We start from the raw sequence: 115343 nt of genomic DNA on the forward strand, positions 1-115343 counted from the left end.
GTTTTGAAGGTAACCGAATTGGTGAAGTTCTCATCGCTAAAAAAATAGATGCCGTTAAATCAGCCGTACACGAAGCGCAATACGTTTTAGTGAAACTTATTATCACCATGTCTGTGATTACTATGCTAATCATGGCAATGCTTGTGATCACCCTAAAAAAAGCTGTTATTGACCCTGTGAAAGAGCTCAAAGAGCGAGCAGACAATCTTGCCAGCGGCGATGGTGACTTAACTAAAAAAATGGATGTCCTCAGTGGCGATGAGATAGGGCTTGCATCCAAAGCATTCAATCTTTTCATTGACAAAGTACGAAATACCGTTAGCATGGCAAAATCAGCCAGCACTGAAAATGCTTCTGTCGCCAATGAACTCAGTTCAACGGCTCTTGAAGTAGGCAAACGCGCAGAGGAAACATCTTCCATTGTCAATGAGACTAACACGATGTCTATCAACATTAAAGAAGAACTTTCACTCTCACTTCAGAAAGCTCAAAAGTCTAAAGAAGAGATTGCTGAAGCACATTCTAAACTTGTAAATGCAAAAAATCAAATCGTTAAGATGGCAAACCAAGTGCAGTCCAATGCAGCAACTGAAATTGAACTTTCACGTCAAATTTTGCAGTTGAGTAATGATGCCGATCAAGTCAAAGGGGTTCTGACTGTTATCTCTGACATTGCCGATCAAACCAATCTTTTAGCACTCAATGCTGCCATTGAAGCGGCAAGGGCAGGAGAGCATGGACGTGGATTTGCTGTCGTTGCGGATGAAGTTAGAAACTTGGCTGAGCGCACTCAAAAAAGCCTTACTGAGATTAATGCCACCATCAATGTCATCGTCCAATCCATTAATGATGCAAGCGACCATATGGGAAGCAATTCAAAAAATATGGAAACACTCGCTGTCATCGCTGCTGAGGCAGAAAAGAATATTCATGAAACAGCGGTTATTATGGATAATGCAACACTTTCAAGTGAAAATACGGTGAATGATTACATTGAAACCGGTAAAAAAGTCGATGCCATTGTCACTAAAATTGAAGTGATCAATACGATTACGATCAGTAATACCCGTAGCATGGAAGAAGTCAGTAGTGCAACGGATCACCTTAGTGATCTCACCGAAAAACTCAACCAAGTATTGGGTAACTTTAGAACCTAAAATAAAGGAGTGTTTTTACACTCCCTTTTGTCCAAAAAAGCGATAAAAAGCAAGCGTAGTTGCTCTAGCCTCCACTAAACTCACCTCTTTAAATCTCACACGTCCACCTGTCTTAAGCTGCGCCAGTTTAAAACAATCCACAGCAATCACAGAGCCAATTTTAGGATAACCCCCAATCGTTTGACGCTCTTTTAAAAGCACAATAGGTTCACCATGACTTGGAATTTGCACTGCCCCATAGCAAATAGGTTCTGAAAGAATGCCTGTAGCACTAGGCACCACTTTTTCACCACTCAAACGATACCCCATGCGATCGCCCTCGCCTTTAAAGGTATAGACACTGTTAAAAAATGTCTTTTGAGATAAAGTATCAAACATTGCTTCTTGATAACCTTTGACTAAACGAAGGGTTATTTCATCAGAGTAATGCGGTATAAACTGCTTCTCCAATTTTCGGCGATCCATCGGGCAACGAGCTCCCGAAGTCGGAAGTTGATCGCCTGTTTTAAGCTTTCTTCCTTCAATACCTCCGAGCCCCTCTTTAATACTGGTTGAAAAACTACCATAAAGGTGAGGCGTTTGAAAACCACCTGCTACGGCAAGGTACGCAAACTGCCCTTCACTGGCAAATCCAAAGGAGAGAGTATCTCCTTTTTTCAACTGATGCACTTGCCATAAACCAATGGTATGTCCATTTAATTTGGGATGCATGGTCGCACCGCAAATGGCAATACACATCTCGCTTTGCGCTTTAAGTGCTGTTCCACCCAATGCTATTTCGATGGATGGCGTATTAAAATCATTACCCACCAAAAAGTTTGCATAACCAAATGCCATTTCATCCATAGCACCGCTTTGCGTCAGACCAATATCACTAAAACCTCTACGTCCCGCATCTTGAATACAGCTTTGAACACCACCATTTTCAACTAAAAAGCCCTTCATAGCTCGCCTCCTAGTTTCAAAAATTCCTCTTTGGAAATAGACTTAAAGCGTACCTGATCGCCTACATGTAATAGTGAAAGTCCGTCGTATGAGGCATCAAACATGGCTGTAGGGGTTCGTCCTAATACTTTCCAACCTCCAGGACTTTGGGTTGGATAGACGGCTGTTTGCCGATCGGCAATGGAAACGCTCCCCTTGGGAACTGCTTTTCGAGGGCTGGCTAAACGCGAGGTGGCTAAACGCTCATCAATCTCGCCTAAATAGGCAAATCCAGGGGCAAAACCAATGGCATAAACACTGTACAACCCTTTTACATGTAAAGCGATAATCTCTTCAACTGTAAGATTTTTTTCCTTGGCCAAAAGTTCTAAATCAAGCCCTACTTCAACCCCATAATACGTTGGAATTGTGATAATTTTAGGCTCGTTCATCGTAATTTCTTCGGCATGGTGAATAATCTTTTCAATCTTTTCACATACCCCATCAAAATCAAATTGCATTACATCGTAACTGACCATCAAGGATGCGTAAGAAGGGATAATCTCAAAAAAACCTTCGCACTTTTCTGCTTTTAAAGCCAAATAACTTTTTTGCACCTCTTGCGAAATAGCAGGGTCTATGGTACTTCCAAAATAGACAATAACAGAGGATTCTGAGGCAATTTTATAAATCCTACTCACATGCTTTTCCTAAGAGTTTCTACCATAGCAACGGCTTCTTCATTGTCACCATGCACACACAAAGTGTCGGCTCTTAAAGCAATCTTTTTACCCGAGATGGTTTCAAGAATACCCTCTTTTTGAAGTAGTTTTAAACGCTCAATGACTGCTTTGACATCATGAAGTACCGCACCTTTTTGCGTGCGTGGAACGAGAAGTCCACTCTCATCATACGCCCTATCGGCAAATACTTCATAAATCAGCTCCAATCCAAGCTCTTTGGCAATGGCTTCTTGTTTGGACGTATCGACCATGGAGAGAATCATCAATTTTAATTTTGGATTCACGCGTGCTACGGCCGTTGCTACTGCTCTAAAAATACGCTCATCTTTCATCATATCGTTGTAAAGTCCACCATGCGGTTTGACATACGAAAGTGTCGCACCATTGGCTATTACAAAGCCTTGAAGTGCGCCAATCTGATAAATCACCATTGACTCAACCTCTTCAAGAGAGCAGACCATACTGCGTCTACCAAAACCCACCAAATCAGGATATGCAGGATGAGCACCAATGCTAACACCATGTTTGAGGGCCAATTTAATTGATCTATCCATAATCACAGGATCACCCGCATGAAAACCACACGCAAAATTCGCCATGTCCACATACGGCATAATGGCTTCATCCAACCCCATTTTCCAAGAACCAAAGCTCTCACCTGCATCACAATTTAATTTGATCATTCTGTTCTCCTACATGAGAAAAATAATTTTTGAAATATGGTATCACAGTTCGATTAAAATAAGGAGGTCAATAAATAATCAAATGATAAAAAACATCTTTACATGTAAAGCTTATTTCACCCTAGAAGTCACTGATTTAGTTTTATTTTCTCAATTTAATATACAGTCAATTCGTAGTATAATGATATAAATTATGTATATATTGAAGGTATTAGTCTTATGAAATATGATGTTATTGTAATCGGTGGTGGACACGCAGGTATTGAAGCCTCTTTAGCGTCCGCAAGACTAGGGCACAAGACCCTTTTAATTTCTATTCTTGCCGAGCAAATTGGTGCTGCTAGCTGTAATCCTGCCATTGGTGGACTTGCCAAAGGGCACTTGGTCAAAGAACTTGACGCACTTGGCGGTCAAATGGCGCTTGCTACAGATGCTGCTGGAATCCAGTTTAGAACGCTTAATCTTTCAAAAGGACCCGCTGTTAGAGGTAGCCGTGCACAAATTGATATGGATAGATACCGCATCTACATGCGTACAACCATTTTAAACACTGAAAATTTGAGTGTTGCGCAAGAAGTTGCTGAAGAAATTGTCACAGAAGATGGCAAAGTAACCGGTGTTATTACAGCAATGGGCAACCACTACCATGCCCAAAAAATTATTATTACCACAGGAACATTTTTAAAAGGTCTTATCCACATTGGTGAGTACAAACACCAATCAGGTCGTGTGGGGGAATTCCCTTCCATAAAACTCTCAGACTCAATCAAATCACTGGGTATTGTCATGGGACGTCTTAAAACAGGCACCTGTGCCAGAATTGATGCGAAAACAATCGACTTTTCTAAAATGGAGTTACAACCAGGCGATGAGAACCCTTTGCCATTCAGCTTTAGAACCGATCGCGCAACTTTTAAACCTTTTCAACTTCCATGCTATATCGCTTATACCAATGAAGAAACACATACCATTATTGAGAGTAACTTTCATCGCGCCCCTCTGTTTACAGGACAAATTGAAGGAGTAGGCCCACGCTATTGCCCCAGCATTGAAGACAAAATCAACCGCTTCCGCGATAGAGATCGCCATCATCTTTTTATCGAACCTCAAACACGCGAAGCGACCGAATACTACATCAACGGTTTTAGTACCTCTCTTCCAACCGATACACAGCTCGATATGATTCATTCGGTTGAGGGAATGGAAAATGCAAAGATTGTTCGCTTTGGTTATGCGATTGAGTACGATTATGTTCAGCCAACAGAGCTCAAACATACACTCGAAACCAAAAAAATCTCTGGACTGTACTGTGCAGGACAAATCAATGGGACAACAGGTTATGAAGAAGCCGCGGCACAAGGCTTGATGGCGGGTATCAATGCTTCACTGGCACTCAGCGATGAAGAACCCTTAATCTTAAGACGTGATGAAGCCTATATTGGTGTTTTAATTGACGATTTAGTCACAAAAGGGACGAAAGAGCCTTACCGCATGTTTACCAGTCGTGCTGAATATCGTCTGTTGCTTCGTGAAGACAATGCGGATTTAAGACTCACACCGTATGGTTATAAAATTGGTTTGATTGATGAACAGACCCATGAGCGTGTAGTGAAAAAGCAGTTGCAATTAAATGAAGGGCTTGCGTACCTTGAAGAGATGACCCTCACGCCTTCCCATGAAAACAATGCTTTTTTAGCGAGCATTGGAGAGGATAACATCACCGATAAAGTGTCGCTACAAAAAATTGTTGCGCGTTCTGAATTTAGTGTTGAGAAACTTGAAAAATTAGCACCGATGGTATGCGCCTTTAGTGAAGAGGCAAAAGAGCAAATTCTCGTTGAAGCAAAGTATAAAAACTATATTGAAAAGCAGAAAGATCAAATCGATACGATGAAAGAGATGACCAATGTCAAAATCCCACCAATGATGGATTTTAGCTCTATCTCTGGTCTGAGTAACGAAGTAGTGGAAAAATTACAGCGATTTAATCCTCCCACACTTTTTGCAGCCAGTGAGATTAGTGGAATTACTCCAGCGGCACTGGATATATTACATGTTTATATTAAAATATCTAATAAAAAAAAATAATTGACGCAATATTGACGTAAATCTGTAATAATTGACACATGTCATAGATTCTTAATATAAGATGCGATAAAATTGTCACAAATTAAACTACACGAAAGGAAGAAAGAATGGCTGTTGAGCAAAGCAGAAGAGACTTTATAGGCATGGCATTCGGCGGTTTTGCAGCGGCAGGTGGCGTTATAGCCCTTGGCGCTATGAAAAAGACTTGGGATCCACTCCCAAGCGTACAATCTGCTGGATTCATCACCGTTGATCTCTCTCCAATGAAAGAGGGAGAAGTCCAAACGATCCAATGGAGGGGTAAGCCAATCTTCATTTTGAAGAAAAGTGCGGATATGCCCAAAAATGAGAAACGGGACATCGTTGCAAGTGGTAGTACGTATGCAGTGATGATAGGACTTTGTACCCACTTAGGCTGTATTCCTACATGGATGCCAGCATCCAAACAATTTAAGTGTGCCTGTCATGGTGGTGAGTTTGATTCAAGTGGTGTCAACACTTTTGGACCACCTCCAAGACCAATGGACATTCCTCCTTTTAAAATAGATGGAGCGAAGCTTGTTCTTGGTGAAGAAGGACCAGAGTATAAAAAACTGGTAGCTAAGAAAGCGTAAAGGAGACAAACGTGGCAGAAATTAGAAAAGCGACAGGCTTTATCGATTGGCTCGATCAGCGATTAGCAGTCAATAAGTTTATCAAAGTGATGATGACAGAGTATTGGATTCCTAAAAATATCAACTTCCTTTGGGCAATGGGTGTTGTGTTAATGGTTCTTTTTATGGTTCTGATTGTTTCGGGAATCTTCCTTTTAATGTACTACAAACCCGACATTAAACTGGCATTTGATAGTGTCAACTATACGATTATGCAAGAGGTAGAATACGGCTGGTTATGGCGTCATATGCACGGTGTTGCAGCGTCTGCTATTTTCCTTGTTATTTACATTCACATGTTTACAGGTATCTATTACGGTTCGTATAAAAAAGGGCGTGAGATTATCTGGTTAACCGGTATGGCACTTTTTGGTATGTTCTCAGCTGAAGCTTTTAGTGGATACATGCTTCCATGGGGACAAATGAGCTACTGGGCAGCCCAAGTTATTACCAACCTTTTTGGCGGTATTCCTGTCATTGGTGATGCACTTGTTATCTGGATTAGAGGGGACTTCTTAGTTGCAGATGCAACCTTAACACGTTTTTTCATGTTACATGTTCTCCTCCTTCCATTGGTTATTCTTCTACTCATTGCCGTTCACTTCTACTCATTAAGAATGCCTCACGTCAATAACCAAGATTCTGAAGAATTTAATTTTGATGTTGAATCTAAAAAATACCTAGATGGTAAAAAAGCTGAATCAAAAGTAGTTCCATTCTGGCCAGTGTTCCTCTCCAAAGATTTCTTTGTTGTAGGGGTTGCCCTTACCATTTTCTTCTATTTGGTCTGTTTCCATTTTGACTTTGCGATGGATCCTATTAACTTTGAGCCAGCCAACAATATGAAGACACCTCCTCATATTTACCCTGAGTGGTACTTCTTGTGGAGTTATGAAGTGCTTCGTGGTTTCTTCTTTGATATTGCGGGTATTCCTGCGATGAAAATTGGTTTAGCAGCGTTTGGTTTTGCGAATGTAATCTTTATGCTTCTTCCATTCCTTGATAGAAATCCTATGCATACCGCACCAGCGCATAAACGTCCTGCGTTTTTCATCTGGTTCTGGTTACTCTTGATTGACATGATCGTTCTTACCGTTTATGGAAAACTTCCACCAACAGGAAACAATGCTTGGGTCGGCTTTGGTGCAACCATTGTCTTTCTTGCCTTGTTTATTCTTCTTCCAATTATTACTAAAATGGAAGCAAACTGTAAATGTAATAATGGAGGTTGCAAATGAGAGAGTTAAAAATATTAGCCGTTGTAATCTTCTTTACGGCGGTTGTTTATTGGGGTGTAGAACCTTTTGCGCATTCCCAAATGCATCCACATGTTGCACCTGCTGATTTTGCCTTTAAAGATCTCGGTGCCTCTGAGAAAAAAGGTGATGCCACGAAAGGTGCAGAAACTTTCTTAAGTGCCGGATGTACAGGATGTCATGGTATTAGTGCTTTAGGAATGCCTGCGCCTATGGATAATGCAAGTGCTTCTGCAACGTTTGGTGTTGTACCACCTGATCTTAGCAGTGCCGGTGCACTTTATGATAAAAACTTCCTTGCGGCACTTATTAAAAATCCAACCAAAGCACTTAATGTTGAGCATAAATTTAACGAATCTCGTCCACATCCAATGATCCAATTCTTTGGTTTAGGTGGAGACTTAGATCAAGAAGTCGCGGATATTGTTGCGTATCTTCAAAGTATCGCGCCTGTCGCTCCAATGGATGATAAAAAAGTCTTTACAGATGCATGCCAAAGATGCCATGACATGAAGTATGACAAGATTTTTAGCACAACCGATAAAGATGCATTAAAAGCGTATATGGGAACCATTCCTCCTGATCTTTCGATGATGATTCGATCAAAAGGTGCTGAGTATCTTACAACTTTCATTAACGATCCACAAAAACAACTGGCAGGTACATCAATGCCTCGTGTTGGATTAAGTGAAAAAGCACAAAACCAAGTGATCGCTTATATGGGGAAAGTGGGTGATAGTAAAAAAGCTGAAAGAGACGATCTTGGGTATAAACTCATTGGTTATATGGCGCTCTTTACCTTACTCGCTTATCTTTGGAAAGTCAAAATCTGGAGAGAAGTTCACTAGAACTTTTAGTACATCTAACGCCACCTTTCCGGGTATCTTTTTAGGTGGCGTTTTTAAAAGGAGGATATTAATGAAACGATTTCAAATTACAATGATATTAGCTTCCCTATCCCTTGTCTATTCTCTCAATGCAGCCGAGGAAATTGAAAAAATCAATGCAGTTGTTATGCTCAATATGGAAAATGGTCTTGCAAACATTCAAAAAGGTTTTTTGTATAATAACATGAAACTCGTGCAAGATGGAATTGAGCAAGTTGAGAAAGAAAATAGTACCTATGATAATCGCAATGCCATCAAAGCTTTTTTACCAGAAGGGAAAAAGCAGATGGAAAATCTAGCGTTTATTAGTTCAAAACGAATTGATAACGCAGCGAAAGAGATGAAGTACTATTTATCCGTTCAACAACCTAGAAAAGCATTTAGTGCTTTTTCAGATATTGTTAATGCCTGTACAGATTGTCATACACTTGTTCGTGGTTGGTAAGTTTCAATAACTTGCAGAAATAAAAAAGCCTCTTTAAACGCTAAGAGAAAATCTCTTAGCGCTCTTCATACGCTCCAATAGAAATAATACGCTCATAACGCTTCGCCATGCGCTCTTCGTTACTCAGTTTATCAAGTTCTTCTAGTGATTTAAGAAAATAATCACCAAGTGCTTTTGCTGCACTCTCTTTATCACGGTGCGCTCCAATGAGAGGCTCCTCAATAATAGCATCAATAAGGTTTAACTGCTGTAAATCTTCAGCGGTAATTTTCATCGCTTTCGTGGCACTTTCTTGTTTAGATGGATCATTCCATAAAATAGCAGCACAACCCTCAGGTGAAATAACAGAAAACACAGAGTATCGCATCATAGCCACTCGATCACTCACGCCAATAGCAAGTGCTCCACCGCTACCACCTTCACCAATCACAACAGAGACACTTTTTGTATTGAGTTTGCTTAACTCAAAAAGGTTTTTAGCAATTGCTTCACTTTGACCTCTCTCTTCCGCAGCAATTCCTGGGTAAGCACCTGGAGTGTCAATCAAAAAGAGAATAGGAAGATTAAATTTTTCTGCCATCTTAGCAATTCTGAGTGCTTTACGGTAACCTTCAGGATGAGGCATGCCAAAATTACGTTTGATTTTATTCTTTGTTCCACGTCCCTTTTGTTCACCTACCACAACGACCTTACGGGTACCAATATAGCCTATATAAGAGACAATGGCCGCATCATCTGCAAAATTTCGATCACCGTGAATTTCATAACTATCATGTAAAAGAGCACGAATATAATCTAATGCATATGGACGATCAGGATGACGTGCAAGTTGAAGTTTTTGGTATTCACTTAACGTTTTGTAGGTTTTAGAAATCTCTTTTGAAAGTGTTTTTTCTAAAATTTCAACAGCATGACTATCGCCTTTGATTTTGGCGTTGGAAATATCCTCATCAATCTGCTTAATTCCATTCTCAAAATCCAAATAAGTCGCCACTAAAATTCCTTATACACGCTTGAAAATGACAGAGCCATTTGTTCCGCCAAAGCCAAACGAGTTACTCATCGTATATTCAGCTCTACATTTACGTGCAACATTGGGGATATAATCCAAATCACAATCTGGATCTGGATTTTCATAATTAATTGTTGGAGGTAAAATTTCATCACGCATAGCCATCAAACAGACAACCGCTTCAATCGCACCTGCAGCACCTAAGCAGTGCCCAATTTGACCTTTGATAGAGCTAATTTGTGGGATAACAGTTGTGCCAAAAAGTTCTTTGATCGCTGCTGTTTCATTTTTATCGTTGGCTGGAGTACTGGTTCCATGTGCATTGATATAATCAATCTTTGGGCGACCTGCCATTTCATAGGCTGCTTTCATCGCGCGAAGTGGGCCATCTAAACTTGGGGAAGTAATATGGCTTGCATCACCACTCTCACCAAATCCAACGACTTCACCGTAAATGTGAGCCCCTCTGGCTATTGCATCTTCGTAAAATTCAAGGACAAGTGAACCTGCCCCTTCACCCATAATAAATCCATCTCGTTCTTTATCAAAGGGGCGAGAAGCATGTTTAGGGTCATCATTACGTGTAGAGAGTGCTTTCATGGCAGCAAAACCACCAATACCTGAAGCACAAATAGCTGCTTCTGCACCCACAACGAGCATCTTTTTAGCGCCACCCGTCATCATCGTTTTGGTCGCATCGCTAATAGCATGTGTGCCTGCAGCACACGCTGTAACAGAAGAAAGATTGGGGCCTTTGAGTCCATATTCAATCGAAACCATTCCTCCAAGCATATTAATGAGAGCGGAAGGAATGAAAAAAGGAGAAATTTTACGAGGTCCTACCGTGTTAACGATTACTGAGTTTTTCTCAATAACCACTAATCCGCCGATACCTGAAGCAGAGCTCACACCAAAACTCTCTGACTCATAGTTCTCAAATTTTGCATCATTCATCGCCTCTTTCGCCGCTGCAAGACCTAATTGAATAAAACGGTCTGCTTTTTTGACCTCTTTAGGGTTCATAATGGTATTCGGATCAAAATTAGTAATTTCACCAGCAATTTTTACGGTATGCTCGGTTGTGTCAAACGAACTAATGCTTTTAATGCCACATTGACCTTCAACGATAGCTTTAAAAGAACTCTCTTTATCCAAACCTAATGAATTAATCATTCCTATACCAGTAACAACGACTCTTTTCAAATTTTTATCCTCTTTAGTGATCTTTTGTGGGAAGGGGAGAACCCGCCTAGGCGGGTTGTGTATGTTATAAAATTATTTATGTGCTTCAATGTAAGACATAGCATCTTTTACAGTGACGATTTTCTCAGCGTCAGTGTCAGGAATTTCAATGTCGAATTTCTCTTCGAGTGCCATAACGAGCTCTACAACATCCAAAGAATCTGCGCCCAAATCTTCTACGAATTTTGAATCTTCTTTTACCTCGTCAGGATTTACATTTAATTGTTCAACAACCACCGCTTTTACATCATCAAATAGTGCCATTTACTAGCTCCTTTAAAAAATTTCCACTATTTTATCAAAAAAACCTTTAATTTGAATTTTTACATGTAAAGTTGCCCTTACATGTACATACCGCCATTCACTTTCAAGACTTCACCTGTAATGTAGCTTGCGCTATCACTCAGTAAGAAAGCAACCGCTTCTGCGATATCTTTTGGACTACCAAAACGTTTGAGTGGAATTTTAGACGTATAGCTCTCTTTGATTTCATCACTGAGTTTATCGGTCATCTCTGTGGCAATAAAACCAGGGGTTACCGCATTAAAACGAACATCTCTCGCACTTCCCTCTTGCGCAAAGCTTTTCGTCATCGCAATCAAACCACCTTTGCTCGCACTGTAATTCACTTGCCCTGCATTGCCTGTTTCACCGACAATCGAAGCGATATTCACCACACAGCCAAAACGTTTTTTACTCATCGCCTTAAGCGCTTCACGACAACCAATAAATGCGGATGTCAGGTTAATATCGATCACAGATGTAAAATCCTCTTTTTTCATACGAATCGCAAGTTTGTCATTCGTAATACCTGCGTTATTGACCAAATAAGAGAGTTCACCATCGCTATCCACAATCGTTTTAATACCTTCAATAAACGCCTCTTCATCCGCTACATCAAAACCAACCACAGCTGCGATTCCACCATTTGCTTCAATCTCTGCTTTGATGGCATCAGCTGACTCAGGACGCGAACGGTAATTAATCCATACTTTCAAACCATAACTTGCGAGTGTCACTGCAATCTCTTTACCAATTCCACTGGCTGCACCTGTGATTAAAACATTTTTTCCGCTAAATTTCATTCTTTTCCTTTTACATGTAATTCATTATTGACCCAAAGTGGGTACTAAAATACAACTAACGGCTGGTCCATTTCTAAGGGAATTTCTAAGCCCATCAGTTTTAAAATAGTTGGCGCGATATTATTGAGTCCACCTTTTTGCACCTGTTGTACCCGTTCATCCATTACAAAACCATACACTTCAAAGGTTGTATGGTTCGTCAGTTTAGCGCCTTTTGTGTCAAACATCTGTTCACAGTTTCCATGATCGCTCGTAAGCACAATGGCATAACCCAATTCTTTGGCCTTATCAAACAATCTTCCAAGCTGTACATCCACCGCTTCTACCGCTTGAATGGCAGCCTCTAAACTTCCTGTGTGTCCTACCATATCGCCATTAGCAAAATTGACAACGATAAAATCATACTGCTCATCCATCGCTGTCAAAACAACATCCCCAACTTCAGGGGCACTCATCTGAGGCTGAAGGTCATAGGTTTTTACCTTTGGACTTGGTACAAGCAGTCTCGTCTCACCCACTTTTGGCTCTTCAATTCCACCATTAAAGAAGAAGGTAACGTGTGCATATTTTTCCGTCTCTGCCGTATGAAACTGTGTAAGTCCAGAGCGAGAGATGACGTCACACAGTGTATTTTGGGGAGCATCGGCTTGAAACATAATGGGGAATGGATAACTACTGTCATACTCAGTCATAGTGATACATTCAACACCGTTGAGCGTGCGTGAAAATTCTCCAAACTCTTTAAATCCAATGGCGCGAGAGAGCTCACGCATACGATCATTTCGAAAGTTAGCAAAGATGACACCATCATCGGCATGCATGCCTGCATAAGGCTCAAACGCCATCGGTTCGACAAACTCGTCGGTAACGCCTTTATCGTACATCCTTTGCAAATACTCTTTTACATGTAAAGCTTCTTTTGGCTTCGCGTCAACCATAACACGATACCCTTCTTTCACGCGCTCCCACCTATTGTCACGATCCATACTAAAGAAACGACCAGATAGGGAAGCAATACTAATATTTTCGTTACAAATACTCAAAAGTTGTTCTAAAAAACTCATACCTGAGGTTGGGGAGACATCACGGCCATCGGTAATGACATGCAAATAAACTTTTTTTTCTTGCGCTTCCGCAATCTTCGCAAGATCAATGATATGCTCAATATGCGAATGCACCCCACCATCGCTCACAAGCCCTATAATATGGATCGCACCCTTTACATGTAAAAGCTGCGTTAAGGCTGGATTGGTGGCAAGTGAACCATCTTTGGCGGCCAGAGAGATTTTGACCAAGTTTTGATACAAAATACGCCCGCTTCCGATGCACATGTGCCCGACTTCACTATTGCCCATTTGTCCATCAGGGAGACCAACACTCAAACCTGAAGTTGCTATAAGAGTGTAAGGAACCTCTCTAAAAAGCTTATCGTAGGTTGGTTTATGTGCCTGTGCAAAGGCGTTTGCAGTTTGACTAACATTGTGTCCAATGCCATCGGTAATAATAAGTAATGTTTTCGTAACGTTTGGTTTCAAAATCACACCTTTTGTTATAAGCTTATAAGCAATATCTTACTAAAATGTTGCTTTTATAAAAAATTTATCTCTAGAAGCTGGAAATAACATTCATGCTATATGCTCTTTACAAACTTACCTCAATTAACCTGTTCCAATATATTACTGTTCGTGCAGGTATTGCTTTCTTTTTAGCCTTTATTTTGACGATTTACCTGATGCCAAAATTCATCAAATGGGCAAAATCACGCAACGCAAACCAACCTATCTATTCACTCGCCCCTGAATCTCACCAAAAAAAGTCTAAAACACCCACGATGGGAGGTATCGTCTTTTTGTGCGCCGCAACCCTTTCTGTGCTAATATGCGCACGTATGAACAATCTTTTTGTTCTTTTAGGGCTAGCGTGTATTCTACTTTTTGGGCTTATTGGAATGAAAGATGATCTCGCTAAAATTTTGGGCAAAAGTAACACAGCAGGTCTCACACCACGTGGAAAACTTGGCTTGCAGATCCTAGCCTCTTCTATTATTGCTTTGCTGTTATACATTATTGTTGATCTTGATACGACTTTTTTTGTTCCTTTTTACAAGTTCCCACTGTTTGATATGCACCTTTTAGCACTTGCCTTTTGGGTCTTGGTAATGGTTTCAGCCAGTAATGCCGTCAACCTCACTGATGGTCTTGATGGTCTTGCAACTGTTCCTGCCATTCTTTCGATTCTTTCACTTGCAGTGTTTGTTTATGTCGGTGGCAACGCCTTTTTAAGCAGCTACTTACTCCTTCCAAAAGTCGGTGGCAGTGGTGAAGTGGTTATCGTAGCAACGGCTGTTATGGGCTCACTTGTAGGCTTTTTATGGTTTAACTGTTATCCAGCACAAATTTTTATGGGTGACAGTGGAAGCCTTAGTATTGGCGCATTTATTGGCTATATGGCGATTATTTCTAAAAACGAAATTTTATTGCTTTTTATTGGTTTTGTTTTTGTACTCGAAACAGCTTCGGTTATTTTACAGGTAGGAAGTTTTAAAACACGCAAAAAACGTATCTTCCTTATGGCGCCGATCCATCACCATTTTGAGGTGAAAGGTTGGCCAGAAAACAAGATTATCGTGAGATTTTGGATTATCGCTCTCATGTCAAATCTTTTAGCACTTACGGCATTGAAAATCAGATGATAACACTATTCGGACACGGAAAAACAACCAAAGCTATTGCAAAACGCTTTGCGGGGCAATGTCAAATTTTTGACGACAACTTTACATGTAAAGCAACAGACGCGTTTGGTAACCTCTTGTTACCTCCTTCAGAATTCGATCCTAACGCGAGTAGCGTTGAGATCCCAAGCCCTGGTTTCCCAGCGCATCACCCCTTAATCCAAAAAGCACTTCACGTTACCAGTGAATACGATTTTTTTAAAGAGTCAATGCCTTTTAGTATTTGGATCAGTGGAACGAACGGTAAAACAACCACAACGCAAATGTGCGAGTTTCTCTTGCAAAAACAAGGTGCACAGGCAGGTGGTAATATCGGTACGCCCCTAGCAGAACTCAGCGCCAATGCTCCCATTTGGATTTTAGAAACCAGTTCTTTTACGTTTCACTACACGAAAGCCACCGCTCCTGACATCTATCTTCTACTACCTATCAAACCAGACCATTTAACATGGCATGGAAGTATGGAAGCATACATTGAGGCAAAACTTTCACCTCTTTCACGAATGCGTGAAGGCAGCGTTGTCATCCTTCCTAAAGCGTATGCCACGGTCAAAACACTCGCACATGTGATTGCATATGAGACAGAGGAAGATTTAGCAGAGCAAATGGGTATAGATATTGCAAAAATAAACTTTAGGACACCGTTTTTACTCGATGCAGTCCTCGCGACATGTGCACAAAAAATTCTTCTAGACACCGTCGATTATGAGCTTCTCAATACGTTTAAAATTGATCATTACAAAATCGAAGAGTTTTACGATAAACAAGGACGCCTATGGGTTGATGACTCCAAAGGAACCAACGTCGATGCCACAATAGAAGCGCTTAAACGCTACAAAAACGATGAAATCCTTATTGTCCTAGGTGGTGATGACAAAGGTGTTGATTTGCAAGAGTTGTTTGATTTTATGAAGCCTTTACATGTAACCATTTTTGCTATTGGTACAAATACAGAAAGACTGGCCTCTTTTGCCGAAAAAGAAGGTATACAGCTTCACAAATGCTTTGTCATTGAAGAAGCTATGAAACAAATTCATGCCGTTCATACTATCAAAACGGTGGCCCTACTTTCTCCTGCCGCTGCTAGTTTAGATCAATTCAAATCCTACGCACACAGAGGTGATTGCTTTAAAGAGTTGGCACTCGCTTAGGCATAAGCTAGTATTAAAGTTTTTAAGCTATAATTTCAACTCTTCAAAGCGTGGCTGGATAGCTCAGTCGGTAGAGCAGGAGACTGAAAATCTCCGTGTCGGCGGTTCGATTCCGTCTCCAGCCACCACCTCATTTTAACTAATCAAGAAAATTTTGTGTTATTTAACCTAAAAAATTTGTATTGATTTAATAACTTCCCTTTTTTCCAAGCACTACTAAAATAGTTTTAAACAAGATTTGAATATCAAGACCAAATGACCAATTACGCACATACCATATATCCATTTCTATTCGACTTTTAAAATTAACATCATTACGTCCACTGACTTGCCACAGACCTGTAATTCCAGGCTTAACTACTAAAATTATATCCGCACTATTCCCTATTTTTGAACGTTCATCGAGCATATAAGGGCGCGGCCCTATTAAACTCATATCACCCTTAATAACATTGAGTATTTGAGGTAATTCATCTAATGAGGATTTTCTTAAAAAATTCCCTATTTTAGTCAAACGAGGATCATTTTTATATTTATGATATAGTTTATAATGGTCCTCTTCTTCTGGATGCTTTATTAAATACTCTGTTAAGATATTTTCACTATTTTCTCTCATAGAACGAAATTTATAACATGTAAACTCTTTTGCACTCTTTCCTAAACGTTTTTGTTGAAAAATTACTGGACTATTAGGTTCTTCTTTTTTTTATTAAGTATGCAATAATAATCACTAAAGGAAAAATACTTGGTAAAATAATCAAAGATACCATGTAATCTAATACAACTTTAAACGCCCTATTCGTTCGATTTAAAAGGTTGTTTTCAACAATAATAAGATTGCTACGAGCATTTGAGAGTTGAATAATATGAGCACGCGTAAAGTCGTAATTTTTAATGATTGGAACAAAAATAACTTCTTGCTTATGCAATAAAGCTTTATGCATTAGCTGTTCAATTCCATCTTGAGTATAAGAGGAAGCAATAAATAAAGTTTTTGCTTGATTTCTACGACTTAAAACATACCCCAAATAAGGATTTGTAAAAACATGTTTAGAGAAAAAAGGATCTTGTCCTATAACAATGGCTTCTTTTTTCCATAAACCAATGCGAAATAAAAAGCGTTTAAGTATATTTTTTTGTAATGGTATAATAACGAGAGTTCCCAAGAATGAAATAATAATCATAAAGCGAGAATATTCTTGTACCGTATGAGTCATTGCCAAGATAGATAAAACAATAAGACTTGTTAAAACTAATCCTTTGAATATTAATTGAGCTTCTTGCCAAAAATCCATTCTATCATGATACATTCTGAGTATCATAAAAATTATTATCATTGTGCTAGATAAAAGTAAAAATTGAGAGGACATCCCTATTTCATGAGGGAATGGTTGCATAAAGTATGCTTGAAAGAGATCTCTTATAAAGAGTGTAATTGCTATCGAAACGAACAAACTTAAGATATCTGCACAAATTAATATGATTTTTGATAATACTTCTTTCATCATATATTACTTCATAGAGTTGTTTATATAGGATGTTACTTCATCTAAAAATCGTTGAGTACTAAAATGTAAAGAGTGTTGCCGTATAGTCGCATGGTTCCACTCTTTAGCCTCAAAACGATGCAAAGCCGCACAAAGGCAATGGATAGTTTGTTCTTCAAAAAAAAGACCTGTTTCATTCTCAACTACAGTTTCTCTAGCTCCACCCTTTCCATAGGCAATGATTGGTGTTCCACAGGCTTGAGCTTCTACAGGAGTAATACCAAAATCTTCTTCAGCAGCAAAAATAAATGCTTTGGCTTTTTGCATATGCTCTTTTAGAATGTCAAATGGTTGATAACCCAATAAAACAACATTAGCCCCTGCTTTGGCCTTGATCTTTGCCATATCAGGACCATCTCCAATAACAATCAACTTTTTATCGGGCATTTGACCAAATGCTTCAACAATAAGATCTATTTTTTTATAAGGAACCATACGGGAAGCCGTAAGGTAAAAATCTTCTTTCTGGGTACATAACTCAAAACTATCAACATCTACAGGAGGGTAAATAACAGTTGATTCTCTCCTATAAACTTTCAAAATTCTTCTTTGAATAAACTCAGAAATAGCAATAAATTGATCAACGCCATTGGATGTTCGGCTATCCCAAATACGCATTTTATACAAAAAATATTTTGCAAACCAACCTTTTAATCCTTTATCTAAGCCACTTTCCTTTAAGTACTGATGCTGCAAATCCCAAGCATAACGAATAGGTGAATAGCACATACAAATATGTTTTTGATTTGGTCCTGTAATAATGCCCTTTGCAATTGCATGAGAACTTGAGATCACTAAATCATATATAGACACATCGAATTGTTCTATAGCAAGTGGCATCAAAGGCAAATAATTTCGATACTTTGTTTTTGCAAATGGCAGGCTTTGAATAAAACTTGTCATAATTTTATGTCCAGTTAAAAAAGCTCGATCTCTCTTGGGCAAAAAGTCTACAATAGTAAATATATCTGCCTCTGGATAGAGTTTTAAAAGTTGTTCAAGAACTTTTTCAGCTCCAGCATACGTCACTAACCAATCGTGTACTATTGCTATCTTCATTGTTTTAGTACCATCTCAAATACCGTCATATGTTCTTTTGCACTTTTTTCCCAGCTAAATTTTTGAGCGTGCTGTAATCCTTTAGAGATAAGATCCTGACGCAATACTTCATCACTTAAAACTTTTTTCATACTCTCCATAATAGCTCTAATATCCAAAGGATCTACATAATACGCTGCATCTCCACACACTTCTGGTAGTGTCGATGTATTGGAGGCAATAATAGCGGTACCACACGCCATCGCCTCAAGAGGAGGAATTCCAAAACCTTCATAAAAAGAAGGATAAACAAACACGCTTGCATTTCTATACATATTTGCTAATTTTGCATCATTAATGTAACCCGTAGGATGTACCCATTGACTCATGCTTTCAACCAGTTTCATGATCTCATCATTTTTCCACCCACTATCACCTACTAAATAAAGATGGTATTCATCTTTAAATACTTTATCACATTGCGAATATGCTAGTAATAAATTTTTCAGATTTTTTCTAGGTTCGATGCTTCCCACCGCCAAAATATACTTTTGTTTTATGGTTCTATTTTTTAAAAGAGGCTTGAAAAGTACATGGTTTATGCCATGATAAATCACTGTAATATTTTCAGGGTTAACGCTTGTACGATCAAGAATCTCTTTTTTAGTAAAGTAAGATCCTGTAATGATATGATCACATCGAGCGATTTGTATATAAAAATTGTCTTGAAAATACTTTACACGCTCTTGAGGCTGAAACTCAGGAAAAAGTTCCCACGAAAAATCATGCACCGTAGCAATAATTTTTCGTGCTTTGATACTTTTAATTGGTATAAAATTTGGCTGCCAATAGAGATCGTAATAGGGTGAAAAAAAACCTGAAAAAAGGTATAAACACTTTCTAATCCACTTTTTAAAAAAAACATTTTTTGTAACGAGACTACGAATATATTTTTGCGCTTTTGCGCTTTCTCGAGCAATGAGTTTTTGTGAGATATATCCATAAAAAAAGTCCCATCGATACTGAGAATTTTGGGATAATATTCTTGTTATTTCATAAGTATAACGCCCTATGCCACTTAAATTACCAAGTAAAGAAAGTGTATCTATAATAATTTTAGGCTTCATACATCTTTTGCAATGTCTCTTCTAGTTCTATAGGACAGATATGACCTATAGTTTTTTCTAACTTCTGTGTTGAGCCGACTAAACGTTTTATCTCATTTTCTCTTACAAAAGAAGGATTGACTTTAACCTCTATCTCATATCCTGCTATAGCATTCATCAAAGAAATAATTTCCATCAAGCTAATAGCTTTTCCAGAGCAAAGATTGACTATGTCTGAGTGCATTGTACTCTCTAAGAGTTTTTCATAGACTTTACATGTAAACGCTACATCATTAAATTCTCGTGCAACATACAAGTTGCCTAGTTCTATCGTTTGTTCTTTGCGCTTAAAGTGACTCACAATCTTAGGCACCAAAAAATGCTCTGGCTGCCCAATGCCCGTATAATTAAATGGTCTTACGATGGTAATGGGCAATTTTGCAAAATAACCTCTTGCCATATGTTCCATAGCAAGCTTACTGATACCATAATGATTTGCTGGTTTTGGGCACATTGACTCATCAAGCTCTTCGCATCCTTGGTCACCATAGACTGTTGCGCTACTTGCTAAAATGACCTTTTGAACGCTATTTTCTAACGCACATAATGCATTCAAAATATTTTGTGTTCCCAAGATATTGACTTTATAAAATGCTTCTACGTCATCATGCCCCACATACGATATTCCTGCAAGATGAATGAGAAAATTGGGTTGGATTTGGCGCATTACATGTAAACAATTGTCCTTATTAGTAATGTTACATGTAAAAGTTTCTACACCATCTCCATTGCTAAAAACAGTCCCATATACGTGGTAACCCTGTTTTTTCAAATGCGTTTTAAGATGAAACCCTGTAAAACTGTCAATGCCTGTAATAAGGACTTTTTTAGAAGCTAAATCCAACTTCATTCCTTTTAATATCTGCCTTGACCATCATAGAACAAAGCTCTTCAAGAGTACATTTTGGTTCCCATCCTAATACTCGTTTTGCTTTTTCAGGATTTCCTATAAGAAGTTCTACTTCAGCAGGTCTATAAAACTTGGGATTGACACGAACAACTGTTTTTCCTGTCGCTTTATCGATAGCTACTTCATTCTTATCTTTACCTTTAAACTCTAGCTCAATTCCAGCCGCTTTAAATGCCATCTTTACAAAGTCACGTACCGTTTCGGTTCGATTAGTCGCCAAAACAAATGTATCTGGCTTTTCGGCTTGAAGAATTCGCCACATACCCTCAACATAGTCTTTGGCATATCCCCAGTCGCGTTTTGCATCCATATTGCCAAGTTCCAATACATCTAATTTACCAAGCTTTATTTTCGCTACACTATCTGTTATCTTGCGCGTTACAAATTCACGTCCACGAATTGGTGACTCATGGTTAAATAAAATACCGCAACATCCAAAAATCCCATAACTCTCGCTATAGTTAATTGTCATCCAATGCGCATATAACTTTGCTACACCATAAGGGCTACGAGGATAAAGTGGTGTTTTTTCTGTTTGAGGTATCTCTTGTACTTTGCCAAACATCTCAGAAGTCGAAGCTTGATAAAATTTAATTTTTGGGTCCACAATACGAATAGCTTCAAGTAAATGAACAGCTCCAAGTCCTGTAATCTGTGCTGTTGCCAAAGGCTGCTCGAATGACACACCTACAAAACTCTGAGCTGCAAGGTTGTAAATCTCATCTGGTTTTATCTCCATAACCATACGTATACTATTGGCTTGATCAGTCAAGTCGTACTCTAGAAGATGCAAATGAGGATGCTTTTCAATTCCAAGCTCTTCTATACGCCAAAAATTAACTGACGCTGTTCTTCTGTAAGTTCCGTAAACCTCATAACCTTTATCTAAAAGTAACTCTGAAAGATATGCTCCATCTTGCCCTGTAATACCTGTTACTATTGCTTTTTTCATATATTCTCCCTATTCGTAATTATTTATATAATTTTATCTACATCCATCTTCTAATACAATGATTTTTTGTGCAAATAGCATCAAAAATTATTGCGTTATCATTCAAATACTGCTTATATACTTCTAGCTTACTATCTTGACTTTGCAACTCGGGAGAAACCAGACATATTTTAAAACCATTTTGTTTTAAAATATGATAACTCTCTTGTGTGATAGGTAGCTTACTAAAACAATCAATCCAAACCCACTTAACATTATTTTTCATACACAAAATTGTATCAATTCCCTCAAACTCTGAAAATCGTAATGCAATATTTTTTTCACCTCGATTTGATAATAAATAGATCATCGGAAATGAACTATCCAGAAAAAAATATTTTTTTATTTTATATATTTATTAATTAGTTCTAAAACTTTATGTTCTATTCGCTCACTTTTTATATTTAAAATCATAGTGCCATGCTGATAGTACTTTAAGTACTCCTCAAAATCCTCCCCATCAGTAAATGGTTCATGCTGTAATATTAGTCTATTACCATAATCTCTTAAATCAAGCTCGACTCCATACTCAATGGGAACTTGACTTAACTCTGCTATCGTGTTTATTCTATGTGCAATAAATTCCATTAAAGTTCCTTTTTAAGCCTGACACTAAAATCTATTGTTCGCTTGATAAACTTCCATTTTGATGAAAGCCCTGTATTCCAACTTGATTCTCCATGAATTCGGGGAGGAAAATCACATCAAATCGAATAGTATGTAACCTTTTTTTTTGTGCCATATAAAGAAAATATAAGTCCAAAGAAAAATCTTTCGGACAACTCTCTTTTACACTATCAAAGAAATTTCTATGAAAGATATTAGGCTGAGCGTTGATATCCCAAAGCTTTGAGCCCAAATAAAAATGTTTCAAATGCGCTCATACCAATGGTGAAAAATTGGTCAAATAAGGAACGGCCCTTCCTATCACCTTTCACATAGCAGTTGTGCGGATTAGATTGTTTTTCTATAATTGACAGTGCCTTGATTGGATCAGACGGGTCAGTTTGCATATCAGCATGTGTATAGCCTATAAACTCACCTTTTGCCTCTTTTAACCCAGAAACTATTCCAAATCCATATCCTTGATTCACTGCAACATTGATAACTCTAGCGAAGGGATACTGAAATATAAGCTCATCTAAAATCTCGTGAGAGTTATCTGTAGAGCCATTATTAACCATTATAACTTCTATATCATCTCTATTAATTACGCTTTTAAATTTTTCTAAAATCAATGGGATATTTTTAGCTTCATTATAGCAAGGTATTACTATTGACAATTTCATTATATTTCGTCCTTAATGTAATAATATTCAACAAAGCCACATCTTCCTTGAGTAATATGTTCCGAATTGTGATAGAAAAAATTGCTTTTTAAATGTGGGAAAAATGTTTCTGCACGATTACCAATAACGAACAAGTCCCCCCCTCTAAAACCTTTATTATATACAAATGTATCATGATAATTAAAGTATTCACCAGAAGGAATGGATTTTAAAGACAATCCAATTTCACTACTGTTAAATAATCTTTTAATAGCTAAATGCTTATTTAATATCTCTTGCGCAAGGCAAGTATTAACTTCTTGAAATTGTTTTATATTAGCAAGGAAAGTTTTCTTAATTGCAAGCTCAGATTCTATCTTTGGCATATTCACAAATATTAAAAACACTACCCCAAAAATAAGTACTATTTTAGAATAAAATGTTTGTGATAAATCATAAAATAAAAAAGGTAATAAAATAATAACCGAAAAAAAAGTACCAATTATGAAATGGTTGCTTGAGCATAAATAACACATAAAATACAAATACCAACATAACAAAAAGTGGGCTTTCTTTTTTTTGTGAAAATACAAAACAGTATAAAAAATAAACAACACAATATAATTATAGGGAAAGACCAATATTCTAAACTTCCATACATCGTTCCTTCCCACATATAAAAGTTTTCTTTGAAAATAATATGTTGTATTTGGTCTTCAATATTATCAAATACCCCATACTCCTTAAGGGAAAATAGATTTTTAAAACTCAATAACGTTTTTACATATGTCTTAGGATGTAGAAGCACTATAGGATTGCTTACAATAAAACCGCATATAGCGCACATAAATAATTTCATCAGATAGCTTAAATTCAAACTGTTAGTTTTGTACAATTGATACAAAAGAAATAACCCAACAACTACAATGACGGGAAGAACAGTTGGTTTAATGCCTAGAGAGAATATAAGTAAAAATATTGCAAGGTAATAGCGCTTTTGGAAAAAATAGTAAATACCTATAAATTCTATTGTAATCGCTGTTAATTCAGGAGATGCCATTTTACCACTCCAATATAACATAGGAGTTAGTAATAAAACCACCAAACCAGAAATAAAAAGAATATTTTGCTGAATACTCTTGTAAATAATAATAATAAAAACTATGTTTAATAAAAACAAGTTAATAAATCTCATAGCGATAAGAGGGTAAAGCTGCGTTAAATCTTCTCGGATAAAACTTAAAAACTCGGTTCTGTTTAACAATGCATCTTGAGAAAGTAAAAATGTATAATCAATCATAGAATGAAACATATGAATAAAAATAGTATATACACTCCACCATAGCCCACCATAACCAAAATCGTTGACATGAAATAGGTTATTACGAAAAGTATCATTTATATACGATTGAATAGCTGTACGATAGAACCATGTCTCATCAGGAACATATGCCAAACTGTAAATATTTTTAAATACAATATAATTATAAAACGCAACAAGAACAAAGCTAAAGAATAATAACAAAAAATTCTTTTCTAAATATTCTCTCATTAATTTCATTTAAATACCCACCATTTTTGCCCAATAAAATTTAGTATCGTACTAACCCCTGTGGCTACTAAAAAGGCTAAAAACACTATAGTAGTCATCTCTAGAACCATTTTATTAGTCATTACATTCGCTCCAAATGTCACACTGTACAAAATACTAAATTTCACGACCTCTTTATAAGACTTTTCATGTTTTTCAAAAGTCCAGTATTTATTGATAATATAGGCAACAACTGTTCCCAAAAGAAACGATATTCCTTTTGCCACATCATGGGATAAAAAACTTAGTAATAAATAATAACTCACTAAGTCAGTCCCTACCGCACTAAGTCCGGCTACTAAAAACCTTTTGAGCTCTTTTTTGATTTGGTTCATCGATACTTTTGCTCAAATGTTCTGTATTGAATATCTAATGTTTGTACTTTTTCTTGCTTGACGGTTGAATCTTTTTCCAAAGAATATGGGTGCCATGATATTTTGTGGAAAAAACTCTGCCAATAGATAAACGTTTCGTAATCATCTGGTGTACCCCAACAGATATAATCATCTACTTCAAAAACTTTGACCTTATATCCTAAAGATATGAGTTCTCCAACCATACTATCGACATAATATTCATTATTAACACGAATATTTTTGTCGAGTAAGCTTTGTAGTGCTTCATTAAAGAATTGCACTTTTCGGAAATAGAACGTTCCAACAATTGCATGGTCATTATACGGATTGTCTGAAATTGGTACTTTGACCGACACACCTATCACGTTATCATTATCTGATTTAATCCATCCGTACATTTGAGGATTGTTTTTACTGGAGATATGATGTCGAAAGGTAAAGACGATTGCATCTACATTTTCATTTTCAATGAGAGATTGATATTTTGCTTTATCATAAATCATACCATTGTCCGTAGCCGCTATCAATAAAGAAGATTCGCTATCTACCTCTTTTAATCCTAAACTGCATGTAATCGCTTGCCCTTCAGTTACTTCTGCAATCGAGACAATTTTCGCACTTGGATATTCGGCTTTTAACACACTTGCTACAGGGTAATTATTTAAATGCTCTTTTAATGTTACAAAAACATTATTTTCACTCTTTGGTAAACAATCTGCTGCCTGAATGATCATAGGTTTTCCACTAACTTCAATCAATGGTTTTGGATCTTTGTAGCCCATCTTTGAAAAACGGCTACCATGCCCAGCAAGAGGAATCAATGTAACACTGTTTTTTATTGCAACAGGTTTCTTTTTTTCATTGATAATATCTCGAAAATATTTCGACCAAGCATTGTACTCTTCAACATCTTGGGGTGTTCCCCACTGTAACATATGCTGAATATTATAAATAGATACATTTAAGCCATCTGCGACTAATAAATTATAGACCAGAGAAACATAATATTCACTCTTAAGGCTAATATCTTTATCCATCAGTTCTTTAAAATATTTCTTGACATAAGAACCTTTTTTGAAATAGTAAGTTCCATTGGAAGCATATTCATTCATCCGATTGTCTGTAAAAGGTTCTTTTTCTTTAATTTCTAACATCCACTGTTTTTCATCACACATAAAAGCATAGTTTGTGCTACCAAGCATATGAGGATGAAAGCCTTTATATGCAGGAATTGCACCATCGGCATTTCTATCTCGCGTATGCTTTAAAAAATCTTCATAATCCCAATAGGTTCCAAAATCACAATAATTGACAATAACTTCTTCTTCATCATTAATTAAACTTTCAATAAGATGAACGGCATAAACAGGGCCTTTTTTATGGTTTGGTATTTCTACCACATTAGCATTTGGTTTTATTCCAAGTAAAACTTCTCTCATATTTGTCTCAGTCAAGTGTTTTGCATTACAAATAAATGTAAACTTTGTCTCGTTGGGAAAAAGGTCACATACGTGCTCAATAATTGGCTTTCCATCAATAATAATAAGTGGTTTAGGTTCTTTATATCCTGCTTCTATAAATCTATTGCCAACTCCTGACATCGGGACTACAATGTGCATATTATTTTATCTCCTAAATCTTTTGTCTATATTTTTCAGCTTCCCAATTCATTAGGTAAGCTAATTCTTCAAACTCCAAAAAATTGGTATTTTCACTATTGTTTTCTAAAACAATGATATGAAATCTTAGTGCGTCTTCTATCTCTTTAGCTTTTTTAATATTTTGGGCAATGATATAAATTTTATTATTAAATAATAAAATTTTGGGAGTTTCATAATAAGTATTTTGATATTCCTGAATTGGTTTACTATCCTTAATATCTGTAATTTCTACTGCACAGATACCACAATAGACCAACGAATCTGGGCAAAAAGGTGTTTTTAAAAATAAATTTTTATCTTGCATAATAAACATATTTAAATCTATATCATTAGATAAATATGCGATAGAATTTTGGCCACTTATTTGATTGACTAAAGTTGATACAATATTAGTAACCTTATATTTATCCAGATCAATATGCAAATAGCACTCTATTGTATTAAGTACATATTCTTTCAAAAATTTAATTTCTTGCATATTGTCAGACGTGATTATTAATCCATGGTTTTGCAAGAATATAATTTTTGGAATTTTCTCATATTTTGATATTTCGGTATAAAGAGCCAATGCTAATTCTATCCCTGGAGTTTGATACTCTATTAATACAATTTCTTCTTTAAAAATAGTTTTAAGAACCACTTTCCAATCGTTCTTATTAACAATCATGTTCACAACAATAGGATGAGTATGCAGAGTGTATTTATAAAGTAATGAATGCAGTAATGTCTCGATAGAAGGTCGATTATTAATATCGACAGTAGCTTCTTTTACAAGTATGGATGCTAGTCTTTCTCTATATCTTTTATCATTGCTTGAAATTATTTCTTCATTTTTGACAATCTTAGCAATTTTTGCTGTATTCACTTTTGCATATCCACTATGTTCTTCGACATCACTTAATAGAAATCCAGATGCCTTAATCAACATCGTGCCATTATTAAGCTTAACAGAGCTATTTCCACCGCCTGCCTGCACTAGATCAAACCTCTCTCCTGCATATTTTGATAAACTTACTAAATCTTGAATTTCTTTCATAATAACCCTAAAATTTCTTTAAATTCTTTTATCTCAGTGACAAATTTTTTATTATAATTTTCTTGTTTACTCTTTGAATTAAGCCAAATTGATTGAATCCCCAAAGATGAAGCACCTATAATGTCTTTTTGATAACTATCACCAATCATACATACTTGATTTGGGTTCATATTTAGTTTATTTAATGCGGATAAAAACATATAAGGGTGAGGTTTTTCTCTACCAGCTTCTTCACTAGTTACAATATGTGAAACATATTTTGATAACCCAAATTTTTCAATTTTTCTATACTGAATACATGCTGTCAAATCAGTTACAAAACAAATAGTGTATTTTGGACTAACATCCTCAAAAAACTCAAAAACTCCGCTATAAAGCTCTATTGAATCCAAAAAAGTATCCCAATACACATTATAAAATTTCGCTGCCCAGCTAAGTGGATTAATCCCTACATATTCACATGTTTTTTGAAAGTACAAAAGTCTATTGTGTGATGAAGCAGTCTCCGCTAATTCAATATGAACATCTCTTCTCGCTTTTATAAAAGCATTCTCAAAATCAGCAATTTTTACTTCTTTTAGAACAAAATCTAAAACAGCTTGGTTGGCTTTCTTATGACAACTTTCATAGTGATAAATAGTATTATCTATATCTAATAATATTCCTTCAAACCTCATCAAATATCCTCTCTTAGCTTTTCACTAATCATTATTAAAGCAATAAGCTGAATAAATCCATCATATCCTTTTTCCCAATGAGCTTCTATCGACACTATCTCATTTATATTCGGTACTAATTCATGTGCAACAAGTTCAAAATCTATATGAGGTTCCTGACACAACTCTATATACTGTGTATACAAATCTTCGTTGTAGTCCCAAATATATGGGCAAGTCAAATAATCAAATAATACTTCTATATGAATACTCGCATCTATTGTAAGCTTCAACCCTAAGTCTATTTTTTGATTAATATCGCCAATCTCAAATTCTTGAATCGGGAAAAAAGAAATAACCAAGTCTGCAAAAGCTTTTTGAGGATAAATATATTTCAAAGTATCTTCTACTCTTGCCTCTATTTGTTGAATTATTTTTTCTAAACTATAACCTCTTTTTTGCATATCTCGAATAATTTTCCAATGCCTCCGTAATTTTTCATCGGTATCAAGGTAAATTTTAAAATCAATTATTTTTCTAACTTTTGGTAAATAAAAAGGATGAAGACCCGAAATAATAATAAATTCTTTTGGATCTATTTTAACTTGAGGAGTAAATTTCCCCGTATGATGATTATATTCACTTCTAAAAATAGAGCGGTTATGTTTTAATTCATAAATAGCATTTGCCTGTTTATGAATATTATTAGCCTTGGGGTCAAGATGTGTAAATTTGGACCAATGATTATCGCCCCTCTCCCATTTATGTTCACCGTCTCCTTCAATTTGAAGTAACTTAGTACCTAAAATATTTTGAAAGCTATTTAATAGAGTAGTCTTTCCCACTCCACTATCTCCGCCAATTCCAATTAAAAGATTAGTTTGTTTTTTATAAATCGAATTACTTTTAATCCCATACTTATAAAAAGCATACATTATAGCCATAAGCATTACTTCTAAATAAGTAAATGAAAAATTACGAAATCTTTCATGCAAAATTTTTAAATTAATTGCATTTCCCATCAATAGAATATCTTGATACTCACTTTTATAGAAAAAAATAAAAAAGACCAAATATGCAAGTGAGAAGTTTGCATACAATAAGAAACTTTTTTGCTCATGCGTATTTTTAATTAAATATATAGAAATAAAAGGTACTATCCAAACATACCACCCTGGAGATGGATATATAAAAAATATAACTGCTACAAATAAAAGTCCAAAATAAAAAAAATAATAAATCATTATTTACTTTATTTTGATTAAAAAAAATGCATATATACTGAAAGAATAGCAGCTACAGGTAATAACAATTTAATTTCACCAATACTATAAAAAGAATCAAATATTAACGATTGCCGATGATTAAACAACACCATATTTATAAAACCATCACTAAATAAGAATGGTAAATCCAAAATAAAAAATATTATAATAACTACAAATAGATATTTATATATATTTTTCAATGAAGTAGTTTTATAAAGATAAAATAATATTAATGGTAGTACTACGATAATATGAAATTTTGTAGCTAAGGAGAAGCTTAGAAGAATAGAAGAAAAAGTATATCTCTTTGACATTAGAAAATATATAGACCAAATAAATAGTGCTGTAGGGATAAGGTCAAGCTGTGAATGTACATATATTGCATAAATAATGATGGGATTTAAAAAATAATATAATAAAATACTTTTCTCTTTATGTGGGAAACTTTTAAACAAAAATAGAAGTATGCCAACATCAGCTAGCAATGAAGGAATTTTTAAAAAAGATTCAATACCAGTTAAATTAATTATGCAAGCAAAAGGATATAAAATATAAAGCATCAGTGAATGATAGGGAAATGCATCTATATTTAAGTTATTTTCAAAATAATATTGCCACGGATTCGTCTCATGTGAAATTGAAGATAGCACAAATGGTGTAAAAAACTCACTGCTTAACTGAGAAGAAAATAAGAAAATAAGAAAAACTTTCATCATTAGAATTAATAAAAAAAGCACCCTCACACCGCTTAAATCATTTGACTTCAATTGCTATATCCTTAAATGCTCCACCTACATTATAAAAAAATGCAACCGGATGCTGTAGTAACGTTATTCTTAATATATACTTTCCTTTTTCTTTTGGATAATAGATTATCATCTTTTCAATGGACTCATCATTAGGTAAAATATTTTTAGAGAGCTTGCTTCTATAATCTCCACCTATTGGGTGAGATAAGTTCCCAACTTTAAAAAAATGGTATGTAAGCATCGTTGCATAATTACCATCTTTATTAGCATTAGCAAACCATATTTGATTTGAATTATTTTTAATTTTTACTGTTAAAATCTCTTTATCAATATTCAATAACTTTTTAATATACCTAGTTGATGAAGAATCAAGAATTTCTAATTTACTATTAAAATTTGTAAGTGCTGTTGCATTATATGAATTGGCTATATCAACAGTAAAGCCAAGAGGTTCAAAGCCATCACCTCGAACAAAAGGATATTCTTCTAAACTAAAAAGTACTGATATAATTAAAATACCATAGACAAAAATAATAATTTTTTTATTAAATCCTATAACAAGAATAGGCAAAAGTGCAATAAAAATTGTTATTGCCTTTAAAAAATCTCTATAATATAACATTACTGTATCACCTAATGAAATAATAAGTATTCCATAAAAAAATATAGGTATATATTTTTTATTTTTAAACATTTTAATATAACTTAAAATTATTGATAAAGCAGTAATGGTTATAAAAATAAATAAACCCAACAAAGCTGTATTGTCTTCAGAAGTAATTAAACGAAGTAGCGTTTTAAAGATGGATACAAAAGGTAAGTTTGTAATATTATACGCCTGAGATGCAGGTAAAACTCCAAAATGAAAAGTCACATACAATTGCCAAATAAAAAAAATAATGCCTGGAATCGCAACTACTATAATGTTTTTAACAAGATCAAAAAATATTTATTTTTTAGATAAATATTTATCTTTAATTAAACTAAAGAACTCTACGCAAAAAATTACAAATGCTACGACAACATACCCTTCCCTCGTTAAAACGGCAAAACTCATAAATAACATGTACATAACTTTGTTGTTTTTTAGATACGAAATAAATGCTATTAAACAAAGAGCATCAGCCGCTGCATCAGGAAGACCATTTGTTAATGTAATTAATACACCTAAAGAAAAAGCCCACAATAAGCCAATAAAAGGATTTATTCCAAGTTCTCTATAATACTGAATTAGAAAGTAAAAACCAACCGATGTAATTAAAATATTTGCTAGAATGAAATGTATTGGTAACACAATATTACTAAACATTAACAATGATAAAAACTTTGAAAAGATAGGCAATCCAATTCTTTGCCATCTATAAGATGGAGAATCAACATGATTATAGGTATCACCAATACCTAATAAATCATTAGAAATATAATAATAAAATTGACCATCCCAACCTCGTTCATTGCCCCCCAATATTGGTGTAAATGAGAAATTAGAATAAATATTTGGTATTCCCCAATAATTTGCTGGCCAAAATGTCCAAAAATAATTTCCACATAAATAAACTTCAACATAATAAGCTATTAAAGTAAGCACAATAAAAAAATACATAATACTAATAAACTCTGAACTAAATAACTTAATTTTCATTCAATAACCTCTATATTGTTCTTTTATGGCTTATATTCTTTTATTCTTAATAAAACTTAACTGCTAATATAAAATAAAATTATTAATTCATGCTAGTTGTTCAATAATATAATTCTGCAATTGTTTTACATCTATACTCTCTTTAGCTATATTACCCACGTTTGAAACAGTCGCTAAATTATTCATATTTAACCAATCGTGTAATGCAAAAGAAATTTTTACTCCTTTTGCTTCAAATATAGAGTATTTGTGCTTTGAAGTATATGGATCTGATAATGAGGTATTAAATGATATAAGGGTATCATCTTTGTCAAAATCAATCGGTTGATCTAATAAAAAATTATTGGGAATATTTAATATTTTATTAGATGTATATTGACGTGCATACATAAAACCAAAATTATTTGACATTACATATATAGGTTCAATACGATAACTGATAGGAGGGTTTTCAATAAGCTCTTTTAATACATTCCATACAACGTGAAGAAGATCACTTTTTATATCTTGCTGAATAAATTCTGAAATATCAACAAATAACTGCTTCTGCATAGGAAAAGCTGGAAAAGTTTTTGCTAAAGAATTAGAAACTAAAAGCATCAATATTTCTTCATCAATACTTTTAATATTAGAAATTTGATGAATTAAATTAAAAATAATAGACTTTGGATTTTCATAAAATTGTTCAATTGCTTTAAAATATTGAAATGCACATTCCTGTGGATTATGTAAAGTGCGGATAGCATCTTTACCTCTATCTCCTAAATTTTTTCGTTTTTCTTCATCTGCCCATAAAGTCTCAAGTGCTTCGATTAAAGATCTATCTGTAAATTCATTTTCTAACATCCACACAGTGTCTCTACTCAAATCTGCCATAGAACCATTGGCATTAACAATGGTAGGCAAATTAAAATTCATACAGTCTAAAACAGCTGCAGATGTTTCTCCTCGTGACGATGTACGCAACTGGACTCCAATATCTGCGGATGCTAGATAATCTCTAAATGTATCTTTATCTACCCAGCCACTAATTTTGATACGATTTTTTAGACCAGATTTTTTGATAATCTCTACAAGACTAATGCCATATTGTCCATTATTATTTTCACCCACAAAAATCAAATAACAATCAGGCTCTTTGGAAAGCTTTGAGCATATAAAGGCATTCAGTAAACGTTGGTTTAATTTGCTTTCCCCCAAAAATCCAAAACTACATATGACAAAGGATTCTTTAGGAATGCTAAGTCTTTGACGAGCCAAATCACGATCAATAATAATTCCAGATGAACGCAAAAGAGGAATGACTGTCATATTTGAAGACATGCTTGGTCCATACCATTGTTTTGTTAATTGCTTTGAGTTTTCAGAATGAACTATTGTGCCAAGAGAATTTTGTAATACTTCTAAATTAGCAGGATATTGCAAAATTGTATCTGCTATATTCTTTGTACCATATTTATCCTTGAATGCTTTATAGCCATGGCTTTTAAAAAGAGCTTTCGAAAAAATATAGTTATTCGTAGGGTTAAATTCCATATTTCCAAGTATGCCTGATAAATAAAAATCATGGAGGACAACAACGCCAGGAATATTCATCAACAAATCAAACATATGCTGATGGAAAAAGGAATTGCCAAAATGATAAAGAATTCGATCAAAACTTGAATGATTCTCTCGAAACCATTCTACGCTTCTAATGTTACAATTTTGTCTAATCCATTGATCTGATACATAATTTTGTTCAACAACAACATCAATATCATAATATTTTGATAACGTAGGCAAGAGTTCGGCACTATAATCACTTATACCACTTTTTTCAGGAGGAAGAGGAGAAATATATGCTAATTTTAGGCCTTTCTCTGTAAATAATGATTGCTCAAGAGTTATGTTTTGAACATGCCAATGCTCTATAGCTTTAATAGCAGTTATAGCACATTTATCCCAAGAAAAATTTTCTGCCTGTACCAATCCATGCGAGGCAAGCATCATACGAAAATCATCATCGCACAAAACTTTTACCAGCATATCGGTTATTGCCTGATCATTTTTGGGATCAAACAGTGCTTCTTCTAACCCAATCACTTCAGGGATACTAGATGTATTCGCTCCAATAACTGCTTTTCCACATGACATCGCTTCTAACGCTGGCAGACCAAAGCCTTCATGCCACGATGGAAAAATAAATACTCTGCATAAATTATAAAGCGCTACCAAATCCTCTTCTGAAACAAATCCAGTAAAAATTATTTCATGAGAGTCTAAGCCATGATTTTTGGCTAAAGCCCCTAATCTAGTTCGATCATTTTCCTGAATAGCACATACTATTGCAAGCTGATGCTTATCACGAATATTTTGGGGTAAATTGCTATATGCACGAATCAATCCCTCAATATTTTTTCTATGATCAATACCACCAGTATACATAATAAAGGTATCTTTTAAAGAATACCTAGCACGTAAAGAAAGTTCATATTCATCATTAATTACAAGTGGCCTAAAGTGTTTTTCACAAGCCGTAGAAATATTGACAGTAAACTCATTGGTTGAACCAAGATAATCTATTCCCTCTTGGCGAGAAGACTCAGAAATTGACAATAAAAGATCCACTTTACAAAGATGAGCAATTTTTGCTTCATACCATTTTTTAATATCTGGATTATCAAGATATGTTGATGAATTGATGAGAGGAATTAAATCATAAAGGATGCATGCAGTTGGTATTTTTCGATCGATCAACCCAACACTGCTAACAGCATCATCAACAAGCCCTTCAAACATGCTTGTAACAAGTACCATATCAGGATTAAGGGTCGCTAAAAATGATTCTCTAATATACTCTGCTGATTCTCTACGGACATCATTCAATTTATCTATATAGCTAACATTCTGCGGTGCATCCCAAACTAATATATTTTTTTGAGACAATAATCCTTCTAATTCATTTCGTAACGGGATAATGGTATCAGGGAAAAGTCCACTTAGCACAACTAATATCTCATGATTAGCACAATTACTAATAATTGCTTTTGTTAGAGAAAGTGAATAACGGCCAATTCCTCTGTTTCGTGATCCTATTGACTGTGCACCTTGTAAATCAATAACTATCCTCATTTTTCACCTCTACGCTTTTGTTCTTCTATATCTTTTTTTAATTTAATATATATCCTCTTTGCGTTAGGAGAAAGATGCTGATATATTTCTATATTATTATCTTTATCATATAAAAATTGAATCTGTCCAACTCTTTTTAACCTTGCACGTATATGCGGAAAATAATTTAAAATAGCCATTGTTATATATTTAAAACGCTGGTGAGTATTAATATAATTTTTAATATTAATCATTTTCTGTCTTATAACTCTTCGTGGCCTACTAGTTGGTGAAAATGTTAACCAGTGATACGAGCCATAAATAAACCATCTTAGAAATTTACCCATTAATCGTAGTGGCATAGTTATTTTCCATGAGTTACTATTGACCACAGTATAATAATTATCCCAAGCATTTTTGGCTTGAATTTCTGCTTCACTCGCTTTGGCTTTTGCTTCACTCGCTTTGGCTTTTGCTTCACTCGCTTTGACTTCTGCTTCACTCGCTTTGACTTCTGCTTCACTCGCTTTGGCTTCTATGTTTTGCAAACGATTTTCAAACCTATCAGTAAGAGTACTTAGTGATAATCCAAAGTCTTGTTTAAAAATCTTATCAAACTTCTCTAAAACATCTGCGTTTGCCTCTTTTTGCGCAATAACAGCGTAGTCAGGACTAACTCCTTCTATAACCTGAAATAAATTAACATTTTTTTGCACTGTAAGCTCTTTAGACTCTTGCAGTCTTAATGTTTTCGTACGATTATAACCATAAAATTCAGGTAAAAAAGAAAGTAGCTTAGAAGGTATAGGTTTTATATGTGTAGGGTCTAAGTAAAAATTTTCTGTTGCAACTTTAATATTCTCAGGATTTGGTGTTTCCATTATAAGTATTCCACCAGGCTTAAGTACTCTCAATGCTTCTTGAATAAATACCTGTAAGTTTTCAAAAGAAATATGCTCTACAACATGAAATGCACTGACTAAAAACTTGACTATCACTTTCAAGTGTTTTTATAGATTCTACGGCATCTCCTTGTGACGCTTGTAAATTTCTTTCATAACAAGCCTTAAGCATACCTTCATCTAAGTCTACCCCAAATGCATTAAATCCATTTTCTTGCATTAATTCTAGCCATTCACCTCTACCACAACCCAAATCAAATGTATTTCCCTTGCTATAAATACTTATTAATGGCTCTACTATTGGCAAATATTGCTTTCGTAATTCTCTAATTATTTCTCTTGGGGCATAATACCGCTCTTCAAAAGCTCTATAAAAATCTTTATTTAACATGCTGGACCTCTATTCTTTGTTCCATCCATATGAATCCTACAAATTCTTTTTTTGATGTATTCACAACATTAAATACTAAAGCTTGATCTCTCCACTCATAGTTTGCCGATATATGTGTATCGTCCTTATGCACCGCAATAGCAATAGAATATGAACCAACTCCTAAATTCATTGGAAATGAAAACATTACATTAAAAACATCACCTTTTTTACTATTTTCTATTACAGAATTATAATGATAAGTGTTAGTTCCAAAAATTGGTTGACCAAGTCTATCTTTGATCATATATCCAACTACAAGGTTTGGTATATCTCTATAAATCCCAATATTAACTTTTAAAGTAATATCCTCTCCAACAGCAATATATTCTATCTTTTCATTTTTTTGATTGTAAATACCAATATCTTCAACTCTTGCTTCACCCGTTCCAGAAATAGTTTCTACTTTGCCATCTTCTCTAACTACTTGCTTTATCGTACTATTTTCTTTTTCAGCTATAAGTGCATTGTAAAAGTCCATTACCTCTTCCGGATTTCCATCTTTTATGACAGCACCTTTTTCTAGTAAGATAGCCCTATTGCAGATAGCTTGAATGGCTCCACGATCATGTGAAACTAAAAGCAATGTCGTTCCCTGCTTTTGAAACTCTCGTATGCGATTTAAACTTTTATGTTGGAAGTAGGCATCACCTACCGACAGCGCCTCATCTACGATAAGTATATCAGGTCTATAAGCAGTTATCACACCAAATGCCACCCTTAATTGCATTCCACTAGAGTAAGTACGAACAGGTTGATCAAAATACTCACCTATCTCTGCAAAATCTCTAAGCTCATCTATGACTGCATCTATTTGTTCATTTGTAAAGCCCATCAACCCTGCTGAATGATAAATATTTTGACGACCAGTCAAATCAGGATGAAAGCCCATCCCAAGCTCCAGTATAGCAGATATGCGTCCATCTATATGGACGTTACCACTGGATGGCTTCAGCGTCCCTGTTATTATTTTTAGGAGTGTACTCTTCCCTGCGCCATTTCGTCCAACTATTCCCACAGCTTCACCTGGAGCAATAGAAAAATTGATATGCTTTAAAATATGATGTTCTGTTATAGGCTTAAAGTCACAACCAAACCACGAAAGAATGCGCTTAAATTCTGAACTGTAATCTTTAAAAGATTTACTTATATTTTTTACTTCCAATACATTCTTCATTACAGTACATCCGCCATTTCTTCACTTGCTTTTTTAAAGATTATCATTGCCACGACCAAGCTTATAGTAGCAAAGATACTTGGATATATGAGAATACTCAAATTAGGTGCTTTATCATATAGAAGTACATTTTGGTATCCCATGGTGATTCCGGTCATTGGATTTAGCATTAGCAAACCATGGTATCGTTCAGGTATGATAGATGACATGTAGACGATAGGTGTCAGCCAAAACCAAAACTGCAAAATTATGTTCATCACTTGACCAACATCTCGTATAAATACATTTAGAACACCAAAAAACAAACCTAGTCCTACTGCTAATCCAACAGTTATAAGTATAAGTAGCGGCAGCCAGAACAAAGCGTGATAAGGCAAATGACCTAAAAATCCAAAAACTATAAACATCATGAAAAAAAGTAACACAAAGTTTACAAGTGAACTTCCTATGGTAATTAAAGGGAGTGATAGTTTTGGAAATGTCATTTTTTTAAGTATGTTTCCATTGTCTATAAAAACGGTTAACGAACGACCTAGTATTTCTGAAAATAGAGTCCAACCAACCATTCCCGATAGTATATAAACCGGATAGGCGTATTGCGTTGCTACTCCAGGTAATTTAGCAGTCATTATCTGAGAAAGTATTAAAGCATATATAAGCACTAATGCTAACGGATGTAAAACCATCCATAATCCGCCAAATTTACTCCGTGCAAAACGAGAACGAAACTCTGTTTTAATTGAGCTAATAATAAAAAATCGATATGCCCATATGGCTCTTAATTGTTTCATATTCTATTGTACTCATCTTCAATACGGACGATGTCATCTTCACCTGTGTATTCACCGACTTGTGCCTCTATGAGTACAATAGGGATTTTACCGTCGTTAATAAGACGGTGCACTTCTCCCATTTTGATATAAGTTGATTCATTGGGGCGTATAAGCCTTGTCTCTTCACCCACCGTAACAGTTGCAGTACCACTAACAACGATCCAATGTTCACTTCTATGAAAATGTTTTTGTAAGCTAAGACGTTTTCCAGGATTGACAACAATGCGTTTTATCTTATAACCAGGTGTATCTTCGAGTACCGTGTAAGTTCCCCATGGGCGATGCGCTGTGAGGTGGATGTTGTGAATCTCTGTTTGTCTATTTTTAAGTTCTGCAACGACTCTTTTGACTTTTTGAGATGAACCTTTTTTGGAGATAAGCAATGCATCAGGTGTATCGACAATGATGAGATCTTCTATATCTACCGTAGCTATAGCTCTACAGCTTGGTACAATAAGATTGTTTTTGCTATCAACGTTAATGTATCGTTTGTAAAGCGTGTTACCATCATCGTCTTTAGGAAATTCCTGATAGAGCGCATCAAAACTTCCTACATCATTCCATTCGATATCACCAGCTGTAACAACTTTTACTTTTTTACTTTTTTCCATGACCGCGTAATCAATGCTATCTTCTGGGATAGCTTGCATATCTTTAAGTGCTATTCTAAATTCTAAATCATTAGTAGTTAACTTTCTTTCAAAAGCTAACTTACATGCATCATAAATAGCAGGAGAATACTGATGTAACTCTTCTAAAAACACCCCTGCTTTAAAGCAAAACATGCCACTATTCCAAAAATAATTTCCTGCTTGTACATAGGTTTCTGCCATATGTAAATTAGGTTTTTCATGAAAAGCTTTGACATTTTCACCATCTGCCTCTATATAACCAAATCCAGTCTCTGCAAATGCCGGTGTAATGCCAAACGTTACTAAAGAATCTTGTTGTGCTAATTTTTTTGCACGTTCAACAACATGCTTGTACGCTTCATGGTTTTTAATAAGATGATCACTGGGTGTCACAAGGACAATTTCTTCAGCATCAAGCGCCATACAAGCTAGGGCGATGGCTGGAGCCGTGTTCCTCGCTGTAGGTTCAAGTAAGTAATATGCTTCTGTCACTCCTCCTACTTCATTGAGCTGATCTAATGCTAAAAAATACTGTTCAATATTGGAAACTATAAGTTGCTTGGAACACAATTGCTTATTGCGTTTTACTGTTAATTGAAAGAGTGATTGTCCATCAAAAAGGCGAATAAATTGTTTTGGCATCAATGTTCGACTAATAGGCCAAAGTCTTGTACCGCTACCGCCACATAAAATCAAATTAACCATTATATATAACCTTTAGGATTTTTATTAAGGGGATACATATACTTTTATACATATATCTAAAATAACATAGTATCTTTTTAATAATTAGTTTAGTTTGACTATAAGTAATATGTAAAGAATAATTTTCTGTAAATAATTGAAATGTAGAATAGCTATACACTAAAGCAGAGGAGTCAAACATAAGCTTCTTATATGTAATTTGTATTACATGTTTTAAAAATTCAAGCTTGCTATTGAAAAAAATATTATAAACAATAACATCAAATTCTGCGTTTAGTAACTCCACGCAGGAATGAGAGCCGATATATCCTGCTCCGCCCGTTACCAAAACTTTCATATAAATTACTTTCTCTCTTAAAATGAATCAACAAATATTCATTCTGTTTATATTGTTAATAAATAGTTAACGAAGTGTAACAACTCTTCGCTTTATTTGAAGTTAAGCACTTTTGTTAATATTACAAAATTGTTACTTTTTCTCTTGTAGGGTTAAGAAGATTAAGTTGAAGAGAATATCTGAATATTTTACATGTAAGGGAAAATCCCTACATGTAAATACGTTTATATCTTCTCAATTTTCACAGGAATAGCCTGTCTTACATTAGAGCCGATGACAAAATCACTCAGTGTTGCAATGTTAAGGCGGGAGGCATCACTCAGGCCTAATTTATTGATATTCACACCACTTCGTCTGGCGATTCTACCTTCTTTGGTTATGCCATCAATGTGTACGCTACTACCTCCTTCACCCATTCTGCCACCGCCGTGTTCAATGCCGATAGAGCGAGGATGCAACCCTTCACGGATACGGCAAATACCCTCGACTTTTCCTTCACTGGAGCGCACGACCACACGATCGCCATGGGCAATGCCGTAGTTTTTTGCAGTTGCCGTGCTCAGATCAATAAACGTGGTGTAGCGTGTATCGCGTAGACTCTCTACAGAGGCTGTGTAGGAAGAGAGGACATTGGATTTGTAACTGAAGGCTAAAAGATTGAACTCTTTGGAATCCATATCGATCTTATTGCCCGTGTAAAAACGTGGCGCATAATAACGAGGCACCCCACTGTAAGGCTCGCCACTCATAGAATTAAACGCAACGCCCAATGTTTGGTTGTAAATGGCAATCGGTTTTTGATACGCATGGCTCATTTTGTTGCCATCATACGCACTTGATTTATCGGCAAAGCGTCCACCCCTACTCATCACATACGCCACTCTGCGCCAATTATCTGTACAAATGCGTTGCAACGAAGGAACGTATTCCTCCAGTCCTGCAAGAGCGATCTCATCATCACTCGCTTCAGGCGCAGGATTAGCGCCATCCATCGCTACGTTCTCAAAAGCTCGCAAATAAAAATCTTCAGGTTTATCAAAATCAAACTTCGCATTCGCACCATTAATCGCATTTTTGCCAAAGCCAGCCAATCCCAACGCTTTTCCAAGCTCAATCATAAAGCTGTCCATACTGATAGGCTCACCATTGGCAAAGGTTGCATTGGGCGATTTTAAAATGGGATAGCGCACATGCGTTGTTTTGGTGAGATGTCCCGCCCAAGGAGCCAGCACGCCCCATGTCTCATACAACACCGAATCAGGCACGATATAATCTGCGTAACGACTGGTTTCGTTGATAAATGGATCAATCGCAACAAAAAGAGGAATCGCTTTGGCAGGGTCTTTCAGCAGCGGCAAAAGATGATCACTCCCGCTTTGACCATAAACAAAATTTGCATTCCAACTAATCAGTACTCCTAGTTTATACGGGTACGCATTGGCACTGCTGTTAATAACCTCGGATTCGATAGCAGGGCTAAAAGGAAACCACGCATCTTTGGCAGGGTAAGGATTGACTCCTTGCTCAATTTTGCGTTTATACTCGCTACTTTTTTCATACGCCATTCTCGCTCTATCGATGCGAACACCAAAAGGTTTTTGCTTACCGGCATAGGCTAAAAGATTGTAACATGAGCCATTGAAGTCTTTGAATTTTCCTCCTCCGACGCTCATACCGCCTTTGTGGTTGAGATTGCCCACGAGGGCTCCTAACATCATAATAGCATAGGTCGTATAAAATCCTGTCGAGTGCATCGTTCCACCGTGACAATCCACCCCAACACTTCTACCATACGAGGTAAACTCACGCGCAAGTTCTAGAATCGTTTTTTCATCCACGCCACTCTCTTTGGCATAAAAATCAAGAGAGTGCTCAAACGCCGCTTCCTTTAACAACACAAACGAACTTTTTACCGTGTATTTCACGCCTTCTAGGCTTACATCACCTTCATATAAAATGTCTGCTTCTAAAACATTAGCAGCATTTTTTAGCAATCCATCTGCTTTGTCAATCACATAAGCCACCTTGGCAGCATCCACCAAAATCTCACCTTTTTCACCCCATCCATAATGACAAGATGCGATGCATTGGTAAAACTAACCTCGTTCAATGTTTTTTGCGCAACATCACTGGGGATTGCAAGATACGCTTTTAAGTAGCGCTCCTCTTCAATAATCACACGAATCATTCCCATCACCAACGCCAAATCGCCGCTAGGTTTGATCGGCAACCAACGTGAGCGATCCCCTACCGCAATCGAGTCGCTGTTCGTTAAAATAGGTGTGACAATCACATAACGAAGCGCTCCGCCTGTGCGGCTTTTGGCAAGCAGTTTCGCTTGGCGCTTAAACGGATTACCGGCTTGGGCAGGAGCCGTTCCAATGCTCAGTAAAAATTCACAATGCTCAAAATCGGGCTTCATATGCGGCGAAGTAGCAAAATCATCCAGATACGCCGCTTCTCCTGCACGCATGGAGAGCCCACAGATAGAGGTGTGCCCCATAAAGTTAACGGTTCCGAAGCTTTGAACAAAACGGTGTACCATATAGTTTTGACGACCTTCATCCGCCGTTCCTAAAACACAAAGTTTATTGGCAATAGGGCCGTAGTCTGGGTTTTGTGCATCGATGAGCGTTTTGGTGTCTGCTAAAGCTTTAAGCCCTTGAACCTCGCCCTCGCCAAAAAGATTGCCACCCTCGCTGATCTCTTTAATGAGCTGTTCGATGGAGATACTCGCCCACTTATCTTCCCCTCTCTTGCCCACACGTTTGAGTGGTGTTGTGACACGGAATGGATCTTTCAGTTTTTCATAGACGAGATTACCGCGTGAGCATGCCGTTGAGCGCATTTCTAGCCCACTCTCTTTAAAGCCTGATGTTGCTTTAAAACTCTCTATAAGAGGTGTTTTGTAGGGTAACCACGGGTCACTTGAGAGCAAACTGTAGGGATTGCCAAAAACACGTACCACTTCACCACTTTTGGCATCAATTTTGACACGTACGGAACAAAATGTCGTGCAGCCGTTGCAGACGCTAGGTTTAACAACGTAGTCATTTGAAAAGGCTATCTTTCCCTCTTTTTGGATAATTTCAGTCAGTGGCGCATTGCCATAGATCGCGTCTTTGGCTTTTTCACCTCTTCGTTGCATCGTGATGGCTTTTCCGAGTGTCTCATGATACCCTCCCACCGCGGCACTGCCTGCGACGATGCTGGTTCCGATTAAAAAATTTCTGCGTGATGTTTCCATGATTATCGCTCCTCGTGTTTAACGTAATAATTTGCCATCTCTTTATCCCAAGGGAAAAGCACCATCACCAAAGCGATCAAAGCGATCAATAAACTCCAGTTAGAGAGTACCGATAGGATGCTGTCAAATCCTGAAAAGTGCGGATGGTATTCAAGTAAAAAAGGTGTCGTTTTACCAATGCTTTGACCACCAATAACCGTATTCCAGCGGAAAATCCACACACCAATGGCGGAGAGGATTCCTCCAAATAAGACCCATTTAAATGAGCGTGTAAAATAGTTCGTAAAGCCGATCGCCATAGGGACAAACAGACAAATCACATAATCCACGATCAACACTTCCCAGAAATTTTCACCAAAGAAAAGCTTGAACGCGTATTTTTCTTCGCCATTAAAGGTAATGGCAAAGGTGAGCCAAAAGAAGCGAATCACAAGATCGATCACAATAAACCATGACAAAAGACGCGCGAGACGCTGCATCATTTCCATGTCTACGCGTTTAAAGTCTGTAAAGAATTTTTGAAAAATTGGCAGTAAAATAATGAGCAAGCCCGTTCCTGAAACCATCGCCGAAGCTAAAAACAGAATAGGCATCAGTGGAGTATGAAACAGAGGTATCGCATGCACCGCCCCTAAAATATAGCCGGTGTAGCCATGCACGCTCAGAGCCAATGGTATACCAATCGCACCTAAAATAACGCCTAAATGGTGGTCTTTTTCAACCTGCTCTTGGCTTCGCACAACCCCTTTTGAAAACCAAAAATAAGGGCGGTAGAGCACTAAAGCTTCAACTAAAATGAGTAAAGGATACGCGATCAATAATAACACGCCCCATTTCATCGGTGATGTAGGAAAATTTTCCCAGCCATAAAAGAAAAAGTTGATAATGCGACCGGGTTGGCGAAGATCATCGATCAAGTTCATCGGTGCCGCTACGAGCAACACAAAAGCTAAAAGCAGTGAAAAGCCCGCGATCGGTTTATACTCTTTCATGCCAAAAACATGGGCAAAACTGGAGATGATAAACGCTGCTGCTGAACTTCCAGTAAACCAAAAATAGTTGGGAATATCTATGCCCCAAGGACGATCGGGTGTGATCGTCGAGATCGTATGTAATAGTGCTCCAAAATCCATCTTATTCTCCTTTGGTGGACCACTCACGAGTAGTCGGCATCCCATCAATTTTTCGCGCCATATCATCCAATGCTTTGAGCGAATACGGCAATCCTTGAATTTCCCCACTGAGGGCTATGTAAAAAACACGTGGTTTGGTTCCGCTCGCAGGTTTTAAAACCGTCGCTGGGTAGCTTGAAAGGAGTTTTGAAACCGTTGAGTGCGGATCATTGAGATCGCCAAAAACGCGTGCTCCTCCCACACAACTCTCCACACACGCAGGCAATAAGCCATGATCGACTCGATGCGCACACAGCGTGCATTTATCGGCAACATTGGTGATTGGGTTAAAGTAGCGTTTGTCGTAAGGACAGGCATTGATGCAGTATCCACAACCCCAGCAGATTTCATTATCGACCACAACGATGCCATCTTTGCGGGCAAACGTTGCACCCGTAGGGCAGACACTCACACACGAAGGCTCAGCACAATGGTTACAGAGTTGGGGTAAAAATGCCTTATGCACATTGGGGTAACTCCCTAGTTCATACTCAGGCACATAGGTTCTAAATTTTTCTTTGGGGACTCTGTTTTCACTTTTGCAGGCACTCGTACAGGCTTGGCAGCCAACGCATTTGCGCAGATCGATCACCATTCCAAAGCGCTTACCCTCTTGTCCGATGTAGCGTGCATCGCCACTTTCACGTCCAGGGTTGGTCAAGCTTATGGCTTTTGCATTGGGGGCAGCAAGCACAGCGGCACTTAAAAGGGCGGTTGTTTTTTTGACAAATCCCCTTCGTCCTTGTTGCAGCTCTTTCTCATCCATCATAACTCCTTTTGGTCTATTCCAAAAGCAATCATAACAATCACAAGAGAGAAAGTAGGGAGAACGCCTTAGAGGATTATTTCAAAAATAGCCCCTTTATCGCTGTTGTAAGCACATAAAACTCCATTGGCATTTTTTTCGATGATCGTCTTGCTCATGTAAAGCCCAATGCCAGTCCCACTCTTGGCGTGTTTGGTACTCACATAAGGCTCAAAGATTTTTTCGATCGGTTCTAAGGCAATGCCTCCGCCATTATCGGCAATGAGAATCAGCACTTTCCCCTCTTTACATGTAAGACTGATCCAGATCGTCGGATCGCTGATAGAACGCTCCAAAAGAATGTCTTTGGCATTGCTGATGATGTTTAACATTGCTTGGGCAAATTGGCTGGGGTAGCCCTCCACTTCGCAGTGATCACCTTCGTGAAACTCAAGTGTAATGTGATGATTTTTCAAAGCGGATTCAATGAGACCAAGTGATTTATGAATCGCCTCATTGACACTGTAACGCTCTTTTTGATTGTCACTGACAAAGAAGTTGCGAAAATCATCAATGGTTTTAGACATGTAAGCAATCAACCCTTCTGAGCGCTTAATGCGATCCTCAAAAATCGTAGTCGTGAGTTTTTGTTTTTCCCAAAGAATTTGCAGATTCATCAGTGTTGCACCCAGTTCACTCAGCGGCTGTCGCCACTGATGCGCAATGTTGCCGATCATCTCCCCCATACTGGCAAGCCTGCTTTGGTGCATCAAAATTTGCTCATTTTCCATGCGCCTTGTTATCTCTTCATTGACGCGATCTTCGAGTGTATGGTTGAGCTCTTTAAGATTTACTTCGCTCTCTTCCAGTCGTAAGATCAAAACATTGAAGCCATAATTGAGAATGATGAGAAGTACGGCTAACATACTCAGTGCCACAAAAAAAGCTTCATACACCGCATCTAAAAGTTTTTGCTGTTGATCGCTGATATCTTGAAAAAAGAGAAGCTCCGCTAAATCATCTCTAATGATTCCCTTAAGAGGAATGACATGGGTAATGTAGGTACTTTTTTTATTTTGAGAAATTTCGCCATCCTTGAGGCTAATCCCTAAAAGGGCATCATCTGAAGGAACAAACTCCTCGCCTTTAAAAAGAATGTAGCCTTTCAGATTGGAAAACTCTTCGACTTCATTGAGAAAAAACTCAGGGGCAATCGCAAACTCCAGCATACCAATAATTTTTTCATGCACGATGACTGGCACCATAATATGATAGGCTGCGTAATGCTTGGAGAAGAAAAAGCCAACTTCGGGCTCCTTGGGCACTTCACCACTCTGCTCAATCTCTTCCTTTTTAGGCTCTTTCCCAAGGTAGGCAAGCAGTGCCAATTTTTCATCGTAAAAACGAATTCCGAGCAGATAAGGATTTTCTTGTTTAAGTACGTTCCAGCGAAAACTTGAAAGTCCTGTAAGTTGTTCTATATTTTTGTGCTCTAACGCCTCCTTAATGCCATAAGAGTCAAGATTGGCGTAGGCGCGATTGAGGTAAAAAGCACTGGTACGCTTCAGTGTCATCTCATAAATACTGTGAATTTGAAGCGAATAATCTTTACGGGATTTTTCAATTCCTTCCCTGACATCAATATAACGCATCCAGCCAAAAATCGTCGCCATCGCTAGAAACAGCATTAGGACGAAAATCATCGTTTTGGTTTTAGTTGAAAGGCTAGAAAGCGTATTAAGGTAAGACAAGTTTATATCCTATCCCAAAGACATTTTCGATGCTCTCTTTGGTCAGTTTTTTGCGAAGTTCTTTCACGAGGGCTTTAAGCGCCTCTTTACTTCCACCCTCTCCTGCCCAGATTGCGTCTTCGAGCTCATCAAATGAGATCACACGATTTTTTTGGCGCAAAAAATACTCAAATAAAAGACGCTCTTTTTTGGTAAGAACAAACGATACACCTTCATTCGCCAAGGTACCCGTTTCGGGGTCATAAAAAAGATCACTCCCCGCTTTGATCATACCGCCCTCGCCCCATTCATACATCCATTCGGCACAGGTTTTAAGGGCATCTAAAAAACTCTCTTTGGAAAAAGGTTTGAGAAGGTATTTGCAAATATTGAGCTCAATGGATTGCTGAAAATAACTTGGCTCTGCGTATGCACTCATGATAATCACGGGAACACGTTTGTGCGATTGGCGAATCTCTTTGAGCAGCTTTAAGCCATCACACTTTGGCATACAAATATCAAGCAATAAAATGTCTGGCTTGTGTTCAAAAAAAAGGTCTAATGCCTCTTCGCCATCACGTGCTTCGACGACTTTATCAAAGAAAAGCTCCAAAGTTTGAACGACACTTTTGCGCAGACTCTCTTCATCTTCGGCGTATAAAATGCACAGATGTTCGAACAAAGAAAGTGGATTTGCCATAGTATATCCTTATTAAAAGCCTATTCTAACGCACATGTAAGCAATTGTCAACACACTTTACATGTAAAGATTTTTGCACAGATCCCTTTTATCAAACTAAATTAAAGTTAAAAAATTATGACTAATTTAATACAAAGTTTTGACACACTAAAATAGCGCTTAGATTTTCGTTGAAAATAAACATACCAAAGGAATAATGATGAAAAAACCCTCGCCTTCTTAGCTGTTGTTGCGCTTCTTTTTAGTGCGTGTCAAAAAAAAGATACAACATCTACAACTCAAAATGTCTCCATTAATGGTGTTTCCCTTAGTGCTCCAATGAAAGTGGATAAAGAAAACAAAACGATTACTATTTTAGCGGCTGTCAATGGTAAATATTTGACTGAAAATACACGTCATGCTGTTGTTTTTAAAGATGGTAAGTTCGGTGACAAACCAGTTTTTAGAGCCTTTCAAAATCAAAATGACTTTCTCCAAGCGATGCTTGAGATTGGTGGCGTTGCGGGCAATAATATGACGAAAGCCAATGGCGAAACAACCTACGTGGAAGGTCAAAAAATCGCACTAAGCGTAACATGGAACGGTGCGCCTAAAAGCTATGACATCAATGAAGTCATCAGTGACAGCAACAATAAGCTGATTGATTTACGCTTTGGCGGTAACGAAAAAAATGCTAAAGAGCTCAATACAGGATGTATTACCTGTTTGGACAGTTGTTCTGTTGGTATTATTTCCAATCACGCTTATACCTATGGTGCCGTTGAAAAACGTGGTGAAGTCATTTTCCATGGCAATGCAGCCATTCTTCCAAAAGATGGTACATTGGTTGCTGTAACCTATAAATTGATCAATGAATAAACTCTTTTTAGGACTTTTTTACGCCTTTTGCGGATTGCTTTTAGCCATAAGTGTTAATCTTATCATTTCAACGAATGTCTGGCTAGAGATGCGTATTCATGAAAGGCTTGTGCTCGAGGTGTGTATGGGACTTGGCATGGTTTTCTCTTTTTTTCGAAACAGTGCCTCCATCGCACTGTTTTTGGTGCTCCAAAGTATGATGTTCTTGATCTGCTTTTGGCTCTCTAAGATGGATTTGATCTACTATAGTCTTCGTAATTTCTACTTAGATGGTATCTCGATTAGCACCATTAAGATCGTTTTTCTAACCTTTTTAACCCTGATCAATCTTTTAATTGTCTATCATCTTCTGGGTAAAAAGCTCACGGGCTTTTCCAAATTTTCCTAAAAAGAGACCTCATATGAAACGATCACAAATCATTTTACTCCTGCTTAGCGCCGTTTGCTTGGGGCTTTATTTCACCATCCCCAGCATTCAAACACAACTCAATCTTGCTATCTCCATTTTATGCTCCCTTAATCTGGAGAGTGTGATTGCCTATTTACGAGAATTTGGTGCGTATGCAGCCTTAATCTCCTTTTTGTTGATGATTTTACAATCCATCATCGCTCCCATTCCTGCTTTTTTGATTACGCTCTCCAATGCAGCCATTTTTGGTTGGGCATTGGGTGCGCTTTTATCGTGGAGTAGTGCGATGGTTGGAGCTGCCCTTTGCTTTTTTATTGCACGTATTTTAGGGCGTGATGTGGTTGAAAAATTGACCAGTAAAAAAGCTTTGGATACCACCGATGCCTTTTTTGAGCGTTATGGAAAGCATACGATTATCGTTTGTCGCCTGCTTCCTTTTATCTCGTTTGATCTTATCAGCTATGCTGCAGGTCTGACGTCGATTCGTTTTTGGAGTTTCTGGGTTGCAACGGGTATTGGGCAATTGCCCGCAACGCTGGTGTATAGCTATTTTGGACAAAATCTAAGCAGTGGTGGAAAAATTATTTTTATCACACTTTTGATGATGTTTGCACTTAGTATCATCATCTATATCTTTAAAAAAATATACGATAAAAGAGTACGTATTTCTTAGGAAGATTGAACTTATATCGCATCTTTAATGACGCCCAAATCAACACACGCAATGTGTGTTGATGAGGCTTTAGCACTTTTTTTGAGAACACCAAAAATTTCATTGAGTTCATTGTCATCAAAATCATGCTGATACCCAAAACCGTGGCAAATGACTGCGGCACTGACGGTCATTAGAGGAAACTGCTGAATCACACCATCACGATTTTTTGCCATGATATACCCTGAACTCAATCCTTGTTCACAGTAAAAACTCTTAATATCTTCAGAAAATTTCGTGACAATTTCTAAGACAATGGCATAGACTTTTTCAAAACTATCTTCCTCTTTAAGACTCCAACCGAGGAAAAAATCATCGCCACCGACGTGGCCTACCAAACACTCATCAAAACCTACCGAACTTTTTAAAATGTCCGCAAACAGCGTAATCGCACGATCTCCTTTACGGAAGCCATAGTAGTCATTAAAGGGTTTGAAGTTATCAAAGTCAAAATACGCCATCATCACTTTTTCTTTGCTATCCATTGCATTGGCAACAAATTCATTGATAATGCGGTTTCCTGAAAGACCTGTAAGCGGGTTTTGATCTTTGGCATCGACAATATTTTTTTCATTGACAATATCTAAAAGCACTTTCGAGCTTAAATAACCCAAATATTTTTCATTTTCCGTGATCAAAATGGCATCGTTATCATCATCAAAGGCATAAATTTTTAAAATCTTTTCAATCGGATCATTAATGTCCGCTCGCCCACAATGTGCGATGATCTTTTTTAAACTTCCTTGTGTCAGATTGTACAATAAGGCTTTACCATAATTGGAGTAGAGATACGCCTTAATATCAGCATCTCTAATAATACCAAGAGGGGTTTGATCACGTGCGAGCACCGGAACAAAATGATTTTTTTTATCCCCTTTCAGCACTTCATAAACATCATTAATCGGCGAATCCATAAATACCGTAGAGCTTTTTTGAAGGTATTTTTCTATGTTCGCTATTTTGCCATTTTTGCGTTTATCACTTTGATCGACCAGTTTGAGATGCTCATAACTCATCACTATTTGGGTAACATCAAGGGTAGGTTTTTGCACAAAATAACCTTGAACCATGTTGCAGCCAAGTTTTTTACATTCGTTATATTCCTCTTCGCACTCAACGCCTTCAGCAATTGTAAAAATACCCATCGCCTGCGCAATTTGAACGATAGAGCTCACAAAAAGCTTTTTCTTTTTACTGAGGTGAATATCACAGATAAAAAAACGATCAATCTTGATGAAATTGGGATCAGCATTAAAGAGCATTTGAAGCCCTGAGAATCCAACGCCAAAATCGTCTATGGCCATTTTATAGCCTTGCTGTTTGTAAAGGTTGAGCACGAGCTTATCGACACCAGCGTACATGCCCACTTGATGTTTTTCGGAGAGTTCAAAGCAGATATTAGAGGTGTCCATTTCATAGGTAGAAAGCAGTTCGCAGGTATAACCAGACTTAAAATCAGGCATCATTGTAATGCGATTATCGAGATTGTAAAAGAGTTTTATATGTTTTGAAAAAGGGAGTAATGAAAACTTATGGATTGCTTTTTCACGGAGCTTCACATCAATACTGTAAAGTGTTTTTTCACTATAAGCACTATCAAAAACACAGTCAATCGTGGTAAAACCAGCAGGCTCATAGTTGCGAATCAACGCCTCTACTGCGTAAAGTTTACCTGTGTAAATATTGACAATGGGCTGAAAAGCAAAGTCTGCTACATCAATGAGCGTTTGCCATTTTTCGTTTAACATTGGGTATGATTCCTCTATGGAAGATACAGAAATCATACTCTAATGCGATTACTAAATCATTACATGTAAAGTGTTTTCACTTTGAAATAACCACGCTACGTTTACAATAACAAACGTCTCTTAGTCGCAATTTTCCACACAAATTTTATGCGGTATCACTTGACCGCCACACCCTACAAAACAGTTATCATAGCTTAGCTCACATCCACAGTTCGTCGTGCAGAAACTTTGCTGATTGACCAAAATCTGCTCAAAGGTTGGACGTACAGGAACCCAAGGTTCACGTGGTCTGTCATGACTTAGACGGTTGAGATAGTGACGCAATTCATCACGTTTTTTACAAGCATAACCATCTTTGTCTCGCTCGCATTGACTTTGATAATGACTGAGATCACGACTATAATCATAATAATCTCTCTGCCAACGCTGCAATGAAAACTGATACTCTGTGTAATCCATTTGATAACGACTATATGCCATTTCATAAGCACGTTGTTCATTAACTTCAACAGCCTTTGCTTTAGCATACGCATCATCAAGGCAATACTGATAATTTTGTTGACATTGATTTTGACATCCTTGTCGTATATGAGAACAGTTATTGAGACATGTTTGTGATACGGCAGAAGCGGGAGGAATATATTCATTTTTAATGACATAGCGTGGTCCACACCCTGCCAACAGAAAAGCAATACCTATTAAAATTAAGCGAACCATGCAACCTCTTTCAAAAGTTTTGGCGTATTATAGAGTAAAATCGTGAAGTTTTGGTGAAAACTTAAGGTTGCAATACAACACCCTTGAGATAATTTGCCATTATACGATCATACATGCTACTCCCTCCTTTGCCATCAGGCTCTTTGAGATGATTGAGCTGTGCTTGCATAATCTGTATCTGCTCTTTCGGTACAGATTTTCCAGCTGCAATATAATAATCTGTATTCAAAAGGACATGCACCATTTTGTATTGAGAAACATCTTGCCCCTCACTGATCAGATAATAAACAAAAGGAACATCCGTATAAATTAGCGCATCAACCCTACCGTATTCCAACATTTTATACCCTTGAGCAGGCGTAGAGACACGTGTAATATTTAAGTTATGATTTTCACCAATTTCATTAAAAAGAACTTTTTCGGAAGAGGTTTCTTTCACCGTAGCAATTTTCAGAGGGCGCAAAATTTCTATGGTGCTATGACCCTTAGGAATGTCTGTCCCTCGTTTGGCAATGACTCCAAGTCGTACCGTTGCGATAGGCCCAATCCATTGAAAATAAGGTTCGCGCTCTTTAATTTTAGTGGTACTAATCAAAAAGGTATTTGGATGATCCAGTGCCTCTTTATAAACTTCTTTCCATGTCCCCAAATAAATCTCATCTTGCGCGATTTTAGAACGCAATGAAATCATCGAAGCTTCAAGTAGATCAAACCCCAATCCTTGGATCATCCCTTTTTCACGAAAATTGAAAGGAGGGTTTGGCTCGGTATAAACGATTACAGAAGCAGCATTAAGAGAAAAAATAAATCCTAAACAACATAATACACACCATTTAAAACACATATCAAAACCCTTTAAATTAATCTACTCTCATCCTAGACTATAAATTATTTTGGGCATCTTTTAAGGCTTAAGGACAGCACCATTGAGGTAATTTGCCACCATACGATCGTACATACTACTTCCTTTACCATCAGGTTCTTTCAGATGGTTAAGCTGTGCTTGCATAATGTTAAACTGCTCTTTGGGTACATCTTTACCGACACAAATATAATAATCTGTATTGAGAATAACATAGGCCATACGGTATTGTGAGACGTCTTGCCCTTCCGTGATTAAATGATACACAAAAGGAACATCGGTATAAACAAGCGCATCAATTCTGCCATACTCTAACATTTTGTAGCCTTGGATCGGTGTTGAAACACGTGTAATATTCAGTCCACTTTTTTCACCAATTTCTTTAAAAAGCAATTTTTCAGAGGAGGTCTCTTTAATCGTTGCAATTCTGAGAGGACGTAATATTTCTAAAGTAGATTGCCCTTTTGGAAGATCGGTTGTTCTCTTGGTAATCAGTCCTAATCGTACAGTAGCAATTGGTCCAAGCCAATTAAATTGTTGTTCTCTCTCTTTAAGCCTCACCATCGTCACTAAAAAAGCTTTAGGATGCCGTAGTGCTTCATCATACATTTTATTTAATGCTTCAAGTTCAATCTCTTCTTGTGCAAAACGTGGTCTTATTGTTGCAAGGCTTGCTTCCAAAAGGTCAATACTTAAGCCTTTAATAGCACCTTTATCACGAAAACTAAACGGGGGGTTAGGAACAGCATAGAGTGCAATATCCCCACTAAAAAGAGATGTAACACCTAAAAGTATAGAAATAATTCCACTTACTAAATGAGCCTGAAAATGCATTTTTTGTCCTTACAAATCCATTATCTGCGTCTATCAAAAAAAGGCTTACAGTCATAAAACTTAAAAACATATTTAAAAGAATATCTAAAATTGTAACACATGCAGACTTAGGTGGAACTCAAAGTGTGACGAGAGTGACGAAAAAATAAAAGTCGTTAATTTTTTGCCTCTTTAAAAACAACATACGTTAAATAAAGAATATTGCTCATTGCCCCACTACTTAAGATCATTCCCATCACAACAATTTGATACCGTACCGCAATAAGCGGATCAACACCTGATAAAATCTGTCCTGTCATCATTCCAGGCAGTGAGACAAAACCAACTGCCAAAAAGGAGTTGATTTGAGGGATCATGGATGCTTTAAAAGCAATGGCTCTCGCTTTTTCAATATCATAATGTTCTCTCTCTTTTTCATATCGCTCGGCACACAAAGAGATAGCATTCATTGAATTGGCATAAATCATCCCCGCTAAAGGAATCACAAAACGAGGTTCGAGTGGATTTTCAAGATTTAAAACACACCATAAAACAAGCGCTAAATTCAAAGTTCCACCCAATGCGATGGAGATTAAAATGGCCAAGTACGTTTGAAAATCTTGATGGCGGATATTGCGTCTGACAATTAAAGAGGCTGTGGTGATCATCACTGCGACTAACAGTGCTAAAAGCCATAGTGCATTGGTTGTAAAAAGTGACGTTAATACATAGCCAATAACAATCAACTGAATACTCATTCTAGCAGTAGCAAAGGCGATCTCTGTTTTTTTACCAACCCAAATATAGTAAAAAAAAGCAACCACACACAGTGGTAAAAGCATATAGAGGAGGTTGAGAAGCGGGATGGATTGCATGATGATCCTTAGGAAAAATCAGAGATATGCAAGCATATCTCTGAAGAAAAGAAGAGAGATTAGATCCCTTTATTTTTGAGCGCTGCAACAATGGCTGCAATGTGCTCATGTTTGATTTCATCTTCCTCAATATCATGAATTGCATCAAGCGTAAAGGTAGGAAGTTTTTTATCAAGATAAGTCGTATCGAAGATACCTTGTTTAAAATCTTCATCACGTACAATTTGACGATGAAGTGGAATATTAGTAGGAATGCCAGAGATAATAAATTCATCCAAAGCACGTCTCGCTTTACGCACAGCACCTTCCCAATCAATACCAACAACGATCATTTTTCCAATCATTGAGTCATAATTTGTTGGAACAACGTAATCTTTGAAACCAATAGCATCGAGTCTTACGCCAGGACCTCCCGGAGAGAGATAGGTGGTAATACGTCCAGAAGAAGGAATAAACCCATTTTTAGGATCTTCTGCGTTAATACGACACTCAATCGCATAGCCTCTAAACTTGATATCTTCTTGCAATGTTGGAAGAGGTCTTCCCTCTGCAATATGAATCATGCTCTGAACAATATCAATGCCCGTAATTGCTTCAGTGATCGTGTGTTCCACTTGGACTCTGGTATTCATCTCGATGAAATAGAAGTTATCTTCTTCATCAACAAGATATTCCATCGTTCCAACACTCTCGTACCCTAGTTTGAACATTGCTTTTTTAGAAGCACGAAGCAGTTCTTGACGTACAGCATTGTTCAATCTTGGACTTGGTGCGATCTCAACCACTTTTTGGTGACGTCTTTGAATGGAGCAGTCGCGCTCACCTAAGTGAATGACATTACCAAATTTATCTGCCATAATTTGCACTTCAATATGACGAGGGTTTTGAACATATTTTTCAATAAATGCATCACCTCGCCCAAAAAAGCGCTCAGCTTCTTGGGTTGCTGCTTCAAACATCGGAATAAACTCTTCCTCTTTTTTGACGATACGCATACCCTTACCACCACCACCAAAGGCAGCTTTGATAATCACAGGGAAACCAATTTCACGCGCAACTTGAATAGCAGCGCTTATATCAATAATCGGTTGCTCTGTTCCTTCAAGAACAGGTACTCCCACTGCTTTCATTGCAATTTTTGATGCCATCTTGTCACCAAAAAGTGCTATATGGTCAGGTTTCGGACCAATAAAAGCGATGTCATGGTCAATACAATACTGTGCAAAATCAGCATTTTCAGACAAAAAGCCATAACCTGGATGAATGGCATCTGCACCGACCTCTTTGGCAAGAGCTACGATACTTTTGTAATCCAGATAGACTTGAATAGGATCGCCTTTGAGCAGATAACTTTCATCTGCTTTTCGGACCCAAACACCATTCGCATCAATTGTTGAAAAAACACAAACACTTTTGATCTCCAACTCTTTACATGCCCTAATGATCCTAAGCGCGATTTCACCGCGATTGGCAATCAATACCTTTGTGATTTTTCGTGCATACACTCGTCAACTCCTACTAAAAAATAGAGAACAAATTATATCACTTAAATATTAAACTAACCCCTACAAGTAAGACATAATTTTGACATAACCTTTAAAGCCAATCCGAACGTTTGACACTCTCGTCTATATCGCGTCCTATGCGTTGATGCAATGCCCAATAATAATCCACAAAGGAACGCACACGAAGCTCATTGGGGAAATATACACCCTCTTCTTTACGTGCATAGCGCTCTAAAAAGAGTTTAGCATCTGCTTTGGCAAGATAATGTTCTAAAAGTTCTGTGTAGGTTTTAAGATACCACTCTTTAAGCATTTCATAGGCATTGGGTGAAAGGTCAATCTGCAATGTTTGATCAAAGGTCAGAACACCGCTTTGAAAAAGTCCTGTCAAGTGAATTAACCCTTCACAATAATACGGCTCTACTTCACCTGTTTTCATCCATCCAATTAAACCAATAGAACGCTTAATGGTATCTCGTAAAATGGCCTCTTTGAGACTCTCATCTTCTTGCATAAAAAACGCAACTAAGCCACCTGTCGTTGCTTTAAACTCTTCAATATTTTTAAAGACACCGCTTTGATTCATTTTAGCTTCCGTGTCATGATCCATCCACAAAATATGCCCAAATTCATGCCCTATGGTTGTAACCTCATACACTTGATGCCATGTTTTTGCATCATGATAAATGAGTTCTCGCTCTTTATCCATAAAAGCTTTACCTAAGACTTCTTGATTAATTTTCAAAAAGGGTTTATCACGTAAAGAGTCCAAGATGTTATCGGAAAAGGCAAAGATCTTTTTGCCAAGTTCACGACTGACAGTTTCATCATTGGGCACAACTTGCGCTGAAAAAAGTCCATTAAACTCTGCCGCATAAAAAAGAGCTGGTCTTCCGATGTATAGCTGAACACGTTTCAAATTAAACAGCATCATCTCTTTGATCTGTGTTGCATCAAGATTATTTTGATCAAACAGACGAATGATCATTTTCAAAATCCGCTCATACGTTACGTAAGCACCTTTGTCTTCAGGGTTAGAAACCCTGACATCCCACTCTAATGCAACCGCTTTCTTATAGTGATCTTCGTAGTATTCCAAAGGATGTCCAATTTGAATTGGAGAGGTAATCTTCATCCATTTACGATCCACTTCTGCCCATTTTGCAATCAGTTCACTGCGTTCTTCTTCACCAAAAGCATCATTGAGTGCTTTAAGATAGCTAATATACGCCTCTTTTTGATCCAAGTCTGGATCATCCATTTCCGAGAGATCATCACATAAATCTTGAAGGGTATTTCGTACCTGTGAAACCTCTTTAGGAAAGGCTGTTGCATAAGCTCTGGCAATATAACCGCCTTCTACTTTTTCCAAAACAGAATACGACCTATCACCATCGTTTCCTGAAGGATCTGGATCCATTAACCCTTTTACATGTAACATTTCAGCAATCGCTTGAGCATCTTTATTGTATTCCAGTTCGAGAAGGGGGTTGATGGTGTTAATAATGTGTTCATTCCAGTGCGATTGCCACGCACTCATTACAACGCCTACTTCATGGACTCCTCTTAAAAGTCGACGATAAAAGGGTGAAAACAGCCACTCTTTTTGTACTTGCATAATCAGTTCATTGTGACATTTAAGATAAAAATCTTTCACCCACACATACGCTTTTTCTTTCGCTTGAGTGATAAAAACCTCATCTTTAGCCTCTTTTTCTAACGCTTGAACCATCTGTTCATCACGAAGATTAATCAGACGAGTGAGTGCTGCTACCCTATTTTCACGAATTAAACTTAATTCAATACTTGTTAGAAAGGTATCGATCAATGTTTCGATACGCTTGTCGCAATCTTCAGATTCTACAATACTAAAATAACTTCCAAGAGCCCTCTGGCGCTCCCCTAGAAGTTCATAAAACCGCTTTAGATCATTTTCAAATTTCGGAGTCATCATCATTCTCACATTTTTTGTATTTTTTTAAGTATAATTTTATCTCCCCTTATATCATGAAGAGATTAACTATCACCTTAATACTTAAAAAATTTTAAGTTTGCTTTTCATGTACATTATCACAATGGGATTATACTACGAAGAAGGATAGATGATGAGTAGTCACTATGAATCCGTTAACACCTACCTCAATCGAGGCATTGTTGAAGCGAATATTACCTTTGCAAAAGCCCATCAAACCTCTTTTTGTATCGCTAAATTTGGATTTGAAGTCGATTTAGAAGATGGCTTTTTCTTTAAAGACCTGATTGCATTTATCCATACTGAGCTTGGATTTCAAACACTATTACAACAAGGAAATGACACTTTTTTAATTATTTTACGTGATTTTAAAATCCACTATGCCAAAAAAATGCTCAAAAAATTAGAACACAACATCAAACAAAACTTCAAAATTGAGATCAAAAACATCGGTATGACCCTTTTTGATGCAAGTGATTCCTACAAAAGTTTACTCGACCGTTTGGATAAATACTACATCATGTCACGCCTCTCCACCCGCAAAAAAATCTTTTACGGAACCCTTGATTTTGATTTTTACGAGACCCAAAATAAAAATGATGTTCTCACCTCTATTTTGCACAAAGAAAAAGCAGTCACGTTGTACAACCTTTACAATGGTATCTCCATCAAAGAAGAGGCAAATATCGCCAAGTTTGATGAAGGCATCGCACAACTGACCGTCAACGCACCTAAGATTTTTTACTACACCAAAGAGAGCTTTACCTTTATTCAACATGACAGAATCCCCAATATCATCAAAGCCAAAATTATTAAAGTTGATCCTGCTAAATCACTTCTCGTGCTTGCGAATTTAGAATTTCTAGATGCGTCTCCACTCGATCGAAGTTACACCAGAGTCCAACCTCAAAAGCCTATTAATGCAACACTTTTGCTCAATAAAATCAAATGTATTGATGGCAATGTAGACACCCTCTCAGAGAGTTCTGTTGTTTTACATGTAAAGCTTGTCGACATTGAAAAACTCATCCATAAAGAGCTTGTTGATAAAGAGTTTGATGTCTCTTTTCAGATTCCTACGGTTAAAGGTTTTTTAACCATGATCTCGGCAAAAGCAACGATTTTTAGCATTATTAACGAAACCATTGTGCTCAACATTCAACCCAATACGTTCATGAAAACCAAGATAAGACAGTATGTTGCCTTGCGTCAAAATGGGCTCTTAGTCGATTTGAAACAGCAACTAAAGCATCTCAGCTAAAAAGATCCAAACGCTTTGCTTGGCGCCTTTAGGACATCAAATGCGTAAGATTAATGAAGAAAAAGCTATGATATGCTATCCATACGAGGAATACTCCTCTAGTTTTTTAAGGTCTTGCGTGATACATCAAGCCTTATTTATATATTTCCCTCACTGTAGAAGGTAAGGGAGCGTCTACATGTAACACTCTTTCGAGTCGATAAACCACTGTGACACAACGTCTCTTTATGACAATCCAAAAGGAAACCCCAATTTATGTTATTTTCACAACTCAATCTTAGTGCCCCTCTTTTAAAAGCCGTTCAAGATGAAGGCTACACAACCCCAACACCCGTTCAAGAAAAAGCGATTCCTCCTATTTTAGAAGGTCGCGATATGCTTGCAGGTGCGCAAACAGGAACAGGAAAAACGGCTGGTTTTACTCTTCCAATTTTAGAGCTTCTGTCTCAAAAACCACGCAACAAAGTGAAACCCGTTCTTCGCGTGCTTATCTTAACACCAACGAGAGAGCTTGCAGCACAAGTACAAGAGAGCGTTAAAGCGTATGGCAAATACCTTCCATTTAAAAGTGCGGTCATCTTTGGAGGAGTAGGTATTAACCCTCAAATTCAAATACTACGTGCTGGCATTGATATTCTTGTTGCAACACCGGGTCGTTTGTTAGACCATGTGTCTCAAGGGACTATCGATCTTAAACATATTGAAACGTTTGTACTCGATGAAGCTGATCGTATGTTAGACATGGGCTTTGTGAAAGATATTCGCCGTGTCATTGCTTTACTTCCAACCAAACGCCAAAACCTTCTTTTTTCAGCCACCTACTCCGATGACATTAAAAAACTCTGTGAATCCATCTTAAAAAATCCCGTCATCGTCGAAGTGGCACGCCGTAATACCTCCAGTGAATTGGTCAAACAGCGCGTCATTATGGTCGATTGTAAACGCAAAACTGCCCTACTCGCTAAGCTGATTCAAGAAAACAAATGGGAGCAAATTTTGGTCTTTACACGCACCAAACACCATGCCAACAAAGTTTCTGAGTATCTTGCGAAGATTGGTATCAACTCTGCTGCTATTCATGGCAATAAAAGTCAAGGTGCCAGAACCAAAGCGCTCGCTGATTTTAAAAATGGCTCCGTCAAAGTGCTTGTAGCAACCGACATTGCCGCACGGGGACTGGACATCGACCAACTCCCTTATGTTGTCAACCTTGAACTTCCAAACATTGCGGAAGACTATGTTCACCGCATTGGAAGGACAGGGCGTGCTGGAAACAATGGTGAAGCCATCTCTTTAGTGTGCGTGGATGAACATGAGTATTTACGAGGTATTGAAAAACTCGTCAACAAAAAATTTGAACGCGAAATTGTTGAGGGATTTGAACCCAATCCTGAGATTAAAGCAGAGCCTATTCAACAAGGTCGTGGTAGTAAACCACAAGGTCAACCGCGTCGCAGGGACAATGCCCCTCGCGAATACGTCGAAAAAAGAAGAAACAGGTAAGCACTATGATCTACGTTGATGCCGATGCCTTTCCCAATACGCTTAAAGAGATTCTGCTTCGAGCCGTCTTTAAGCGTAACATTACCACCCATTTTGTGGCGAATAAAAAAATACCGCTTCAGGACTCGCCTCTACTCACAATGATCATTGTCTCCCAAGGCGCGGATGAAGCCGATCACTACATCGTCGAACATGCCGTTGAGTGTGACTTGGTGATTACCGCAGACATTCCGTTAGCGGATAGACTGGTGAGCAAAGGCGTTCTTGCCCTCGATCCAAGAGGTACGATTTACGATGAGAGTAATATCAAAAGCATCCTTGCCATGCGCAATTTAATGCAAGAACTCCGAGATGCGGGTGAAATCACCGGAGGTCCTAGTGCCATTGGTGAAAAACAAAAGCGAGCCTTCGCTGATGCGCTCAATGCGCTCTTACAAAAGCGCAAATAGTTTTACATGTAAAGCGCAAAATCTTTACATGTAAAGTTCTTAGCTCATTTTTTTCAATCCAATACTTTGCAGAATCAGGCAATGATATTACACAATCGTTCTACCCTCCCAGAACCTTTTCGTTTTATACTTTCATCACCAATATGATTACATGGAGATGACAGCAATGAACACCAAAATACTTGGAAAAACGGATAGTAAAATCTCAAGCATCGGTCTTGGATGTATGGGTATGAGCTTTGCGTATGGGCAAAAAGATGACAATGAAAGCCTTGCCACCCTAAACCTAGCTTTGGAACTTGGCATCAATTTTTGGGATACGGCGGACATTTATGACAATGGCGTGAATGAAGAACTTATTTCCAAAGTTCTCATCCCCAATCGTGACAAAATTTTTATCGCGACTAAATTTGGCTTTCGAACACGAAAAACACATGGCGATGCCTTTGAGATGTACCTTGATGGTTCACCCAAACACGCCAAAGAGGCGGTTGAAAAGAGCCTTCAACGACTGGGTATTGAGACGATTGACCTTTACTATGCACATCGTGTTGATCCAAACATTCCCGTTGAAGAGACCGTTGGAGCAATGAGTGACCTAGTCAAAGAGGGGAAAGTGCGTTACTTGGGACTCAGTGAATGTACGCCTGAGGATTTAAAAAAAGCCCATGCCATTCACCCTATCAGTGCGGTACAAAGTGAGTATTCTCTTTTAACACGTGGCGTGGAAGCCGAGATTTTACCGTTAACCAAAGCGCTTGGCATTAGTTTTATCCCTTTTTCACCGCTCAGTCGTGGGCTAATGAGCAATGCTTTGGATGTAAACACGCTTAAAGAGGGCGATTTTAGAAAGACACTGCCTCGTTACAATGGCGAGCATTTAGAAAACAATCAAAAACTCGCTACTGCCTTTGCAAAATTCGCTGCTGAAAAACACTGTACCCCTGCGCAACTAGCCATTGCTTGGGTCATCGCTCAAGGCGATAATATCATCCCTATTCCTGGAACCAAACGAAGAAAATATTTGGAAGACAACGCAGGAGCAGTAGATGTGAACTTAAGCACTTCCGATTTGAAAGCCATCGAGGCTATCGTTCAACGCTATCCCAATGTAGGGCCTCGTTACAGTGAACGCGAAACCAAATTTGTCAAAAAGTAACCTATGAGCAACCAACAAAAAATCTACTTACTCGCTTTTATGAGTTTTTTGGTCGGCACTTCACAATATATTATTGTAGGGGTGCTAGACCAAATCGCCACTTCCTTAAATATTTCGCTTTCCAAAGCGGGTCAATTGGTCAGTGTTTATGCCCTTGCAAGCGCTATTGGTGCTCCGTTAATCATAATGGTAACGGCAAGAATGAGTCAAAAGGCACAGCTCATTCTCTCTTTGATTATCTTCATTATTGGTATCTTTGCGATGCTGTTGTTTCAAAGCTACCTTCTCATTGTCATCTCTCGTATGATTATAGGTGCGGGTGCGGGTGTGTTTATCGTCATCGCGTATGGTATCAGTGCGCAACTTGCCGAAAAAGGCAAACAAGGGGTTGCCATGGCAAATATCGCCATGGGCTTTAGCCTCGCTTTGGTTTTGGGAATTCCTCTAGGGCGTATGATTACGGCTGTGGCAAATTGGCAAACTATTTTTTGGATGATTGGTATTTTGAGTCTGCTCTGTTTGGTGGTGGTACATAAAAGTATTCCAAAAACACTTTCGCAGACGCCTATTGCTTTAAGGGTGCAACTGGCCTATCTAAAGCAGCCCAAAATTTTGTCGGCCCTTGGGGTGACGTTTCTCTTTTTTATCAGTTATGCCGTGATTAATACCTATATCATGCCACTTCTGTTTTCCATCCGTACAATCAGCGAACACGAAATCAGCACGATTTTATTAGCGCTGGGAATTACGAGTTTTATTGGAACAAAACTCGCAGGTTTTTTAGCCGATCATGTCGGCATTGCACCCACGCTCATAGGCAGTATGTTGCTTTCTTGTGTCATGCTTGTGCTGCTTCTTTTGGTGTCACATTCACTGATCTTGACATCGCTCTTACTTCTTATTTGGATAAGTGCCGCATGGACATTCGGTCCCGCACAGAGTATTCATTTAGCCTTTATTGCGCCTGAAACTTCTGGCATACTGCTGAGCCTGAATATTTCGTTTGTCCAATTTGGCTTTGCCACTGGTGCAGCACTGGGAGGCATCAGCATTGCCCATTTACCAATTCATTCTCTGTATGGTATCGCCATTTTTTTTTGTGTTAATGGCACTCTTTCTGTTACTCTTTTCGCGAAAATGGCATTGAAAATTCTTTATACCTATGAACGTGTTATAATTTTCTCACAAGGAGTTTTTGATGGACACATCCCCTCAACGCTACAAAGAAGAACTCATTCAAATTATTTTGGCAAAATGTGCTGAAGAAGGCGCGATGAAAACGGCTATTCCCTCATTAAGTTTTTACACCACAACGACAAATACCGAGTGCATCCCTGCCATTTATGAACCTTCGTTGTGTCTTGTGTTGCAAGGAGCTAAAATCTTACTCTTGGGAGGAACGTACTACCGGTATGATGCTTTAGGTTACGTACTTGCCTCCACGCATATGCCCACACGTGTCCGCATTACAGAAGCTTCAACAGAGCATCCTTTTATCTCATTGAAACTTACCTTTACGATGGAAGATATTTTTGAAGTGATGAAAGAGACGGAACCTAAAGCGATGTGTGTGGCTATGCGAACACCCGAACGTGGGCTCTGTTTTGGAGAAAGCAACACACCGCTACTGGATCCACTCATGCGCTTAGTGCGTCTGCTGGATACGCCTCAAAACATCAAATTTATGGCTCCTCTGATTATGAAAGAGCTTTTGTACATCGTGATGAGCGATAAAGGTGGTGAATTCTTGCGAAAATATTTGATGGATGGCAGTAGTACCCAACAAGTTGTGAAAGTTATTTCAAAAATTAAAAATGATTTTGCCGAAAACATCAATATAAAAGAGCTTGCCAGAACGTTTGCAATGAGCGAATCTTCGCTTTACCATAACTTCAAAAAAGTCACGCTTATGAGTCCGTTGCAGTTTCAAAAAACACTGAGACTTGAAGAAGCCAGACGCATGCTTTTAACGCAAGGTCTTGACGCAAGCGAAGTTGCTTTTGCTGTCGGATATGAAAGTCCATCACAATTTAGCAGAGAATACGTGCGCATGTTTGGACTTCCACCTAAAACGTATGCAAAAACGATTCATCACGATGCGGAAAATATTGCCTAATTTTTTACATGTAACGCGTTACATGTAAACGTTTTATTGAAATATGCAACTTTTATAGAGAATTGTTCTACACTTGATGATTCAATCACCTTTATATTCAAACAAAGATACCCTATGAACACATTAAATTTTGATCCTAAAACACAGCGCTTTCAGAATCTCTATCCTATTAAAACACCCAAAATGACCTTAAAGCAAAGCCTTCGCGCCGCACAAGAAATTCTTTACAAATCGGCTCAGAAAATCCCTACGAGCAAGATACCACAAATCAAACCCAATCTTGAAGCATTTGAAAAAGCCAGCGATAGGCTCAAATTCATCTGGTTTGGACACTCTACGGTTCTGCTCAACATCGATGGTATTAAGGTGCTCCTTGATCCTATGTTTTCACTCTATGCCTCGCCTATCAAAGGAATCATTAAACGCTTTCAACCACCCGTATTGATGCTCAAAGAGTTGCCTTATATCGATGTTATCGTGATTTCACATGATCATTATGACCATTTAGATAAAAAGAGTATCCAATTTTTCAAAGACAAAGAGACACGCTTTGTGGTACCTCTTGGCATTAAACGCTATATGATGAAATGGGGAATATTGGAGCAAAAAATCGTAGAGCTTGATTGGCATGAATCCTATCAAATGGACTCCATACACTTTACCGCCACCCCAGCCCACCATTTTTCAGGCAGAAACCTTTTGGGGCACAATAAAACACTGTGGGCTTCATGGGTTATCAAAGGGAAAAATGCAAACGTATTTTTCAGTGGAGACTCAGCGTACAGTCCCCATTTTAAAGAGATTGGTGAGCGCTATGGAGCATTTGATGTGGCTTTTATGGAAAATGGTCAGTATGATAAACGCTGGATTAATGCCCACATGATGCCAGAGCAGACCGTTCAAGCGATCAAAGATATTCAAGCAAAGTTTTTTGTTCCCATTCACTGGAGTATGTTTAGGCTTTCACCTCATCACTGGTTAGATCCGATCATCCAATCGCTGAAAATTACAAAAGAGCAGAACGTCCTTATACTCAACCCTTTTCTGGGTGAAATCATGAGCATTCCTTTACACTAGCGTTCTAGGAAACCTCTAATTCTTGATCTTTCGTTTGCGTATAAAGCCAGAAATGTTTTAAAGACTCTAAGTGCATTTTGATGTATTGATTATCACTGGGTTGGGTGTATTTGAGAAGCGATATTCCCAATAAATCACCCACATACTCAAAATGATCCAAATTTTGAATACTTTCAAGAAAAGCATGGGTTGCTTCAAGTTTTTCAACGAAATTTTCCAATCTGTGGGTAGCAAAGGCATTGTTTAATTGCCCATCATAGCATAAAGAGTATCCAGAGTCCTGATTGACAGAAGGACAAGCAGTGTCGATAAATATGTGCTCAAAATAAGGACTTACGGGATAAAGCTTACACGCAGGTGGTCTTTGCAAGTAGATGCTACATTGTTGATTGACATAATATTTACAATAATTCTTCCCATCATTTAAGAGGACATACGCTACTAGTTTTTGCTCTTTGACACTAAAAAGAATCGGAAAATTTTTATAAACCTCTTCGAAATCCTCTAAGATAAGAGGAGACGCGGCAAAACCCTTAGCCCCATTGCAACAGTGACCTTCACAGGTTGAACAACCGTGAAAATGAAAATCGTGACTTTTGATATTGACAAAACTTCCTATACTTTCCATAAAACCCACTTTGCTATCAACGTTATTGTGTCTCTTTACATGTAAAACAAGATGCTACTTGACGCCTAGAAAAGCATTATCCATTCCTTGTTTTATGAAGGAAGATTCAAAAGGGTATGTCATTCTTGAGTATTCTCCTTTTTGGATTATAATGCTTTACATGTAAAATCTAACTAAAAAAGTTTATCACCTAAAACCCAAGAGATTGTTGTGTATAAAGCGTTTGGGGAATTAGTCTTTAAAGAAGATTTTTAACTATTTTCTTTGGAAAATCCACCTCCATTGAGTCATAAAACCCTTTACCTGTTGTAATCAAATCGTAATTAAATCCCACTAAAATTTGAGCGTTACAAAACCAAACTTGACAAAAAGGATTTCTATGAAAAAAATGCTTCTTCTCTCTGCATTAGCAGCGGTTAGCCTTATTGCAGCAGATAAAATTAGTGGTGCAGGTGCTAGTTTCCCAGCTCCTATTTATTACCAATGGGCTCACACCTATGAGGCAGCGACAGGTATTCAAGTCAATTATCAATCCATCGGTAGTGGCGGTGGAATCAAACAAATCCAAGCGCGTACCGTAGACTTTGGTGCATCTGATGAGCCATTGGAACCTGCAAAATTGGCTGCAGATAAACTTTTACAATTTCCAGCCGTTGTCGGTGCAATCGGTTTAGCGTACAATATTCCAACACTTGACGGCAAAGAAGTTAAACTATCTAACGCGGTTGTCGAGGGAATTTTCATGGGTACGATTACCAAATGGAATGATCCAAAAATCGCAGCAGACAATGCTGGCGTTACACTCCCTGATTTAGCAGTAACGATTGCTCACCGTTCAGATGGTAGTGGTACAACATGGAACTTTACTTACTGGTTAGACAAAATCAGTCCAGCATGGCATGAGAAAGTAGGTTTGGGTAAAACCGTTCAATGGCCAATTGGTATCGGTGGAAAAGGTAACGAGGGTGTTACAAATATGATCAAACAAACTCCAGGTTCAATCGGTTATGTTGAGACTTCTTATGCTGAAAAAAACAACCTTCCAATGGCAACCATTCAAAGTGCTGAAAAAACTTGGGTAAAACCAACCACTGCAACGATTAAAGCAGCAGCAGCCAATGCTAAATGGAAAGCAGAAGAAGGATTTTATCAAATCCTAGCCAACCAACCAGGTAAAGAGACCTATCCAATCGTAGCGGCAACCTTTATCTTATTGCCAACTGAAAAAGTAGCAGAAAACAAAAAAGTAGCAACATTCTTTGACTACTCATTTGAAAAAGGTGCGGAAGAAGCACAAAAATTGGGTTATATTCCCCTTCCAAAAGAAACAATTACCGCTATTGTTGCTTATTGGAAAGCAAACGGCGCTAAATAATACTAAACTATTAAGCAAGGGTTTTCCCCTTGCTTAGCGTACTTTTTTATCTTTATAGGACAAGGAACCATTGAACCAATGAAAAACTTTAATGTTGGCGATTTTATATTTGAAAATCTCTCACGAGTGATGTCACTCTCTGTACTTTTAATTCTTGTGAGTATTTTTTATGTCTTGTATGACCACGCTAAACTTGCCATTGATGTCCTTGGACTCAAATTTATTTTTGACACCGATTGGGCGCCTAACCTTGAAAAATTTGGAGCATTTCCAGCCATTTATGGAACACTCTCCAGTACAACCATTGCGATGGTTTTAGCAACACCCATTGCCCTTGGTATTGCTATTTTTCTCTCTGAAATTGCAAGAGGACGTTTCAAAGCATTGATTGGAACTATGATAGAACTTCTTGCTGCAATTCCATCCATTGTTTATGGTATGTGGGGTCTCTTTTTCTTTGTACCTATCATTCAAAAATTGACGCATAGTTCAGGTATCGGCACATTGACTGCGAGTGTTATCTTAGCTATTATGATTATTCCTTTTACCGCCGCTGTTTCGCGTGATGCTATGGATACAACACCAGACATTTTGAAAGAATCAGCCTATGCCCTAGGCGCTACCAAATGGGACGTCATCAAAGATGTCATCATCCCCTTTGCTAAAGTCGGTGTTATCGGTTCGATCATCCTCTCTTTGGGGCGCGCTCTTGGAGAGACGATGGCAGTTACCTTTGTCATGGGAAATAGCACCAACATGCCTTCCTCCATCCTCCAGCCAGCTACCAGCATTCCTGTGATCTTGGCCAATGAATTTAGTGAAGCTGATGGCGATTTATACTACTCCAGCCTCTTCTATTTGGCACTAATTTTGTTTGTGGTTAGTTTTTCTGTCATCGCCGTTGCTAAATTTGCCTTTTTACGAAAAGTGAGAAAAAATGGTTAATACTTCTTATAAAAAACGAAAAATCACCAATATCATTGCTCTGTCTCTTGCCTTCTTCGCAACTGCGATTGGTATCTTTTTTCTCTTTTGGATTTTAGGGGTACTTTTGGTGAATGGACTTTCACATATATCTCTTGATCTTTTTATGAAAGATGGTGCACCTCCAGGTATTGCACCTAGCGGTCTTCGTCATGCTTTAGTGGGACATTTAATGCTTACTCTCTCATCTACCATTATTGGCGTACCGATGGGACTTTTAGCAGGAACCTACCTCAGTGAATACGGTAGAAATTCACGTTTTGCTAACTTTACACGTGATATTTCAGACATTATGATGTCCGCTCCTTCGATCATTGTGGGTGTCTTTGTGTATGGTATCTTGGTCATGCCGATTGGGCACTTTTCAGGATGGGCAGGTAGTGTAGCACTAGCGATTATTATGATTCCTGTCATTATTCGCACCACCGATGATATGCTCGCTCTCGTTCCTATTGAACTAAGAGAAGCTGCTTACGCACTAGGTGCGCCTAAATGGAAAGTCATCATTCAAGTGGTGTATAAAGGGGCGATTACAGGCATTACCACTGGTATTCTTTTAGGAGTTGCTAGGGTTGCGGGAGAGACAGCTCCACTGCTCTTTACCGCCTTTAATAACAACTTTTTTTCACTCGACATGTCCGAATCCATGGCATCGCTCACCGTAACGATGTTCAACTATACCATGAGCCCTTATGAAGATTGGCAAGCAATAGGGTGGGCCAGTGCGGCGATCTTAGCGTTTGCCATTCTTGCCATCAACATTGGTGGTCGCCTTCTCATTAAGAAAAGAAATAAATAAAGGAATTTTATGTCTACGATTATTACCATGAACGATCCTCTTGAGCTTGAAGTTAAAAATTTTAATTTCTTTTATGCAGGAAAAAATGAGCCCAATCTCAAGTCCGTCGATATGCCTATTGCAAAGAAAAAGGTTACGGCGCTTATTGGACCGAGTGGTTGCGGCAAAACAACACTGCTTCGATCGTTCAACCGTATGCATGACCTCTACCCAGGAAATCGCTACGAAGGAGAAATTCGCTTTCACAATGACAACCAAAACCTCTTAGATAAAGAGATTGATTTGATTGCACTTCGCATGAAGATAGGAATGATTTTTCAAAAACCAACCCCCTTTCCAATGAGCATTTTTGACAATGTAGCGTATGGCTTGCGACTTCAAGGGCTAAAAGATAAAAAAATACTGGCAGAAAAAGTGGAAAAAGCGCTTCGTGGTGCGGCATTGTGGGATGAAGTGAAGGACCGCTTAAAAGATGGTGCTTCTGCCCTTTCAGGGGGACAACAACAACGCCTTTGTATCGCACGTGCTGTTGCGGTTGAACCGGATGTTTTGTTGTTTGATGAGCCTACCAGTGCACTTGATCCTATCTCAACCTTAGCCATTGAGCAGTTGATCATCGAGCTTAAAGAGCAATTAACCGTTATCATTGTCACACACAACCTGCAACAAGCCGCACGTCTTTCAGACTATACCGCCTTTATGTATTTAGGCGAGCTTATTGAACTAGGAGCCACCAAAGATATGTTTGTTAATCCACAAGAACGCCTCACAGAAGAGTACATCACAGGAAGATTTGGATGATTCCAATCTTCCATCATCCTTTTTACATGTAAAACTCATAATTCCTTCATAATAAATCTCAATTACTTATTTTACAGCCCATTACATCTTACTATTATTGTATTGTTTAGTATACCGATGTATAATTGCATGCTAATTTTTAATTTATGTCAACAAGGATTTTTATGTTAACCACTATTCGAGCTAAACTCTTCTTCTTACTTTTTGTTGTTCTTTTGGGCACTGTGAGTCTTAGCTATTTACTCATTTCTAACACAAATGGTGCAGAGAAGGCATCAAGCCAAATTCAAACAACGGGGGAAATTTCAAAATATACGGCGCAACTTTTGATGTATGCACGAGGCTATCAACTCTTTTTTGATCAAGAATCATTAGACTCCTATAACCTCTCTTATAAAAATCTATCTGAAAATCTTGATACATTGCAAAAAAGACTTCAGTTTAAAGAGAACCTTGATCGTTTAAGTCAAATTCAAGCAGATCTTCACAAACATTATGCCACCAATGCAGCACGTATCGAAATTATGAAAAAATACACCACACAGATCACTTCACCTGAATTTCTTGCATCGGCTGATGGTAAAAAATTTACGCAATTAACAGCACAACTTCATACTGAAAATATTTCTCTTGAAGAGCAAGTGACAAAATTTTCGAATGCCATTATGGCTTATGAAGATGCACAACTTGAAAAATTTAGAATCATTGGCATTATGATGGCACTTGTTATTTCAGGTTTGGTCTCTTTTCTCTTCTGGTTTATTGCAAGTCAAATTAAACGCTCCATCCGAAAATCTTCCGATGAGTGTAATTATATTGGTCAAAACAAAGACCTAAGTCATACGATTCAAACCCTTGGAAACGATGAAATCTCCCAAATGATGACAACCGTCGATACTCTCCTTTCTCAACTAAGTACAGCGATTGATGGTGCTAAGCGTACGGCTTTAGAAAATGCTGCCGTTGCTGAAGAGCTCTCTTCGACCTCATTGGAGATCGGCAAACGTACGGAAGATGCGGCTAAAGAGGTTGATGAAACCGTCATAGCCACACAAGCAGTCGCTTCTATCTTAAAAACCAGTGAAGAGAGTTCTACGCATTCAGGTGATATGATTGCCAGTGTTGCCGATGAGTTAGGCGATGCCTCAAAAGAGGTTTTAGCTGTCTCTTCCGATCTTCAAACCATTGTGGTCAGTCAAACCGATCTTTCCAGTAGACTCGAACATCTGGATCAAGAGGTTTCACAAGTCAGACAAGTGCTCTCTGTTATCTCCGATATTGCCGAACAGACCAATCTTTTGGCTCTTAATGCCGCCATTGAAGCAGCGCGCGCAGGGGAACATGGACGTGGTTTTGCCGTCGTTGCCGATGAAGTGCGCAAACTTGCTGAACGCACTCAAAAAAGCCTTGTGGAGAGTAATGCAACCGTTGCCGTCATCGTTCAATCTGTGAACACCTCAACCGAAATGATGAAAAAAAGTGCAGAAGAAATTCAAGCGCTTGGGCTTCGCGCTGAAACAACACAATCCTTAATGCTCAAAACCGTGGACAATATGAATGAAGCAAAAGCACTTGCCCTAGGAACGGCTAAAGATGCGAAAGCGGGAAGCTCAAAAGCGAATGAAGTATTAGTTCGTATTAACAATATTCACCAACTCTCTACCACCAATGCTCGTAGTGTTGAAGAAATTGCCAGTGCCGCTGAGCACCTCTCTAAACTCTCCAACGACTTAAGTCATGCACTTTCAGTGTTTAAAACTGCCTAAGGAGCGGTAATGTCAGAAATTATGCCTAGCCTCTTTTTGGGACATGGATCACCCATGAATTTGATTTTGGAAAATAGCTTCACAGAAGCCTTAGAAGCCCTTTCCAAAGAGCTTCCTGCACCCAAAGCCATTCTGGTTATCTCCGCGCACTGGTACACCACACAAACGGCAGTGAGCATCAGTTCAGGTATTGCGTATGAGACGTTGTACGATTTTTACGGCTTCCCTCCTTCTCTTTATGAGCTGAGTTATCCATCACCCACAAATAATACCCTCTCCAAACGCATCGCTGATCTTTTGGATGTGCCTTTAGTAGAGCGAGGATTAGATCATGGCGCATGGATGCCCTTGCACTTTCTCTTCCCCAAAGCCAACATTCCGATCATACAACTCAGCCTCAATAAAAACCTTCCACTCGCTTTACATGTAAAGATGGGAGAGCAACTTAAAGTGCTCCGTGAAGAGGGCATTATGATCATTGGCAGTGGGAACATCACGCACAATTTAGGGCTGGTTGATTTTTACAATATCAATGCTCCCGCCGTAGAATGGGCCAAAAATGTTGATACTTTTGTCGACAAAGCATTTACATGTAACGATACGGATGCACTGATCAGAATTGAGTCGTTGTGCCCTGATTTTAAAACGGCACACCCAGCCATCGATCACTATTTACCACTGCTTTACATCGCAGGGACACGCAAAGAAGAAGATGAAATCAACGTCATTACACCCTTTTTCCAAAACGCTAGCCTCTCCATGCGAGGTTTCATGCTCCATTAACACCGCTTTTGTTCACAAACCCTTGGTGCGTAAGTGTTTACCAAGGGTGAAATCTCTTTACATGTAACCTCAATATCACGCTAAATCTCACATAGAACAACTACAATTAGAACGATAATAAATTAAATTTTATATGTAAGGAATATTTTATGTTTCAGACCGTCCAAGCAAAACTGCTTTTTTTACTGGCGATTATTCTCATAGGTACTTTAGGGCTTAGTTATTTGCTGATGTCCAATGGAAATCATGCGCAAACAGCTGTGGCAAAAGTGCAGACCATCGGTAAACTTCCACGCTATACAGCAGAGCTTTTGATGTACTCTAGAGGCTATCAAATTTCATACAATCAAAAATTTATGGACGATTCCTATCAAGCCCAAACTAACCTCATTCAAGCCATTGATGACCTCAGACCTTTGCTCACCTCAGCCAAAGAAATTGAACTTTTGGATGTCATTCATAAAGGCGTCGAGGAGTTTAAAGCCTCTAGCACACCGCGCTTTGAAATGCTAAAAAAATACAAAGAGACAACAAACTCGCCTGAATTTCTGGCTACTGCAGAGGGCAAAAAATTTACAGAGCTGACCAACATCGGCAGAACTGCTTTCATTTCGATCTCAAAAAATTCCGATGAACTCTCTAAACTCATCGAACGCGATGCAGGCACCACGCTCAACAAGGCACAACATATGGGAATTGTCATGGCACTTCTCATTTTAGGGTTCACTACATTTCTGTTCAGATACATCGCCCTTAAAATTAAAAAATCCCTCACCAAAGCAGCGCAGGAGTGTGAGTACATTGGGCGTACGAAAGATTTGAGCCATTCGATTGAGATTATGGGAAATGATGAAATTGCTGACATTATGCGCACAATCAATGCTCTTTTTGATCACTTACGCATGGCGATTGATGATGCTAAACGCACCGCGATGGAAAATGCCGCTGTGGCAGAAGAGCTCTCTTCCACCTCCCTTCAAATCGGAAAACGTACCGAAGAGACAGACCAAGAAGTCGATCATGCGGTCAATACCACCAAGAAAGTTGCAAGTATTTTACATACCAGCGAAGAAAATGCTCAACATGCGGGCGTAGTGATGCAAAATGTTGCCCATGAACTCAATAATGCTTCAGAAGAAGTCCTTGCTGTCTCAAATGACCTTCAAACCGTTGTTGTCAATCAAACCGATCTATCCGCACGTTTAGAACAACTTGATCAAGAGGTTTCCCAAGTCCAACAAGTCCTTTTGGTGATCTCCGATATTGCAGAGCAAACCAATCTTTTGGCACTCAATGCCGCCATTGAAGCAGCACGTGCAGGGGAACAAGGGCGTGGATTTGCCGTTGTCGCTGACGAAGTGCGAAAACTCGCTGAACGTACTCAAAAAAGCCTTGTAGAGAGTAACTCTACCGTTGCAGTTATTACCCAATCCGTCAATACAACATCCGATCTTATGAAAAAGAATGCGAAAGAGATTCAGTCTCTTGGACACCGAGCAGAAAACACCCAACAATTGATGCTTAAAACCGTCAGTAGCATGAATGCAACCGCAAGCATTGCAGAAGGTTCTGCACACGAAGCCAAACAGGGAAGCAGTGAAGCTGCTGTTATGTTAGAGCGTGTTGCAACCATTCATAAACTCACCTCTACCAATGCCAGAAGCGTCGAAGAGATCGCAAGTGCAGCAGAACACCTCGCCAAACTTTCCACCAATCTCAGCCACGCACTCTCCGCCTTTAAAACAGCCTAAGCTAAAAAAACTCCCAAGTCCCTATTAGGGCCTTAGGAGTTTTTATGCACCTTTGATATAACGCGTCTTTTTAGCTTCTTTTATCTTGGTAATATCCACCAAAATAAAGCTGTCCACGCAGTTGGCAAACTCTTTGTCGATGTTAAAATCTAAAAATAAAATGCCACCCTCTTCGCACAATTCGGTGTATTGCTTGTAAAGAGTTGGCACACTGAGATCCATCGAGGAGAGTTGTTCTTTAAGAACCGTAAAATCCTCTTTATAGTCATTGCCTTTAAAAAAAGCTTGCGCTTCTTCTTTTTCCGCTTTGCTCATAAAAAAACGATTACGAGCACTCACCAACTCTTTGGGCGTTGAAAAATAGAGCGCATAAAAAGTCACAATAAGATTTTTGGCGATCTTAGGATAAACATCACTCAAACTTACAGGACCGTACATATAGCGAATATGCGGGTTTTGAAACAGATACGCCCCAATGCCTTGCCAGAGGTAATCCAGCGCCCTACTTCCCCAATAACGGGGTTGCACAAAACTGCGCCCTAGTTCGATGGAGTTATGCAAGTAGGGCTCAAACTCTGGGGTAAACTCAAACAAAGTTTGTGAATAAAAGCCATCAACACTAAAATATTCGCTAATAAAATTTGCCTCTCCAATGCGGTACGCACCTACCACCTCAAGCTCTTCATCATCCCATAATACAATGTGTTTATAGTGTTTATCGAAAAGGTCTACATCGCGTTTTCCACCCGTTCCCTCTTCCACTTTTCGGAACGTAAACTCTCTGAGTCGTCCAATTTCGCGCATCAAAACGGAACCACTTTCGTATTCATACAGATAGATCTTTTTGCCATCACTCGTTTGACCCAAAGTGTTGACTTTTTTAAGCTCAGAGCGAATTGCTTTGCGCTCTTCTGGATGCGCAATAGCGGTTTGTGTTGCAAAGATTCCTTTTTTACCTTTACTGATTTTATAGAGATGTTTTTTGAGCAAATTAATCAATGTACTTTCGCCGAGTTCTGACTTTTGAAGTGTTTTATAGGCAATCATTTCACCCACTTTAAAGTTGATCACTTTAGAGCGTTTTTTAAACATCTCACTGGCAAGCAAAATCATCGAAAGCTTTTTGTTAATCATCGAAATCGTATAAAATAGCGGTGAATTTTTAGCATCTATATAAATAGGCAAAATAGGCGAATTGCTCTTTTGTGCAAATTTAAGAAACCCTTTTTTCCATTTCGTATCTTTAATGCCAGTGGGATGTGCGCGTGACACTTCACCTGAGGGAAAAACGATGAGCGCTTCATCATTTTCAAGCGCATCGTAGACTTTCTTGATCGACTCTTTTGCCGTAGCACCAGATATATTGTCAATGGGAATCAGTAAACTTTGCAAAGGTTCTATCTGCATTAAAACATCGTTGGCAATGACTTTGACATCGCTACGTATCTCTTTGATGAGTGCAATGAGAGAAAGCGCATCCAATGCACCTAAGGGATGATTGGCAACGATAATGACACGACCAGAGGAAGGAATATTGGCTTTATCTTTGTTTGAAACGGTATATCCAAAATTAAAATACTCCAAAACCGCTTCCACAAAATCAAACCCACGATATGCTTCCCCATGAATGAGAAAAGTGTTAATCTCATCTTGATGCAAAAGTTTTTTCAGCAGATAAATCAGACAATTTTTCACAATTGTTGGATAATAGACAATACTAGGATACTTGAGGTGTAATGCTTTTTCAACATCAACCATGAATACTCCTTTACTTTTTCGCATAGTATAAAAGGAGCTCATTACGATACGGTAACGAAGGAGAGGTTTTTATGTTACCATATTGTAATGATTTCCTATTAGAATGGGAGCAAATATTATAAGGAATACAAATGCTTCAAAAGTATGAAGAAAGACTCAGTGAAATCAAAAAAATGCTCTTGGGTTTAGGATCAGATATTATCATGGCAAGTGAAAAAGCACTGAGTGGCATGGAAAGTTTAGATGTGACTCGTTTTGAATCTGCTCGCACTTTACTCAAAAATGTGGAGACTCAAGCTAATGCGATTGATAATGAAATTGTTGTGACATTAGCGCTTTTTGGACCTGAAGCAAAAGACCTTCGTAAAATGGTTGCTTACCTTAAAATCACCAATGAACTTGTCAAAATTGCTGAAAATATCCGCAGTTTCAGTAAGCGTATGGCACTCCATCTTCAAGGCGATGTACCATTGATCTCACTACACGAATACTCAACACACCTTTGCAAAACCTCTGTTCAAGCCGTTACGTTAGCCCTTGGCACGATTGATATTGGCGATAAAGATACGCTTGAAGACACGTATCGAAAAGTCAAAGTGGAAGAGAGCAAAAGTGACGATCTTTACTCTATTTTGGAAAAAAATATCTTAAGTGACATTACAAAAACCATCGATCAATCCGCTGATTTTATTCAGATTTTAAGTACCATGCGCAAGTTAGAACGTATGGCAGATCGCAGTGTCAATATCGTCCAACTGATGATTTTTTCACGTGTGGGTGGAGAGATGAAAACCTATTAAAATTCTGCCACGCATGTGGCAAGCTTGAGTGCCTTAGCGGCCAGCGTAGCGTGTTGAGCTTTCCTAACATGCGTATAAAAATGTAAATTTCTGCCACGTACGTGGCAAGCTTTAGTGCCTTAGCGGCTAGCGTAGCGTGTTGAGCTTTGCCCAACGCGCGTGTTAAAGATCAGAGGGAAAATGAAACAGACTATTTTGATTATTGAAGATGAAGAAGATCTCTTAGAACTTTTGGAGTACCATTTGCAAAAAGAGGGCTATGAAACGTTAGGTTTTTTAAGCAGTAAAAATGTTGAAAAATGCCTTCAAGAAGAGCCCATCGACCTCCTCATCGTTGATCGAAATTTACCAGGGGTTGAAGGCAGTGAGTTTGTTGAGAGCCTACGCAAAAAAGGGTTCACACAAGCCGTTATTTTTGTCACAGCCAAAGACAGTGATACAAACATTGAAGAAGGTTTTGTGCGAGGAGGAGACGACTACGTTACTAAACCGTACAATATGAAAGAGCTTCTTTTACGCATCAAAGCGATTCTCTCTCGTACTGCACCCAAAAATGAAAAATCATTACTCTCTTACCGTGACCTCAGTCTCGATCTTGAAGCACACCGTTTACATGTAAACACCAAAGAGGTCGAACTCACCAAGCTTGAGTTTGACCTTTTACGCACCCTGATTGAAAACAAAAGCTCTGTGCTAAGTCGTGAATTTTTACTGGAACACGTTTGGAAAAACGATGAATTTTTTCAAGATAAAACGGTCAATGTCGCTATCAATCGCCTCAAACAGAAGATAGATCCCACCAAAGAAAAAGAGTACATCAAGTCTATTTGGGGAGTAGGATACACTTTATGCTAATGCTCCACCAACACATCACACGAGCACTCCTTGCACTTTTTTTTAACGACACTCTTTCTCTCAGGCGCAGTCAGCTACTTCGCCATCAAAAGTGACAACATTGATCACTATCGAAACAATCTCGAATCCCATATCAAGATTTTAGTGCGTGAATTACCACAAATGAACGACCTTGATAGTTTTGCAAAACGCTTTCGTGAGAGTACCGATATTCGCTTTACCCTCATTAACGAAGAGGGTATGGTCGTTACCGACAGTGACCATGACAGCGAAACAATGGATAACCACTCACATCGTGAGGAGATGATCAAAGCGGGCAAAGCCTCTTTTGGTTACTCTATCCGTTTTTCTGATACCATCAAAAGTAATTTTCTATACGTGGCACACCGCTTTAGCATGAACGATCATATTTACTTTTTACGATTGGCAAAAAATATCGATACTATTATGCATAATTTCTATGCTTTATGGTTTAAAATCGCCATTATCTTTACTGTGACAATTCTAATGGGATTGTATGGGGCGTATAGTTTTAGTCAAAAAATTCGACAAGAGATCGATAACATTGTCGAGAACCTTCAACAAATTGCTGACAAAGATTACAGAATTAAACTCTCTTCACATTTTAGTATGGAGTTTTTAGAAATTTCCAATTATCTCAAAAAGCTAGCCTCCAAACTGGAAAAAAGAGCCAAACAAAAACGAAAATACACCGCTAAGATCAAGCTGATTAGTCAACAACGTAGCGATGTTATCTCTGCCATTAGCCATGAGTTTAAAAACCCTATCGCTTCCATCATGGGATACGCGCAAACGCTTTTGGATGATCCCAATACCAATGCACAAATTAGAGAGCGCTTTTTAGGGAAAATTGTTCAAAATGGGCAGAAAATTTCCAATATGATCGACCGTTTAGCGCTAACAACCAAATTTGAAAATGGTGATTTTACAACCCAAAACACCACATTTGACCTAGTGAAGCTGACTCAAGAAATTGCACAGAGTTTTAGAGAAAAACAGCCTACCCGAACCATTCATACAGAACTTCCTGCAATGTATATGGTATCGGCAGATCGTACGATGATAGAGCTTGTCATCACTAACCTCATCGACAATGCCCTCAAATATTCTGAAGAAAGCATTACCCTTGTTCTTGAGAATGACGCTTTACATGTAAAAGATCAAGGCATGGGTATCAAAAGCGAAGAGATCGAAAAAGTGACTCAAAAATTCTACCGCTCGAATTCACACTCATGGGATAACTCCATGGGACTTGGACTTGCTCTTGTGAACTACATTCTTAAACTTCACAACACTACACTAGAGATACAAAGTAGCTTAGGTGTAGGATCTGATTTTTCGTTTAAATTACCTTCAAACTGATTTATTATAAGATAAACCCATCAATTTCGTCACTTTTGTTAAAGTTTTGGCCAGGTATCTGGCAAGCTTTAGCGTCCCAATGGCAAACGTAGCGTTGCAGGCTTTGCCTACAACGTGTATCAAAATAAAAAAGGGCTCAACATGTACAATATGGGTGAACCGCGCATCAAAATTGTTGCGATGCCAAAAGATACTAACCCCTCTGGTAATATCTTTGGAGGCTGGATTATGTCGCAAATGGACATTGCAGGAAGCCTTGCTGTACGCGATCTCAACGTTGGACGCGTAGTAACGGTTGCCGTACAATCTATGGAGTTTAGAGAAGCCGTTAAAGTAGGTGACGTTCTGAGTTGCTATGCTAAGATCATGAAGGTGGGGAAAACATCCCTTACCGTGCGTATTGAAGTCAATGCCGAACGCTCCATTGAAGGGGCACACCGTTGTTTACATGTAACGAGTGCCGTGATTACCTATGTCAACGTTTCGTCGGATGGTAAAAAAATGCCCATTCCTTATACCGATAACGAACTCATAGCGCTCGGTATTGAAGTAAACGCATAATGCGTTTACTTCTCAAGAACAAATTGACTCAGTGGGGTATCTGCGACCATTAAATCCTCGATTACCCCTTTACCCTCTAAAATTCTAAGCTTTGCTCTCACCGTTATTCCGCTATTTTGTCTTAAAACTTTTTCAGCTTTTGGTGCTAATTCCTCACGCATGTAAAAACGATCAAATGGTAATGAAAAAGAGACAAGTCTTGAGAGATCTTCTTTTTGAGTCATACCTTGATAGAGAGGATGAACATTCACTTCCAAAAAATTTCCACTCAGTGGCTTTGTAAAGCGTATCTCTTTGATGCTATCCTTTTGATCACTGTGTTCAAAAATGGCATACGCTTTAGAATGTTCTCTCATAGTCTCATCCTCAGCTAGAGGTGCTTTTGTAGCCGTATCAAAACGAAGTGTAACATAGCGTCCCCGAAATGGATCATACGGATCAAGTGGCGATACTTTCAAATAAAAGACTTCACCTTCTTTGAGAATGCGCTCATAACTGAGTATTTGAAACGCAATGACGCCAAGTTGTACGGCACACAGAAGCCCAAAAAAAATCCACGAGAGGAGTTTCATATTTTTCATGCGTTAGCCCTCAATTTTCGTCGTACAAAAGCATTGATCACTAAAAATAATATGCCTGTAACGATAAATGCCACACCTTTAGCTACCAGATCAAACTTAGCATCCATGAAATGAATCCAAACCGTTAATGCGATTAAAATCATCCCTTGATTGATCAGTCCTAAACGCCCCTCTTTGGCACCGCATACAATCATCCACGAAGCCCCCAAGAGTAAAGATACATTGATAAAGAGCATTGGAGCCAAAGCAGATATTTCGTGATGGCTTTGAAGCAGTGTGTATATCAAGAAAATGATAGGAGCCAGGATAATAAGCACTTCAGCGGGAACCTGCTTAAGCTTTTGTAAAAATAGCACGAGAAGTGCTACAAAAAGTACGATCAGACTGATCGCCAGCCAACCTATCTGGCTAGATTCATCTATCATTGAATCTGATCCATCCAGCCAAATGCGTGCCCGAAACGAAACCTGAGTCAGCACCAAGAACAAAGCTCCAAATTTTCCGATGCGTTCAAAAGGACGTTGCCATGTTTTTTCACCATGCGAAAGATACAGCATTCCTGCCATGTAATACAGTGCAAAGAAAAGTGCAAAATAGTTAACCATACTGCGTAAATGAGGCATAAGACGCGTTTGCGTTAAGATTTCAACGAGAAAGACAAGAAAAAAGTGAGATCGCAAGTTCCCAACTAAGGAGTAAGGTGCCATTGGTATTTTTTGCTGTTCTCAGTTGCCACACATAGTAGCCAAGCCAACAAAGCACAATGCCTAAAAGCGCCCATGTACTAAGGAAAGAGTCTGTATTCATTTCCAGCAATGTGCTTAAGTCACTTCGATGACTGATCCACACAACTGTCCACAAAAAGATCTGTAAAAAAGCGGCACCCGAAGAAGGAAGCAACCATGCAATACCAAAGGAGAGTAAGAGCCAAATACTCAGAAAATCAAACACCGTACCGCCCAAATGGTATGTCTGTCCAATGATCGCCAACGATGCGCCCATCATCAAAAACCAAAAAATGCCACTCCCTTCTAGTAACGCTGTGTTGTTTGGCTTGTAGCGCTTCACAAAAAAACTAAACGTTTGTGCTCCCACTAAAAGAACAATGGCGAACAGTGTACGCTCCAGATGTCCCAACGCATCCCAATTGTAGGCTAAAAGGGAGATAATGCCCAATCCTACAAGCGCAAATCCTAGCAGACTAAACGCGATACCTGAAGAGCGAGAAGACGTTTTTTCACCCACATAACGACGCAAAAGTACCTGTGCGCCTTCATCGGTAACAATACCCTCTTGAACCCAAGAAGGCAGCTCTTTCTCAAGCCATTGGTAAGTTTCTTTGCTCATAACTACCTTTACATGTAAAGATCAATCAACGATAAAAAGCTTAGCTCCACTTGGTGTATACGAACGATGTGCCATCGTCTCATCTGCCACTTCGTAACTCATACCCGCTTGAAGAACGTGAACTTCTCCATTTTTAAGCTCCGTATAAAGTTCACCCTCTAAACACAAAAGAATATGCCCTTTTTGACACCAGTGATCGGCTTTATACCCTGCGGTGTATTCAACCATACGCACGCGAATACTTCCGCACTGTTTCGTACGCCAAAAGGCACTTCCACTCTCTCCTTTGTGTTCCACTTTTTCAACATTTTCCCAATCGGTTGTGCCAAAAGGGATGTTGGTCATATTCACTTTACATCTCTTTTACAGCCATATTTTGCGGCATAAACTTCGCCAAATGCGTGCATAGAGTCAAGCACTTTTTTAAGCTCTAAACCGATAGGGCTAAGCGCATACTCCACACGAGGAGGCACTTCAGCAAAAACTGTTCGCTCAATAATATGATCGGCTTCTAACTCTTTAAGTTTTTGTGTCACCGTTTTTTGTGTCACTTGTGAAAAAGCTTCACAAATGTCTTTAAATCTTTTTTGTCCGCCTAATAATATATAAACGATAAATATTTTACTTTTGTCGTTTATAATGTCCAATGTCAATGCTACAGGGCATTGCAACTCTTTTACGTCTGTTGTTATCATTGTTGTCACCTCTTAATTTGTATTATACCATAATCACCATTTTTGTTCTTTACTTACTTTTTATTCTATAATAAACTTTAAGGTGTTAAGAGGTATATTTTTCTAAATTTTTAGGAGAGATACTATGAAAAAAACATTGATTATTTTTGCGCACCCTAACATCGCGGAGTCCAAAGTCAACAAAGCACTTCTTGAGAGCATCAAAAATGAGCCAAATATCACCGTACATGATCTTTATGCAACATATAAAACTGTAGAGGCTATTGATGTTGCTAAAGAGCAAGCCCTATTAGTTCAATATGATCGCATCATTTTCCAATTTCCACTCTACTGGTATAGCACTCCTGCTATGTTAAAAGAGTGGCAAGATAAAGTTTTGGGATATGGTTTTGCATATGGCCCAGAGGGTAGTAAACTGGCAGGAAAAGAGAGCAAAATTGTTGTCAGTGTGGGTTCACCTGAGTACGCTTACCAAGCAGGTGCGTACAATAACTTTACGCTCAGTGAATACTTAAGACCGCTTTACTCAACCATTGTCTTTACAGGGATGGAATTCAAAGGGATTTTCGCATCTTATGGGGCGATGAAACTCACCGCAGAAGCGCTTGCAAAGGATGTTAAAACCTACCAAACCATCTTGCATACAGATGACTGGAGCACTTCCCTTTTCAAATTTTTAGCAGAGTAAACCAAAAGGGGCATACCCCTTTTATGCCTCATCTTTGGGCAATACAATTGTGATAAACAGCCCACCTCGCTCATTGGTTGCATTGATGGAGCCTTGCATCGTCTGTTCAATAATCTGTTTGGACATATAAAGCCCTCCACCATTGCCACGTGTCGGATCTTTTGTGGTAAAAAATGGATCAAAAACATGAGGAAGTTGTTCATCCGTCACACCACCTCCATTGTCTGAAACTTCAATAATGACATAGTGCTCTTGCTCATACCCCTTAATGGTAATTTCACCATGAGCAATCTGCCGCTCAATAAGCGCCTCTTTTGCATTGTGAATCAGCACTAAAAGGACATGCCCCAGCTCTTTCTTAAAAGTATTCAGCTCAATCTCTTGCGGACAATCCACACAAAATAAAATATCTCGATTGGCAATGCCACCATCGTTCATCCGAATACTCTCTTCAATACATTTCGATACTGAAAACAGAACTTTTCCCGTGTCGGCTAAAAAGAAATCTTTAAAATCATCAATCGTTGATGACATACTTTGAATTAAACTTCTTAGTTTTACAATCTCGTCTTCAAGGGTTTGAGGTGTGAGTTTTTTCATTTGGCTATCAAGATAAATCTTGCTAATAACCACACTAATCGTATTAAGCGGCTGTCTCCATTGATGCGCGATATTGCCCAACATCTCTCCTAAGGCTGCCAGTTTAGCTTGTTGAAAGAGCATTCGATCTTTAAGTCTGCTGTTCGCAACTTCTTCATCGATCTTTTTTTCCAAGTTTTTATTGAGATATTCTAGCTCTTCTTTTGTATCAAAGGACTCGCACAGTGCTGTTGAAATAGCACCATATTCATTCTCTTTGAGCAAATATTTACGTAAAGGCTCTTTATTTTTAGCATTGAGCGCAACTGTAATGTCTCGCAAAGGAAAAGAGATAAATTTTGCAATCAAAAGGGCAAAAACGATCATCAAAATAACCGTATGCACAATGGTCAGCTTCAACTCTTTTTTACCATAGCGATCCAACACTTCACTCATTCGATTATGAATATGTAAATAGAGTGTGCCTACTTTCTCGCCTTGAATTCCACTTAGAGGAATTTCATGGACGGTGTTATAGTCATCGTCATTTTGAATTGCACTTAAACGTGCCTCTGCAATTCCATAGCCACTAAGCTCTTCCAAAAATGCTTCATCCCAATGCTTTACAATCAGAACAAACCCTTTCGCTAAAGAGTTTTGAGCAATAGTCTCATCAATACGATGAATCGGCGCAACATAGCATTCTATAATTCCTTGCTGCGGTACTTTGGCATAGAAGTGTAAGAGCCCCGCATTGGCAGTATCAAATACCGCAAAAGGGACAAGTGCTTCAATCGCCTCTAAAAAAGGTTTATTGGATTCGGAAAAGAGGATTTTTTTATTCTGATCCAAGATATACATTCCATCGATACCAAATTGTACAATGCTTGCTCTAAGGTTATCTTCAGCCCATTGCGGATCTTTCGTATCGGTAAAATTGGCAAGGTCGTTCCACGCAGCATAATCAAGTGCTTGTTTTTTAAAAGAGTCTGATTTTAAAATTAAAAGTTGTTTGAACCCTTGAACGATCTCTTGGGCATTCTGCTTAGCCATCACATTGACATTGTCGCGTTCATTCACCCAAATGAAAGCTTCAACACCAATAGCCACTAAAAAAGTTAACATTGTCAAGAAGAAAAAAGAGGACTTCACACTCATCGCGGCACTCCTTTTTAATATGCAAATAATGCATAACATGCTTTACATGTAAAGGGCGTCACCTACCGTTCGCGTAGGTCTCCCATCCTGCTTTTCGTAGCACACATGCAGGACATTCGCCACAACCATAGCCCCATGCATGCTTTTTATCGTGGACACCATTATAGCATGTATGTGACTCATCGATGACGAGTTCTAAGACACCCTCTTGGTGTGAAAGTTCAAAGGTTTCAGCTTTTGTGAGGTGCATGAGTGGGTAATGAAAAGTGATGTTGGCTTCGCTTCCAAGATTAAGGGCAAGTTCAAGCGCCTTTACAAAAGGCTCTCTACAATCAGGATACCCTGAATAATCGGTCTGATTGACTCCAATGATGATATGCTCAATACCTTGTTTTTGCGCAAATGCGTGCGCAAGTGTAAAAAAGATCGCGTTGCGATTGGGAACAAACGAAGCAGGAAGATTGGTATGCGTTCTGTGATGTGCGCCAATATCTTGCGTACCATCAATCAAAGCCGAATCATTCAGTTGTAAAAAGGCATCTAAACTGAGTAGTGTATTTTTTACATGTAACGCTTTGGCGATCTTCTCAGCTTGCGCAATTTCCACGCGATGCTTTTGGCCATAATCAAACGTAATGCTTTCAACACTATCAAAACGATTCTTTGCCCAACCCAGACAAGTCGTACTGTCTTGTCCACCACTAAAGACCACTAATGCTTTGGAAGCAATTTTTCCCATTATTCCACTCCTAAAAACTTGTGCAACTGCACACTCAAGATAAATTGTGGATGTTCTTTGACAAACTCCACACAAAAAGCAACATTTTCTTTGTTGGGTCGATCCATCTCATTTTGAGGCTGAATGAAGATGGGTTTGTAGCTTGAAAATTCAAGTATTTTTTCAACTGCAGACTCTTTGCTCACCACAAATTTAATCTCATCGTAGCCATATTTTTCAATTTTATCCCAATCTTTTGGGCTATAGGTCACCCAGTTAGCACTCGCAATGTTGGAAAAATTATAGCCATTCGTTTCGACAGAAACAGCATACATATACGCTTGCAAATAATCAATAAAACCATTAAGATTATAAATACTCGGCTCGCCACCTGTAATGATGACATTCATGGCAGGATAAGGCTTAATACGTGTTAACACCTCATCAAAACTAAGACTTTCATATTCTCCTTTGTGCAAGAACTCATCACAAAAGGAACAGGTGAGATTGCACCCATACAGTCGAATAAAAATAGAAGGAACACCAACATGCGCACCTTCTCCTTGAATAGAATAAAATATATCGACAACTTTTAACATACCACCCTTTTCCTTAATAATGTTTCAAAACATTATTATCTATTGTGTAACATTATAATATGAAATGGATTAGAAGATTATTTGAAAAGTGCCTCTTGTTTTAAGATTAACAAGAGGCGTGTAGGTTTACATGTAAGCTTTTTAGTGATGTGATTTGATAATTAGAATGGTCATTCGGATGTTGATCATAATAAATTTTATCACTTGCCAAATCACACAGGTTCTTCTAAAAAGTGTAAACTTTGAAGGAATCGGTGTAAAAGCATTTTGTGAATACGGTGTTAATTTCATACTATTCTCCTTTGTTTTCATTTTTTGTCACGCCTTTAGAGCAAAGCTCTAAAGACTACGTTAACACTGAGTTTTGCTTGGCGCAATGCCCGTGCATCTTCGATGCTTTTAAGTTCTTATGGAACTTTGTCTCGCACTCAAAGCAAAGCTTCTCATGCTACGCTAACGCACTTTATTCTGGGATAATGGACCAAAAAGGTTTCATTTTGGCTTTCCAGATAAATGCATGGTGTAAAAGATGCTTAACCCAATGGGCAGCAAGACCAATTTCACCAAAAGTACCGCCAAAATCTCTACCATAATCAGGATATTTTTTATAATTCGGAATAATCGGATACATGGTCATCGCAACAGCGGTTCCTGAGAACAACCCTTTACCAGCACTCGCAACACACGCTGCACCCATTTCCGCCATACACGCGGTATGGGTTGGTGCACTCGCACCCCCTATCATATCAACGATGCTTGCAGCAACCGCTTTTCCCATCATCGCACTAGGCATTCCTGTTCGTGGAGGTGTTGGATTGATCGGTGTGCCATTAGGAGATTTCATCGGTTTAGAGATGATATGCGGTGGTGCAAAGGCAATACCTGCCGCAAAAATATTTTTATATTTAGGATTTTGACATGTTTTTGGCCAATCAGACGCATCCCATGTTTCATACGGAGCTGTTGCTTTTGAGTAATCCCCATCAACAAACATAAAACCACCCGCATTGAACATAGAAGAGGTAATGTCTTCTCCATTTTTATCGTATGCTTTCATACCAGCCCCTGCAAATGGAGGAATGAGCATAGAAAAGTCATACGTCTCTTCTTTCATTTCGCCTGCAAGATTTTCGTAATGGACTTTGTCTTTTTCAACTTTATTGACATGCGCTCTCGTGATCCATTTGACATCACGCTCGGCGTATAAGGATTCTGCGAAGACTTTGCCACTCGTGATGTAACCACCCATTTTAAGGTGCATACCGCCTACACCAAAGTCACCGAGTTCATATTCATTAGAGATATAAGTGATGGTCGCTTTGTCACGAACACCCTCAGCACGCAAGCGATGATCGACGTTAAACGTGTACTCAAACGCTGCACCTTGACAGGTACACATTCCATGACCTGTACCAATCAGAATCTTTTTCTCTTCACCTTTTTTTAATGCTTCGATAATCTTTTCAAGCTCATCTGCGGCATGTTTTGCATGTGATGCGGTACAAACGGAAACAGTGAAGCCATTGTCCGGCCCTAAACCCTCTGTTGCTGTAAAATTGAGTCTTGGACCTGTGGCATTGATGAGATAATCATACGTGATTTCCTCTTTTTCGCCCTCTTTATTTGCACCAGTGTGTTCTATAGTAACAAAATTTTTACTATTATCCACTGTGCCCTCAGGGTGAATAGTAAGTGCTTTTGCTTGAATATAGGTAATGCCCGCTTTTGCATAAATGGGTGCTAAATCAAAAAGAACTTCCTCTTGTTCCATTTGACCAACACCTACCCAAATGTTCGATGGAATCCAATTCCACTTGCTATTAGGGGTTACAACCACAACTTCATGAGTTCGATTGAGCCATTTTCGCGCAAACTGTGCGGCGGTATGCCCTGCAACACCACCACCCAAAATAACAACTTTAGCCATCAATTATCCTTATAAAAAATGTAAAACTTTTTGATTGTATAACAAGAAAAGATAAAATAAAATTGTACTATTACAAATCCGAAGTTATTTAAGGTTTAAAAAAGGTTTACTTTTTTTGACAGCTATATTTTGGTATCATTCCTAAGATATTTTTCGATGTAAAAGGGTATAACCAATGTTATGGCAAATCAGTAAAGAATTCGATTTTTGTTATGGGCACCGCGTTTGGTCACAAGAGCTGGATGCTGAATTTTCCCTCAGTGGGTGCTTAGCGTGCCGTCACTTGCATGGACATCAAGGCAAAATTATCGTTTTTTTACAAAGTAATGAACTCAAAAATGGTATGGTGACAGACTTTCATCATCTGAACTGGTTTAAACTCTTTTTAGACAATACCTTAGATCATAAATTCATCATTGACATTCACGACCCACTCTTTGCGACCTTATTGCCTCATTTTGCTGACAAACAGAATTTACTTTCCCATGAAAGTGGTTATAAAACACCCGATCTCTCTTTTATAGCGCATGAGCCAAATTATCTTGTAGAAATGTATGAGGGGTATATTATCGTTGATTTTGTGCCAACCAGTGAGAACATCTCAACGTGGCTGCTTCAAATCATTGCGAAAAAGATGAGTCGCTTGGGAGTGGAAGTCTCGCATGTAGAATTTTTAGAAACCCCAAAAAGCCGAAGTATCGTTTACAACCATTAGCGTTCTACCCGAACGCTGAACGTAGCCTCTAGAGCAAAGCTCTAAAGACTACGTTAACACTGGGTTTTCTTTGAAGTCAAGCCCGCGCACTTTCAGTGCTTTTAAGCCTTTGGATAGACCTTTTCGAGTTTTTTATAGAGCGCATCCACAGTGGGAGCAGACTCGCCATGAAGCAATGAAAGCATCACTTCGTTATCTTCTTTACCATTCCACACTTTGATGTAATGTCCCTCTTTGTAGCCATGATCTTGGCGGAATTGGTTAAGCACGTTTTTAGCCACATAGAATTTGTACAGCACTTTAAGGTTGATGCCACATTTTCTTGAAAGTGTAAAATACTCTTTCAACAGTCCATCAAAAAGATCCATTTCAAAACCTGTCGTATCGTGAATGATGCTCTCGATGTCATTGACCAGTTCCATTGGTACAGCCATACCGATAGAGAGTGGTTCTTTGGTAAATGCTTCAAATCCCTGAACATCCAACACATCTAAAACAAGTTGTTCAATATCGCCTCTGTTGTTCGTTTTATAATCTTCCAATAACAGGCTCATAATAAAATGCCAAATATCAACGATTTCAACGGTGACATTGTCCCAATCGGTCGGTTTATTAATGTTTTTCCAATGTTTCCAACTAAAACTATCAATGAGTTCCGCACACTCCATATAAATACATCGCTTCCAGTTAATCATGCGGTTATGTTTGGTATAGCCATTTTCCCAGCCAATACCATTGGTTTCGTCGTTCAGTTTTTGCTGTAACGCAAACATTTGCGTTAAATAATCTTTACTTGTCATTCTATTCCTTCGATCTTAAAAGGGTTTCATTATACTTTTTTGCGCCATAAAAGTCAAAATGGATTCACTGCCTTTGCGATATCCAAGCTCAAAACAAGCATCTATTTGTCTAAAAGTAAACAATCCAAAATCATTGAGTGTGGGATCGCTAATGCACAGATCACTCTGCTCTATCTGCTGTTTCGATGAAGCCAAAATGGAGAGATAAATAGCGCGCTCAAAACTGGAAAAAAAGTTACTTTTTTGCTTTACATGTAAAGGAAACAAATTAACACTCACCACAGGATAAGGAAGCTCTAAAAGTGGTGCTACAGGCAGGTTATCCATAAAACCACCATCAATAAGCGTGTAATTATCATAAGTGATGGGGCGAAAGATAGGAATGAGCGCGGAGCTTGCGATGGCAAGGTTAATTGTATTGCCATGGCTAAAGCGGACGATTTCGCCATGAGGGAGATCAACACATGTCATAAAAGTAGGAATGCTCATCTGCTCTAAACGCTCAATAGGGGCGATCTCTTTCAGAATAGCTGCTTTTTCATTGATGCGAAGAAGTCCCTTGCGAAAATAGTTAAAATGAAATACTTTACGAAAGGCTCGACTTTTAACGATGCGTAACAGATCAAAAGCACTGACACCAGAGCCCACACCAGCAGCAATCACCGCACCAATACTGGCGCCTGAGACAGCGGCTATTTCCACATTGTTTCGCTCCATTGCTGCAATGACACCCAGATGAAATGCCCCCCTTGCCGCACCGCCAGAGAGAGCTAAGGATATTTTCAATGTCCCAGCCATCGTATAATCCTAAATTCACCCTCTAAGGTTTCGACTATTGCCGTGCAGGACTCGACCCAATCGCCGCAATTTAGGTACTTAATACCTTCAATATCGCGAATCTCCGCCTTATGAATATGCCCGCAAATCACGCCATCGTAGTTATTGCGCTTGGCATGCTCACTGAGAATATGTTCAAAATCGGTGATAAAGGAGATGGAACTTTTAACATTGTCTTTGACGTATTTGGAGAGTGACCAGTGGCTGTGATAACGCATTTTCTTGCGAAACCAGCCAATGAGTTGGTTAATATTGAGCAAAAGGTCGTACCCTAAATCACCCAAGATAGCGAGCCACCGTTTAGTCATCGTGACCGAGTCAAAAAAATCACCGTGCGTAATGAAAAATCGCTCATTGTTGAGGCTTGTATAATCCACTTCATCGACAACCGCAATACGATCGCCCAACCCTAAAGGTAAAAAGGAGCGCAAAAAGTCATCGTGATTGCCAGTGATGTAAAAAACATTCGTCCCTTTTCGGGCTTTTCGTAAAATCTTTTGAATCACATCGGAGTGCGACTGTGCCCATTTTATCTTGCGTTTAATCGCCCAACCATCAATGACATCGCCCACTAAATAGAGGTTTTCACTGTTCGTAAATTTTAAAAAGTCCAAAAGCTCCTCCGCTTGGGAAAAACGCGTTCCCAAGTGCAGGTCGGAGATAAAGATCGAGCGAAAGGCTATCGGGTCTTCATCCCCTGAAAATTCGTATTTGGTCATTTGTGTTTGTCGCCATCCCCAAAAATATCATCGGCAAAGTGTGAGAACTTACCACGTACCGATTTATCCAGCTCAATCGCAAAGAGCGAGATGTGTGTCTGCTCTTTTTTGGTCTGTTTGAGAAGTGAGGTCAAACCGTTGTTAAAGCGGTTTAAGTACATGTTATCAATTTGACGGTTCGAACCAATGACGATCGCTTTACAGTTGTTATCCAGACGTGACAAGATAAGCTGTGTGGTATTGTTTGAGCTGTTTGCCACTCATCCAAGATCACAATAGCGTTGCTCAGTGTACGACCACGCGCTTCACCCGGCCAGAGTTTTTCGATGTTGTACTTGGTAATCATCTCTTGTACTTTTTTCTCAATCGCTACTTGAGGCTCTTGTGAGTTGTCACGCTTTTTCATTTTCTTTTTGGCAATAAACTCTAACGTATCATAGAGTGCCATATTGTAAATGCGAAACTTCTCATCATTGCCAGAGAGATAACCAACATCTGCACCCTTGTCAACACTTTCAATGGAGTTGCGCACATAAACGATTTTTTCGTAGCTTCCTTTGGTAACTAAGCGCATCGCTGCCACAAACGCCATCAAGGTTTTACCGCTACCCGCACGTGCATCGATGACATGAATGTCATACATATTCGACAAAAGGGCTTTCATAAAGAATTTCTGTTTGAGATTGATCGGTTTAATCTCTAAACCTCTAAAGTCCAACTCTTCATTAAGCATATGAATAATGCCACCTGGAGAGATAATCGCATGTTCCGAATTACCATCAGGGCTTACAAACTCATAACAGTAATTTCCATTATGATACTCTGGGTCGTATTCCATGATGAGTTTTTTATCTAACGTATTAAAAAGTGCGGAGTCGATGGGAAGCTGTTTGACAAACTCAAACTCTGGCACATCACTTCGATCTTCTCGCAAGGACTCTACGGTCACATTGTAAAAAAGTCCAAACATACGCGCATAAACGTCTAATGAGAGAAAAATAACTTTATAATCAGGATAATACTCTTGCGCACCCGCAGCGACTTCAAGGATACGTTTGTCATTGGATTCGTTGATAAATTGCGAGTCAATATCCGAGGTATAGATCGTTTTGGAGAAAAGATGAATGGCAATATCCTCTTCATACTGCATCTTAACGACGCGGTAAGGCTCTCCACTGTCCACTTCCACCACTTTACACGAAGCGAGCATTCTGGCAAAACTTCGGGCTTGGTAGCCTAGTTCCGTGAAGTTCTTTTTAAAATCTTCCAGCTCTATAAGCACCGTTTCTGGGATCACAATGATGTTGTTGCCGCCATCACACAACTCTTTAATAAAATTGGTATTGTGCAAGATAATGTTGGTATCGAGCACATAAACTTTGTTGACTGACATCTGACTCCCTTTCATGCGATAATTCTATGAAAACATTATATCAACTTGGTAACAAAAGGGGTGTTGTTTTATTGAGCAAAAATTTTTACATGTAAAACAATTTATGTATAATTATTTTATGGAAACACTTGAAGCATTTTACAAACGAATTACCCATCCACTGCCCCAAGACTTACATAATGGCATCGGGCACTTCAATGTCTTCACGAGGCAAGAGTGCGCTGAAATTCCTTACAGTCGCAAGGATTACTTTAAAATCACCTTTTTAAAGGGCAAACATAAGGTGCATTACGCCGATAAAACCCTGCAAAGTAACCAGTACGCCCTTATGTTTTCAGACCCGTTAGTGCCGTACAGTTGGGAGTCACTCGATGGCAAAAAATGCGGTTATTTTTGCATTTTCACCGAAGCTTTTTTTTACAACCACGGAGCACTCCGAAGCTACCCCATCTACAAACCTGAGCACCCCAAACTGTTTTTGCTCAATGAAGCAACCGCCAAAGAGGTGGAAGCTCTTTTTGAAAAGATGCTAGGAGAAATTGACTCTACGTACGCTTACAGGGATGATTTGTTGCGTAACTGGACGATGGAGCTCATTCATATCGCCCTTAAAATGGAGCCTGCAAGCATAATTCCTGATGTGCAAAGCGATAAAAAACGTAAAATTGACTCCTTGTTTAATGAACTCCTTGAAAGGCAATTCCCGATCACATCGCCCTATGAGCGACTTGAGCTTAAAAACCCCAGTGATTTTGCCAGACTTCTTAATATTCACCCCAATCACCTCAACCGAACCCTCAAAGAGGTGAGCGAAAAAACAACCACCGAGCGCATCGCACAGCGTGTTTTGGAAGAAGCTAAGATTTTACTCAAACACTCTTCGTGGAGTGTGGGTGACATCGCTTATGCCTTAGGCTACGAAGAGTCCGCTCACTTCATCAACTTTTTCAAAAAAAAGCTCAATCAAACACCGCAAAATTACCGCATTGGGCAAACCAGACTTTTTTCATAGCCTTTAAAAAGATAAAGAGATTGCTTAGAGTGCGTTAATTTTTGAAACTCAAAATTGAGTCATAGCCAAAGCTATGGCGATGTTTTTAGTTTTGAAAAGTGATGTGCTATAAGCGATACTCTTTTTTTAATGGGCTATGAAAAAAGTCTATTGTTTGATTTGCGCAATGATTCGCTTGAATGAGGCATGAAAGAAATCTCCCTTATCGTGTATGATTTCACTACATTTCATCCATAAGGAAAAAAAATGATCTCACAAAAACAAATCTACGTGATGTCAGCCGTTGCGGGCATCAATGTAGCGAATATTTACTACAATCAACCCATTTTAAATATCATCGCGCAAGATTTACATGTAAGCGCTTTAGCCGTTGGCAATCTACCCACCTTTGCGCAAATTGGCTACGGTTTAGGGCTCTTTTTTGTAAGCCCACTAGGTGATAAGATGGATCGAAAGAAGCTTCTTTTGCTTTCGCATTTTTTATTGGGACTTTCTCTGCTTGGTCTTGCCTTTGTGGAGAATATCTATGTGCTCTATGCACTGAGCCTTTTAGCAGGACTTTTCGCCGTCTCCGCGCAAATCGTCATTCCAATGGCGGCAGCGATGAGCGGAAAAGACAAAGGCAAAGTCGTCGGCTCCATCTTTAGCGGTTTGCTCACAGGTATCTTATTGGCTCGAACACTCAGTGGGTACATCACCGATTGGTTTGGCAACTGGCATGTTATTTTTGCCCTTTCAGCCCTGCTTGTGTTTGGTTGTATGGTGATGGTGGCTAAAACGCTTCCATGCATTGAGCCAAACTTCTCTAAAAGTTATGCCTCTTTGCTCTACTCTTCGATCTATCAACTCAAACGCTTTGCGCTTTTACGAAGTAATGCGCTGTTGATTACTGTTTTATTTGGTGTTTTTTGCTCTTTTTGGACAACGCTGACATTTAAGCTCTCCCTTGCGCCCTTTAATTTTGACAGCGACATCATCGGTCTTTTTGGTGTGCTTGCCGTTGCCGGAGCCTTGCTTGCACCTTACATTGGAAAAGTTGCCGATAAAATCAACCCGACGTTCACCAAAATGCTCTCCGTAGGAATGATTGTGGTCAGTATTCTCTTGATGAAGTGGTTTGATACAAGCCTAGCCGCATTTATCGTAGCAACGTTACTCCTTGACATCGGCTTTCAAGCGGTGCAAATCAATAACTTAGCGCAAATCTACACGCTTGATGAGAGTGCGCACAGCAGAATTAATACTGCCTACATGAGCTCCATGTTTGTCGGTGGTGCGCTTGGAACATTTATTGGGGTGTATTGTTGGGAGCATGGTGGTTGGGAGCTTGTCACCGTGCAACTCCTAAGCTTAAGTGTTGTCTCTTTAGCCATTATTATCTACGCTGCGTTGTCTACAAAACAGAGCAACGCGGCCTAACCTCTTTTACAGGTAAAACCCTAAATCCTCACGTCTCATACCAAAGATTCATGGCTAAGCTGATCTTTGGTATGATTCTACTTTGTAACACTCATTACACTTTATGATTTTAGGAATACCTTTATGCCTTATACCTATGAAAAAAGGTGGGCAGGTCTTGGCGCACTCTGCCTTGCCATGTCCATCATTACACTAGACAATACCGTCCTTGATGTCGCCCTCCCCTCCATTTCAACTGATTTAAAAGCGAGTATGAGTGAACTTCAATGGATTGTCGATATTTACATTCTTTTTTTTGCTTCTATTTTAATTACGATCGGAGCACTCGGCGATCAATTTGGACGAAAGCGGTTTCTTAAAATTGGTATTGTACTTTTTGTGCTCGCCTCTTTGGGTGCAGGACTTTCAACCTCAACGTTAGAACTGATCTTTTTTCGCAGTCTCAGTGGTGTTGGCGCAGCATTCATTATGCCCTCCACACTCTCCATTATCACGCATATGTTTACAGACTCCGATGAGCGTATGAAAGCCATTGGACTTTGGTCGATGATCTTTGGGCTCAGTCAAGGCTTAGGACCACTTATCGGCGGTTTCATCCTTGAGTACACCTCCTGGCATTGGGTCTTTTTTATCAACCTTCCTATTGGCTTGGTCGCCTTCCTTTATGCTTCGTGGATTTTGCCCGAATCGCATAACAAAAGCGCTAAAGCAGACATACTGGGTATGGTACTGTGCGTGCTGTTTTTATTTGCACTGACGTATGGCATTATTGAAGCAGGGGTGAGCAGTTGGAGCGATAGCAGCGTTCGCATCAGCCTTATCATTGGGCTCATCTTTTGCGCTTTTTTTATCCTTTGGGAGAGGCGTTGTTCTCATGCGATGATTCCCTTTGAGCTGTTTGAAAAGCGTACCTTCACGATTCCCTCTTTTGCGATCGCGCTCATTGTCTTTGGAATGGTGGGTTCTATGTTTTTCTTCTCTCAACTCTTTCAAACGGTTGAAGGCTACAGCGCTTTGGAAGCGGGTTTACTGCTCATGCCGATGACATTGGGCGTTGCGGTGGGCTCAAAGTATGCACCGGATGTTGTCAAAATGTATGGCGCACCGCTCAGCATTGGTGGTGGTATGATCATTTCGGCACTTGGGATGGCGATTTTTGTCTTTACGATTGATGTGCATATGCCTCTGTGGGCGATTTTAGGTGGATTTTTAATTCAAGGTTTGGGGATGGGATTTTCCATGCCACCTTCAACCGATTCGATTATGGGCTCCATTCCCAAAGAAAAAGCGGGGGTGGGAAGTGCGCTCAATGACACGACCATTGAGCTTTCAGCGGCCATGAGCATTGCGATTTTGGGAAGTTACGTTAACCGCATTTATCTTTTACATGTAAAAGAGATTGATGTAGATTTCACGCTTTTAAAAGCGCTTAAAACTTCGATCCAAGCTGCCCATACAGCCATCGCTTCGCTCAATGATAATGCGCTTGAAGGCAATCTTCTTCATCTTGTGGATCAAGCCTTTATTGAGGGAGTCCACCACACCATGATATTTGGCTGCCTTATCTCTGTGATGAGTGGTCTCTTAGCCATTTGGCTCTTGCCCAAAAACACGTAAGAGCCAGCGGCGTTTACGTTACATGTAAAAAAGATTATTCGCTTTTTTGGGCTAAACCACCACCCAAGACTTGGTACAAACTAACACGATTAAGCAGCGCTTCTAATCGCACACCGATCAAATTTTGCTCACTAGCATACATCGAACGCTGGGATATCAGCGTATTTAAGAACGTATCGATTCCTTTTTGATACCGTGCATCATACGTTGCATAACGCTTTGTGGTTGCTTCAACCAGCGCGTTTTGTGCTTGGAGCTGGTCGTTGATGGTTACACGTCTGGCAAGGGCTGAATTCACCTCTTTAAACGCCGTTTGAATCGCAAGTTCATAACGTGCAACGTACAGATCGCGATTTGCTTTGGCATAATCCAACGTTGCATCACGCGATCCTGCATCAAAAAGTGGCAACTTCACATTAGGGATAAATGACCAAATGGTCGATGTTCCACCATCAAACAAGCCTCGAAGCGAATTGGAGCCGACGCCTCCTGTGCCTGTTAAAGTAATTGACGGGAAATAGGCCGCACGTGCCACACCAATGTTGGCGTTCGCAGATTTAAGATTATGCTCTGCTTCTAATATATCGGGACGACTTAAAAGAATTTGTGAAGAGAGTCCCACGGGCACATCCCCTACCCAACCTTCTGCATTGGCATCAAGTGTTTGAGGCAGAAGGGAATCGTCTAGCGAAGCTCCGACTAAAAGCTCTAAAGCAGCACGGTCTTGCCCCACTTTGGCAGCATAACTGGCACTATCCGCTCTGGCTTGATGCACCACACTCTGCGCTTCATACAACGCCACATTAGAGTCAATACCTCTTTGAATGCGTGCCTCAACAATCACAAGAGAACGTTTCGCACTCTCTTCTGTCTTGCGTGCAAGCTGTAATAAACTCTGATCCGATGCAAGGCTGAGCCAAGCGGTTGAAACCTCAGCGATCAGACTAATTCTAACCGTACGTGCCGCCTCTTCAACCCCTTGGTAACTCTCCCACTGCATATCGGTTTGTGATTTGATTTTTCCAAAAAAATCAAGCTCATAACTGTTAATTCCCACGGTGGCAGAAGAGCTCTGCGTGATGGCAGTTTTATTGGTTGGAGAGTTGAGTGTTCTCTCTCTACTACCTGTTGCACTGGCTTCAAGCGTTGGAAACTCACTGCTTTGAGCAATGCGGTACGTTGCCCGTGCCACTTCTATATTTGCAACCGCCTTACGCAAATCACGACTTTGATCCAACGCTTTTTCAATAACCGCCGATAACCTTGGCTCATGAATCAAGGTTTGCCATGGAAGCGCTTGAGCACTCTGAGAAGAAAGTGCATCACTATAACGTAACTGTTCAGGAACAGGAGCACTTGGTCGTTCATACTCAGGAGCCATAGAGACACATCCTCCTACCAACAAGGGCAATACAACAACGCTGAGTGTGCGTCTGTGAAACCTCATCATTTTATACCTCCCCAACCATGGTTGCATGGTGACTTCGTTTCGGAAAAAATCCCCGAACTAACACAAAAAAGAGTGGCACTAAAAAGATGGCCAAGAAGGTCGCACTCAGTGTCCCACCTATAATCCCCGTACCAATCGAAATACGGCTATTGGCACCGGCTCCACTTGAGAGTGCGAGAGGAAGAACTCCAGCGATAAACGCAAGCGACGTCATCAAGATGGGGCGAAGTCTTAGTTTTGCACCCTCCACAGCAGCCTCCACAAGCGTGCTTCCCCGATTGTACGCAGCCTCCGCAAACTCAACAATCAAAATGGCATTTTTAGAGGAGAGACCGATAGTCGTTAAAAGCGCAACTTGGAAATAGACATCGTTTTCCAAGCCTCGAAGGGATGCCGCAAGGACAGAACCAAAGATGCCCAAAGGAATGACAAGCAATACTGAAAACGGTACTGCCCAACTCTCATAAAGAGCGGCCAAACATAAAAAGACAACTAAAATAGAGATGGTATATAATTTAACCGTTTGCCCACTGGATAAACGCTCTTGATACGAGAGTCCACTCCACGCAAAGCTTGTGCCTGTTGGCAGAGACGCTTGTAAAGCTTCCATTTTATCCATCGCAACCCCAGAGCTAATTCCAGAAGCGGCAGAGCCTTGAATCTCATACGATGCTAACCCATTATGACGTGTCAAACTTTGCGCACCATAGCTCCAACTTGTTGTTGCAAAAGCAGAAAAAGGCGTCATCACACTACTACTGCTTTTCACATACCACTGATCTAAATCTTCTGGCTTGGAGCGAAAAGGTGCATCGCCTTGCAAATACACTTTTTTAATCCGCCCACGATCCACAAAATCATTCACATAAGCACCCGCCCACGCATAATTGAGCATACTATCAATGTCTGTTAGAGAAAGACCTAGCGCTACAGCCTTGGCTTCATCAATGTTTACATGTAATTGGGGTGTATCTTCCATGCTACCTAGACGAACAGCGCTAAAGAGAGAATCTTGGCGCACATTTTCTAACAACATATCTCTTAATGATTTTAGTTTTTCACGATCAATATTGCTGAGCGCTTGAAGCTGAAAATCAAAGCCACTGCTTTGTCCTAACCCTTCAATAGCAGGAGGATTAAGTGAAAAAATTTGAGCATCCCTTATGCGCGCGAGCTTCATGGTAGCACGATCTGAAATGGTGTCAGATCTATTTTCAATCCCTTTGCGCTCATCCCAATCTTTGAGTGCGACAAATGCCATACCTGCATTTTGACCACTTCCACTAAAACTAAACCCTGAGATGGTAAAAATCGCTTCGGTATTATTTCCCTCTTCATTTAAAAAGTAATGTTCAATTTCACGAGCAACGGCATCACTGCGTTTAAACGAAGCCCCCTCAGGCAAGCTAAACTGAACCATACTTTCGCCTTGATCCTCACTGGGTAAAAAGCCTGTCGGTAAACGCACCAACAAAAGTGCCATGATTGAAGCGATAATGGCATACATCAGCATCCATCGCAGTGGGGTAGCAATGACAGAACTCACATGACCTTTGTAACGCTCAATCAACCTATCAAAAGTTTTATTGAACCACCCAAAAAAACCATGGCTCATTATTTCTTCATGCGGTTTGAGCAATGAAGCGCAGAGTGCTGGCGTTAAGGTGAGCGCCACAATAACGGAGAGGATCATGGAAGAGACAATCGTAATGGAAAATTGACGGTAAATAACCCCCGTTGAACCTCCAAAAAAGGCCATCGGCAAGAAAACAGCCGAAAGAACCGTGGCAATACCAATTAATGCACTGGTAATCTCTTTCATCGACTTTTCTGTCGCTTCCACCGCGGAGAGCTTCTCTTCACGCATAATACGCTCAACATTTTCCACCACAACAATCGCATCATCCACCAAAAGACCGATGGAGAGCACCATGCCAAACATGGTAAGGGTATTGATGGAATAACCAAAAATAGCTAAAACCCCAAAAGTTCCTAAAAGAACAACCGGAACAGCAATGGCAGGAATGAGGGTTGCACGCCAGTTTTGCAAAAAGACAAACATAACTACAATAACCAGTAAAATCGCCTCAAAAAGTGTTTTAACCACCTCTTCGATGGAGATTCGAATAAACTTGGTACTATCCAGAGGATAGGCTATCTTATACCCTGTTGGCATCAAAGGTTCAAGTTTTGCGATGCCCTCTTTAACACGACTTGCTGTAGAAAGTGCATTTGCGCCAGGGGCTAGCATCACCGCAAGTCCAGAGGCTGGATGACCATTGAGCCGTGTTACATTGTCATAACTCTCGCTGCCGAGCTCTACGCGTGCAACATCACTTAAACGAACAATAGCTCCCGTTGCATCACTTTTAACAATGATATTGGCAAACTCTTCCGCTGTTTGCAATTGTGATTTAGCCGTTACTGTGGCATTGAGCTGTTGCTCAGAAGAGCTCGGCAAAGCACCAATACTACCCGCAGACACCTGCACATTTTGCGCCATAATAGCGTTGCTCACATCGGAAGGCATTAAACTGTAAGAAGCTAGTTTATTGGGGTCTAACCAGATGCGCATCGCATACTGACCACCAAAGACTTGTACCGTACCCACACCTTCAAGGCGTGCAATCGGGTCTTGCAGGTTACTAAGCAAATAATCAGAAATATCATCAGACATTTTCGTATCAGAAGTATCAAAAAGAGCAACAATCATCAAAAAGTCATTTTGTGCTTTGCTGACACGTACACCCTCATTTTGAACCGACTTGGGAAGACGCGTGGTAACTTGGGCTACCTTATTTTGTACTTGCATTTGTGCAGTGTCAGCATTGGTGCCTTTTTGAAAGGTTACTTCAATTTGAGCAGAACCTGAAGAACTACTGCTAGAGGAAAAGTATAAAAGACCATCCAACCCTGTAAGCTGTTGCTCAATAATCTGCACAACGCTATTCTCAACGGTTTGAGCAGAAGCACCCGTATAAGTCGTCTCAATACGAATTGTAGGTGGTGCAACATCGGGATATTGGGCAACAGGAAGGGAAAAAATGGAACCAACACCTGCTAACATAATGACAATCGAGATAACCCATGCAAAAATGGGTCTATGGATAAAAAAGTGTGCGATCATTGCGCTTTACCTAACGTTGTTGTGACATCCACAATTTTGACACTATCGCCTGTTTGAACTTTACTAGAGCCTTCAACAATCACATGATCACCCGCACTCAATCCACTATGAACCAACCACATATCACCTATAGCACGCTCTGTTTTTAACTCGCGCGTTTCAACTTTATTCTCAGCTGTTACAACTAGCGCTGTTGCATTCCCTTTAGGGTCACGTTGAACCCCTTGCTGTGGAACCAAAAGGGCACCTTCATTGATTGCTTCATCTAATAAAGCACGGACATACATCCCTGGAAGCAATACACCATCAGGATTGGGAAACGTTGCACGAAGCGTGACTGAGCCAGTACTTTCATCTACCGCAACTTCTTGAAATTGAAGCGTGCCATTGTGGGCATAACGTGAGCCATCTTCAAGGTTCAATGCCACGGTTGTGCCACCTTTTTTCAAACCCTGTTGCGTTAAAAGAGCTCTGAGTTTTAAAAGCTGCGTACTGGATTGGGTGAGATCGAGATAGATCGGATCAAGGGTACGAATCGTAGCAAGTGCTGTTGTTTGGCTCGCACTTACAAGGGCGCCCACACTCACACTCGAAGTTCCAATACGCCCACTAATCGGTGCTTTGATCTTCGTGTATTCAAGATTAATGCGCGCACTTTGCAGTGCTGCTGTTTTTTCTTCCACATTTGCCACAGCTTGTAAATAAGCTGCTTTGGCATCTTCAACTTCTTGTTTAGAGACACCCTCCATTTTGACAAGGTCAGCATAACGTTCACTTTTTAGCCGTGATGATTCAAGCGTTGCTTCCGCGTTTTTCAGGGCAGCTTTCGCTTCGTCAAATGCCGCTTGATAACTGGAAGGATCAATTTGATAGAGCACAGCATCTTTTTTCACCAAAGAACCCTCTTCAAACAGTCGTGCTTGAATAATACCGCCCACTTGAGGGCGAATTTCAGAACTCAGTGTCGCTTTGGTACGACCAGGAAGTTCACGCGTAAGGGTTACATGTTGCGCACTTAGGGTGTACGTGCCTACTTCTACTTGCGGTTTAGGTCTGTTTTGTGTCTCATCTTTGGAACATCCAAGCCAAAGAAGAGGGAGTGTTATTAAAAATGATTGAAGTATTTTCACGATCATGCAAATTCCTTATAAATGATAAGCTCCATTCTACCGTTTTTATGTTAATCAATCTTGCTCAAATCCTCTCAAAGCATGCTAAAATACCCTCAAAAAAGTTATGAGGAATATTCGTGTTGATAGAATGGAGTGAAAAATTTAGCCTGCATCATGAACTCTTAGATCAACAGCATCAAGAACTTTTCGATCTGGCGAACACCGTGCAAAGACTCGATCCCGATAGTGCCGATAAGGCAGAACTTTCAAAGCTTTTTAAAGAATTTTTTGACTATATGGCAAAACATTTTAAAGAAGAAGAAGCATATATGCAAAGCCTTGATTATCCTCTTTTGGGACAACATAAGAAATTCCATGAGAGTATTATTTTTGGGATGACAAAAATTCTCAAAGAAAAAAAAGGAATCGTAGAACTTCAAAAAAGTATGAAAATGATTGCTCAAAAATGGCTTGTAGAACATATTTTGGAAAATGATCTTAAAATTGAGAAGTGGCGCAAAAGCATCACCGTCGACGAAGATGATTTTCAAGCGCCTCTTTCATAAGCTTTACATGTAAAGCTTATGAATGTGGTTTAACAACACTTAGACCAAACAGCAACCAATCTTGCAAACCGCCTCGGTACCACAACAATTTTTCCTTAGGATAACCCAGTTTGAGCAGTTGTGTCATTGCTAAACCAGACTGTGCGCACCACGGACCATTGCAGAACAAAAGTGCTGTTTTTGCATGTGTGAAATCATACTTTTCACCCACTTTTTTAAACCCTAATAGTTTTTGAATCCGATCAAAATCTTCGGGAATAGAAGCATCATACTCGATCTCATCAAAAGGGATATTTACACTACCCGGTATGGTCATCTGTTCATACCAATCACGTTTACGCGCATCGACTAAAATATAAGCATTGGGAGAGACATTGACTTTGTTTTTAATAAAATCCAATACCTCAAGCTCACCCACCGTCATGATACCTGGGGCAAAGATCATCGGCTGAATTTTACCAACAGTGGTTACAAAACTTTTCTGACACTCCGCGGGTACATCTTTACCTGCATAGTTCCCGCTAAAAACAGCTTCTGTGTTAATTCCAACGCTGTTGCATGATGGAGAAATAGTACGCTCAATCAAAACTTCTTTCGTACTGCCATCACTCATCACATGTGTTGTTTGAACACCCGTATATTGCAACGTTGAAAGATTTTCAGCCAAAAGGGCGCCTACCCAAAAAGATAATACAAGAATAAAACGCATCAATTGCTCCTTGGAGTAAATTCGCTTATGTTAACCCATCTAAAATTTAAAAGAGAGAAAGAAAATATGTTATACTTTTTTCCAAAGGATACCTATGTTAGAGCTCGCCATTACCACTTTTTTAAAAAACAATCACCTACTAAACTTTAGGCTACATGTAAAGATAACCTCCCTTACTGCGCGACCTGTTTCTATGCGTTTATGGAACAAAATGCCACCTTTGTCATTGCCACCGATGAGAAGACAAGGCACGGACGTGAAGCGTTAGAAAATACGCATGTGGCAGGCAGTGTTGCACTTGAGACAAAATTAGTAGGAAAAATTCAAGGGGTACAATTTACGGGACGATTTAGAGCTGCAAACGAAGCAGAAAAAAAAGCTTATTTAAAACGCTTTCCTTATGCCATTGCAATGAATCCGCATTTATGGAGTATTGAGATTACGTATCTCAAATTTACGGACAATACACTGGGATTTGGCAAAAAATTGGAGTTTTTTGCTTCCAATTAAGTGCCAAATCTTTTTACATGTAACGCTTAGAGATTCAGTGGTTCGTTCGAACAAGCTGCTGTGAAGACAACGTCTGTCGAGCTGTTAAGCGCTGTCTCTGTAGAGTCTTGAACTACCCCAATCAGAAAACCAATCGCAACCACTTGCATCGCGATTTCATCACTAATACCAAAAAGTCCACATGCCAAGGGGATCAATAACAACGATCCACCCGCAACACCTGAAACACCTGCTGCTGCAATACTTGAAACCACACTTAACAGCAGTGCTGTTGGTATATCTACAGAAATGCCAAGTGTATTGACTGTTGCAAGCGTTAAGACCGTAATGGTCACAGCTGCGCCTGCCATATTGGCGGTTGCCCCTAAAGGAATGGAGATGGAGTAGGTGTCTTCATGCAAGCCAAGTCGCTTACACAATGCCATATTAACAGGAATATTGGCAGCTGAACTACGAGTAAAAAATGCTGTCACGCCACTCTCTCTTAAACATGTAAAAATCAATGGATATGGGTTTTTACGCATTTTGATGTAAACAATAATTGGATTAAGGACAAGCGCGACAAAAAGCATTGTTCCTACTAAAATAATAAGTAATTTTCCGTATCCAAGCAGTGCTGAAAAACCTGTTTCTGAAAATGTTTCTGCCACTAAACCCAAAATACCAAATGGTGCTAAACGAATAACACCTTGAACGATTTTAGTCATCGCCTCACTGGTATCTTTCATCACTTGCTTTGTTGCTTGACTACTATGATGAAGAGCTAGACCTGCAGCGATTGCCCATGTTAACACACCGATATAATTGCCCTTTGCTAGTGCATTAATAGGATTGTCTACCATACTCACCAAAAAACCTTTAACAACCATGATGATACTTTGAGGAGGTGTCAACCCTGCATCCGCGCCACTCGCAAGCACTAAGGTTACAGGGAATGCAAAACTGACGATAACAGCAGCAAGTGCTGCTAAAAAAGTACCGATGGCATAAAGTTGAACAATCGGTTTGATGTTGGTTTGAACACCAACAGGCTTGGTTGCAATCGCTGTTGCGACGAGTACCAAAACCAATACAGGTGCAACGGCTTTCAGTGCACCAACAAATAGTTTTCCTAAAATTGAAACAGCCATTGCAGCTGTTGGAGAAATAAGAGCGATCACAACGCCCACCACCATACCAATCAAAATAAGCACAATCAGATTGCCCTCTTTGTACTTTGCGACTAAACGCTCCATAAAAACCTTCCTTACTTCAAATGTGTGTACCAAAACTAATATTTTCTTTAAAAAAACACACTAATCATATAAAAAAGGTTCTTATTTACGTGTTAAAATTATGCACCTAGAGCATTAAATTTTTGAAGTATCAAGCTTTAACGCTTCATTATTCATAACACCAATCTCTGCACTTAAAATATTTGAAGCAATGTTATGCGCTTCATCCAACGAGTGCATTTTATAAGTTCCACACTGATAGACGTTGAGCTCGGGAATATCGTTCTCACTCTTTACATGTAAAATGTCATTCATCGATGCTTTCCAAGCATTGACGACTCGCATAGGCTCTGGTGTACCGATCAAACTCATGTAAAAACCGGTGCGACATCCCATCGGTGAAATATCAATAATCTCAACGCCATTTCCATTGAGGTGATTGCGCATAAAGCCTGCAAAGAGATGCTCCAGTGTATGAATACCGCGTTCTGGCAAAATGGCGTGGTTCGGTTTACAAAAACGAAGATCAAACACAGTAATCTCATCACCGTGAGGAGTTTTCATCGTTTTGGCAACTCTGACTGCAGGGGCTGGCATTTTGACATGATCTACACAAAAACTGTCCAATAGTGGCATTTAAAGTCCTTTTTTTTCTTTTTTTTTATAAAAAAGTGTACAATAATTTGCCATTCAAATTCTTTACATGTAAAGGAATACCTTGAAACGACTACTCCTGATTGTCGTCATTTTATTACTCTCCTATGCATTTTTTCAAAGCACCAATATTCTTCATATTACCGCTGGAGTGGCTATCTTTTTGTTTGGTATGCGAAACCTAGAAGAGGGATTTCGCTTCTTTGTCGGTGGACTTCTCGATCAATTTCTCAAAAAAATTACGCATAACCTTTACCGAAGTATTCTTTTTGGTACGGTGATTACCACACTCATGCAATCCAGTGGATTAGCGGCTGTCATTGCCATCTCTTTTATCAGCGCAGGTCTGATCAGCGTGGCGCAAGGTATTGGTATTATTTTGGGTGGCAATATTGGCACGACGACTGGCGCTTGGCTGATTGCAGGATTAGGATTAAAAATCAATATTGCCACGTATGCCCTCCCTATGCTGGTCTTTGGAACTTTGTTTGTTTTTCAAGAAAATAAGCGTCTTAAAGGCATTGGTTACGCTTTGGTTGGCTTGGGTTTTTCTTTTTTGGGTATCGCTTACATGAAAGAGGGATTTGACGCATTTAAAGAGACTATTGACCTTACGCAATACTCTGCCGATGGGCTGAAAGGAATTTTGCTTTTTGCATTGATCGGTATGATTGTGACGATGATCTCTCAATCTTCCCATGCCTCACTGGTACTTATTCTCACAGCCCTTTCCGCTTCCCAAATTACGTATGAAAATGCTATCGCCCTCACCATTGGTGCCAATCTAGGAACGCCCATTACTGCCATCATTGGAGCATTGGGAGCGAGCTTCGAAGGTAAAAAACTAGCAGGTGCACATTTTCTTATCAACAGCCTTACAGGCTTTTTGCTCATCGGATTTGTACCACAATTTATCCATTTCATTGACCTTACCGCACCTTTTTTGGGTATTGCTGAGAATGACTATACCCTCAAACTCGCACTGTACCATACCTACTTCAACCTGATCTGTGTTCTTTTGTTTGCCCCTATGGTACATGGGCTTGTGACCCTTTTAAACCGTGTGTTTAAGCCTAAAGAAGTGGCAGAAAAAGAGAGAGATGATGTTCTGTTTATTAACGATGTAGCGCTTGATTTCCCCGATACGGCACAAGCAATTCTGCTGAAAGAGACGAAGCATCTCTACAACAATATTTTTGACATTATTGCTCAAGGAATTAGTGTTACCAAAGAAGATATTGCCTCAGGTATGGAAGTGGATGATATATTAATAAGACGTAATAAAGCCATGCATGTCAATATGGATGAGTATTATGAACTTCGCATTAAAGAGATATATGGGAAGATTATCAACTTCGCTATTTTGGCACAAGGCAAGTTTTCAGATGAAAGTAACCGACGGCTTATTCCCATAAAAAATGCAACACTTGGCATGGTTGAAGCCTTTAAAGCCTCGAAACATATGCAAAAAAATATGCTTTTTTATCTTGAATCCGATAATGAATACATCAGGCAGGAGTATAACCATATCCGTAAAAACCTCATCAAACACCTACGCAATATGCAGCTTATTATCAACACTACCGAAGAAGATGTTGCTATTTTACTCCTCAGTAAACTTCAATTTGATGCCCAAAAATACGACATTGCTGCCAATAAATCGCTCGATAATCTCATTCGTACCAATAAAATTACCTATACTATGGCAACGTCACTGATGAACGATACGACATACGCTTATACCATTGTGTCAGAATTGACAAAAGTCGCACATACCCTTTTCATCCATGCTGATACCCAATCAAGCGAAGGACGAGAAGCGTTGATCTTAAATGAATCCGAAATCACGGATTTAACACATTCAACCGAGCAAAGGAGCACTTCATGAACGGTTTGAAATTTATCCATTCAGTCAAAGCGTTATTTGGCATATCTACCCCCAATGAAGAGGGAACAAAAAAACAGACGATTAAAGAACTTCTTCAAAAGCTCAAACTCAGACGCATTACACTGAAGCAAGAGCTCAAAGACGAGAGTGATCTCATCAAACGTGAAGCCATCCACGATAGCATTAAAATCATCAAAAAACAGATTAAAAAGGGAAAGGAAATATTGGATGAGTAAACTCTGCTTTTTCTTGGTTTTCTTTTTTTATGGTTGCGCTACAACCACCACAAACCCCCAAGAAAAAATAGGCGAAGTGTTCCAATCTCATGGCGCTACATCGTTACATTATGACTACAGCAAGATCATTGAAAATCTTATCATCTATAAAGAAAAACTCGACCTTCGCAATCCAAAAAGTTACAGTAAAGAGAGCCAAAGCTTCATCACTAACGAAATGCGCACCTCACAAAATAGTATTCGGATGAAATACAATGGTGTATATCTTAAATCCTATGATGACTATTTGCGTATAGCGTTTGATAAAAATAGTAATATCCCCGATCGAAATGATTTTCTCATTATTGGACTCTATAAAGTAATCTGGGAAACTTATAAAATTGGAGAAGGTCACCACATCACCACACTCACGTATGATCAAGAAGCTTTTAAAAAACTCTACTACTACCTTGAAGTTGTTAAATGGAAAGTTAAAACAGCCAAAGATAAAAACGATAACTTTCTCTTCTTAACATGGCAAAACAATTGGCAAGTTGAGCTCCAAAATAGGCTGCATACAGGAGAACAGCCTTCTTGGGAAATGATCCAAAATCTTGCATCTATCAAAAATCACAAAGAGAGTATTCTAGATCCTTCCAACTTTAATTTTGAATCATTACTCAGTCAAATGATCTTTCAAGTCAAAAATAGTGCCAGACTCATTGGGAAAGAGCCCGTAGACATTGGCATTGATGCGATGATCAGTGTGGTTCTGTTTTTATAAGCATTTTTACAAACGCTTTTACGCCAACAAAAACTCTTTTAACTACGGTGTATGAGGTTACGCAAGCTTGTCAATGTTGTTGGCAAAAAGATGCTTTGATTGTTTGACAAAAGCTTACATGTAAACCTTGATCTCGCTCAATCTTTTCTGGTCTTTTTTTAACTATAATACGCCAAATTTAACAAGGAGCTTTTTATGGAAATCAACAATATTCAAGTGTGCAATGTCTGCCTAAGAACCAGTGAGGAAAGTGCAGGTGCTGTTTTTATTAAAGCAATGAAAAATGGTGAAGAGATCCATGTGTGTACCAGCTGTATTCCACATATCATTCATGGAAGTGGTGAAGTTGTCAAATCAAACGCACAGGTGGCAGCAGAGATTAAAAACTAAAAAAGGCAAGAAATTACTTTCTTGCCTTTACATGTAAAAGGGGCTTATTCGCCCTCTTTTACCTCAACTAATTCATTTGAAAAATCAGCACTTGCAAGACGATTTAACTGTCTCCATCTGCGTTGTGCATCTTTTTTATTGTGTTCAAAGAGTGCTTGTGCATGCTCTGGATTTGACTTTTTAAGTGACGCATAACGTACTTCGTTCATCAAGAAATCATCGTACAATGACCAATCAGGTTCTTTTCCTGTAATCTTAACAGGGTTTTTACCCTCTTGTTCAAGGCGAGGATCATAGGTATAGATTGGCCAGTAACCGCATTTCGTTGCGAGTTCACCTTGGTTACCTGATTTGCCAAGGCCGCCTTTGATACCATGTGCGATACATGGAGAATACGCGATGATAAGAGAAACACCAGGATACGCTTCAGCCGCTTCAAATGCTTTGATTGTTTGTGCCGCAGAAGCGTTAGAGTTGATCTGTGCCACAAAAACATTACCATACGTCATAGCGATATAACCAAGGTCTTTTTTCTGGCTAGGTTTTCCTGCTGCTGTAAACTGCGCGATAGAACCTGCACGAGAAGATTTTGAACTTTGACCGCCGGTATTGGAGTAAACCTCCGTATCAAGAACCAAAATATTTACATCTTCACCACTGGCGATAACATGATCCAATCCGCCGTAACCGATGTCGTATGCCCAACCATCTCCACCAAAAATCCATTGTGATTTTTTGGCAATGTACTGTTTAAGGCTTAAGATCACATCTGCGCCCGCTGCTGCTGGATTTGCTTCCAATAATGGAACAAGAAGATTACGAATTTCAGTGCTTTTAACGCGATCGTCTCTGAATTCAATCCAGTCTTTATAGAGTGCGGCAATGGCATTTGGAGCTTTTTCAAGAGAAGCTTCCATCACAGAATGAATTCTATGGCGCATTGTCTCCGTAGCTACATGCATACCTAAACCAAACTCTGCATTGTCCTCAAAGAGTGAATTACCCCATGCTGGACCATGTCCTTCGGAATTTTTGCGGTAAGGTGTTGAAGGAGCTGAACCACCATAGATGGATGAACACCCTGTTGCGTTAGCGATCATCATACTGTCACCAAAAAGTCTTGTGGCTAATGTGATATATGGAGTTTCACCACAACCTGGACATGCCCCATGGAACTCAAAGAGTGGTTGAGCAAATTGTGCACCCTTAACCGTGCTTTTAGAGAGAATATCATCTTTGTACGTTACTTTTTTGAAGAGGTAATCCGCATTGACTTGCTCACCTGCTTCAAGACTCTCACCGAGTGGAACCATCACAAGTGATTTTTCTTTGGTTGGACATGCTTCTGCACATAAGTCACAGCCTGTACAATCCAGTGAAGAGACTTGGATTTTATATTTTAAGCCTTTAAGCTCTTTACCTTTGGCTTCAAGAGCATGTGTTTTAACGCCTTCAGGAGCATTTGCAAACTCTGCATCATTGATCAGGAATGGACGAATAACGGCATGTGGACAAACAAAGGCACATTGATTACATTGGATACAGTTCTCTTCAATCCATTTTGGAACCATAACACCAACACCACGTTTTTCATACTCTGTGGTTCCATGCTCAAAGGTACCATCTTCGTAGCCTTTGAAAGTAGAAACAGGTAAGCTATCCCCTCGAGCGGCATTGATTGGTTTTACAATTTTTTCAACAAATTCTGTTCCGACATATTTGCTGTCTTCTTTTTTCACATCATCAGGAAGGTTCGCCCATGAAGGGTCAACTTCAACCTGAATCAAACCATTAGCCCCTACATCAATTGCTTTGTAGTTAAGCTCAACAATCTGTTCACCTTTTTTGTGATAAGACTTATACGCTTGTTTTTTCATAAAGGTTTGAGCTTGTTCAAAATCAATGATTTCAGCAAGTTTAAAGAACGCTGATTGCATAATCGTATTACTTCTGTTACCCAAACCAATATCATGTGCAAGTTTGGTTGCATTGATAATGTAAAACTTAGCTTTTTTATTTGCTAAGATTTTTTTAACACGATTTGGAATTCTTTTGACGGTCTCTTCTGCATCCCAAATTGAGTTTAGCAGGAATGTTCCATGCTCTCTAATTCCATCCACAACCTCATACAACTCAAGGTATGCAGCAACAGAACAGGCTACGAAATGTGGATTTGAAACGAGATAGGTTGAGCGAATTGGTTTTTTACCAAAACGTAAGTGAGAACGTGTAAAACCACCTGATTTTTTAGAGTCATACGCAAAGTATGCTTGAGCATACATATCTGTCTCATCACCGATGATTTTAATAGAACTTTTATTTGCACCTACCGTACCATCAGCACCAAGTCCATAGAATAAACACTCTTTCGTTTCAGCGTCGCCCAAACTAATTTTTTCTTTGACGTCAAGTGATTTAAAGGTAACGTCATCAACGATACCAATGGTAAAGTCATTTTTAGGGTTTTCGAGTTTGAGGTTTTCATAAACAGCTAGCATTTGTGCAGGATCAACGTCTTTAGAAGAGAGACCATAACGTCCACCGACAATAATAGGAGCATTTTTATGACCATAGAAAGCTGCTCTCATATCAAGGAACAATGGCTCACCAATAGATCCTGACTCTTTTGTTCTATCCAATACAGCAATTTTTTTAACGGATTCTGGCATAACATCCATCAAATATTTGATACTGAATGGACGGTAAAGATGGGGTGTAATCAAACCAACTTTTTCACCTTTACTCATTAAATAATCAATCGTCTCTTTCAAACACTCTGTTACAGATCCCATTGCAACAATAATACGATCTGCATCTTTGGCACCATAATAAGTGAAAGGTTTGTACTCACGTCCTGTCTCTTTTGAGATTTCCGCCATATAGTGTGCTACGATGTCAGGCAATGCGTCATAAAATTTATTTTGTGCTTCTCTGCCTTGGAAATAAATATCATCGTTTTGTGCTGTTCCTCTCGTTTTTGGAGACTCAGGATTGAGCGCTTCGTCACGGAAACGTTGTACTGCTTTTTTATCGAGTAATCTATCAAAAACGGCATAGTCCATCACTTCAATTTTTTGAATCTCGTGTGAAGTTCTGAAACCATCAAAGAAATGCATAAAAGGAACACGTCCTTGAATCGCTGATAAGTGAGCAACACCGGCTAAATCCATAACTTGTTGAACAGAACCTGATGAAAGCATTGCATAACCTGTTTGGCGTGCAGCATAAACATCCTGATGATCGCCAAAAATAGAAAGTGCATGGGTAGCAAGTGTTCGAGCAGCAACATGGATAACGCTTGGCAATAATCCACCTGCCATTTTATACATATTTGGGATTTTAAGTAACAGTCCTTGAGAGGCTGTATACGTTGTCGTAAGTGCACCAGCTTGAAGAGAACCATGTACCGTTCCGGCAGCACCACCTTCGCTTTGCATCTCCACAACTTTTACAGGCATACCAAATAAGTTTTTTTTGCCTTGACTTGCCCAAATGTCGGTAAAGTCCGCCATTGGGGAAGAAGGTGTAATTGGGTAAATACCAGCAACTTCGGTAAAAGCGTAAGATGCGTATGCAGCAGCTTCGTTACCATCCATAGTTTTCATGACTTTAGCCATTAAATGCCCCTTAATTTATATTATCATTCCTATACTCATCTGTGATGATTTCTCATTCTACTTAGCATTCTCTTAATAACTCATAAATGAAAAAAGTTAAGAACCGTTACATTTACTACTATTTTCGGAACGTTATTACTCAAAAAAATACCAATTCTCTAGCAAAATCATTACTGTTCAGCAATAATTTTAACGGCATCAAGTGCATCACGAACAACAAACGAAGTATGCTTTTCAAGTTCGTATTTTGTACTGTAACCACACAACACACCAATACCTTTAACTCCTGCTTCTTTGGCGCAAATCAGATCCATTGGAGTATCGCCTATCATCCATGTTTGTTCCAAATTAGCGTTGAGTGCAATGAGTGCTTTTTGAATGGGTTCAGGATGTGGTTTTGGATGTGTGACGCTTTCGCGTCCAATTAATACCTTGAAATGATGCATAACGCCTAAATGCTCTAAAATCTCTTCGGAATAACGTGCCGTTTTTGTCGTCACAATACCCAGAGTTGCAATTTTAGAAGCATGCCTAATTGCTTCGTTGGCAAGGGGCAACAGTGTTGTTTTTTTACGAGAAATGAGCCTATAATGCTCTTTGTACGCCATCACATAATCATTTGCCTCCAAGGAGTCAATTCCCAACATCGTAAACATCAAATCTAAAGGATGCCCAATCAATTTCTTGATCTGTTCATCCTCAGGAATGACACGTCCAAATGTCTCATATGCTACCCCAAAGCTTTCCAAAATAGCGTCTGTTGAATCAATCAATGTGCCATCTAAATCAAATAAAATCGTTTTCATTTTTTCCTTAATCCTTCTTTTACATGTAAAGTGTGATTATAACCCAAACTGCGAGTAAAACACTAAAGCTTTTTGTTTTACTCGCAGTTTGAGTTCATTTCAAAACTTTCAATACTTATGAGTAAAATTATTATCCAATTCATATCGTTTTTTTGAAATACGATATATAATTAAGTAAGTAAGATTTATTTTAAATTATGGAGGTTTAAGATGGGCACTTTTCTAAAACAGTATGGCTTGTTTGTATCTTTGATAATTTTATGTCTTATCATTGCATTGCCAACACCAGAAGGACTAACCATAGCAGGGCATAGAATGCTAGGTCTTTTAGTGTTCTCCGTTATTCTTTGGATGACTGAATGTACTTCTTATCCAGTGAGTGCAGCGATCATCATAACATTAATGGTATTGCTTCTTGGTTTTGCGCCAGACATGGCACAACCAGAAAAATATATCGGCACATCTAAGGCATTGACAATGTCATTAGGAGGATTTTCAAATACGGCTTGGGCATTGGTTGGAGCAGCCCTTGTTATTTCTATCGCCATGATGAAAACAGGACTTGATAAAAGAATTGCTCTTAATATCCTTTCTTTAGTGGGTGCTAAAACAAACCGCATTTTAATTGGCATCATTTTGACAGGGTGTATCCTTAGTTTTTTTGTCCCCTCAACAACAGCGAGAGTTGCGTGTATGGTACCGATTGTTATGGGTGTCATTTCAGCGTTTGGTATCGAAAAACGTACTAAATTTGCAGCTATTTTAATGATAGCGATTGCGCAAGCGGATAGTATTTGGAATGTGGGCATCAAAACTGCCGCTGCACAAAACATGATTGCAACGAACTTCATTAAACAGATTTTAGGACATGACATTAGTTGGGGTGAATGGTTTATTGCAGCTCTACCTTTTGCCGTTTTGATGTCTATTGCACTTTATTTTGTTCTTCTAAAAATCATGCCACCTGAAGTAAAAGAGATTGCAGGTGGAAAAGCAGTTATTCAAAAAGCGCTGGAAGGGTTAGGAAAAATTACAACTCAAGAGATCAAACTTGTTATCATTTCTGTATTCTTATTGCTCTTTTGGGTGTTGGAAAAGAAAACGTTTGGTGATTTTGGTATAGAAGGTGATTTAGCAAAGACTTTAATTCATCCTTTTGATACTTCATCCATTACTGTTGTCGCTGTGACATTGATGTTTTTACCTAAAATTGATATCTTAACGTGGGAAGATACCAGTAAAAAGATGGCTTGGGGAACGCTTTTCTTGTTTGGCGTTGGTATCAGTTTAGGAAGTGCTATCATATCAACAAAAGCGGGTGTTTGGTTAGCAAAGTCCATCGTTCCATTTTTTGGACTTTCATACTCTTCTGCATTTATGATACTTGCTATTTTGGCACTTTTTTTGATCATTATTCATTTAGGTTTTGCATCAGCAACCGCTTTGGCAGCTGCCATGATTCCTATTGTTATATCCATGCTACAAGAAGTTAAAACACCAGGACTCAATATCATTGGTATGACCATGATTTTACAATATGTTATTAGTTTTGGTTTTATTTTACCTGTCAATGCTCCA

General features: G+C 38.9%; 111 protein-coding genes, 1 tRNA gene and 1 pseudogene (2 of these 113 only partly in view). 42 read left to right on the plus strand and 71 right to left on the minus strand.

Translation table 11 applies throughout. The features are described from left to right. Nucleotides 1–1157, plus strand: the 3' portion of a protein-coding gene (locus Sdiek1_RS11445) for a methyl-accepting chemotaxis protein (RefSeq protein ID WP_238098959.1). 820 nt of this gene lie to the left of the window's left edge; 1157 of the gene's 1977 nt are visible here — the last part of the coding sequence; the start codon falls outside the window, past its left edge; it ends in the stop codon at nucleotides 1155–1157. A gap of 15 nt (nucleotides 1158–1172) precedes the next feature. Here Sdiek1_RS11445 and Sdiek1_RS11450 read toward each other — a convergent pair whose 3' ends face one another. From Sdiek1_RS11450 to Sdiek1_RS11460, 3 genes are read right to left on the minus strand one after another with little or no spacing between them, the layout of a single operon-like run. Next, complete coding sequence (locus Sdiek1_RS11450; RefSeq protein ID WP_087439233.1) at nucleotides 1173–2102, minus strand: 5-oxoprolinase subunit C family protein; 930 nt, start codon at nucleotides 2100–2102, stop codon at nucleotides 1173–1175. Further along, nucleotides 2099–2782: a 5-oxoprolinase subunit PxpB gene (pxpB, locus tag Sdiek1_RS11455; protein ID WP_087439234.1), complete on the minus strand. Its 684-nt coding sequence runs from the start codon at nucleotides 2780–2782 to the stop codon at nucleotides 2099–2101. Before pxpB ends, Sdiek1_RS11450 begins: the two co-directional genes overlap by 4 nt. Then, a complete protein-coding gene (locus tag Sdiek1_RS11460; RefSeq protein ID WP_087439235.1) occupies nucleotides 2779–3507 on the minus strand; it encodes a 5-oxoprolinase subunit PxpA in 729 nt (242 codons plus the stop codon). Before Sdiek1_RS11460 ends, pxpB begins: the two co-directional genes overlap by 4 nt. Nucleotides 3508–3726: 219 nt before the next feature. Between Sdiek1_RS11460 and mnmG the strand changes: the two genes are divergently transcribed. The 5 genes from mnmG (at nucleotide 3727) to Sdiek1_RS11485 (ending at nucleotide 8836) form a co-directional block, all read left to right on the plus strand. After that, nucleotides 3727–5595, plus strand: coding sequence for a tRNA uridine-5-carboxymethylaminomethyl(34) synthesis enzyme MnmG (gene mnmG / locus Sdiek1_RS11465; RefSeq protein ID WP_087439236.1), 1869 nt, complete (start codon nucleotides 3727–3729; stop codon nucleotides 5593–5595). Nucleotides 5596–5702: 107 nt separating this feature from the next. Further along, the gene (petA, locus tag Sdiek1_RS11470) at nucleotides 5703–6209 is read left to right on the plus strand and encodes a ubiquinol-cytochrome c reductase iron-sulfur subunit (protein WP_087439237.1); all 507 of its coding nucleotides are present in this window, start codon (nucleotides 5703–5705) and stop codon (nucleotides 6207–6209) included. 11 nt (nucleotides 6210–6220) lie between these two features. Beyond that, complete coding sequence (locus Sdiek1_RS11475) at nucleotides 6221–7486, plus strand: cytochrome b (protein ID WP_087439238.1); 1266 nt, start codon at nucleotides 6221–6223, stop codon at nucleotides 7484–7486. Beyond that, nucleotides 7483–8352: a c-type cytochrome gene (locus Sdiek1_RS11480; protein WP_087439239.1), complete on the plus strand. Its 870-nt coding sequence runs from the start codon at nucleotides 7483–7485 to the stop codon at nucleotides 8350–8352. Before Sdiek1_RS11475 ends, Sdiek1_RS11480 begins: the two co-directional genes overlap by 4 nt. 70 nt (nucleotides 8353–8422) lie before the next feature. Beyond that, nucleotides 8423–8836: a hypothetical protein gene (locus Sdiek1_RS11485; protein WP_087439240.1), complete on the plus strand. Its 414-nt coding sequence runs from the start codon at nucleotides 8423–8425 to the stop codon at nucleotides 8834–8836. 55 nt (nucleotides 8837–8891) lie between these two features. On the opposite strand, the gene accA is transcribed toward Sdiek1_RS11485, so the two are convergent. The 5 genes from accA to gpmI all read right to left on the minus strand — a co-directional run bounded on the left by accA (nucleotide 8892) and on the right by gpmI (nucleotide 13710). Continuing rightward, nucleotides 8892–9830, minus strand: a complete 939-nt coding sequence (gene accA / locus Sdiek1_RS11490) for an acetyl-CoA carboxylase carboxyl transferase subunit alpha (RefSeq protein WP_087439241.1) — start codon at nucleotides 9828–9830, stop codon at nucleotides 8892–8894. A gap of 9 nt (nucleotides 9831–9839) precedes the next feature. Further along, nucleotides 9840–11051, minus strand: a complete 1212-nt coding sequence (locus tag Sdiek1_RS11495; RefSeq protein ID WP_087439242.1) for a beta-ketoacyl-ACP synthase II — start codon at nucleotides 11049–11051, stop codon at nucleotides 9840–9842. 72 nt (nucleotides 11052–11123) lie between these two features. After that, on the minus strand, nucleotides 11124–11354 hold the full coding sequence (acpP, locus tag Sdiek1_RS11500; RefSeq protein WP_025345613.1) for an acyl carrier protein: 231 nt from the start codon (nucleotides 11352–11354) through the stop codon (nucleotides 11124–11126). Between the two features lie 77 nt (nucleotides 11355–11431). After that, a complete protein-coding gene (gene fabG, locus Sdiek1_RS11505) occupies nucleotides 11432–12175 on the minus strand; it encodes a 3-oxoacyl-ACP reductase FabG (protein WP_087439243.1) in 744 nt (247 codons plus the stop codon). A 44-nt stretch (nucleotides 12176–12219) separates the two neighbouring features. After that, on the minus strand, nucleotides 12220–13710 hold the full coding sequence (gene gpmI, locus Sdiek1_RS11510) for a 2,3-bisphosphoglycerate-independent phosphoglycerate mutase (RefSeq protein ID WP_087439244.1): 1491 nt from the start codon (nucleotides 13708–13710) through the stop codon (nucleotides 12220–12222). A gap of 92 nt (nucleotides 13711–13802) precedes the next feature. Between gpmI and mraY the strand changes: the two genes are divergently transcribed. The 3 genes from mraY to Sdiek1_RS11525 all read left to right on the plus strand — a co-directional run bounded on the left by mraY (nucleotide 13803) and on the right by Sdiek1_RS11525 (nucleotide 16185). Then, nucleotides 13803–14867: a phospho-N-acetylmuramoyl-pentapeptide-transferase gene (gene mraY / locus Sdiek1_RS11515; protein WP_087439245.1), complete on the plus strand. Its 1065-nt coding sequence runs from the start codon at nucleotides 13803–13805 to the stop codon at nucleotides 14865–14867. Further along, a complete protein-coding gene (gene murD / locus Sdiek1_RS11520) occupies nucleotides 14864–16057 on the plus strand; it encodes a UDP-N-acetylmuramoyl-L-alanine--D-glutamate ligase (protein ID WP_087439893.1) in 1194 nt (397 codons plus the stop codon). Before mraY ends, murD begins: the two co-directional genes overlap by 4 nt. 52 nt (nucleotides 16058–16109) lie before the next feature. After that, a tRNA-Phe gene (locus Sdiek1_RS11525) sits at nucleotides 16110–16185 on the plus strand. Between the two features lie 59 nt (nucleotides 16186–16244). Here the strand turns inward: Sdiek1_RS11525 and Sdiek1_RS11530 are convergent. The 32 genes from Sdiek1_RS11530 to Sdiek1_RS11675 form a co-directional block, all read right to left on the minus strand. Further along, the gene (locus Sdiek1_RS11530) at nucleotides 16245–16736 is read right to left on the minus strand and encodes a sugar transferase (protein WP_087439246.1); all 492 of its coding nucleotides are present in this window, start codon (nucleotides 16734–16736) and stop codon (nucleotides 16245–16247) included. Between the two features lie 10 nt (nucleotides 16737–16746). Continuing rightward, the gene (locus Sdiek1_RS11535) at nucleotides 16747–17562 is read right to left on the minus strand and encodes a hypothetical protein (protein ID WP_161492038.1); all 816 of its coding nucleotides are present in this window, start codon (nucleotides 17560–17562) and stop codon (nucleotides 16747–16749) included. Between the two features lie 6 nt (nucleotides 17563–17568). Continuing rightward, on the minus strand, nucleotides 17569–18663 hold the full coding sequence (locus Sdiek1_RS11540; RefSeq protein WP_087439248.1) for a glycosyltransferase family 4 protein: 1095 nt from the start codon (nucleotides 18661–18663) through the stop codon (nucleotides 17569–17571). Beyond that, entirely contained in the window at nucleotides 18660–19769 is a 1110-nt protein-coding gene (locus tag Sdiek1_RS11545) for a glycosyltransferase family 4 protein (protein ID WP_087439249.1), read from the minus strand. The genes Sdiek1_RS11540 and Sdiek1_RS11545 overlap by 4 nt, the downstream gene beginning before the upstream one ends. Beyond that, nucleotides 19759–20658, minus strand: coding sequence for a GDP-mannose 4,6-dehydratase (locus Sdiek1_RS11550; RefSeq protein WP_087439250.1), 900 nt, complete (start codon nucleotides 20656–20658; stop codon nucleotides 19759–19761). Before Sdiek1_RS11550 ends, Sdiek1_RS11545 begins: the two co-directional genes overlap by 11 nt. Further along, nucleotides 20636–21670, minus strand: a complete 1035-nt coding sequence (gmd, locus tag Sdiek1_RS11555) for a GDP-mannose 4,6-dehydratase (RefSeq protein ID WP_087439251.1) — start codon at nucleotides 21668–21670, stop codon at nucleotides 20636–20638. The genes Sdiek1_RS11550 and gmd overlap by 23 nt, the downstream gene beginning before the upstream one ends. Before the next feature lie 37 nt (nucleotides 21671–21707). After that, complete coding sequence (locus Sdiek1_RS15025; RefSeq protein ID WP_202819557.1) at nucleotides 21708–22019, minus strand: PI-PLC domain-containing protein; 312 nt, start codon at nucleotides 22017–22019, stop codon at nucleotides 21708–21710. A gap of 32 nt (nucleotides 22020–22051) precedes the next feature. Beyond that, on the minus strand, nucleotides 22052–22297 hold the full coding sequence (locus Sdiek1_RS15030) for a PI-PLC domain-containing protein (protein ID WP_202819558.1): 246 nt from the start codon (nucleotides 22295–22297) through the stop codon (nucleotides 22052–22054). 233 nt (nucleotides 22298–22530) lie between these two features. Further along, nucleotides 22531–22998 (minus strand): glycosyltransferase family 2 protein, encoded by a 468-nt coding sequence (locus tag Sdiek1_RS11565; protein ID WP_202819559.1) that lies wholly within the window; start codon nucleotides 22996–22998, stop codon nucleotides 22531–22533. Next, entirely contained in the window at nucleotides 22998–23363 is a 366-nt protein-coding gene (locus Sdiek1_RS11570; RefSeq protein WP_088437459.1) for a hypothetical protein, read from the minus strand. Before Sdiek1_RS11570 ends, Sdiek1_RS11565 begins: the two co-directional genes overlap by 1 nt. Nucleotides 23364–23479: 116 nt before the next feature. Then, nucleotides 23480–24538 carry a hypothetical protein gene (locus Sdiek1_RS11575; RefSeq protein ID WP_087439253.1) on the minus strand — a complete coding sequence of 353 codons (1059 nt, stop codon included), beginning with the start codon at nucleotides 24536–24538 and terminating at the stop codon, nucleotides 23480–23482. Continuing rightward, entirely contained in the window at nucleotides 24535–24903 is a 369-nt protein-coding gene (locus tag Sdiek1_RS11580) for a GtrA family protein (protein WP_087439254.1), read from the minus strand. The genes Sdiek1_RS11575 and Sdiek1_RS11580 overlap by 4 nt, the downstream gene beginning before the upstream one ends. After that, nucleotides 24900–26543, minus strand: coding sequence for an NTP transferase domain-containing protein (locus Sdiek1_RS11585; RefSeq protein WP_202819560.1), 1644 nt, complete (start codon nucleotides 26541–26543; stop codon nucleotides 24900–24902). Before Sdiek1_RS11585 ends, Sdiek1_RS11580 begins: the two co-directional genes overlap by 4 nt. Before the next feature lie 13 nt (nucleotides 26544–26556). Further along, entirely contained in the window at nucleotides 26557–27621 is a 1065-nt protein-coding gene (locus Sdiek1_RS11590) for a class II aldolase/adducin family protein (protein ID WP_087439256.1), read from the minus strand. Next, complete coding sequence (locus tag Sdiek1_RS11595; RefSeq protein WP_087439257.1) at nucleotides 27618–28298, minus strand: HAD family hydrolase; 681 nt, start codon at nucleotides 28296–28298, stop codon at nucleotides 27618–27620. The genes Sdiek1_RS11590 and Sdiek1_RS11595 overlap by 4 nt, the downstream gene beginning before the upstream one ends. Next, on the minus strand, nucleotides 28298–29521 hold the full coding sequence (locus Sdiek1_RS11600) for a hypothetical protein (protein WP_087439258.1): 1224 nt from the start codon (nucleotides 29519–29521) through the stop codon (nucleotides 28298–28300). Before Sdiek1_RS11600 ends, Sdiek1_RS11595 begins: the two co-directional genes overlap by 1 nt. 17 nt (nucleotides 29522–29538) lie before the next feature. Continuing rightward, a complete protein-coding gene (locus Sdiek1_RS11605; protein WP_087439259.1) occupies nucleotides 29539–30312 on the minus strand; it encodes a hypothetical protein in 774 nt (257 codons plus the stop codon). After that, entirely contained in the window at nucleotides 30299–31168 is an 870-nt protein-coding gene (locus tag Sdiek1_RS11610) for a hypothetical protein (RefSeq protein WP_087439260.1), read from the minus strand. Before Sdiek1_RS11610 ends, Sdiek1_RS11605 begins: the two co-directional genes overlap by 14 nt. 75 nt (nucleotides 31169–31243) lie before the next feature. After that, nucleotides 31244–31936 (minus strand): hypothetical protein, encoded by a 693-nt coding sequence (locus Sdiek1_RS11615; RefSeq protein WP_087439261.1) that lies wholly within the window; start codon nucleotides 31934–31936, stop codon nucleotides 31244–31246. An 87-nt stretch (nucleotides 31937–32023) separates the two neighbouring features. Beyond that, nucleotides 32024–35050: a glycosyltransferase gene (locus tag Sdiek1_RS11620; RefSeq protein ID WP_087439262.1), complete on the minus strand. Its 3027-nt coding sequence runs from the start codon at nucleotides 35048–35050 to the stop codon at nucleotides 32024–32026. Then, nucleotides 35047–35910 carry a hypothetical protein gene (locus Sdiek1_RS11625; protein ID WP_238098961.1) on the minus strand — a complete coding sequence of 288 codons (864 nt, stop codon included), beginning with the start codon at nucleotides 35908–35910 and terminating at the stop codon, nucleotides 35047–35049. Before Sdiek1_RS11625 ends, Sdiek1_RS11620 begins: the two co-directional genes overlap by 4 nt. 61 nt (nucleotides 35911–35971) lie before the next feature. Beyond that, nucleotides 35972–36322, minus strand: coding sequence for a methionine biosynthesis protein MetW (locus Sdiek1_RS11630; protein ID WP_087439264.1), 351 nt, complete (start codon nucleotides 36320–36322; stop codon nucleotides 35972–35974). Then, entirely contained in the window at nucleotides 36312–37538 is a 1227-nt protein-coding gene (locus Sdiek1_RS11635; RefSeq protein ID WP_087439265.1) for an ABC transporter ATP-binding protein, read from the minus strand. Before Sdiek1_RS11635 ends, Sdiek1_RS11630 begins: the two co-directional genes overlap by 11 nt. Next, nucleotides 37538–38329, minus strand: coding sequence for an ABC transporter permease (locus tag Sdiek1_RS11640; RefSeq protein ID WP_087439266.1), 792 nt, complete (start codon nucleotides 38327–38329; stop codon nucleotides 37538–37540). The genes Sdiek1_RS11635 and Sdiek1_RS11640 overlap by 1 nt, the downstream gene beginning before the upstream one ends. Beyond that, nucleotides 38326–39708, minus strand: coding sequence for a mannose-1-phosphate guanylyltransferase/mannose-6-phosphate isomerase (locus Sdiek1_RS11645; protein ID WP_087439267.1), 1383 nt, complete (start codon nucleotides 39706–39708; stop codon nucleotides 38326–38328). The genes Sdiek1_RS11640 and Sdiek1_RS11645 overlap by 4 nt, the downstream gene beginning before the upstream one ends. Then, nucleotides 39701–40045: an NAD-dependent epimerase/dehydratase family protein gene (locus tag Sdiek1_RS11650; RefSeq protein ID WP_087439268.1), complete on the minus strand. Its 345-nt coding sequence runs from the start codon at nucleotides 40043–40045 to the stop codon at nucleotides 39701–39703. The genes Sdiek1_RS11645 and Sdiek1_RS11650 overlap by 8 nt, the downstream gene beginning before the upstream one ends. A gap of 224 nt (nucleotides 40046–40269) precedes the next feature. After that, a complete protein-coding gene (locus Sdiek1_RS15285) occupies nucleotides 40270–42084 on the minus strand; it encodes a molybdopterin dinucleotide binding domain-containing protein (protein WP_238098964.1) in 1815 nt (604 codons plus the stop codon). Next, on the minus strand, nucleotides 42057–43292 hold the full coding sequence (locus Sdiek1_RS15290) for a molybdopterin-dependent oxidoreductase (protein ID WP_238098966.1): 1236 nt from the start codon (nucleotides 43290–43292) through the stop codon (nucleotides 42057–42059). The genes Sdiek1_RS15285 and Sdiek1_RS15290 overlap by 28 nt, the downstream gene beginning before the upstream one ends. Before the next feature lie 2 nt (nucleotides 43293–43294). Continuing rightward, the gene (gene nrfD, locus Sdiek1_RS11660) at nucleotides 43295–44425 is read right to left on the minus strand and encodes an NrfD/PsrC family molybdoenzyme membrane anchor subunit (RefSeq protein WP_087439269.1); all 1131 of its coding nucleotides are present in this window, start codon (nucleotides 44423–44425) and stop codon (nucleotides 43295–43297) included. 1 nt (nucleotide 44426) lies between these two features. Continuing rightward, a complete protein-coding gene (gene dsrO, locus Sdiek1_RS11665; RefSeq protein ID WP_087439270.1) occupies nucleotides 44427–45230 on the minus strand; it encodes a sulfate reduction electron transfer complex DsrMKJOP subunit DsrO in 804 nt (267 codons plus the stop codon). A gap of 68 nt (nucleotides 45231–45298) precedes the next feature. Further along, nucleotides 45299–46960, minus strand: coding sequence for an ATP-binding protein (locus Sdiek1_RS11670; RefSeq protein WP_087439271.1), 1662 nt, complete (start codon nucleotides 46958–46960; stop codon nucleotides 45299–45301). Beyond that, nucleotides 46947–47639: a response regulator transcription factor gene (locus Sdiek1_RS11675; RefSeq protein WP_087439272.1), complete on the minus strand. Its 693-nt coding sequence runs from the start codon at nucleotides 47637–47639 to the stop codon at nucleotides 46947–46949. Before Sdiek1_RS11675 ends, Sdiek1_RS11670 begins: the two co-directional genes overlap by 14 nt. 318 nt (nucleotides 47640–47957) lie before the next feature. Between Sdiek1_RS11675 and Sdiek1_RS11680 the strand changes: the two genes are divergently transcribed. Genes Sdiek1_RS11680 through Sdiek1_RS11690 form a run of 3 tightly spaced genes read left to right on the plus strand, consistent with a single transcriptional unit; the run spans nucleotide 47958 to nucleotide 49579 of the window. After that, nucleotides 47958–48497, plus strand: coding sequence for a YdjY domain-containing protein (locus tag Sdiek1_RS11680; protein WP_238098968.1), 540 nt, complete (start codon nucleotides 47958–47960; stop codon nucleotides 48495–48497). Then, entirely contained in the window at nucleotides 48490–48885 is a 396-nt protein-coding gene (locus Sdiek1_RS11685) for a hypothetical protein (RefSeq protein ID WP_087439273.1), read from the plus strand. Before Sdiek1_RS11680 ends, Sdiek1_RS11685 begins: the two co-directional genes overlap by 8 nt. 13 nt (nucleotides 48886–48898) lie before the next feature. Next, nucleotides 48899–49579 (plus strand): TVP38/TMEM64 family protein, encoded by a 681-nt coding sequence (locus Sdiek1_RS11690; protein ID WP_087439274.1) that lies wholly within the window; start codon nucleotides 48899–48901, stop codon nucleotides 49577–49579. An 11-nt stretch (nucleotides 49580–49590) separates the two neighbouring features. Here Sdiek1_RS11690 and Sdiek1_RS11695 read toward each other — a convergent pair whose 3' ends face one another. The 7 genes from Sdiek1_RS11695 to ciaB form a co-directional block, all read right to left on the minus strand. Next, nucleotides 49591–51366 (minus strand): GGDEF domain-containing protein, encoded by a 1776-nt coding sequence (locus Sdiek1_RS11695; protein WP_087439275.1) that lies wholly within the window; start codon nucleotides 51364–51366, stop codon nucleotides 49591–49593. A 120-nt stretch (nucleotides 51367–51486) separates the two neighbouring features. After that, nucleotides 51487–52083, minus strand: a complete 597-nt coding sequence (locus tag Sdiek1_RS11700) for an Aq_678 family protein (protein ID WP_087439276.1) — start codon at nucleotides 52081–52083, stop codon at nucleotides 51487–51489. 61 nt (nucleotides 52084–52144) lie between these two features. Beyond that, a complete protein-coding gene (locus Sdiek1_RS11705) occupies nucleotides 52145–52927 on the minus strand; it encodes a substrate-binding periplasmic protein (RefSeq protein ID WP_087439277.1) in 783 nt (260 codons plus the stop codon). Nucleotides 52928–52987: 60 nt separating this feature from the next. After that, nucleotides 52988–53779: a substrate-binding periplasmic protein gene (locus Sdiek1_RS11710; protein WP_087439278.1), complete on the minus strand. Its 792-nt coding sequence runs from the start codon at nucleotides 53777–53779 to the stop codon at nucleotides 52988–52990. 155 nt (nucleotides 53780–53934) lie between these two features. After that, a complete protein-coding gene (locus Sdiek1_RS11715; protein WP_087439279.1) occupies nucleotides 53935–54633 on the minus strand; it encodes an ABC transporter permease in 699 nt (232 codons plus the stop codon). A 59-nt stretch (nucleotides 54634–54692) separates the two neighbouring features. Then, nucleotides 54693–56138: an acetyl-CoA carboxylase biotin carboxylase subunit gene (locus Sdiek1_RS11720; protein ID WP_087439280.1), complete on the minus strand. Its 1446-nt coding sequence runs from the start codon at nucleotides 56136–56138 to the stop codon at nucleotides 54693–54695. Between the two features lie 91 nt (nucleotides 56139–56229). Next, entirely contained in the window at nucleotides 56230–58092 is a 1863-nt protein-coding gene (gene ciaB, locus Sdiek1_RS11725) for an invasion protein CiaB (protein WP_238098970.1), read from the minus strand. Between the two features lie 151 nt (nucleotides 58093–58243). On the opposite strand from ciaB, the gene Sdiek1_RS11730 reads away from it, so the two are divergent. The 7 genes from Sdiek1_RS11730 (at nucleotide 58244) to Sdiek1_RS11760 (ending at nucleotide 65675) form a co-directional block, all read left to right on the plus strand. Next, the gene (locus Sdiek1_RS11730; protein ID WP_238098971.1) at nucleotides 58244–59371 is read left to right on the plus strand and encodes a hypothetical protein; all 1128 of its coding nucleotides are present in this window, start codon (nucleotides 58244–58246) and stop codon (nucleotides 59369–59371) included. A gap of 255 nt (nucleotides 59372–59626) precedes the next feature. Then, nucleotides 59627–60874 (plus strand): DEAD/DEAH box helicase, encoded by a 1248-nt coding sequence (locus Sdiek1_RS11735; RefSeq protein ID WP_087439282.1) that lies wholly within the window; start codon nucleotides 59627–59629, stop codon nucleotides 60872–60874. Between the two features lie 5 nt (nucleotides 60875–60879). Continuing rightward, nucleotides 60880–61323 carry a YaiI/YqxD family protein gene (locus Sdiek1_RS11740; protein WP_087439283.1) on the plus strand — a complete coding sequence of 148 codons (444 nt, stop codon included), beginning with the start codon at nucleotides 60880–60882 and terminating at the stop codon, nucleotides 61321–61323. Between the two features lie 166 nt (nucleotides 61324–61489). After that, nucleotides 61490–62482, plus strand: coding sequence for an aldo/keto reductase (locus Sdiek1_RS11745; RefSeq protein ID WP_087439284.1), 993 nt, complete (start codon nucleotides 61490–61492; stop codon nucleotides 62480–62482). A 3-nt stretch (nucleotides 62483–62485) separates the two neighbouring features. Further along, nucleotides 62486–63745, plus strand: a complete 1260-nt coding sequence (locus Sdiek1_RS11750; protein ID WP_087439285.1) for an MFS transporter — start codon at nucleotides 62486–62488, stop codon at nucleotides 63743–63745. Then, nucleotides 63681–64598 carry an AraC family transcriptional regulator gene (locus Sdiek1_RS11755; RefSeq protein WP_087439286.1) on the plus strand — a complete coding sequence of 306 codons (918 nt, stop codon included), beginning with the start codon at nucleotides 63681–63683 and terminating at the stop codon, nucleotides 64596–64598. The genes Sdiek1_RS11750 and Sdiek1_RS11755 overlap by 65 nt, the downstream gene beginning before the upstream one ends. 114 nt (nucleotides 64599–64712) lie before the next feature. Continuing rightward, entirely contained in the window at nucleotides 64713–65675 is a 963-nt protein-coding gene (locus Sdiek1_RS11760; RefSeq protein ID WP_087439287.1) for an MBL fold metallo-hydrolase, read from the plus strand. A gap of 4 nt (nucleotides 65676–65679) precedes the next feature. Here the strand turns inward: Sdiek1_RS11760 and Sdiek1_RS11765 are convergent, their stop codons facing one another. Further along, entirely contained in the window at nucleotides 65680–66303 is a 624-nt protein-coding gene (locus Sdiek1_RS11765; protein ID WP_087439288.1) for a YkgJ family cysteine cluster protein, read from the minus strand. A 379-nt stretch (nucleotides 66304–66682) separates the two neighbouring features. On the opposite strand from Sdiek1_RS11765, the gene pstS reads away from it, so the two are divergent. From pstS to Sdiek1_RS11800, 7 genes are all read left to right on the plus strand, one after another. Beyond that, a complete protein-coding gene (pstS, locus tag Sdiek1_RS11770) occupies nucleotides 66683–67678 on the plus strand; it encodes a phosphate ABC transporter substrate-binding protein PstS (RefSeq protein ID WP_087439289.1) in 996 nt (331 codons plus the stop codon). Nucleotides 67679–67756: 78 nt separating this feature from the next. Next, nucleotides 67757–68623, plus strand: coding sequence for a phosphate ABC transporter permease subunit PstC (gene pstC / locus Sdiek1_RS11775; protein ID WP_087439290.1), 867 nt, complete (start codon nucleotides 67757–67759; stop codon nucleotides 68621–68623). After that, complete coding sequence (gene pstA, locus Sdiek1_RS11780; protein WP_087439291.1) at nucleotides 68616–69461, plus strand: phosphate ABC transporter permease PstA; 846 nt, start codon at nucleotides 68616–68618, stop codon at nucleotides 69459–69461. Before pstC ends, pstA begins: the two co-directional genes overlap by 8 nt. Nucleotides 69462–69470: 9 nt before the next feature. After that, nucleotides 69471–70262 (plus strand): phosphate ABC transporter ATP-binding protein PstB, encoded by a 792-nt coding sequence (pstB, locus tag Sdiek1_RS11785; protein WP_087439292.1) that lies wholly within the window; start codon nucleotides 69471–69473, stop codon nucleotides 70260–70262. A 164-nt stretch (nucleotides 70263–70426) separates the two neighbouring features. After that, a complete protein-coding gene (locus Sdiek1_RS11790) occupies nucleotides 70427–72028 on the plus strand; it encodes a methyl-accepting chemotaxis protein (protein ID WP_087439293.1) in 1602 nt (533 codons plus the stop codon). A gap of 9 nt (nucleotides 72029–72037) precedes the next feature. Beyond that, nucleotides 72038–72811, plus strand: a complete 774-nt coding sequence (locus tag Sdiek1_RS11795) for a dioxygenase family protein (RefSeq protein WP_087439294.1) — start codon at nucleotides 72038–72040, stop codon at nucleotides 72809–72811. A gap of 149 nt (nucleotides 72812–72960) precedes the next feature. Beyond that, complete coding sequence (locus Sdiek1_RS11800) at nucleotides 72961–74562, plus strand: methyl-accepting chemotaxis protein (protein WP_087439295.1); 1602 nt, start codon at nucleotides 72961–72963, stop codon at nucleotides 74560–74562. A 42-nt stretch (nucleotides 74563–74604) separates the two neighbouring features. Here Sdiek1_RS11800 and olsF read toward each other — a convergent pair whose 3' ends face one another. Further along, complete coding sequence (gene olsF / locus Sdiek1_RS11805; protein WP_087439296.1) at nucleotides 74605–76320, minus strand: bifunctional ornithine lipid synthase OlsF; 1716 nt, start codon at nucleotides 76318–76320, stop codon at nucleotides 74605–74607. Nucleotides 76321–76451: 131 nt separating this feature from the next. Here olsF and Sdiek1_RS11810 point away from each other — a divergent pair, with 131 nt between their 5' ends. The 4 genes from Sdiek1_RS11810 to Sdiek1_RS11825 all read left to right on the plus strand — a co-directional run bounded on the left by Sdiek1_RS11810 (nucleotide 76452) and on the right by Sdiek1_RS11825 (nucleotide 79919). Then, the gene (locus tag Sdiek1_RS11810; RefSeq protein WP_087439297.1) at nucleotides 76452–77120 is read left to right on the plus strand and encodes a phosphate signaling complex PhoU family protein; all 669 of its coding nucleotides are present in this window, start codon (nucleotides 76452–76454) and stop codon (nucleotides 77118–77120) included. A 180-nt stretch (nucleotides 77121–77300) separates the two neighbouring features. After that, nucleotides 77301–77975 carry a response regulator transcription factor gene (locus Sdiek1_RS11815; RefSeq protein ID WP_087439298.1) on the plus strand — a complete coding sequence of 225 codons (675 nt, stop codon included), beginning with the start codon at nucleotides 77301–77303 and terminating at the stop codon, nucleotides 77973–77975. Between the two features lie 30 nt (nucleotides 77976–78005). Beyond that, entirely contained in the window at nucleotides 78006–79358 is a 1353-nt protein-coding gene (locus Sdiek1_RS11820) for a sensor histidine kinase (RefSeq protein ID WP_192866748.1), read from the plus strand. Nucleotides 79359–79499: 141 nt separating this feature from the next. Further along, complete coding sequence (locus Sdiek1_RS11825; RefSeq protein WP_087439299.1) at nucleotides 79500–79919, plus strand: acyl-CoA thioesterase; 420 nt, start codon at nucleotides 79500–79502, stop codon at nucleotides 79917–79919. Between the two features lie 5 nt (nucleotides 79920–79924). Here Sdiek1_RS11825 and Sdiek1_RS11830 read toward each other — a convergent pair whose 3' ends face one another. From Sdiek1_RS11830 to Sdiek1_RS11850, 5 genes are read right to left on the minus strand one after another with little or no spacing between them, the layout of a single operon-like run. Then, nucleotides 79925–80500 (minus strand): GDYXXLXY domain-containing protein, encoded by a 576-nt coding sequence (locus tag Sdiek1_RS11830; RefSeq protein ID WP_087439300.1) that lies wholly within the window; start codon nucleotides 80498–80500, stop codon nucleotides 79925–79927. Beyond that, complete coding sequence (locus tag Sdiek1_RS11835) at nucleotides 80497–81123, minus strand: hypothetical protein (protein WP_151897991.1); 627 nt, start codon at nucleotides 81121–81123, stop codon at nucleotides 80497–80499. The genes Sdiek1_RS11830 and Sdiek1_RS11835 overlap by 4 nt, the downstream gene beginning before the upstream one ends. A gap of 22 nt (nucleotides 81124–81145) precedes the next feature. Then, entirely contained in the window at nucleotides 81146–81847 is a 702-nt protein-coding gene (locus Sdiek1_RS11840) for a DUF2157 domain-containing protein (protein ID WP_087439302.1), read from the minus strand. 21 nt (nucleotides 81848–81868) lie between these two features. Then, nucleotides 81869–82192, minus strand: a complete 324-nt coding sequence (locus Sdiek1_RS11845) for a DHCW motif cupin fold protein (RefSeq protein ID WP_228448219.1) — start codon at nucleotides 82190–82192, stop codon at nucleotides 81869–81871. Nucleotides 82193–82194: 2 nt separating this feature from the next. Next, nucleotides 82195–82542 (minus strand): winged helix-turn-helix transcriptional regulator, encoded by a 348-nt coding sequence (locus tag Sdiek1_RS11850; RefSeq protein ID WP_087439304.1) that lies wholly within the window; start codon nucleotides 82540–82542, stop codon nucleotides 82195–82197. A gap of 124 nt (nucleotides 82543–82666) precedes the next feature. Between Sdiek1_RS11850 and Sdiek1_RS11855 the strand changes: the two genes are divergently transcribed. Then, nucleotides 82667–83230, plus strand: coding sequence for an NAD(P)H-dependent oxidoreductase (locus tag Sdiek1_RS11855; RefSeq protein WP_087439305.1), 564 nt, complete (start codon nucleotides 82667–82669; stop codon nucleotides 83228–83230). 21 nt (nucleotides 83231–83251) lie between these two features. On the opposite strand, the gene Sdiek1_RS11860 is transcribed toward Sdiek1_RS11855, so the two are convergent. From Sdiek1_RS11860 to Sdiek1_RS11875, 5 genes are all read right to left on the minus strand, one after another. Beyond that, nucleotides 83252–84967 (minus strand): sensor histidine kinase, encoded by a 1716-nt coding sequence (locus tag Sdiek1_RS11860; protein WP_087439306.1) that lies wholly within the window; start codon nucleotides 84965–84967, stop codon nucleotides 83252–83254. Nucleotides 84968–85025: 58 nt separating this feature from the next. Next, nucleotides 85026–85706, minus strand: a complete 681-nt coding sequence (gene queC / locus Sdiek1_RS11865) for a 7-cyano-7-deazaguanine synthase QueC (protein ID WP_087439307.1) — start codon at nucleotides 85704–85706, stop codon at nucleotides 85026–85028. Further along, nucleotides 85706–86284 carry a 7-carboxy-7-deazaguanine synthase QueE gene (locus Sdiek1_RS11870; RefSeq protein ID WP_087439308.1) on the minus strand — a complete coding sequence of 193 codons (579 nt, stop codon included), beginning with the start codon at nucleotides 86282–86284 and terminating at the stop codon, nucleotides 85706–85708. Before Sdiek1_RS11870 ends, queC begins: the two co-directional genes overlap by 1 nt. A 141-nt stretch (nucleotides 86285–86425) precedes the next feature. Beyond that, complete coding sequence (locus tag Sdiek1_RS14965; RefSeq protein WP_162494884.1) at nucleotides 86426–86575, minus strand: hypothetical protein; 150 nt, start codon at nucleotides 86573–86575, stop codon at nucleotides 86426–86428. A gap of 172 nt (nucleotides 86576–86747) precedes the next feature. Next, nucleotides 86748–88211 carry an NAD(P)/FAD-dependent oxidoreductase gene (locus Sdiek1_RS11875; RefSeq protein WP_087439309.1) on the minus strand — a complete coding sequence of 488 codons (1464 nt, stop codon included), beginning with the start codon at nucleotides 88209–88211 and terminating at the stop codon, nucleotides 86748–86750. Nucleotides 88212–88386: 175 nt separating this feature from the next. Here Sdiek1_RS11875 and Sdiek1_RS11880 point away from each other — a divergent pair, with 175 nt between their 5' ends. Continuing rightward, the gene (locus tag Sdiek1_RS11880) at nucleotides 88387–88926 is read left to right on the plus strand and encodes a 6-carboxytetrahydropterin synthase (protein WP_087439310.1); all 540 of its coding nucleotides are present in this window, start codon (nucleotides 88387–88389) and stop codon (nucleotides 88924–88926) included. A gap of 101 nt (nucleotides 88927–89027) precedes the next feature. Here Sdiek1_RS11880 and dut read toward each other — a convergent pair whose 3' ends face one another. The 4 genes and pseudogenes from dut to Sdiek1_RS11900 all read right to left on the minus strand — a co-directional run bounded on the left by dut (nucleotide 89028) and on the right by Sdiek1_RS11900 (nucleotide 92690). Then, nucleotides 89028–89726 carry a dUTPase gene (gene dut / locus Sdiek1_RS11885; RefSeq protein WP_087439311.1) on the minus strand — a complete coding sequence of 233 codons (699 nt, stop codon included), beginning with the start codon at nucleotides 89724–89726 and terminating at the stop codon, nucleotides 89028–89030. Nucleotides 89727–89741: 15 nt separating this feature from the next. Further along, complete coding sequence (locus tag Sdiek1_RS11890) at nucleotides 89742–90524, minus strand: patatin-like phospholipase family protein (RefSeq protein ID WP_087439312.1); 783 nt, start codon at nucleotides 90522–90524, stop codon at nucleotides 89742–89744. Further along, on the minus strand, nucleotides 90509–91282 hold the full coding sequence (locus Sdiek1_RS11895) for a UDP-2,3-diacylglucosamine diphosphatase (protein ID WP_087439313.1): 774 nt from the start codon (nucleotides 91280–91282) through the stop codon (nucleotides 90509–90511). The genes Sdiek1_RS11890 and Sdiek1_RS11895 overlap by 16 nt, the downstream gene beginning before the upstream one ends. After that, nucleotides 91279–92690: pseudogene (locus Sdiek1_RS11900) on the minus strand (PhoH family protein). The gene Sdiek1_RS11895 and the pseudogene Sdiek1_RS11900 overlap by 4 nt, the downstream one beginning before the upstream one ends. A 103-nt stretch (nucleotides 92691–92793) precedes the next feature. Between Sdiek1_RS11900 and Sdiek1_RS11905 the strand changes: the two are divergent. From Sdiek1_RS11905 to Sdiek1_RS11915, 3 genes are all read left to right on the plus strand, one after another. Further along, nucleotides 92794–93687 carry a helix-turn-helix domain-containing protein gene (locus Sdiek1_RS11905; RefSeq protein ID WP_087439895.1) on the plus strand — a complete coding sequence of 298 codons (894 nt, stop codon included), beginning with the start codon at nucleotides 92794–92796 and terminating at the stop codon, nucleotides 93685–93687. Between the two features lie 246 nt (nucleotides 93688–93933). Beyond that, the gene (locus Sdiek1_RS11910) at nucleotides 93934–95106 is read left to right on the plus strand and encodes an MFS transporter (protein WP_087439314.1); all 1173 of its coding nucleotides are present in this window, start codon (nucleotides 93934–93936) and stop codon (nucleotides 95104–95106) included. A 123-nt stretch (nucleotides 95107–95229) separates the two neighbouring features. Next, nucleotides 95230–96723 carry an MFS transporter gene (locus Sdiek1_RS11915; protein WP_087439315.1) on the plus strand — a complete coding sequence of 498 codons (1494 nt, stop codon included), beginning with the start codon at nucleotides 95230–95232 and terminating at the stop codon, nucleotides 96721–96723. Between the two features lie 34 nt (nucleotides 96724–96757). Here Sdiek1_RS11915 and Sdiek1_RS11920 read toward each other — a convergent pair whose 3' ends face one another. The 3 genes from Sdiek1_RS11920 to Sdiek1_RS11930 are packed head-to-tail and all read right to left on the minus strand — an operon-like array spanning nucleotide 96758 to nucleotide 102436. Then, on the minus strand, nucleotides 96758–98173 hold the full coding sequence (locus Sdiek1_RS11920; RefSeq protein WP_238098977.1) for an efflux transporter outer membrane subunit: 1416 nt from the start codon (nucleotides 98171–98173) through the stop codon (nucleotides 96758–96760). Nucleotide 98174: 1 nt separating this feature from the next. Further along, complete coding sequence (locus Sdiek1_RS11925) at nucleotides 98175–101300, minus strand: efflux RND transporter permease subunit (RefSeq protein ID WP_087439316.1); 3126 nt, start codon at nucleotides 101298–101300, stop codon at nucleotides 98175–98177. Continuing rightward, complete coding sequence (locus Sdiek1_RS11930; RefSeq protein ID WP_087439317.1) at nucleotides 101297–102436, minus strand: efflux RND transporter periplasmic adaptor subunit; 1140 nt, start codon at nucleotides 102434–102436, stop codon at nucleotides 101297–101299. The genes Sdiek1_RS11925 and Sdiek1_RS11930 overlap by 4 nt, the downstream gene beginning before the upstream one ends. A gap of 113 nt (nucleotides 102437–102549) precedes the next feature. Here Sdiek1_RS11930 and Sdiek1_RS11935 point away from each other — a divergent pair, with 113 nt between their 5' ends. Further along, entirely contained in the window at nucleotides 102550–102978 is a 429-nt protein-coding gene (locus Sdiek1_RS11935) for a bacteriohemerythrin (protein WP_087439318.1), read from the plus strand. 16 nt (nucleotides 102979–102994) lie between these two features. On the opposite strand, the gene Sdiek1_RS11940 is transcribed toward Sdiek1_RS11935, so the two are convergent. Beyond that, nucleotides 102995–103687, minus strand: a complete 693-nt coding sequence (locus Sdiek1_RS11940; protein WP_087439319.1) for a rhodanese-like domain-containing protein — start codon at nucleotides 103685–103687, stop codon at nucleotides 102995–102997. A 201-nt stretch (nucleotides 103688–103888) separates the two neighbouring features. On the opposite strand from Sdiek1_RS11940, the gene Sdiek1_RS11945 reads away from it, so the two are divergent. Beyond that, nucleotides 103889–104197, plus strand: coding sequence for a hypothetical protein (locus Sdiek1_RS11945; protein ID WP_238098979.1), 309 nt, complete (start codon nucleotides 103889–103891; stop codon nucleotides 104195–104197). A 26-nt stretch (nucleotides 104198–104223) separates the two neighbouring features. Here the strand turns inward: Sdiek1_RS11945 and sstT are convergent, their stop codons facing one another. Continuing rightward, nucleotides 104224–105432, minus strand: a complete 1209-nt coding sequence (gene sstT, locus Sdiek1_RS11950) for a serine/threonine transporter SstT (protein ID WP_087439320.1) — start codon at nucleotides 105430–105432, stop codon at nucleotides 104224–104226. 114 nt (nucleotides 105433–105546) lie between these two features. Beyond that, nucleotides 105547–106047, minus strand: a complete 501-nt coding sequence (gene luxS, locus Sdiek1_RS11955; protein WP_087439321.1) for an S-ribosylhomocysteine lyase — start codon at nucleotides 106045–106047, stop codon at nucleotides 105547–105549. Nucleotides 106048–106129: 82 nt separating this feature from the next. Here luxS and Sdiek1_RS11960 point away from each other — a divergent pair, with 82 nt between their 5' ends. The 4 genes from Sdiek1_RS11960 (at nucleotide 106130) to Sdiek1_RS11975 (ending at nucleotide 109342) form a co-directional block, all read left to right on the plus strand. Then, nucleotides 106130–107953: a Na/Pi cotransporter family protein gene (locus tag Sdiek1_RS11960; RefSeq protein WP_087439322.1), complete on the plus strand. Its 1824-nt coding sequence runs from the start codon at nucleotides 106130–106132 to the stop codon at nucleotides 107951–107953. Beyond that, nucleotides 107950–108189, plus strand: a complete 240-nt coding sequence (locus Sdiek1_RS11965) for a hypothetical protein (protein WP_087439323.1) — start codon at nucleotides 107950–107952, stop codon at nucleotides 108187–108189. Before Sdiek1_RS11960 ends, Sdiek1_RS11965 begins: the two co-directional genes overlap by 4 nt. Further along, a complete protein-coding gene (locus tag Sdiek1_RS11970; RefSeq protein WP_087439324.1) occupies nucleotides 108182–108952 on the plus strand; it encodes a hypothetical protein in 771 nt (256 codons plus the stop codon). Before Sdiek1_RS11965 ends, Sdiek1_RS11970 begins: the two co-directional genes overlap by 8 nt. A gap of 195 nt (nucleotides 108953–109147) precedes the next feature. Continuing rightward, on the plus strand, nucleotides 109148–109342 hold the full coding sequence (locus tag Sdiek1_RS11975) for a hypothetical protein (RefSeq protein ID WP_087439325.1): 195 nt from the start codon (nucleotides 109148–109150) through the stop codon (nucleotides 109340–109342). A 44-nt stretch (nucleotides 109343–109386) separates the two neighbouring features. Here Sdiek1_RS11975 and nifJ read toward each other — a convergent pair whose 3' ends face one another. Together nifJ and Sdiek1_RS11985 are read right to left on the minus strand one after the other, a co-directional pair. Then, entirely contained in the window at nucleotides 109387–112959 is a 3573-nt protein-coding gene (gene nifJ, locus Sdiek1_RS11980; protein WP_087439326.1) for a pyruvate:ferredoxin (flavodoxin) oxidoreductase, read from the minus strand. Nucleotides 112960–113129: 170 nt separating this feature from the next. After that, nucleotides 113130–113765: an HAD family hydrolase gene (locus Sdiek1_RS11985; protein ID WP_087439327.1), complete on the minus strand. Its 636-nt coding sequence runs from the start codon at nucleotides 113763–113765 to the stop codon at nucleotides 113130–113132. A gap of 210 nt (nucleotides 113766–113975) precedes the next feature. Between Sdiek1_RS11985 and Sdiek1_RS11990 the strand changes: the two genes are divergently transcribed. Continuing rightward, nucleotides 113976–115343, plus strand: partial view of an SLC13 family permease gene (locus Sdiek1_RS11990; protein ID WP_087439328.1) — the 5' portion only. 138 nt of this gene lie beyond the right edge of the window; only the first 1368 of its 1506 coding nucleotides appear in the window; it begins with the start codon at nucleotides 113976–113978; its stop codon lies beyond the right edge, outside the window.

This window comes from Sulfurospirillum diekertiae (assembly GCF_002162315.1).
Taxonomy (GTDB): Bacteria; Campylobacterota; Campylobacteria; order Campylobacterales; family Sulfurospirillaceae; genus Sulfurospirillum.

Excerpts from the sequence above, each read along its gene's own strand:
- pstB (WP_087439292.1), top strand. The coding sequence starts at position 69,471 with ATGTCTACGATTATTACCATGAACGATCCTCTTGAGCTTGAAGTTAAA.
- Sdiek1_RS11905 (WP_087439895.1), top strand. The coding sequence starts at position 92,794 with ATGGAAACACTTGAAGCATTTTACAAACGAATTACCCATCCACTGCCC.
- Sdiek1_RS11880 (WP_087439310.1), top strand. The coding sequence starts at position 88,387 with ATGTTATGGCAAATCAGTAAAGAATTCGATTTTTGTTATGGGCACCGC.
- dut (WP_087439311.1), bottom strand. The coding sequence starts at position 89,726 with ATGACAAGTAAAGATTATTTAACGCAAATGTTTGCGTTACAGCAAAAA.
- Sdiek1_RS11450 (WP_087439233.1), bottom strand. The coding sequence starts at position 2,102 with ATGAAGGGCTTTTTAGTTGAAAATGGTGGTGTTCAAAGCTGTATTCAA.
- murD (WP_087439893.1), top strand. The coding sequence starts at position 14,864 with ATGATAACACTATTCGGACACGGAAAAACAACCAAAGCTATTGCAAAA.
- Sdiek1_RS11485 (WP_087439240.1), top strand. The coding sequence starts at position 8,423 with ATGAAACGATTTCAAATTACAATGATATTAGCTTCCCTATCCCTTGTC.
- Sdiek1_RS11875 (WP_087439309.1), bottom strand. The coding sequence starts at position 88,211 with ATGGCTAAAGTTGTTATTTTGGGTGGTGGTGTTGCAGGGCATACCGCC.
- Sdiek1_RS11790 (WP_087439293.1), top strand. The coding sequence starts at position 70,427 with ATGTTAACCACTATTCGAGCTAAACTCTTCTTCTTACTTTTTGTTGTT.
- ciaB (WP_238098970.1), bottom strand. The coding sequence starts at position 58,092 with ATGATGACTCCGAAATTTGAAAATGATCTAAAGCGGTTTTATGAACTT.
- Sdiek1_RS11585 (WP_202819560.1), bottom strand. The coding sequence starts at position 26,543 with ATGCACATTGTAGTCCCGATGTCAGGAGTTGGCAATAGATTTATAGAA.
- Sdiek1_RS11705 (WP_087439277.1), bottom strand. The coding sequence starts at position 52,927 with ATGTGTTTTAAATGGTGTGTATTATGTTGTTTAGGATTTATTTTTTCT.
- Sdiek1_RS11600 (WP_087439258.1), bottom strand. The coding sequence starts at position 29,521 with ATGATTTATTATTTTTTTTATTTTGGACTTTTATTTGTAGCAGTTATA.
- Sdiek1_RS11625 (WP_238098961.1), bottom strand. The coding sequence starts at position 35,910 with ATGGAAACACCAAATCCTGAGAATATTAAAGTTGCAACAGAAAATTTT.
- Sdiek1_RS11940 (WP_087439319.1), bottom strand. The coding sequence starts at position 103,687 with ATGCGTTTTATTCTTGTATTATCTTTTTGGGTAGGCGCCCTTTTGGCT.
- Sdiek1_RS11570 (WP_088437459.1), bottom strand. The coding sequence starts at position 23,363 with ATGCCAAAGATAGAATCTGAGCTTGCAATTAAGAAAACTTTCCTTGCT.
- Sdiek1_RS11750 (WP_087439285.1), top strand. The coding sequence starts at position 62,486 with ATGAGCAACCAACAAAAAATCTACTTACTCGCTTTTATGAGTTTTTTG.
- Sdiek1_RS11635 (WP_087439265.1), bottom strand. The coding sequence starts at position 37,538 with ATGAAGAATGTATTGGAAGTAAAAAATATAAGTAAATCTTTTAAAGAT.
- pstC (WP_087439290.1), top strand. The coding sequence starts at position 67,757 with ATGAAAAACTTTAATGTTGGCGATTTTATATTTGAAAATCTCTCACGA.
- Sdiek1_RS11615 (WP_087439261.1), bottom strand. The coding sequence starts at position 31,936 with ATGAAAATTAAGTTATTTAGTTCAGAGTTTATTAGTATTATGTATTTT.
- nrfD (WP_087439269.1), bottom strand. The coding sequence starts at position 44,425 with ATGGATTTTGGAGCACTATTACATACGATCTCGACGATCACACCCGAT.
- Sdiek1_RS11740 (WP_087439283.1), top strand. The coding sequence starts at position 60,880 with ATGATCTACGTTGATGCCGATGCCTTTCCCAATACGCTTAAAGAGATT.
- Sdiek1_RS11690 (WP_087439274.1), top strand. The coding sequence starts at position 48,899 with ATGAAACGATCACAAATCATTTTACTCCTGCTTAGCGCCGTTTGCTTG.
- Sdiek1_RS11920 (WP_238098977.1), bottom strand. The coding sequence starts at position 98,173 with ATGATGAGGTTTCACAGACGCACACTCAGCGTTGTTGTATTGCCCTTG.
- dsrO (WP_087439270.1), bottom strand. The coding sequence starts at position 45,230 with ATGGATGAGAAAGAGCTGCAACAAGGACGAAGGGGATTTGTCAAAAAA.
- Sdiek1_RS11545 (WP_087439249.1), bottom strand. The coding sequence starts at position 19,769 with ATGAAGCCTAAAATTATTATAGATACACTTTCTTTACTTGGTAATTTA.
- Sdiek1_RS14965 (WP_162494884.1), bottom strand. The coding sequence starts at position 86,575 with ATGAAATTAACACCGTATTCACAAAATGCTTTTACACCGATTCCTTCA.
- Sdiek1_RS11535 (WP_161492038.1), bottom strand. The coding sequence starts at position 17,562 with ATGAAAGAAGTATTATCAAAAATCATATTAATTTGTGCAGATATCTTA.
- Sdiek1_RS11845 (WP_228448219.1), bottom strand. The coding sequence starts at position 82,192 with ATGACCAACATCCCTTTTGGCACAACCGATTGGGAAAATGTTGAAAAA.
- Sdiek1_RS11870 (WP_087439308.1), bottom strand. The coding sequence starts at position 86,284 with ATGTTAAAAGTTGTCGATATATTTTATTCTATTCAAGGAGAAGGTGCG.
- Sdiek1_RS11735 (WP_087439282.1), top strand. The coding sequence starts at position 59,627 with ATGTTATTTTCACAACTCAATCTTAGTGCCCCTCTTTTAAAAGCCGTT.
- Sdiek1_RS11685 (WP_087439273.1), top strand. The coding sequence starts at position 48,490 with ATGAATAAACTCTTTTTAGGACTTTTTTACGCCTTTTGCGGATTGCTT.
- Sdiek1_RS11460 (WP_087439235.1), bottom strand. The coding sequence starts at position 3,507 with ATGATCAAATTAAATTGTGATGCAGGTGAGAGCTTTGGTTCTTGGAAA.
- Sdiek1_RS11630 (WP_087439264.1), bottom strand. The coding sequence starts at position 36,322 with ATGTTAAATAAAGATTTTTATAGAGCTTTTGAAGAGCGGTATTATGCC.
- Sdiek1_RS11540 (WP_087439248.1), bottom strand. The coding sequence starts at position 18,663 with ATGAAGATAGCAATAGTACACGATTGGTTAGTGACGTATGCTGGAGCT.
- gmd (WP_087439251.1), bottom strand. The coding sequence starts at position 21,670 with ATGAAAAAAGCAATAGTAACAGGTATTACAGGGCAAGATGGAGCATAT.
- Sdiek1_RS11755 (WP_087439286.1), top strand. The coding sequence starts at position 63,681 with ATGGACACATCCCCTCAACGCTACAAAGAAGAACTCATTCAAATTATT.
- Sdiek1_RS11915 (WP_087439315.1), top strand. The coding sequence starts at position 95,230 with ATGCCTTATACCTATGAAAAAAGGTGGGCAGGTCTTGGCGCACTCTGC.
- sstT (WP_087439320.1), bottom strand. The coding sequence starts at position 105,432 with ATGGAGCGTTTAGTCGCAAAGTACAAAGAGGGCAATCTGATTGTGCTT.
- Sdiek1_RS11930 (WP_087439317.1), bottom strand. The coding sequence starts at position 102,436 with ATGATCGTGAAAATACTTCAATCATTTTTAATAACACTCCCTCTTCTT.
- Sdiek1_RS11650 (WP_087439268.1), bottom strand. The coding sequence starts at position 40,045 with ATGAAAGTTTTGGTAACGGGCGGAGCAGGATATATCGGCTCTCATTCC.
- fabG (WP_087439243.1), bottom strand. The coding sequence starts at position 12,175 with ATGAAATTTAGCGGAAAAAATGTTTTAATCACAGGTGCAGCCAGTGGA.
- Sdiek1_RS15025 (WP_202819557.1), bottom strand. The coding sequence starts at position 22,019 with ATGATCTATTTATTATCAAATCGAGGTGAAAAAAATATTGCATTACGA.
- Sdiek1_RS11830 (WP_087439300.1), bottom strand. The coding sequence starts at position 80,500 with ATGAAAAATATGAAACTCCTCTCGTGGATTTTTTTTGGGCTTCTGTGT.
- Sdiek1_RS11850 (WP_087439304.1), bottom strand. The coding sequence starts at position 82,542 with ATGATAACAACAGACGTAAAAGAGTTGCAATGCCCTGTAGCATTGACA.
- Sdiek1_RS11800 (WP_087439295.1), top strand. The coding sequence starts at position 72,961 with ATGTTTCAGACCGTCCAAGCAAAACTGCTTTTTTTACTGGCGATTATT.
- Sdiek1_RS15290 (WP_238098966.1), bottom strand. The coding sequence starts at position 43,292 with ATGGAAACATCACGCAGAAATTTTTTAATCGGAACCAGCATCGTCGCA.
- Sdiek1_RS11810 (WP_087439297.1), top strand. The coding sequence starts at position 76,452 with ATGCTTCAAAAGTATGAAGAAAGACTCAGTGAAATCAAAAAAATGCTC.
- Sdiek1_RS11695 (WP_087439275.1), bottom strand. The coding sequence starts at position 51,366 with ATGTTAAACGAAAAATGGCAAACGCTCATTGATGTAGCAGACTTTGCT.
- Sdiek1_RS11700 (WP_087439276.1), bottom strand. The coding sequence starts at position 52,083 with ATGGTTCGCTTAATTTTAATAGGTATTGCTTTTCTGTTGGCAGGGTGT.
- Sdiek1_RS11890 (WP_087439312.1), bottom strand. The coding sequence starts at position 90,524 with ATGGCTGGGACATTGAAAATATCCTTAGCTCTCTCTGGCGGTGCGGCA.
- Sdiek1_RS11910 (WP_087439314.1), top strand. The coding sequence starts at position 93,934 with ATGATCTCACAAAAACAAATCTACGTGATGTCAGCCGTTGCGGGCATC.
- Sdiek1_RS11710 (WP_087439278.1), bottom strand. The coding sequence starts at position 53,779 with ATGCATTTTCAGGCTCATTTAGTAAGTGGAATTATTTCTATACTTTTA.
- Sdiek1_RS11825 (WP_087439299.1), top strand. The coding sequence starts at position 79,500 with ATGTACAATATGGGTGAACCGCGCATCAAAATTGTTGCGATGCCAAAA.
- Sdiek1_RS11480 (WP_087439239.1), top strand. The coding sequence starts at position 7,483 with ATGAGAGAGTTAAAAATATTAGCCGTTGTAATCTTCTTTACGGCGGTT.
- mraY (WP_087439245.1), top strand. The coding sequence starts at position 13,803 with ATGCTATATGCTCTTTACAAACTTACCTCAATTAACCTGTTCCAATAT.
- Sdiek1_RS11970 (WP_087439324.1), top strand. The coding sequence starts at position 108,182 with ATGAGTAAACTCTGCTTTTTCTTGGTTTTCTTTTTTTATGGTTGCGCT.
- Sdiek1_RS11795 (WP_087439294.1), top strand. The coding sequence starts at position 72,038 with ATGTCAGAAATTATGCCTAGCCTCTTTTTGGGACATGGATCACCCATG.
- nifJ (WP_087439326.1), bottom strand. The coding sequence starts at position 112,959 with ATGGCTAAAGTCATGAAAACTATGGATGGTAACGAAGCTGCTGCATAC.
- Sdiek1_RS11590 (WP_087439256.1), bottom strand. The coding sequence starts at position 27,621 with ATGAAAGAAATTCAAGATTTAGTAAGTTTATCAAAATATGCAGGAGAG.
- Sdiek1_RS11815 (WP_087439298.1), top strand. The coding sequence starts at position 77,301 with ATGAAACAGACTATTTTGATTATTGAAGATGAAGAAGATCTCTTAGAA.
- Sdiek1_RS11730 (WP_238098971.1), top strand. The coding sequence starts at position 58,244 with ATGAGTAGTCACTATGAATCCGTTAACACCTACCTCAATCGAGGCATT.
- acpP (WP_025345613.1), bottom strand. The coding sequence starts at position 11,354 with ATGGCACTATTTGATGATGTAAAAGCGGTGGTTGTTGAACAATTAAAT.
- Sdiek1_RS11835 (WP_151897991.1), bottom strand. The coding sequence starts at position 81,123 with ATGCCTCATTTACGCAGTATGGTTAACTATTTTGCACTTTTCTTTGCA.
- Sdiek1_RS11765 (WP_087439288.1), bottom strand. The coding sequence starts at position 66,303 with ATGGAAAGTATAGGAAGTTTTGTCAATATCAAAAGTCACGATTTTCAT.
- Sdiek1_RS11760 (WP_087439287.1), top strand. The coding sequence starts at position 64,713 with ATGAACACATTAAATTTTGATCCTAAAACACAGCGCTTTCAGAATCTC.
- Sdiek1_RS11575 (WP_087439253.1), bottom strand. The coding sequence starts at position 24,538 with ATGAAATTAATGAGAGAATATTTAGAAAAGAATTTTTTGTTATTATTC.
- olsF (WP_087439296.1), bottom strand. The coding sequence starts at position 76,320 with ATGGTTGATGTTGAAAAAGCATTACACCTCAAGTATCCTAGTATTGTC.
- Sdiek1_RS11715 (WP_087439279.1), bottom strand. The coding sequence starts at position 54,633 with ATGCAATCCATCCCGCTTCTCAACCTCCTCTATATGCTTTTACCACTG.
- Sdiek1_RS11565 (WP_202819559.1), bottom strand. The coding sequence starts at position 22,998 with ATGAAATTGTCAATAGTAATACCTTGCTATAATGAAGCTAAAAATATC.
- pstS (WP_087439289.1), top strand. The coding sequence starts at position 66,683 with ATGAAAAAAATGCTTCTTCTCTCTGCATTAGCAGCGGTTAGCCTTATT.
- Sdiek1_RS11620 (WP_087439262.1), bottom strand. The coding sequence starts at position 35,050 with ATGAGGATAGTTATTGATTTACAAGGTGCACAGTCAATAGGATCACGA.
- Sdiek1_RS11550 (WP_087439250.1), bottom strand. The coding sequence starts at position 20,658 with ATGAAGTTGGATTTAGCTTCTAAAAAAGTCCTTATTACAGGCATTGAC.
- Sdiek1_RS11975 (WP_087439325.1), top strand. The coding sequence starts at position 109,148 with ATGGAAATCAACAATATTCAAGTGTGCAATGTCTGCCTAAGAACCAGT.
- Sdiek1_RS11675 (WP_087439272.1), bottom strand. The coding sequence starts at position 47,639 with ATGGCAAATCCACTTTCTTTGTTCGAACATCTGTGCATTTTATACGCC.
- petA (WP_087439237.1), top strand. The coding sequence starts at position 5,703 with ATGGCTGTTGAGCAAAGCAGAAGAGACTTTATAGGCATGGCATTCGGC.
- luxS (WP_087439321.1), bottom strand. The coding sequence starts at position 106,047 with ATGCCACTATTGGACAGTTTTTGTGTAGATCATGTCAAAATGCCAGCC.
- Sdiek1_RS11680 (WP_238098968.1), top strand. The coding sequence starts at position 47,958 with ATGAAAGTGGATAAAGAAAACAAAACGATTACTATTTTAGCGGCTGTC.
- pstA (WP_087439291.1), top strand. The coding sequence starts at position 68,616 with ATGGTTAATACTTCTTATAAAAAACGAAAAATCACCAATATCATTGCT.
- Sdiek1_RS11895 (WP_087439313.1), bottom strand. The coding sequence starts at position 91,282 with ATGACCAAATACGAATTTTCAGGGGATGAAGACCCGATAGCCTTTCGC.
- Sdiek1_RS11640 (WP_087439266.1), bottom strand. The coding sequence starts at position 38,329 with ATGAAACAATTAAGAGCCATATGGGCATATCGATTTTTTATTATTAGC.
- mnmG (WP_087439236.1), top strand. The coding sequence starts at position 3,727 with ATGAAATATGATGTTATTGTAATCGGTGGTGGACACGCAGGTATTGAA.
- Sdiek1_RS15030 (WP_202819558.1), bottom strand. The coding sequence starts at position 22,297 with ATGGAATTTATTGCACATAGAATAAACACGATAGCAGAGTTAAGTCAA.
- Sdiek1_RS11645 (WP_087439267.1), bottom strand. The coding sequence starts at position 39,708 with ATGGTTAATTTGATTTTATGTGGCGGTAGCGGTACAAGACTTTGGCCT.
- Sdiek1_RS11595 (WP_087439257.1), bottom strand. The coding sequence starts at position 28,298 with ATGAGGTTTGAAGGAATATTATTAGATATAGATAATACTATTTATCAC.
- Sdiek1_RS11965 (WP_087439323.1), top strand. The coding sequence starts at position 107,950 with ATGAACGGTTTGAAATTTATCCATTCAGTCAAAGCGTTATTTGGCATA.
- Sdiek1_RS11855 (WP_087439305.1), top strand. The coding sequence starts at position 82,667 with ATGAAAAAAACATTGATTATTTTTGCGCACCCTAACATCGCGGAGTCC.
- Sdiek1_RS11945 (WP_238098979.1), top strand. The coding sequence starts at position 103,889 with ATGGAACAAAATGCCACCTTTGTCATTGCCACCGATGAGAAGACAAGG.
- Sdiek1_RS11860 (WP_087439306.1), bottom strand. The coding sequence starts at position 84,967 with ATGAGTGTGAAGTCCTCTTTTTTCTTCTTGACAATGTTAACTTTTTTA.
- Sdiek1_RS11840 (WP_087439302.1), bottom strand. The coding sequence starts at position 81,847 with ATGAGCAAAGAAACTTACCAATGGCTTGAGAAAGAGCTGCCTTCTTGG.
- queC (WP_087439307.1), bottom strand. The coding sequence starts at position 85,706 with ATGGGAAAAATTGCTTCCAAAGCATTAGTGGTCTTTAGTGGTGGACAA.
- Sdiek1_RS11580 (WP_087439254.1), bottom strand. The coding sequence starts at position 24,903 with ATGAACCAAATCAAAAAAGAGCTCAAAAGGTTTTTAGTAGCCGGACTT.
- Sdiek1_RS11925 (WP_087439316.1), bottom strand. The coding sequence starts at position 101,300 with ATGATCGCACACTTTTTTATCCATAGACCCATTTTTGCATGGGTTATC.
- Sdiek1_RS11745 (WP_087439284.1), top strand. The coding sequence starts at position 61,490 with ATGAACACCAAAATACTTGGAAAAACGGATAGTAAAATCTCAAGCATC.
- Sdiek1_RS11985 (WP_087439327.1), bottom strand. The coding sequence starts at position 113,765 with ATGAAAACGATTTTATTTGATTTAGATGGCACATTGATTGATTCAACA.